Origin of the sequence: Aidingimonas lacisalsi, from assembly GCF_008079445.1 — a bacterium.
GTDB lineage: Bacteria > Pseudomonadota > Gammaproteobacteria > Pseudomonadales > Halomonadaceae > Aidingimonas > Aidingimonas lacisalsi.
In genome coordinates this window covers 282,264-378,363 of the sequence record NZ_VRYH01000005.1, presented here as the reverse complement: position 1 = coordinate 378,363, position 96,100 = coordinate 282,264, and the positions used below count along the sequence as shown (strand labels likewise).

Sequence of the window (96,100 nt, the reverse complement as noted above, 5' to 3'; positions counted from 1 at the left end):
CGAGTTCACAGGCCCGCTCGACGTCGGCCTTGCTGCCGCCGACGTAGGTCGGTTCCAGCGTCTCGCCGGTGGCGGGGTTGATGGCGTTGATGCTGGCTGCATTACCGGCCACGGATTGTTGGCCGATGAGCGAGGTTCCTTCGAGTGTCATCTTGACCTCCTGAAATAGCGCTTGTCGTTTCCCTGAATGTCAGGGACAGCGTCAGGCATTAAAGTGAATGTAGGGTGACAGTATCAGGGGCATCGTCAGTGTTAAGGGGATTACGTAGTGGTCGTCCGAACGTGTCCAACACGATCTCGAAGCGGTCACCCCCCTGTGTTTGGATTCCATCGGCAAAACTCAAGGTCGCTGTGCCGAAAAAATGCACGTGGACGTCACCTGGCCGGCGGAAATTCGCATACTTGAAATGGTGGTATTCCAGGTTGGCGAGGCTATGTGCCATGTTGGCTTCGCCGGTCAGGAACGGCTTCTCCCACAGGATTGCGTTACCGCGAACGATGCGGCTGGTGCCTTCCAGATGCTCGGGAAGCTCACCGATCAGTAGCTCCGGCCCGAAGCTGCAGGCTCGCAGTTTGGAATGGGCCAACCAAAGGTAATTATAGCGCTCGGTAACGTGATCTGAGAATTCATTACCGAGTGCATAGCCAACCCGCCAGGGCGTTCCGTCCTCACCGATCAGATAAAGACCCGCGAGTTCGGGTTCCTCACCGGCATCCTGAGCGAAGGAGGGCACAGGTATGTCGGCCTCCGGTGCAACGATGCAGTCACCGTCACCCTTGTAGAACCATTCGGGTTGGGCGCCAACCTTCCCCGGCTCTGGTTTGCCGCCTTCCACACCCAATTTGAACATACGCATGGAATCGGTCAACTCACTGTCGTCGGCTTGTGCCTTCGCATGCATCGAGGCCCGGGTATCGGCACTGCCCAGGTGGGTCAATCCGGTGCCGGTTACCAGGCAATGCGCTGGATCGGGGTGAGTCAGAGGAGGCAGCAAGCGTTTTTCATCGATGAGTGTCTGGTAGTCGAGCCGGGTATCGGTCAGGGCCGACTCGACCAGCGCGGCTAGTGGGCGGCCATTAGATATGGCTCGGGATGCCAGGTGGTAGGTATCAGTATCCAGCATCCGGACACGATCATTGTCTTCAACCAGCGCCGCGCGTGGTTGGTGTTGGTACAAGCATTGAATCAGTCGCATATGATCGTCTCTCTTGACTACGGGTAGCGGATTATAGGGGCCATATTGCCAGTGTCGGCCACAGTAGCAGGATAGTCAGTATCACGAGCTGGATAGCCATGAATGGTAGTACCGACAGGTAGATATCCTTGAGGGTAATACCGGGGGGCGCGACGCTCTTGAGATAGAAGGCGGCTGGCCCGAATGGCGGCGACAGGAACGAGACCTGCATGTTTACCGCGAACAGGATGCCGAACCAGATGGGATCATAACCGAGTTGTGTCACGATCGGCAGGAAGATCGGCAGTGCCAGCATGGCAATGCCGATCCAGTCCAGGAACAGGCCCAGCACCAACATGATTGCCATCATGACCAGAATGATGGTGATGGGGGCGACGTCCATGCCAAGGATGAACTCGGATACGAAACGGTCGCCGCCCATCAGATTGTAGACGCCGACCAGAGCGGCGGCACCAATACCGATCCAGATGATCATGCCACAGGTGTTGAGTGTCTGACCCAGGCTATGGTGCATCATGGCAAGCGAAAACTCCCGTCGCACCAGGATGGCCAGAATGACGCCGAAGACACCCATGGCTGCGGCTTCGGTGACGGAGGCGATGCCGCCATAAATCGTGCCGAGTACCATGAAGGCAATGAGCGCTGGTAACAGGATCGCTTTCACGGCGTCGAGTTTGCTGTCGAACGGGTTGTCCCGGGTCGACTCCGACAGAGGTGGCCCCTTGGATGGATCTTTCAAGCAGCGAACCAGCACGTAGGCTATGTAGGATCCCATCAGTAACACGGCTGGCGTGACTGCAGCGGTGAAGAGATCGGCGATGGAGACGCTGGCGATCAGGCCGTAGATGATGAGCACGATCGATGGTGGCATCATTGTGCCGAGCGCGCCGCCGGCACACACCACCCCGATCGAGAGGTGCTTGTCGTAGCCCAGACGCAGCATCTGCGGCAACGCGAGAATTCCCAGCAGCACGATCTCGCCACCGATGATTCCCGACAGGGCAGCCAGAAAGAACGCCACGACGATCGTCTGTACGGCTACGCCACCCGGCAACCGACCGGCGAAGACTCGCATGGCATTGAACAGGTCTTTGGCGATACCCGAGCGGTCCAGTAACGATGCCATGAGTACGAACATCGGTACGGCGACCAGAGAATATTCGGTAATGAAGCCGTAGACACGGCTGGTAACCAGCGGTAGCGCATCGACACCGAACCAGCCGAAGGTGAACGACATCGCTACCAGGCCGGTGATGAAGGCCAGGGGGAGACCGGTAACCAGGAGGGCAAAAATGGCGCCCACCATCAACAGCGTTGCGGTTGAGATATCCATCAGTGTGTTTCCTCGGGCCTGGCTCGCAGTGACTGGATGAAATGCAGCAGGGCTTGCACGGTCATCAACACCAAGGCAAAGAGAATGACCCCCTTGATCAGGCCGGGAATCGGCGGGTTCCAGGAGGTTCCCGAACGTTCCAGTTGCCAGTCGCCCATGGGGTTGTGCGAGGCACGCCAGAACATGTGAAAGGCGGCATAGCTCATGGTCAGACAGAAGGCCAGAATGACCAGGTCATTGAATCGGTCCATCCAGTGCCGTAGTCGAGGACCGACGTTGTCGTAGAGCACCTTGACCCGGATGTGGCTATTCCTGGCCAGCGCGGCCGGGCCCCCCAGTGCGAAACTGACGGCGACCAGAAAGACGACACTCTCATGGACCCAGGATGTCGGCGAGTTGAAGACGTAGCGAAGCAGAACTTCGATGACGCTGATGGCCATGGCCAGAAAGATGATCCAGGCAGCGACTCGCGCTCCTTTCGAGACGAGTCGATCGAGTCCATTGCGCTCGGGAGACATGTCTTCGACAGTCTCCAGAACGTCCGTGACGTCGCTTGTATGTTGTGAATGTTCAGCCATACGAAATCTCCGGCCCCACTCTGCTCGATGTCAGAGTGGGGCACGGTTTGATGATGGGTGGATCGAGGCTTCAGAGAAGTCCGCGAGATTCCAGGAAGGACGTAGCGGAATCGTAGATCTTCTGCGTCATTTCATTCTCTTTGGCCCACTCAGCCCACTCTTTCTTCGCTGCGGCACGGAACTTCTGGCGCTCTTCGGCAGAGAGGTCGATGGGCTCAACGTCCGGGTCTTCCTTGAGTTTCTGCAATGTTTCGAGATCCTGCTCCTTGAGACGCGCGATCAGGTCGTAGGCCATCGCATCGAAGCTGGTTTCCAGCGTCGTTTGTAACTCTGCCGGCAGGCTGTCCCAGGTTTCCTTGTTGATGGCGACATCGATCATCGGCATGGAGTGGAAGCCGGGATAGAGCGGGTATTGCGCGAAGTCATGCAGCCCCATGGCATCGTTATTCGACAGCACCGTGGAGTCAGCGGCGTCGATGGTGCCTTTCTCCATGGCGGTAAAGACTTCAGAGCCCGGCAGGTTGACAGGCGACGCGCCGATACGCTCGAAGATGTTGTAGACCATCCCCTGTGGTGCCCGAATCTTGACGCCTTCGAAGTCGTCGATCGTTTCGATCTTTTCGATCGTCGGGATGGACTCCAGCGGGAAGGTGGCGGCGGAGATATTGTGCAGACCGTAGGGTTCGATCAACTCGTTATAGAGTTCTTCGCCGCCACCGTGCTTCATGTATTCAAGGAAGTCATAGGGATCGCTCCAGGCGCCGACCAGGTTACCCAGCATACCGAAGGCAGGATCCTGGCCCGAAAAGTAACTGGGGTCGGTCATGTGACCATCGAGGATGCCGGCACTGACGGCATCCAGTGTTTCGGTCGGGCCGACCACGGAATTAATGGGCATGACTTCGATAGAGATGCGGCCATCCGTCATGGTTTCGATCTTGTCCGCCCACTCTTCCTTGATCTTGAAACTGGGTTCACCCGAGGTTTCCGAGGCCTGGAAAGTCCATTCGTAGTCCGCGGCCTGAGCGGCTGACATGCCAATCAACAGCACCGAACTGGTGGCGATGAGGCCGTGCTTGAGCTTGATCATTACTCTCTCCGTAGGCGTGTGTTGTTGTTGAAATAGGATGGATTGTTGTCGAGCCGCTCTTATGTTGAACATATGGTATTTATGTTCAACATATACTTTAGTCGTGGGGGTGGCCAAGTCACTTCGTCGCGCGTTCTTCCTCGATGCTCTCGCGAAGTAAGGTGCTCAAGGCGGCGGCACCGGGGGAAAGGCGTTGCTTGCGCAAGGTGACAAGCCCATAGGGCTGTACGTTGAGTGACTCTTCGGTGGGGAGGAGATGAAATCGCTGGGGGTCGCAGAGAAGCTCGGCGACTTCACGACTGACGACCGCCAGCGTCTCCGAGACGGCAACCTGAGCCAGCGATGCCATCATGTCCGGTGTGTTGACGATCCTGGCCGGGGGCGAAAGGTCGTGAGCCATGAACAAATGATCGACGCGCTGTCGCATCAATGCGCCGGGCGGTTGTAACGACCAAGGGTAGGTGGTCATCTCGGCCAGCGTCGGCGATGTCTCGTTGGCCAAGGGGTGATCCCGTCGGCAGACGATACGGATTGCTTCCTCCCCGATCTCTTCGAAGACGAAATGCCCAGGGTCGAAGCCGGCAGGGATGCGTGAGATCACCATGTCGAACTCCCCTTCGAGCAATCGCGGAATCAGTGCGGGGCTGACATCCACGTGGACATTGACCTTGAGCCCCGGTAGTCGTCGGTGAACGCGTTCCAGGGTTTGGGCAACCAGTGTGACGGCCGGTGCCATCACCGTACCCACGGATACCACTCCGGCATTGCCGTCGCTCAGGGCATTGAGTTCCTCGCCTGTCTGCTGTAGCGAGGAGAGGATATTGTGGGCGTGGCGTACAGCCACTTCGCCATACCAGTTGGGCGTGATTCCCCGCGAGTGACGTTCGAATAACTGGATTCCCAGGCGCTCTTCCAACTCACTGAGTAGTTTCGACGCAGCCGGTTGACTCATACCCAGACTGGTGGCGGCCCTGTGCAGATTGCGATGGTCATCCAACGCCAGGAACAACTGCAGATGGCGTAACTTTAGTCTTACCTTGAGAAACCAGTCGGGCGGCAGTTCGCCCATGGTGGAGCGTCGTGTCATACATTGATAACCAAAACGATATGAAGTGTAGCGCCATCTAGTATTAGCGGTTAAGTCACGGCCTGTCTAACGTGGTTCGCATCGGTTTCATTGGAGAACAACAAAGGAGATGACATGACCGAGACCAACGAGCTTACCAGAGCAACGATGGGTCACTTTGGTCTGTCCGCACTGCGTCGGTTAGGGTGGGCGACTCTGACTGCATTGCCGCTCATGGCCGGCGTCGCTGTCGCCGAGGATGAACAAACTGCGGACGGTTCCCGAATGAATCACCATCGAACTATCGAACAGAGCACCTTCGGTACCATGCAGGATGGCCGGGAGGTAGCCCTCTATACCCTGACCAATGCGAATGGAGCGAGCCTGTCGGTGACGCCATACGGCGGGATCATCGTCTCGCTCAGTGTGCCGGATGCGACGGGGGCGTTCGATGATGTCGTGCTGGGGTTCGACTCCCTCGACGCCTATCTGTCTGATACGTATCGCAAGGCCAATCCCTATTTCGGTGCCCTGATCGGACGTTATGGCAACCGTATTGCCAATGGCGAGTTCTCGATAGACGATGAGCGCTATACGCTGCCCACCAACGATGGCGACAATCATCTACACGGTGGCAATGAAGGGTTTGATCAGCGTTTGTGGGAGGCTGAACCGATAGAGGATGAGCGCGGTGTAGGCTTGATTCTGTCGCTCACCAGCCCCGATGGCGATCAAGGATACCCAGGCAAATTGCAGGCCCGGGTGCGCTATACCCTGACCGACGATAATGAACTGGTCGTTGACTATCATGCCACGTCCGATGCCATCACTCCGGTGAACCTGACCCAGCATAGCTACTTCAATCTCGATGGAGTGACCGGAGAACACACTCAGGACGACGATATTCTCGATCATCGTCTGATGATCAACGCTGAGGCATACACGCCCGTCGATGAGGGGTTGATTCCGACCGGGGAGATCCGCTCCGTGGCAGGCACCCCCTTCGATTTCCGTGATCCCACGCCTATCGGTGCCCGAATCGAAGACGACAACGACCAGTTGGCGAGAGGGGGCGGTTACGATCACAACTTCGTGCTCGATCGTGAAGGGGACAACGATGGCGAATTGGTAACCGCCGCCCGCCTGATCGCCCCTGACAGTGGCAGAGTCATGGAAGTTCGAACCAGTGAACCGGGACTCCAGTTCTACTCGGGAAATTTCCTGGACGGCTCCTTGACCGGAAAGTCGGGCACGGTCTATGGCCATCGATCCGGCCTGGCGCTGGAAACACAGCATTTTCCCGACTCGCCCAATCGATCCAGCTTTCCTTCGACCCTACTGTCGCCGGGAGAGACCTACCGTAGTCAGACACGTTACGTGTTCTCGACCCGCGATATGGCGGAGTAGTCGACGCCCAGACGTAGCGATGCACCTTTGCCCTACCCAGCGACGCCCCGGTCTTGCCGGGGCGTTACGCGCTCGTCGCCGTGAAGTCCACACTTTAGTCGCAGCATGCAGGCCAGAGACAGGACGGTGGAGACCGTATCTCGGTCGCTTGCGGATTTGATATATATAAAAGTATATCGATATCTGACAAATTGGCTATTGGATGGTTATATCTTGAGAGATGTATGTTGATACCGGGTCGCGATAACCGCTGCGGCGACAACAACAAATCCCTTTGCGTGGGAATAAAGGAGAGGAATATGTCACTCACAACCCGATTTACCCCGCTACTCTTGGGTAGCGCCATTGCCTTGAGCGCTGCCGGTCAGGTACAGGCCGAAGAGGAAGACGTCACGATCGGTTTCATCGTCAAGAAACCCGAACAAGCGTGGTTTATCAATGAGCAGGAGGCGGCCACCGAGGTAGGCGAGGAGCTCGGTTTCGATGTGGTCAGACTGGCAGGCGAAGATGGTCAGGAGGTACTCAGCGCCATCGATAACCTTTACTCCCAGGGCGCCCAGGGTTTCGTGATCTGTCCGCCGGATGTGCGGTTGGGGCCGGCGATCATGAACCGGGCCGAGCAGTACGACATGAAGGTGATCACGGTGGACGATCGCTTTGTCGGCTCCGATGGCGAGCCCATGAAGGACGTACCGCACTTGGGCATGTCCGGTTACAAGATCGGTCAGCAGGTCGGCGAGGCCATTCATGACGAGATGGAGGCGCGGGGCTGGGATCCCGAGAGCGTAGCCGCGTTGCGTATCACCAACGAAGAATTGCCTACGGCCGTGGACCGTACGACTGGCGCCAGCGATGTACTGCTCGAGAACGGTTTCCCCGAAGACAATATCCTGGATGCTCCGCAACAGAATACCGATACCAATAGCGCCTTTTCTGCCGCATCACCGGTGATTTCCGAGAGTGATGAGTACGATCACTGGGTGATCTATGCCTTGAACGAGGAGAGTGTGCTCGGCGGGGTACGGGCCACCGAGCAGTACGGAATCGACGAAGACGACGTCATCGGCGTCGGTATCAATGGGTCGGGTGCAGCATTCGCCGAATTCTCCCGTGAAGAGCCCACAGGATTCCACGGCACCATTGCCGTGAGCTCGACCATGCATGGCCGTGCAACGGCGGAAAATCTCTATCGCTGGATTACGGAAGGAGAGGAACCGCCGGCCAATACCGAAACGAGTGGCACGCTCATGACGCGCGACAACTGGGAAGAGGTTCGGGACGAGCTCGGACTGTAAGCCACCGCGACGTCAGCGCCTGCCAGGCGGTTTGCCTGGCGGGCATACGGAGTACGAACATGAGTGAACCTTATCTGCGTTTCGATGGCATCAGCGTTGAATTTCCCGGTGTGCGTGCGTTGGACGACATCAGTTTTGGTGTCCATGCCGGGCAGGTCCATGCCTTGATGGGCGAAAATGGGGCAGGCAAGTCGACGCTGCTCAAGGTGCTCAGTGGCGTCAACCGTGTCACTGAGGGAGCATTGTGGATCGATGGTGAACGCCATGTGTTTGCCAATGCACGCGAAGCGCTTCGACAGGGCATTGCCATCATCTATCAGGAACTGACCCTGTCACCGAACATGACGGTGGCCGAAAATCTGTTGCTAGGCCAGCTGCCTCAAAAACGCGGTTTTGTCCACCGTTCCCGTCTCCAGGAGTCGGCGCGGCGCATCCTGCGGGAATTGGGAGAAGAGGAAATACATCCGCTGACCAAGGTACGTGACCTGTCCATTGGCCAGCAGCAGATGATCGAGATCGGCCGGGCATTACTGCGTGATGCTCGAGTGATCGCGTTCGATGAGCCGACCAGCAGTCTGTCGGTACAGGAAACCCGTCAACTCAAGCAGATCATCAAACGTCTGCGTGACGAGGGACGCGTCGTTCTTTACGTCACACACCGGATGGAAGAAGTCTTTGAAATGTGCGATGCCGTGACGGTATTCCGTGACGGTCAGCACATCCGCACGCATGACAGTCTGACGACGCTCGATCATGACACCTTGGTGAGTGAAATGGTCGGACGTGACATCGATGACGTATATGGCTACCGCCCGCGTCAGCAAGGCAATGTCTTGATGGATGTCAATGCCATTGAAGGCAAGGGGCTCAGTGCGCCGGTGAGTTTCGACGTTCATCGTGGTGAAGTCCTTGGCCTGTTCGGGCTCGTGGGCGCTGGGCGTAGTGAGTTGATGCGGCTGATATGCGGGGTCGAAACGCCCGTAGCCGGCGAAGTCCGCTTCGGTGGTGAGATGCGAATGTTCAAAAGTACCTCGGATGCCATCCGTGCCGGTATTGCCATGTGCCCGGAAGATCGTAAATCACAAGGCATCTTTCCCATCGCGAGTGTGGCGGACAATCTCAACATCAGTTGCCGCCGTTTCTTCAAACGGGCTGGCATTCTGCGCAATCCCAAGCGTGAGATGGCCAATACCGAAGAATATATCCGCCGCTTGAGTATCAAGACGCCCGGGCCACGGACTCGGATCAGCAATCTGTCCGGCGGCAACCAGCAGAAGGTCATCCTGGCGCGTTGGCTGTCCGAAGACATCGATCTGTTCGTCATGGATGAGCCGACTCGCGGTATTGACGTAGGTGCTCGACGTGACATCTACACCCTGCTGTACGACTTGGCGGAACAAGGCAAGAGCGTAGTGGTGATATCCAGCGATCTGGCTGAAGTCAGCTCGATCTGCGACCGCATCGGGGTCATGCGTGACGGTGGTCTGATCGACATCGTGCCGCGCGAATCCGCGACGCCCGAACGCTTGCTCGGTCTCGCCCTACCTGCCTGACCCCGTAATGATACTGTTCAAGAGAGTGTGATCATGACGACACAAAAATTAGCACAAGATGATGAAATGGAGGCGCCAGCACGGCCCGACGGCCGGCAAGGACTGTCCAAGCCGTTGCGGACTCTGCTCGATACGTCGGGTCTGATTGGCATTTTCGTCATCCTGTTCGTTGCATTGTCAGTGTTCATCCCTGACTTCCTGACAGGACGCAATATGGTGGGGTTGCTGTTGTCGGTGACCCTGATCGGCACGATTTCGACCACCATGATGATGGTGCTGGCGCTGGGAGAAGTGGATCTCTCGGTGGCCTCGATCGTTGCCTTCACCGGCGTTGTGGCTGCTGTCGTCACCTCCGCGGTGGGCAGCGTCTTCATCGGTGTGCTCGCCGGGGTCGCCGCCGGGGGCGCCGTGGGGGCGTTCAATGGTTTCGTGGTGGCCAAGTTCGGCATCAATTCGCTGATTGCCACCCTGGCAGCCATGGAGTTCGTGCGCGGTCTGGCGTATATCACGTCCGGCGGCGACGCCGTCATGGTAACCGTGCCGGCGTTCTTCGAACTGGGCCGGGCCTCCTTCCTTGGCCTGACTCTGCCCGTATGGGCGATGATCGCCTGTTTCGTGATTTTCGGCATTCTGCTCAATCTCACCGCATTCGGCCGTAATGTACTGGCCACCGGGGGCAATAGCGAGGCCGCCGCGCTGGCGGGGGTCAACGTACGTCGACTCAAGGTCATCGTGTTTGGTCTACAGGGTGTCGTGGCGGGCGTGACAGGTGTCCTGCTCGCTTCCCGCATGGGGCTTGGTGACCCGAATACATCCATGGGACTCGAACTGGCCGTGATTTCGGCCTGTGTCTTGGGGGGCGTTGCCCTGTCGGGGGGTGTCGCAACCATTACCGGCGTGCTGGTCGGTGTCATGATCATGGGGTGCGTGCAGAATGCCATGGGCCTGCTCAACGTCCCTACTTTCTATCAGTACTTGGTGCGTGGCGCGATCCTACTGCTGGCGGTGATGTTCGACCGCTGGAAGCAGACTCGCCGCCAGCGTGCCTGATCGTTTGTTTCAGGAGAACGTTATATGACCGACCGCAAGCGTCCCTTGCGCAGTGCCGAGTGGTTCGGCACTGCCGACAAGAATGGATTCATGTATCGCAGTTGGATGAAGAATCAGGGGATTCCCGATCACGAGTTCCAGGGCAAGCCGATCATCGGCATCTGCAATACCTGGTCGGAGTTGACGCCCTGCAACGCCCACTTCCGTAAATTGGCGGAACACGTCAAGAAGGGGGTGCTCGAAGCAGGCGGGTATCCGGTGGAATTTCCGGTATTCTCCAACGGTGAATCCCTGCTGCGGCCGACGGCCATGTTCACTCGCAACCTGGCAAGCATGGATGTCGAGGAGTCGATCCGCGGCAACCCGGTCGATGCCGTGGTGCTACTGGTCGGGTGCGACAAGACCACGCCGGCATTATTGATGGGGGCGGCGAGTTGCGATCTGCCGACGATCGTCGTTACTGGCGGTCCGATGCTCAATGGCAAGCATCATGGCAAGGACATCGGATCCGGTACCGTCGTCTGGCAGCTGTCGGAAGACGTCAAGGCGGGCAAGATCTCGATGCACGACTTCATGGCCGCCGAAGCGGGCATGTCGCGTTCCGCCGGGACCTGCAATACCATGGGAACGGCATCGACCATGGCCTGCATGGCCGAATCCCTGGGGGTGTCGCTGCCCCATAATGCAGCGATACCAGCGGTGGATTCGCGACGCTATGTCATGGCGCACTTGTCGGGGAATCGTATCGTCGACATGGTCGACGAAGACCTTACTCTCTCCAAGGTGTTGACGCGCGAGTCGTTCGAAAATGCGATCCGTACCAATGCCGCGATCGGGGGCTCCACCAATGCCGTGGTGCATCTCAAGGCGATCGCGGGGCGTATCGGAGTCGATCTTGCTCTCGATGATTGGACCCGTATCGGCCGTGGTACGCCGACCATCGTCGATCTGCAGCCCTCGGGTCGTTTCCTGATGGAAGAGTTCTATTATGCCGGCGGTTTGCCTGCCGTATTGCGTCGCTTGGGCGAGGACGACCGGTTACCTCACAAGCAGGCCTTGACCGTCAACGGCCAGTCGCTGTGGGAGAACGTCAAAGAGGCACCCATCTACAATGACGAGGTGATTCGTCCGCTCGACAATCCGCTGCGCGAGGACGGTGGCATGTGCGTGCTGCATGGTAACCTCGCACCGCGTGGGGCTGTGCTCAAGCCATCGGCGGCGAGCCCTGAATTGATGAAACATCGCGGTCGGGCGGTCGTCTTCGACGATTTCGATCACTACAAGGCGCGCATCAACGACCCCGATCTGGATGTCGATGCCGACAGTATCCTGGTGATGCGAAACTGCGGTCCGCGCGGCTATCACGGCATGGCGGAAGTCGGCAACATGGGGCTACCCGCCAAGCTGCTGGAGCAGGGCGTGAACGACATGGTGCGCATATCCGATGCCCGCATGAGTGGCACGGCTTATGGCACCGTGGTACTGCATGTGGCACCGGAATCAGCGGCGGGCGGCCCGCTGGCCGCGGTACGCGACGGTGACTGGATCGAACTCGATTGTGAGTCTGGACGCTTGCACCTGGATATCGGCGATGACGAACTGTCGCGTCGCCTGGCGGAAGACGATCCCACCGCGACATCTCGGCGTATTGCCAGCGATGGTGGGTATCGCCAACTCTACATTGAGCATGTACTGCAGGCCGACGAGGGTTGCGACTTCGACTTCCTGATCGGCAAGCGAGGCGCTGAAGTCCCCAGACACTCGCATTGACCCCATACCAGCCACTGCTCGATGATCAGGCTCCGTTGACGTATCGGTTCGATGGTCTGAGTCTGGCCGTCGAACTGACGTTGATGCAGTGAGGGGCAGTGCTGGTGTCTTGTCGGGTTGGGCCGGCAATCATCCCGTCGTGTCGGCGTTATCTGGTATTCTCGCCTGGCTGGGAGGCGAAGGCCTCCTGCGTCGAGCCGGTCAGTCATGATGGGCGGTGCGACCCACACAAATATCCAGCGATCAAGAATAGGCACGTTATGAGTGATTCGAAGCCCTTGGTGACCCCTGATCAACTGCGCTCGCGCTGGTGGTTCGACAATCCCGAACACCCTGCGACGACGGCGTTATGTATCGAGCGTTACATGAACTACGGATTGACGCTGGAAGAACTGTCCAGCGGTAAGCCGATCATTGGTATCGCCCAATCCGGATCCGATCTGACACCGTGCAACCGTCATCACATCGAATTGGTCAAGCGGGTCAAGGACGGTATTCGCGCGGCGGGGGGCGTACCGTTCGAATTCCCCTTGCACCCCATTCATGAGAATGCGCGCCGACCCACGGCGGCACTGGACCGCAACCTGGCGTATCTGGGGCTGGTGGAGGTCCTGCACGGTTACCCGCTGGATGGCGTGGTATTGACCACGGGATGCGACAAGACGACACCGGCCTGTCTGATGGCGGCGGCGACGGTGAACATCCCGGCTATCGTGCTATCCGGAGGGCCGATGCTCAATGGCTGGCGCGGTAGCGAGCGCGTCGGGTCCGGCACTATTATTTGGGAGCTGCGCAAGCGCCTGGCGGCGGGAGATATCGACTACGATGAGTTCCTGTCGCGTGCCACGGATTCGGCGCCTTCGGTGGGACACTGCAACACGATGGGAACGGCTTCGACCATGAATTCCATGGCCGAGACGCTGGGGATGAGCTTGCCGGGCTCGGCGATGGTTCCCGGTCCGTACAAGGAGCGCAGCATGATCGCCTACCAGACGGGCGAACGCAGTGTTGCCATGGTCTGGGAGGATCTGCGTCCCTCCGACATCCTGACCCGGGCCGCTTTCGAGAACGCGATCGTGGTCTGCTCGGCACTGGGGGGATCCTCGAATGCGCCGATTCACGTCAATGCCATCGCCCGTCATGCCGGCGTCGAGCTGGACAACGATGACTGGCAGCGACTCGGTCACGAGATTCCATTGTTGGCCAATGTGATGCCGGCAGGCGCCTATCTCGGCGAAGAGTTTCACCGTGCCGGCGGCGTGCCGGCTGTGATTCATGAACTGCTGAGCGCCGGACGTCTGAACGGTGACGCCATGACCGTCAACGGACAGGCCTTGGCAGCTAACGTGCAAGGGAGCGAAACGACGGATGACGAAGTCATTCGTCGTTATGGCAATCCCCTGGTCGAACATGCCGGCTTTCTCAATCTCAAGGGCAACCTGTTCGACTCCGCGTTGATGAAAACCAGCGTCATCTCGCGCGAATTTCGTCAGCGCTTCCTGAACGATGCGGATGATCCGAATGCGTTCGAGGGCCGGGTAGCGGTCTTCGATGGATCGGAAGACTATCACGCCCGGATCGATGATCCATCGTTGTCCATCGATGAGAACACGATCCTGGTGATGCGAGGGGCCGGGCCGGTCGGCCATCCTGGTGGCGCCGAGGTGGTCAACATGCAACCGCCGGAAGCCTTGATCCGGCAGGGTATCGAGTCGTTGCCATGCCTGGGCGATGGCCGTCAGTCGGGCACATCCGGTTCGCCTTCGATTCTCAATGCCTCACCGGAAGCCGCGACTGGCGGCGGTCTGGCATTGCTCGAAACCGGGGATCGCTTGCGCATCGATCTGGAACGTGGCGAGGTTCGGGTATTGATCGACGAGGCTGAACTCGACGCACGCCGTCAACGTCTGGAGGCACAGGGAGGCTATCAGTATCCCGATCATCAGACCCCCTGGCAGGAGATTCAGCGCAGCATGGTCGAACCGCTCGATCGCGGCATGACGCTCGAACCGGCGACCAAGTACCAGGACGTGGCCCGCCGTAGTCTACCGCGCGATAATCACTGACATGGGAGCGTCGTTCACTGCGTTGTCCCATCGCCAGCAGGGACTCTTGCTGACAGGGGGCGGGGCGCTGGTCATGTCGCCGGATGCCCTGTTGATAAAGCTTGCCGGCTTACCCGATGCCGACATTCTGATGTGGCGGGGGCTGCTGTCGGCACTGGGCTTCTTCTTGATCGTCCTGGCCCGACATGGGAATGGAACGATCCAGGCGTATCGTCGTTGTGGCTGGGTCGGCATCGGCGTGGCGCTGTTGTTCAGCTTGACCACCTGCGGTTTCGTGCTCGGCAATCAGTATACCAAGGGCGGCAATGTGCTCATGATCCTGTCGGGGGCGCCGCTGATTGCCGCCGGCTTGTCATGGGTCATCCTGAAGGAGCGTCTCCCCCGGCGAACCTGGGTCGCTATCGTACTGTGCGTGATCGGTATCGTGTTGGTGGCCCTCGACGATAGTGGTGTCGGTTCGTGGCAGGGCAACGCCTTTGCGCTGTTGGCAGCGTCTACCCTGGCGATCAATTTCACGCTGTGTCGGACTCGTCCCGGCGTCGATATGAGTCCCATGTTGACCTTCGCAGGATTGATCGTGGCGGTTGGCGCGGGGTTCGTCCAACTGGCATCCGGCGGCGTGTCGTTACCGCCGATCGAGCGCTGGCTGGTCGTCGTGGGGCTGTGTCTGGTGATCGTGCCGTTGGGGGTGACCTTGATCCAGCGTGGTCCGCTCTATCTGCCGGCGGCGGAAGTCGGTCTCTTGCTGCTGCTGGAAGTGGTGGTGGGCACGCTCTGGGTCTGGGGGATCCTGGGGGAACGACCGGCCCCCCTGTCATTCGTGGGGGGCGCACTGGTCATCGGAACGCTGGCGGTCAAAGGGCTCTATGAACGTCGGCTGGAGCAGCGCCGGTATCCCGCTTTCGATCCCTCTTCCTCCGGTACGTCGTAACCGTTGCGCTGCCCGCCGGCCAAGGTCAGTGTGGGTCGAGATCTCGCCCCAATGTGCTGCCACCGGGCTCAATGCCCAGCGCGTCGGCGGTACCGTCGAGTACGGCCTGAGCGGCCAGGAAAGCATCTCTGGGGCGGCGGGTGCGTATGCACTCCATGACCTCACGGTGTCTTTCCAGGCTGTCTTCGGGGTCGGTTGCGCTGACGTTGGACATCGAGACCAACAGATAGATCGAAGGTTTCAGGATATGTGACAGCTGTGACCAGACGATATTGTGCGTCGCCTTGTAGATCGCAACGTGAAACGCTACATCGTAGTCGTTGTGCAGCCGACGCTCTTCGGCACAACTGGCGTCGTAGAAATTTCGTTCCATCCCTTCGAAGGCTTCCTCGATGGCGACCAGGTCGCGAGCCTTGGCGCGCCGGGCGGCAGTCATGGCGACATAGGGCTCGACGTCCAGGCGGAATGCCAGAATCTCACGGTGAATTCGCGGATTGGGTGCAGCATAGCGCGTCATCCAGTCGGTGACTGCCGGGTCGAGAATGTTCCAGGATTCGTAATCCCTGACCTTGGAGCCGTGGCCGGAAATGCGTTCGATGATTCCGGTATCCACCAACTGACGCAGATCACTCCGCACGGCAGAACGGTTGAGAGCGAACTGCTGGGCGAGATCGGTCTCCTTGGGTACGAAGTCGCCGGGTTGATAGCGTCCGGAAAAGATGGTCTCGGCCAGGTATTCGGCGATGCTGGGACGAGTCGATGGCTTGGACGCGGTTGCCTTCACAGTCTGTCTTCCAGGGAAAATGTTGCCTCAAAGTGCCATATGTTGAACATACGAGCAATATGTTGATAGCCCTACTCGCGGCTAGCTGTCAGCGTATCCCCCAGGTGTGCCATGAAACGCTCACCGGCCTCCAGTTGTTCGAGTTCGAGATATTCGTCAGGTTGATGTGCCTGTGCAATACTGCCCGGGCCACAAATGATCGTGGATAGTCCGGCTGCCTGAAATTGACCGGCTTCGGTGGCGTAGGCAACGGCTTCGTTGCGCCGCCGGCCCAGTAGCTGGTGACAGAGCGTCAATGCGTCCTGGTTGTCGCGATCAGCCAGCGCCGGTACGGTGCGGGTAAGGAATTCGGTATCGATCCTGATCGACGGGGCACGTTGCCGTAACCCGGCCTGGAGTTCATCGGCGAACGCCGTCAGCCGTTCGAGCAATGCCTCCACATTGTCTTGAGGCAGGTGGCGAATTTCCCAATCGAAATGGCATTCGCGCGCCATGATATTGATGGCCGTTCCTCCCTGGATCTTGCCGACATGCAGGCTGGAGTGAGCGACATTGAAGGCTTCATCGACATGTCCCTCGGCGCGCAAGTCGCCCATGATGTCTTCGATCTTGGTGACCAGGCGTGCGGCAATGTGAATCGCGGATACCCCTTGATAGACCTGGCTGGAATGCGCTTCCTGACCCGTGATGGTGGTGCGTAGGTTGGTGATGCCCTTTTGTGCGACGACGGGGGCCATTGACGTCGGTTCACCGACGATGACGGTGCTGGGCGCGGGCTGATCTTCCATCAGCCGATCGATCAGGCGTGGGGCACCAAGACAGCCGACTTCCTCGTCATAGGAGAGTGTCAGGAAGATGGGGCGATCGAGTTCCTGTCGGGCCCACACGGGTACCTGTGCCAGGGCACAGGCGATAAAGCCTTTCATGTCGCAGCTACCGCGACCGTAAAGGCGACCATCGCCCTTGTCGGTGAGCGTGAAAGGGTCACTGCTCCAGGGCTGGCCATCGACAGGTACGACATCGGTATGTCCCGAGAGCACTACGCCGCCTTCGTGCTTGGGACCGATACGTGCCAGTAGGTTGGACTTGCTGCCGTCATCGTTTTCAATGCGTTGATGCGGCACCCCGTGTTCGTCGAGAAATCGTTCGACGAATCGAATCAGCTCCAGGTTGGAGTCGCGCGATACCGTGGCAAAACCGATTAGCGACTCTAGCATGTGCTTGGCGGTTGTCATTTGCTCGCTCCAGACCCTCGTTGCGCTTACCGTACCACGGCAGACTTCGACGGGGATATTGATGCGATTAGCGATTCATCGCAATGCGCGCTAGGCTCTGTCTGAAAAGTGCCTGTGCTCGGTCATACTTCGTTAAAAATCAGCTCAAAATGCTCATTTACAACTCGTAAACTCCGCTTTCTCGCTGATTTTTGCCTTGTCTGACCTTCGCTCGTCGGCTTTTCAGACGAGCCCTAGCGTAGAGCATAGGCAGTCCAGAAGGAGTCGCGCGTGATGGTGAATCATGAATCCCGGGATGATATGCCACGACGATCAGGGGTCAAGGGACAGACCACCAAACTGAGTGATCGTGTCTACGGCGATATCATCGATCGCATTATCAAACGGGAGTTCGAGGAGGGGGACCGGCTGCCTTCGGAGGACGCGTTGGCGCGCTCTCACGGCGTGTCACGGCCGATCGTGCGAGAAGCATTGGCGCGATTGCGTAAAGATGGACTGGTGGACTCCCATCGGGGGGCGGGCAGTTTCGTACGTCGTCGTCCAACCCGGGCCATGCTGGATTTTGCGCCGCTGGAAAGCTTGGCGGATATTCAGCGCTGTTTTGAATTTCGTCTGGCGGTGGAAACTGAGTCGGCGCGTTTGGCGGCGGTCAATGCGACGGATGACGATCGCTTGGCGATCGACAAGGCGTTGGCTCTTCTCGAGCAACGTATCCGTGACAATGCCTTGGGCGTGGATGCCGATTTCGGGTTTCACCTGGCGATTGCTCGAGCCACTCATAATCGCTATTTCGCCGATACCCTGTTATCGCTGAAACAACCGATCACGTATGGCCAGAACCTGGCGCGCGGTCTGGGTTTGCGTCGCCCTCTGCACCACCTGCCGGAAGTACAGGAAGAGCACACGCATATTCACGAGAGCATCATGGAGGGCGATGGCGACGCGGCGGCGCGCTGCATGCAGCGACATCTCGGCAATTCCCGCCGGCGAGTTTTCCAGGGCTGAGTGCGACTTTAGTGCTGGTTTCAACCACTTTCATTGACAACTTTTACAACTCGGCTAGCTTCGTAGATAGGCCATCAGGCACGTGCTGCCATGTCACGCGAGTGACGTTCACGTGCCGGCCTGGCAGCAGTACCCGAACAAGACAAGATAATGCGGTGACTGCTTCACGAGATTCCACCGGATAACAACGATCTGGAGCATGCCAAATGAAATTTATCCGTAAGCCGCTAGTCGTGGCCGTTTCGGCTCTGGCCGTCGTCGGCATGAGCACTGCCGTGCAGGCCGACTATCCCGAGGAAGATATTACTTACATCATCCCCTTCAATCCGGGCGGTGAATCAGATGTGACAGCGCGCTTTCAGGAGCCGATTCTCGAAGAAGAGCTGGGTGTCAGCGTGAACGTGACGCACCAGCCGGGCGGTGGTGGCGCCGTTGCCTGGAGTCAGTTCCAGAACAATGCCGAGCCGGATGGTTACGAGATTATAGGGGTCAACATCCCGCATATCATCGGTCAGCCGATTCAGCGCAGCGATGCCGGTTTCGAAACTGACGACTGGCGCATCGTGACGTTTTTCCACTCCACGCCAAATGCGTTGATCGTACCCGATGACAGCCCCTATGAAACGCTCGACGATCTGGTCGAAGACGCCAAGGAGAATCCGGAAGCCATCACGCTGGGTGGAAGTGGTACCTACAGTGCCAACCATCTCGATATGCTGCGTTTCGAGGAGGAAGCAGGCATCGATCTGACGTACATTCCGTTTACCGGCACCGGGCCGCTGAAAGGGGCGATCGAAGGCAACCATCTCTCCGGCATCTTCAACTACACCATGCTGGGAACCGAGATGGAGGATAGTGCGCGTGTCCTGGCCGTGGCTTCCGAAGAGCGCGTCAAGGCATTGCCCGATGCGCCGACATTCAAGGAACAGGGCTACGATATCGTTGGCGGTGCCTATCGCGGGGTTGCCGTTCCCAAGGGTACGCCGGATGAAGTCGTCGAGACCCTGGAAGAGGCGTTCGCCAAGGCCAATGAGGAAATCGCGTCCAAGCAGGAACCGCTCGGCTTCGTGATGGAAGATATCACGGGTGAGGAAGTCGATGAGGTGGTCGCGATGTTGCGCGAGGCTTATGAGCCTATCCTCCAGAGTGCATCGGAAGAGGACTGATCATCTCTCCTCGCTGCCTGGTTCCGGGACACCGGAGCCGGGCAGTTTTTTGACACGCTGTCCTGACGATTCATGTCGCCTGCCGATCTCCGGCCCCTTTCGCTGCGGCAAGTGGCGCCATGACACTCGTCGACACCACTGTTGGAGAGACATAGATGGATATGCTGTTGCAGGCGTTGTCCTCGCTGCTGACCATTGAAAGCATATTGACCGTGCTGGTCGGGGTGTCGTTGGGACTGTTCATCGGGTCATTACCCGGATTGACAGCGACCATGGCCTTGGCCGTCCTGCTTCCGTTCACGTTCTCCATGGAAGCGCTTCAAGGCTTGATCGCCCTGGGGGCCGTCTACATGGGGTCGATCTATGGCGGCGCCTTTACTGCCATCCTGATCAATACACCAGGTACACCGTCGTCCATAGCGACTACCTTCGATGGTTATCCGATGGCGCGCCAGGGACGCGCTTACGAAGCGCTGGCAGGCGCGACCATGGCGTCGGTCGCAGGTGGCGTCGTCGGTGTCATCTTCCTGTTGATTCTGGCACCACCACTGGCCCGTCTGGCGGTCGCGTTCGGTCCCGCCGAAATGTTCTGGGTGGCGATGCTGGGACTGACCCTGGTTGCTAGCCTCTCCAGTGGCTCACTGCTCAAGGGGCTGCTGGCGGGTTGTATTGGCATGATGCTGAGCACCATCGGCGTGTCACCGATTGGTGGCGAAACCCGCTTCACCTTCGGATTCCCGCCCTTGCAAGGGGGCGTCGAGCTGATCGTGGCGTTGATCGGACTGTTCGTGATCCCTGAACTGTTGACGATGGCAGCGGAAGGCCGAGGCGCGCTCCCGAGCGGCGGAGAGATGCGCAAACGGGAACTGTCGATCGGCCGTATCGCCCGTCAAATCTTCGGCAAGCCGGTCAACTTGATTCGTTCCTGCCTGATTGGCCAACTCGTGGCCATCATTCCCGGGGCGGGTGGCAACGTCACCAGTTTGGTGGCCTACAACGAAGCGCGGCGGTTTTCCAAAGACCCCAGCAGCTTCGGCAAGGGTAATCTCGAAGGCGTCGTGGCCTCGGAGTCGAGCAATAACGTCATGGTGGCGGGCAGCATGGTACCGCTGTTGACGCTCGGCATTCCCGGTGCCCCGCCGGATGCCATCATTCTGGGGGTATTGCTGATGCACGGCTTGCGCCCGGGGATCGATTTGTTCACCGAAACCGGGGTGCTGACCAACGGATTCATTCTGTCCATGGGCCTTGCCGCCTTGATGTTGCTGCCTGTCGGTCTGATCGGGGGGCGGCTCATCCACCGTGTGGTGATTCGTACACCCTATTATTTTCTGGTCCCCAGCATCGCCATGGTGACGATCCTGGGGACATTCGCCTTGCGTAACAGCTTCCTCGACGTCGGGATCATGCTGGCTCTGGGCACGGCGGGTTACTTTCTCAGGCTGATTGGCATTCACGCGGCTCCGATCGTGCTGGGGTTGATACTGGGGGGCATCGCCGAACAAGGTTATGTGCAGACGATGCTCGCTGCGGTCGCCGATCCTGTTCCCTGGTTACGGCTGGTCGAGAACCCCTTGTCCAAGGTCCTGGCAGGTCTGGTGCTGGTGGGGGCTGCCTCTGCACTGATACCCATCTGGTTGGAGCGTAGCGGCCGCTTGGCCAAGGTCACCGATACGACGGAAGCGAACCGGAATCGGGAGGGCGAAGTATGATCGTTCGTCTCAATACCGATATCGTCGCCGGTCTGGTGGGACTGGCCTTTGCCGCTGCCCTATGGCTTCCGCGCGCCGACATGGGGCGGTTGAGCATCATTTTCCCCCGGGCGGTATTGGTCATCCTGGTCTTGCTCTCGTTGATACTGGTGCTCAAAGGATTCATTCGCCCCGGGGAGCGGCGTATCGAGATCACCGGCAGTCCACGCCGGCTGCTCGTCGTGATCATCGGCTTTTTTGCCTGGTGGATGGCGATCGACGCTATCGGTTTTCTGGTATCGACCGTGATCGCTTTCTATGCGCTGACCTGGTATCTCGCCCGCGTCGAAGGCGTGGTGCGTTGGCAGCGGTTGGCACGCTGGACGCCAGCCATCCTGCTGTTGATCGGTACGTTCTATCTGACATTCAAGGAAGTGCTCAACGTGCGCTTGCCGACGGGTCTCTTGATGTAAGGATCGATTCATGAAAATCACTGATATACGGGAGGCACGCGTGTCGATTGCCTCCGACATTGCCAATGCCTACATCTCGTTCGCCAAAATGGATGTATCGGTGCTGGCCATTCATACCGATGTCATGGTCGATGGCCGTCCCGTCGTCGGGTATGGCTTCAATTCCAATGGTCGCTATGCTCAGAGCGGTTTGCTGCGTGAGCGTTTCCTGCCGCGCCTGAGGGAGGCCGACCCCGCGTCATTGGTGGATGACACCGGCAACAATCTGGATCCCTTTCGCGTCTGGGACATCCTGATGGCTAACGAGAAACCGGGTGGCCACGGTGAGCGCTCGGTGGCAGTGGGCATCATCGACATGGCGATCTGGGACATCGTCGCCAAGGTAGAGCGTCAGTCGCTTGCCCAGCTACTGGCTGACCGTTTCGGTGATGGGGAGCCCGATCCCCAGGTGTCCGTCTATGCCGCCGGTGGGTATTACCACCCCGGCAAGGAGATTCGCGGTCTGCAAGATGAGATGCAGGATTACCTGACCATGGGCTATACCGCCACCAAGATGAAGATCGGTGGAGTGCCGCTTGAAGATGACCTCCGTCGTATCGAAGCGGCTCTGGATGTGGTCGGCGATCCTCGGTGCCTGGCGGTGGATGCCAATGGTCGCTTCGACCTCAAGACGACGCTGGCGTTTGCCGAAGGGATGGCCCCCTATGGTCTACGTTGGTTCGAAGAAGCGGGCGATCCGCTCGACTACGCGTTACAGTTACAACTGAGCGAACATTATGCGCCGCCCTCGGCAACCGGCGAGAACCTCTTCTCGCACCAGGATGTACGCAATCTTCTGCGCTATGCCGGTATGCGTTCCGACCGTGATGTCCTGCAAATGGATCCGGCGCTGTCCTATGGGTTGGTGGAGTACCTGCGCATGCTCGATGTCCTGAAAGCGCATGGCTGGTCGCCGCGTCAGTGCATTCCTCATGGTGGACACCAATTCGCGCTCGGTATCGCGGCAGGCTTGAAGTTGGGGGGGAACGAATCCTATCCGCGCGTCTTCGCGCCTTTCGGCGGGTTTGCGGATTCTACCCCGATCGAGCAAGGACGGGTCGCCATTCCACGCGTCCCGGGTATTGGTTTCGAGGACAAGCAGGAACTCATGGCACTGTTCAACGAATCGTTGTAACGGGGCGGCTTGGCAGTATACTCGAGACTTGCTATGGTTAATCCAGTATATGGAATTGTTTTCCATAATTCATTGCGATGGTTGGAAGCAAAGACCATAACGTATTACTGATAAAGTCCACTGATCGATAGCGAGGGTCGCTGCCATGATGACCAATCCCTTGACGCGCAAGCGCCCATCCAATCTCGGAGTGCACCACGGTCGATTGGCCGGTTGCTCGGCATCCTCCAATGGTGTCTGTAGCCAAGCCGACGATAACGCCCACTATGTGGCACCGATCGATCCGGGCAATCGCAGCCAGCACGAGTTGATGTCGCGTTTACGCATCGCGATCGAAGGATGTGAAGACGTCGAGATCGTCACCATGCAGGACGATTATCTGCATGCCGAATGCCACTCGCCGCTGCTGGGGTTCGTCGATGACCTGGAGTTCCTGTGGAGCGACGAGGAGAGGGTCTGTCATGTGCGCAGCGCTTCACGTCTGGGCGTGACCGATCTGGGCAAGAACCGCGCCCGTGTCGAGAAGTTGCGTATGCTGCTCGATGGGTGGGGGTTCTGCGACTGACACGACGTGCCTATGCCATTGCATGACTGGGACGTCACGCCGGCACAGGCTGTGGCATTGCAACGGCGTCTGGCCGGTCGTGTCGAACGCCAGGATAGACTCACGCCTGTCGAGCGTATTGCCGGTGTCGACATCGGTTTCGAGGATGACGGTAACACGACGCGCGCGGCGGTTGTCGTGATGGCTTGGCCCGGCCTCGATGTCGTCGAGCGGGCCGTGCATCGGGAACCGACACGCATGCCTTATATACCCGGTCTGCTCTCGTTTCGAGAGGTGCCGGCAGCGTTGTGTGCCTTTTCCCGACTTGGGCAGATGCCCGACTTGGTCATGGTGGACGGCCAGGGTATCGCGCATCCGCGTCGACTGGGCGTCGCTTCCCACCTCGGTTTATGGTTGGACTTGCCCACGATCGGTATTGCCAAGAAACGTCTGTGTGGCCGGCATGGCGAGGTGCCGAGCGAACGTGGCGGCTGGACCCCGCTCTGGGAGCGTGACGTTCGCGGTAACACGGAGACGCTCGGGGCAGTGTTGCGGTCTCGTCGTGGCGTCAAGCCGGTTTATGTCTCGCCGGGTCATCGTCTATGCCTCGAGTCGTCGCTCACCTGGGTGGTGAGTTGCCTGGGCCGTACCAAATTGCCTGAGCCGACCCGGCTGGCAGATCGGCTCGCATCGCGACGCGGATGAAGGCTACACGATATCCAGGGAGGTCTTGGCGGTGGGGGCGGGATACCAGCTATCGAGCTGTGCTATGGCATCGCTATCCAGCTCGATACCAAGGGCACTGGCGTTATCGCTGACATGCTGGCTGCCAACGGCCTTGGGGATGGCCACGACGTCACGTTGCCCGTCGATGGGCCGTGTTGCCCAGGCGAGCAGGAGTTGTGCCGGTGTCAGATCCCGCTCCCGGGCGAGCGTCACGATGGCGGTATCATTCAGCAAGTCCTGGCCCAGACGTCCACCCTGTGCCAGCGGGCAGTAAGCCATCACGGGCATGCCGTGGTCACGTTGCCAGGGACGCAGCGAATGCTCGATGCCGCGAGAGCCGAGATGGTACAGCACTTGATTGATGGCGCAGTTGCCGCCGCCGGGCAAGGCCGCAAGTCGCTGCATGTCGTCGACATCGAAGTTGGACACGCCGAAACGCCCGATCTTGCCTTGTGTCTGCAGGCGCTCGAATGCCTCTAACGTTTCCTCTAGGGGAATGCTGCCGGGCCAGTGCAGCAGGTATAGATCCAGATAGTCGGTCCCCAGTCGCTCGAGGCTGCGCTCGCAAGCCGTCATGGTACTGTCCCGCCCGGCATTCCAGGGGAACACTTTGGAGACGAGAAAGGCGTCGTCGCGACGATTCTCCAGTGCTTTGCCCACGACCGTTTCCGCGCCACCATTGCCGTACATCTCGGCGGTATCGATCAGTGTCAGGCCGAGATCCAACCCTTGTTGCAGGGCCTGGATTTCATCACGTTCCGGGGCCAATCCCTCGCCCATGTACCAGGTGCCTTGGCCGACTACAGGCAGGTCGACGGCTGGCAGTTGGGAAGTGGCGGTTAAACGGACGGTCGGATGTGTCGAAACAGTCATACATTCCTCTCTATGTGGAAAGACTTTCCAATCAGTATTGGGGAATGTGTCGAGTGAAGGCAAGAGCAAGGAATAGCGAGTCAATGTGACTCGCGATGCTTGAATATCGGCGGTGCGTGCCGCATGAATAGGAAAGGGCGGGTGTTTCGTTCGATTCGTGCGAGGAGACGACCTACACTGAGGTGGCCGGCGCTGATGCACGATGCAAAACACTGGTAACCAACAGCGAGGACAATACGCTTGACCAAGGAAACTTACGTCAATCGGTGACAACCCGGAGGTAGTATGAGCATCAAGAAGACAGGATCCGCTGAGTGGCAAGGCAGTCTGAAGGAAGGCAAAGGGAAAGTATCCACTCAGAGCGGTGCGCTCAAGGATAATCCGTATGGCTTCAAGCATCGTTTCGAAGGCGAGCCGGGGACCAATCCGGAAGAGTTGGTCGGTGCGGCTCATGCCAGTTGTTATTCCATGGCATTGTCGATGATTCTGGGCGAAGCCGGGCTCGAAGCGGACAGCATCAAGACGGAAGCCACGGTGACGCTTGAACCGGATGATGATGGCTTTAGCGTGACTCATATCCACCTGGATACCGCGGCCCGCGTCCCCGGTGCCGATGAGAGCGCCTTTCAGGATGCTGCCAACAAGGCCAAGGCGGGATGTCCGATTTCCAAGTTGTTCAATGCGGAAATCACCCTTACCGCCAAGTTGGAGAGCTGAACACTGCTTTCATGCGTTGATGGCATGACGACGTCGGCCCTTCCCGGGGCGGCGTCGTATGGTGATACTCAACGCACTGCGGCGCGGATCAAGGCACGGATCAGACGCTGTTGTGGGCGGTTGAAAATCAGCCATTCGGGATGCCATTGGACGCCGATCAAGAAGTCGTATTCCCGCGATTCGATACCCTGCACCAATCCATCGCGATCACGTGCGACGATGTCGACGCCGTCTCCGGTGCGTTGGACGGCCTGATGGTGGAGGCTGTTGATACGACACCAACTGACACGCAGGAGGCGGTGAAGTCGGCTTCCTCGCACGATATCGACCGTCTTGCGCGGCAGTACCGTGCGCCGTCGTTTGAGGCTCTTATGGGTACTGTAGATATCGGTATCGAGCGTGCCGCCGAGGTAGACGTTGATCAATTGGGCGCCACGGCAAATGCCCAGGACGGGACAATTACTGGGGATGAACCGTTCAAGCAGTTCGAGTTCCAGGCGGTCGCGTTCGGGGTCGACGCGGACGTCGAGTTGCATTTCCCCACCATACAAATGGGCCTCGATATCATCGCCGCCACCGATGATCAAACCGTCAAGATGATCCGGGCGTGACCGCGAAGGCGAGAGCCGCAAGGGAATCCCCCCGTGTCGACGGACGGCCAGCCAATCGAACCACCAAGCGATGCGGCTCTTGCGATCCGAGGTGGTGATACCGATCAGGGGGCGCGTCATTCCTGCATCCAGCCTCGCAATTTGTCCAACCAGCGTGACATTGGCGACTGCGTATGATGGTCGAGATACTCGCGGGAATGAGCTTCGAGGCAAGGCAGGTCGGCGGCCAGTCGCTCGACTTCCAACCAGCGGTTCCATTCGATCACCGATCCCCAGTCCGGCGTGGAGAGTTGTGCGTTGGGCAGGCGATAATGGAACGTTGGCCGTGGCTTGACCAGGCCATCATGGAAGAGTCGATGCGGGTGGTTCGGTCGCAGATGCGCAAACAGCGGCAGCAGGTCGAGTTCCCGGTTGCGCGTATTGTTGTCTTCCAGATAGTCGTCGATCAATGTGTCGAGCGTCGGCGCATAGTCGGGATCGAGCACTTTGATGGCATAAGACTTGGGAAAAGGGTTGGCGTGGGGCAGCACTTCGCGGGTGATATCGATATCGATCTGGTCGCGTAACCACTCAGCCAGCAACAGATAGGAGCGCAAGTGGGCGAGCAGGCTGGCAACGTCCGTGGACGGGACTTCAGGATTGAGGTGCAGGCCGAAGCCGTAGAGCAGGCTGGCATCGGTACCCTTGGCGCCATGATGTCTCAAGCCATCGAACAGGGCGTCGAGCTCACCGAGTTCGTTCCATGGAACCGGCGGGCAGACGATCTCCGTAGGCACCAGGCCGGCGACGACGTCGCCAATCAGTTCACGTGTGCGGTTATGCAGGTCAACACGCATCTGATGTCGTTGATGGTTCCACTCGTCATCGCCCTTGGCAGGTTTATCGACCACCTTGCTGTCCGGATGGGCGTATTGGGCATCGAGTTCGATGGCGAATTCGCCCCAGCGGGTGTCAGTCACACGCAGGCGATGGGGGCTGATAAGGTCGATGTGACCACCGAACAGGTCATGTACCAGTTGCGCGGCATCCTGGGGCAGCATACCGGCAAATTCGATTTCCACACCCACGCGACGTGGCCGGTCATCGCGCGAGCTGGGGCATGGTGGCGTTTGTGGAACCATCATGACTCCTGAGGTCGTAATGCTGCGAGCTTATCATATTCGCTGCTTGGCACGTCAGCCATGTAAGGCCTGGAGTATCAATTGCACGCCAATGGTGGCCATCGAAACGATGATCAGCCGGAAAAATAGTCGTTCGCTGACGCGGTGTTGCAGCCAGAGTCCGCTGCGTACACCGACCCATGCGACCGGAATCAGCAGAAGTGAAGCCCCGGCGCTGGCGGTGTTGATCTCACCGAGCCAGAGATAAGGGCCCAATTTCAGTAAGTTGATGGCCGTGAAGGTGACGACGCAGGTGGCGATAAAGGTCGCTTTGTCGAGTCCACGAGGAATCAGGTAAAGATTCACTGGTGGAGCGCCTGCATGGGCCAGGAAGCTGGTGAAACCGCAGCCGATCCCGGCCGGCCAGGCCCATAAAGAATGAGGCTGCCGAGGGTTGGAAGGCTGAAAGAACATATAGGCGGCGAACAGGATCGAGAGAATACCGAGGATCAACCGAATGGCATCATCATTGAGCACGCCGCTCAACATCGTGCCGATGGCAATCCCCACGATGGCCCCGGGAAGCAGGTGGCGTACCTCGAAGCGCGAGTGCCTGCCCCACCAGGCACGAATACTGAAAACATCCATCGCGATCAGGAGGGGCAGAAGGAGTCCGGCAGCTTCCACGGGACCGATGGCAATCGCCATCAAAGGGACGGACAGCCCTCCAAACCCGCCCGCGAAACCGCCTTTGGAAATGCCGGTGATGTAAGTGGCGAAAACGATGAGTCCCCAAGCGAAAAGTGAATAATCAGGCAGCATGAAGTCGCGTATCCTTACCTTTAAGAGGATTTGACAGTGCTCCCTACTGTACCGTGGATTGTATGCCGTGCAGACTCTGTCCAGAGCATTCGTCATGGAGGGATCATGCTTCGTCCTGTATGTCCGTTTGTCGGGTTTGTTCAGTGGCTATCGTTTGGTCTGTTGATACTGCTGCTGTTGGCACCGATGGGCGTAAACGCCCAGTCTTTGACGCTGCCGGGACTTGCCGGTGGCGGGGGAGACAGTGAATCGCAGAACACAGAGCGCGACCCGCAGGAATTCCTACGATCGCTCGATGAAGTGATTGCAACGCTGGAAAACGATCAGCGTCGCGAGGAGCTTGTCGCGAATCTCAAGGAATTGCGCCAGGCTGCCGGTGAAGCCGAAGGGGGAGAGGGGGAGGCGTCCCCTGAAGGCTTGCTCGGAGCGTTGGCAGAGACGGTCAGCGATCTGGGACAGCGGGCGGAGTCAGGACGCTCCCCGCTCGATATCTGGCAGCAGCAGTTACGACAGGCCTGGCTCGAGGTCGAGACGATCGCCAGGGATACGGGACATGCCGAGACGTTCCGGCTGGCGGTCGAGGCGGCCGTCATGCTGGGGATCTGGGTAGCCTTGCTGCTGGCCTTGATCGCCGCCAGCCGCTTGTTGGCGAGACGACGAGAGTGGCCATTGATGTTACCCCGCGAGCCTCGTACCTGGTGGTTGGTGGTGCATTTCCTGCGTCGCCTGTCGCCCTGGTTATTGGCATTCGCTCTGATGCTGGCTCTGGCACAATTCATCCCTTCCAGCCCGGGACGTACCCTGGCACTGGTGGTGGCATACATCGCCTTGTGCGGGCGCTTGCTGTCACTGATTTGCGAGACCGTGTTTTCGGTATTCACGCGCGGTCACCGCTACACTGCCGTGACATTGCTGCGACGGCAAGCATTACGACGCTTGTTCGCCATCGGGGCGTTGGTGGCATTGGCGGATGCCCTGGATTCCAGTCGACTGACCGAACTGCTCGGCGATCATCTGGCCGGTCTGGTCGCTGTGTTCGCCAATGCACTGGCAGCGTTGCTGAGCGGAGGGTTCATCCTGCGTTACAAGCGCCACGTCAAACACCTGATCCGCAATCGTCCCTATTCACAACGCAAGCAGCGCAGCACCAGCTATGACGTCATTCGGGTATTGGGCGGTTTATGGCACATTCCGGCCATGTTGATGGTCGTCGCCTCTTTGGTGGCTATATTCGTTTCAGTGGGTAATGTCGGCGATGCGTTGACCCGGGCCATCATCTGCTCCGCCCTGTTGGTTCTGACCTTCGTCGTGACGGGGTTGATTCGCCGCCATGGTGAATTGATTACCCGGCGCAGGCGGATTTCCCAGTATCGTAAACGCTTGGAACGCTTCGGCTATACGCTGGCACATATCCTGTGCTGGGTCGTGTTCGCCGAACTGTCGCTGCGGGTGTGGGGGGCCTCGCTACTGGGCGTCGGCAGTGATGCCGCCAGTGCCCGTATCGGCCAGGCATTACTGGCGATCGGGTTTACCGTCCTGCTGGCATGGTTGGCCTGGATCTTTGCCGATACAGCGATCCAGCGAGCGTTGATGTCATCGACCAAGGCACGTGGTCGACGCGTGAACAGTGCGCGTGCGCAGACCATCACGCCACTGATTCGCAACGTGATTTTCGCCACCATCGTGGTGATTGCCGCCATCGTCGGGCTAGCCAATCTCGGCGTCAATGTCACGCCGCTGTTGGCTGGTGCCGGTGTGATCGGCCTGGCCATCGGTTTCGGTGCACAAACCCTGGTGCAAGACCTGATCACCGGCATGTTCATCCTGATCGAAGACTCCCTGGCGATCGATGACTTCGTCGATCTGGGGGGGCATATGGGCACGGTCGAAGGGTTGACGCTACGGACGGTGCGATTGCGCGATCTGGATGGCGTCGTGCATATCATCACCTTCAGCCAGATCACGTCGATCCACAATATGTCCCGTCAGTTCGGTATTGCGTTGATGAAGGTGCGCATTCCACATGCCATGAAGATCGACGATGCCGTTACCCTCATGCGCGAGGTGGCTGAGGATCTTCGCCAGGATCCGGTCATGCGCCACCATATCTGGTCTCCGCTGGAGATGCAGGGCGTCGAAAGTTTCGAGGATGGCGCGGCGATTCTGCGGATGCGCATGCGTACCGCTCCGGTCATGCAGTGGGACGTTGCTCGCGCGTTCAACCTGCGTGTCAAACAACGTCTGGAGGCGGATGGGCTGGAAATGGCCATGCCACGATTGAGCTTGCATATGGAATCCCAGGGAGGAGATCAGTCGGCAGCCGGTGATGAGGCTGCCGATGACGGGCATGATGCAAGCGGTCGGCGCCCGGGGGAAGCCGGAGTGGCGGACCCGCGTGGTGACACCAGCAGCCGTGGAGGATCTCCCGACCCTGCACCGTCGCAGTGAAGTAATGCCATGAGATGGCACTATTTTTGCTTTCTCTGATATGAGCGTGGCTGTGAAACGCAATGATTCGGCTAACCGCCGGCCTTAAGCGTTACTGGTTGGCCGAAGCGTTGCCATAACGACCTAAATGAGTGCAAGCCGCGCACTATCAGGGAGCAAGGGGATGCAAGCGATTCAGCTGGACACCCTTTGGGTACTGCTGTCGGCGGTGCTGGTGTTTTTGATGCAGGGTGGTTTCCTGTGCCTGGAAGCCGGTGTGACGCGCACCAAGAACGCCATCAACGTGGCGATGAAAAATCTCGTCGATTTTGCCGTGGCTGTCAGTGCATTCTGGGCATTGGGTTTCGGCTTGATGTTTGGCACCAGTTACCAGGGGTGGTTGGGTACCGATCACTTCGGCCTGCAACTGTCCTCGGCGGGTGGGTGGGAACTCAGTGTCTTCCTGTTTCAAGCCATGTTCTGTGCAACAGCGGCGACGATCGTGTCCGGTGCCGTGGCCGAACGCATGCCATTTCTCGTCTACCTGCTCATCGCCCTGTTGATCGGTGTGCTTATCTATCCGGTGTTCGGTCACTGGGCTTGGGGCGGTGTACTGGTCGGAGAAGCGGGATGGTTAGCGGGTGTCGGGTTCGTTGACTTTGCCGGTTCTACCGTGGTGCACAGCGTAGGCGGTTGGGTGGCCCTTGCCGCCATTCTGCGTATCGGACCGCGGCAGGGACGTTTCATTGAAGGAGAGCGTGCCCGAACCGTTCCGGCCGGTAACTTGCCTATGGCCATGCTGGGGACGCTGCTGCTGTTCCTGGGTTGGTTTGGCTTCAATGGCGGCAGCACCCTTGCTTTCGATGCCCGAGTTCCGGGCATTCTGGTCAACACGGTTCTGGCAGCGGTCGCCGGTGTGCTTTCCGGCATGTTGCTGGGATGGCGTCTCCGTCGCTATGCCGATGTCTTGTATGCCATGAACGGCGCCATCGCTGGGCTAGTGGCCGTGACTGCCGGTGCCCATGCCTTGTCACCGGGGGAATCGCTCATGGTTGGCGCCATCAGTGGTCTCTTGATGGTGATATCCAGTGAATGGTTGCTGGTGCATCGGATCGACGATGCCGTAGGGGCGGTACCGGCTCACCTGACAGCAGGTATCTGGGGAACGCTGGCGGTCGGTATTTGGGGCGATGCGACTGCTTTGGGAACAGGGTTACCTCGGGGCGAGCAGGTCCTGGTGCAACTGATGGGCATCGCAGTCTGTGCCGTTTGGAGTTTTGGGCTAGCGTGGCTGTTGATTCGTGGTATCGATAGATGGCTGCCGTTACGCGTTAGTCATGACGCCGAACGGCTGGGGCTCAACATGGCGGAACATGGAGCTCGTACCGAGCTGCATGAGCTACTCGAACGCATGCGTGAACATGAACATCGTGGCGATGTTCAGGGACGGGTCGAGGCGGATCCCTTCACCGAGGTAGGAGAGATCGCGGCCAGTTACAATCGAGTGTCGGCGGCGTTGGAGAAAGCCATGGCGCAGACGCAGGTCGTATTGCGCAACATGCGCGATGGCGTCGTGACCTGGCGAGCCGATGGAACCTTGACGAGCCTTAACCCGGGGGCGGAACAACTGTTCGACGTCGATTCCGCCTGCCTGATCGGGCAACCGTTGAGTGCATTGATGAATGAGACAATGCCGCCACCCGGGGAGCGTCGTGAGTTACGCTTGCGTCATGCCGATGATGACGTTCGCTATCTGGAAATTCAGGTCAGCGAAGGTGCCCATGGTTCGCAGGCGGAATATTCGGGCATGGTGCGGGATATCACTGAGCGCAAGCGGCTTGAAGAGCAAATCAACCAGCAGAGAGAACTGGCGCAGGTCACCCTGGCGTCGATCGGTGACGGCGTGATCACGACCGATGCATCCGGACATGTCGATTTCCTCAACCGTGAAGCCAGCCGTCTGACCGGATGGAGTCAGATGGAAGCCAAGGGACAGCCGATTTCGCGCATCTATCAACTCCTCGATGAGCATAGCGGGGTTCGTGTCGAAAACACCGCTCGTCGAGTGCTGTCGTCTGGACGATCGATTGCTGCCACATCACCGCATCTGCTGCTCGGACGTGACGGCGGTCATCATCCGGTACAGGATTCAGCGGCACCGATTCGCTCGCGCGAAGGCATGACCCTCGGAGCGGTCGTGGTATTTCAGGACATGGCATTGACGCGCGATCTGTCGCGCAAGCTCAACTATCAAGCCAGTCATGACGCCTTGACCGATCTGGCGAACCGACGTGCCTTCGAGACACATTTGCGTGAGCTTATCGACGACCCTCGCGGGGAACATGTGTTTTGCTATCTGGACCTCGATCAGTTCAAGGTCGTCAATGACACATGCGGCCATATGGCCGGCGATGAGCTGTTGCGTCAGATTGCGCGCCTGTTGGGGTCGCGGATACGCAGTGCGGATATGCTGGCTCGTCTTGGCGGGGATGAATTCGGTCTCCTGTTCATGAACTGTCCCCTCGACAAGGCCGAAGCGATTGCCAATGACATTCGTCAGGCCATCGAGGCGTTCCGATTTGCCTGGGAAGGGCGCATCTTTTCCATTGGCGTCAGCATCGGACTAATGCCGGTAACTCCCGGTACGCCCATGAGCGAGGTGCTCAGTGCTGCCGATGCTGCCTGCTATGCCGCCAAGGAAGCGGGACGCAATCGCGTGCGCTGCTATCAGCCCGATGACCGCGCGCTCAAGGCGCGTCATGGTGAACTGCAATGGGTACCGCGGTTGCAAGCCGCACTCGATAGCGACGCCTTGCGATTGTTCGTGCAACCCATCGTCGGGGTTCAGGTTCGAGACCATGAGCCGTGTCACGAAATTCTGGTGCGTCTGGAAGAACAGGGGCGGTTCGTGGAGCCAGGGGCCTTCATGCCTGCCGCTGAACGTTATAACCTCATGCCGCAAATCGATCGATGGGTAGTACGCAATACGTTGGCATGGTTATCCGACGCGTGTCGTAGCGGCGAACGGTGCGGCCTTTGGTCGGTCAACCTGTCTGGGGCGTCACTGTCCGATGAGCGTTTCTGTGAAGAGCTCCGTCAGCAAGTATCGAATGCAGCGTTACCGGCGGGCACCTTGTGTTTCGAGATCACCGAAAGCGTGGCAATCTCGCAATTATCCAGTGTCACGACGCTGATCGAGGCGCTGCGTGCCGAGGGCTGTCTGTTCGCATTGGATGATTTTGGCGCGGGCCTGTCGTCATTCGGGTATCTCAAACAGTTGCCGGTGGATTTTCTCAAGATCGATGGACACTTCATCCGCGATATCCATCATGATGCCATCGACCGCGCCATGGTGGAGGCCATCAATACTGTCGGTCACACGCTAGGGTTGTCGACTATCGCCGAGTATGTCGAACATGAGGCCATCCTGGACCAGCTCCAGCGATTGGGTGTGGATTATGCGCAAGGCTACCTGTTCGGTGCACCGCAGCCGTTGACGGAATGCGTCGGGACCAAGGTGAGAGTCATGCCTCGCTAGCGGCCATTCAGAGCAGCCAGTGGCACAAGGCAATGCCCAGGATAATGCCCAGGGCAAAGAGTCCGCCGACCAACCAGGGGGCACGATAGCGATGCCAGCGGTTATGCAAGGTCACGGCCTGCGCGACTCTCGATAGCAAGGCGTCATGGTGGGGAACACTGGTATCCGGTGGCAGCGAGAAATCATTGGCGACATTGTCCTGCCAGTAAGGGCCATGGGTGAGTCCCAGGCGGGCACGCAGACGGCCTATGTCGGTCAAGGTGGCGTGCAGGCGATCATACTCTTCGCGGCGGGATTTCACTTCCAGCACGGTACGGGCATCTGTCTTGAGTGCATTGTGCTTGCAGGCATCGATCGCCTGTCGGATGGTGTCGTCACTGGCCCGACTGTCGACGCCCAGGCGTTGATAGAGGTCACGCATGACTCAGCTTGCCTCCATCAGGTAATCATAGGCTTTCTTGATGCGTTGAAAGCGTTGTGAAGCGGAAGCGGTCATTGCTTCCCCCTTGGCGAAGACCCGGTCAGGATGGTGAAGCTGTGCGAGGCGCCGATAGGCTTTGCGGATTTCATTACGACTGGCACCGGGTTCCAGCCCAAGAACGGCCAATGCCCTGCGTGTCCTGTCATTGGGAGGCGGAGACTGGTGAGCCCGCGAATGCTGCTCGTGGCGCTGGTGGTGACGGTAATCATTGCGCTGCCAGCTGTACTCGTGCTTGCGCTTTTGCTGCTGTTCACGCTCCTCATGCCGTTCTTCTCTCGATCCGTACTGCTGGTGTTCATCCTGCTGAGCCTGCTCCGACCGTTCTTGAGACTGTTCCCGATGGCCCTGTTGCCGCTCCTTGGCTTGCCAGTAAGCCGTACGGCTGGGGTCTTCGGGGGCTTCGAAGGCCTTGCCTGTCGTCGCTTCGAACAGGGCCGCGAACTCGGCTGGAGCGACACCCAGCAAGTCGGCGAGAAAACACAGGATATGATAGTTGGCGGTGGTCAGTTTGCCATCATTCACCGCCAGCGCCGTCGCCTGACGCAGGAAGGGGTAGGCCCGCTCGCCACCGGAATCCTTGTGCAGTACCTCCGCTGCTAGCTGTATGGCGGCGAGATCCTGAGCAACGGCAATCTCGATCAAGGGCTCCAGATCGTGCCCATGGCGGAACTCATGGGCCAGATCGGCGAATCGCTGCCGATCAGGATCAGTGATGTGTCCCTTGCTGGCCAACACCCAGGCCATCAACAGCAAGCCGGCAGTGTCGGTCTGATGACGGCTTTTGAGCAGCAGCAGTTCAAAAGGGGAAAAACGAGCAAGGGCCATACCTTGTGACTCCCAAGGCGATGAGGTTCTTGTCATGAGCGAATGGGCGGTTGCTCCCCTGTATGGTCGCCTCGGCGCCCCATACTTGGCAAGTCCACCCCCATCGCTATCGGCGGATACGCCGAAATATTGATAGCCAGGGTGATGGACCGCATGCGTGCCGACAATCGCCGTGTATAAGCGTTATGCTGGATGAGAGTCACCCGCGTGGAGTCTGGAATGCATGGTTTAATCGGGACGAGCGAGACATACATGAGTTCACATGCCGAGAATGTCATCTACAAGCTACTGAGCCCGGTGATCTGGGTCGCCGAGAGGCTAGGAACCTCGCGACAGGTACAGCGCGAGCCCGAAGTGCAGGCAGACATTGAGCGAGCCTGTTGTCAGCTAGCTCTGTACCAGTTCAGGAGTTGCCCTTTCTGCATCAAGGTGCGCCGTGAAATGACCCGCTTGGATCTGCCGATCGAGGTGCGCGATGCGCAGCTGGACCCCGAGCATCGTGAAGCCCTCAAGATGGGCGGTGGACGCGTCAAAGTGCCCTGCCTGCGAATAATCCATGAAGACGGTCAGGTAGAATGGCTCTACGAGTCGGATGATATCATCGTCTATCTGCGCCGACGGTTTGCCGAGAGCGAGCAATGATATTGCGAGGCGATAGGGGTTCAACGAGTTAGGGTGTGGCGTTAATGGCAAAGAAGAAGGGCGAGATCCGCCGACGCAATGTCGAAAGAATCCTGTTGGCAGCCGAGCAGGTCTTCGCGGAAAAGGGGTACGCCGGTGCCGCCATGGGCGATATTGCCCAGCTGGTGGAGATTCCCAAATCCAATGTCCATTACTATTTCGTGACCAAGGAGGAGCTGTATCGTGAGGTACTGCTGGGGCTGTTGGAGGTATGGAAGCAGGATGCCTTGTGTTTCGAATTGTATGATGACCCGCGCATCGTCTTGTCGAGCTACATACGAGCCAAGATGAATCACTCCCGGACTCGACCACACGGCTCCAAGGTGTGGGCATCGGAAGTGATGCATGGAGCACCGGTTCTGCAGGAACACTTGCGTGACAACCTCTACGAGTGGGCCAAGCTCAAGGAAGCCAAGATACGCGAATGGATCGATGATGGTCGTATTCTTCCGGTGGAGCCATCACACCTGCTGTACATGATCTGGGCGTCGACACAGCATTACGCTGATTTCGATTATCAGATCTATCTGCTCAACGACGACCACCCTCTCGATGACCTGCAATTCGAGAAGGCGGTGCAGTCGGTGACCTCTGTGATACTGCGGGGGATCGGGCTGACGCCATAGGTGCACTCCCGTGGCCCCGGCATTGCATACGGATCAACTTTTGGCCTTGGTCGCCTCGGTCATTGACGCCGAGTCGGCGAGTTTCAGTAGTAGCGCATAGCTGAGTGCAGCAAGCAGCACACCGACCAAGGGGGGAAGCAGTGGAGAGAAATAGGCGGCTGCCGAGCCGATGACATATGCCATGAGCCCCCGATAGTTGTAGGCCGGCAGATTGGCCGTGGCTAGTGTCGGGTAATGCCCTTTGTGCTTCAGCCAGAAGTCGGCCATGATCACACCGCCGATCGGTGGAATGAACGTGCCCAATAGCACCAGAAACGGGATCAATAAATCGTACATGCCGCCGACGGCAAGTACGGTGCCAATGGCAGCGCCTCCAACGGTCACCAGGCGGCGTTTTTCGGTACGCAACAGATTGCAACCGGCCACAGCGAAGTTGTAGATGGTGTTGTCCTGTGTCGTCCAAAGGTTGAGAAACAGCATCAGTACGGCGATCGTCACGAATCCCTGAGCAATCAGCACATCGACGATATCGGCTTGCTGATAGATCATGGCCCCCAGCGCACCGGTCAGCACCATCAAGCCATTACCGACGAAGAAGGCCGCCAGGGTAGCGATGACGGCAATCCTGGGGGTACGTGCAAAGCGGCTCCAGTTCGTCGCTTGTGTACCACCACTGATGAAGGTGCCCATGATGACTGTGACCGCAGCGGCGAAGCTCATGGAGTCCGTGGGCGCCTGTGCATGGAGTCCGGACAATCCTCCCACGTCGACCAGCCCCGTATAAAGACTGAGGACGATGAACAGCATCATGGCGGGAACCGCAATGCGGGATAGCCAATCCAGGCCCTTGAAGCCGATCATGGCCGTAATGCAGAAAGCGAAACCGAACAGAACCATCAGAGGGGTTTCCATCCACTGAGGCAGCCCCGTTGTCTTGACGAGCACGATGGCGATAGTCGCGGTACCCCAGGCATACCAGCCGACCTGAGTGAAGCCGAGGATGAAATCGGAAAGTTTGCTGCCGGCTTCCCCGAAACAGAAGCGGCCCATCAGCACCGCGTTGAGGCCGCTTTTGCAGGCAATGTAGGCGAGTACGGCAGCATAGGCACCCAACAGTAGGTTGCCGATCAAGATGACGAACAGCAGTTCGCCAAATGAGAATGCGGTACCCAGGGAACCACCGGCCCACATGGTGGCGGTAAAGAAGGTGAAGCCCAACAAGACCACCGAAGTGGACAGCAGGCCCTTGCGTGACGTATCGGGGACTTCACTCAGGGGGTAGTCGGAATGTTCCATGGCAGACTCCAAGCGGATAGGGCGACGACACTGCAGTACGCCTGAATACAGGCAATTACCGTGCCATACCTCGATCCATACCGCACCCTCGATGGGCTGATGATCGAACGGTCGGTATGGATAGAGGATCATGAATGAACCGCAGGACCCGATGGTTTCCCAAGAGGCCTCGCCATTCAACTGGCCTTGCGGAAAGGGTTGCGCGGGTCGTTGTCCCAACTCATGTAGGGTCTGCCGGTTGCCTGCGGCACCATGGTGATACAGTCATCGACGGGGCAGGTGATCTGACAGAGGTTGCAGCCGACGCACTCTTCCTCGATCACCTCGTAGCGTCTGGCGCCGCTGGCATCGATCAGCTTGGCGATCGATTGGTGGGATGTGTCTTCACAGGCAATATAGCAACGCCCGCACTGGATACACCGATCCTGATCGATATGTGCGATGGTCTTGAAGTTCATATCGAGGTGTTTCCAGTCCGTGGTATTGGCGATGGCCTTGCCGGTGAACTCATCGATGGTTCGGTAGCCCTTCTCTGCCATCCAGCGTGATAGCCCGTCCTTCATCTCCTCGACAATGCGAAAACCGTTGAGCATGGCGGCGGTGCATACTTGTACACTGCCGGCGCCCAGTGCCACGTATTCTGCGGTATCCCGCCAGTTGGCAATGCCTCCGATACCGGAGATGGGGAGCTGCCGGGTCGGATCATCGCGTGCGATTTCGGCGACCATGTTGAGGGCAATGGGCTTCACGGCGCTGCCGCAGTAGCCACCATGGGTACTCTGGTTGCCCACCGTCGGCCTGGCGACCATGTTGTCGAGATCGAGCCCGGTGATCGAATTGATGGTATTGATCAGCGACACCGCGTCGGCGCCGCCACGCAAGGCCGCCTGGGCCGGTGCCCGAATGTCGGTGATATTGGGCGTCAGCTTTACGATCACGGATTTGGCATAGTACTGCTTGCACCAGCGGGTGACTTGCTCGATCAGGTCCGGATTCTGCCCGACTGCGGCCCCCATGCCGCGTTCCGGCATGCCATGGGGACATCCCAGGTTGAGTTCGATGCCATCGGCACCGGTCGCTTCCACCAAGGGCAGGATATATTTCCATGAGGCTTCCTCGCAGGGCACCATGATCGATACGATCAGTGCCCGGTCGGGCCATCTCTGCTTGACCTCGGTGATCTCACGCAGGTTCGTCTCCAGTGACCTGTCGGTGATCAGTTCGATGTTATTGAAGCCCAGTACCTCGCGGTTGTTGCCGAAGTGAGCCGAGTAGCGTGACGAGACATTGACCGCGGGCGGTTCTTCGCCCAGCGTTTTCCACACCACGCCACCCCAGCCGGCTTCATAGGCGCGCTCCACGTTGTAGGCCTTGTCGGTCGGTGGCGCCGAGGCGAGCCAGAAGGGGTTCGGGGACTGGATACCGGCGAATTCGATGCCGAGGTCGATGCCATTGACGATATCGTTCATGCGGCCTCCTGCTTGGCCAGAATATCCTGGTGAATGGTGTGTGCGGCGAGCTTGCCATGCTGCACGGCCTGGACGGTGAGGTCCTGGCCCGGGGCGATGCAGTCGCCACCGGCATAGACACGGGGCAATGACGTCCGAAAGGCGTCGTCGACATGAATGCGCTCGCCGTCGCGAGCCAGTTCGCTAGCCAGTGGGTCGTGGAGCGAGATGGCGTCGAAATGCTGGCCAATGGCTGTGAAAACGGCATCCGCTGCGAGAGTGAAAGTCTCTCCCGTGCCGACGAGCTGGCCGTCGTCATCGCGGGTTGTCTCGAACTGCATGCCCGTGACTCGGCCCTGGTCATCCAGGCGTATCTGCCGGGGGCGTGCCCAGGTCATGAGCTTCACCTGATTCGCCTTGGCGATGTCCTGCTCATGGTGTGTTGCGGGCATCGACTCCTCGCCGCGGCGATAAACGAGGGTGACCTCGTCGGCGCCAAGGCGTGCCATCTGAGTGGCCATGTCGATGGCCGTATTGCCGGCACCGATGACGATGCAGCGCCGAGCTAACGGCAGTTGACGAAGGTCGTCGGTCTGTCTCAGTGTCCTGATGTAGTCGACGGCCGGCATGAGCCCGGGAGCCTCTTCGCCGGTCATTTCGAGCTGTCGACTGGTGCCCAGTCCGAGCCCCAGGAACACGCTGTCATAATCGGCATGCAGCCGCGACAATGACAGGTTGTCGCCCAGCCGCTGGCCAGGGCGAATCTCGATGCCGCCGATCTCAAGCAGGAATTCCACTTCCTTGCGGGCGAAATCGTCGGTCATCTTGTAACGGGCGATTCCGTACTCGTTGAGTCCGCCGGGTTTGTCGTCGGCTTCGAAGATCGTCACTCGGTGGCCGAACATCGCCAGGCGATGAGCGCAGGCCAAACCTGCCGGTCCGGCACCGACCACGGCGATATGGTGTCCCGTCTCGGCACCTCGCTCGAAAGGGTGCTTCGGGAAGTGCATGTGATCGGTGGCATGGCGCTGCAGCAGGCCGATCAGCACCGGCTGGCATTCGGCATCGTGGTTGCGTACGCAGCTTTGCTCGCACAGCACTTCGGTGGGGCAAACACGCGCACAACTGCCGCCCAGGATGTTTTCTTCGAGGATGGTCTGAGCCGCGCCATTGATATTGTCTTCGCTGATCTGACGAATGAAACGCGGGATATCGATATCCGAAGGGCATGCCTCGATACAAGGCGCATCGTAGCAGTACAGGCAGCGCTGACTCTCGATCGTCGCCTGGCGATGCGTGAGAGGTGGGTGCAGGTCGTCGAAATTCCTGGCCAGTCCCTGGGCGTCGACATCAGGGTCGTCGCCCACCTTCGGCAGATGGTTGATAGACTTGATCACGGTAATTGCCTCTTGTTGTTCTGGTCGTCCAGCGCGTGCCGTTCAATGGCGCGGCACCGCCTTGGGGGCGTTCAGTTCGGCACGACGTTCAAGCAATTCGAAGACGCCGGGGTAGGCCGGCCGTTCGAGGTAGCGGCCGGCGCCCCGTTCGGCACGTAGCTCACCGTCACGCCATACCCACTTGCCCTGGCTGACGGTGTGTCGAGGAATGCCGCGTACCGTCTTGCCCTCGAAGATGTTGAAATCGATATTCTGATGGTGGGTCGCGGCCGAGATGGTGCGGGTCCCATTGGGATCCCAAACCACCAGGTCGGCATCGGATCCGACCTGGACCGCGCCCTTGCGGGGGTAGAGGTTGAATATCCGGGCCGTATTGGTCGATGTCAGAGCGACGAAGTCGTTGATCGATAACTTGCCGGTATTCACGCCTTCATCCCATAGCACCGCCATGCGATCCTCCACTCCGGCGGTGCCGTTGGGAATCTTGGTGAAGTCCTCCTTGCCCATGGCTTTCTGGTCGGCACAGAAGCAGCAGTGGTCGGTGGCGGTGGTCTGCAGGTTACCGGCTTGCAGGCCGTGCCAGAGTGCTTCCTGATGTCCTTCGGGACGGAAAGGAGGGCTCATGACATGTGCCGCAGCCTGCCCCCAGTCGGGGTTGCGATAGACACTGTCATCGAGTACCAGATGACCGGCCAGACATTCGCCGTAGACGGGTTGGCCTTGCTGACGGGCATAGGCGATCTCATCGACGGCATCTTTGGTGGAAACGTGTACCAGATAGATCGGGGCGCCGAGCGTGCCGGCGATCCGGATCGCCCGACTGGCCGCTTCACCTTCGACCTGCGGTGGACGCGACAGCGGATGGGCCTCCGGACCGGTCATGCCCTCGGCGAGCAGCTTCTGCTGCAAGTGGTAGACGAGCTCACCGTTTTCGGCATGTACAGTGGGAACGGCGCCCAGTTCCAGGCAGCGTGAGAAGCTCTCCACCAGAATGTCGTCGGTGGCCATGATGGCGCCCTTGTAGGCCATGAAGTGCTTGAAACTGTTGACGCCATGCTCGCGTACCAGCGTTTCCATGTCCCGCCTCACACTGTCATCCCACCAGGTGATGGCGACATGAAAGGCATAGTCGGTGGCGGCCTTCTCGGCCCATCCCTGCCAGGTTTCGAAGGCGTCCAGCAACGATTGGCCGGGGCTGGGTATCACGAAATCGATGATCGAGGTGGTTCCCCCGGCCAAGGCCGCTGCCGTACCGGTGTAGAAATCCTCGCTCGCCACGGTGCCCATGAAGGGCAGTTGCATGTGGGTATGGGGATCGATACCACCCGGCATGACATACTGGCCGGACGCATCGATGATCTCACAGCCTGCGGGGACATCCAGATCCTTGCCGATCGCCTGAACCGTGCCGTTGGCACAGAGTACGTCGGCGCGATAGGTATCGCTGTCGGTGACCACGGTGCCACCCTTGATCAATACGCTCATCATCACTCTCTCTTGTGCTTGTCATTGACGAGGGAAATTATTCGCCGTCGGTCAGGCGCGTATACGTTTCCGGTCGCCGGTCGCGGAAGAATTGCCAGTTGTTGCGCACCTCACGCACCATCTCGAGATCGATTTCATGCACCAGCAACTCATCCTCGGTCTCGCTGGCCTGGGCCTCGATCTGTCCCCGAGGATTGACGATGTAGCTGGAGCCGTAGAAGTTTCCGATATTCCAGGGGACTTCGGTGCCGACACGGTTGATGGCAGCAATGAAACAGCCATTGGCAGCGGCAGAAGCGGGTTGCTCCAGTTCCCATAGATACTGGGACAGCCCAGCCACTGTGGCGGAAGGGTTGAAGATGACTTCGGCACCATTGAGCGCCAGCGCTCGCCAACCTTCGGGGAAGTGACGGTCATAGCAGATGTAGACGCCGATCCTGCCGTAAGCGGTCTCGAATACCGGCCATTCCGATTTGCCTGGCTTGAAGAAAAACTTCTCCCAGAACCCGGCGACCTGGGGAATGTGAGTCTTGTGATACTTGCCGAGATAACTGCCATCGGCATCGAACACGGCTGCCGTGTTGTAGTACACGCCCGTATCGGTTTCTTCGAAAATCGGCACAATCATTACCATGCGGTACTTGGCGGCAAGGTCTTGCATCATCCTGCATGTCGGACCGTCGGGGACTCGTTCGGCAGCGGCATACCACTTTGGATCCTGGCTGGGGCAGAAGTAGGGCTGGTTAAAGACTTCCTGAAAGCACAGCACCTGGACCCCCGCGTCTGCAGCTTGCTGTATCCACGGTAGATGCGCCTCGTTCATGGCATCGCGTATGGCCGCGGGGTCCAGGTCGGTATTCGCCTTGAGACCCATCTGGATGAGGCCAATAGTCATCTTCTGCATGATGATCCACCTAGTCTGTGATTGTTGTCTTAGCTGTCTACATCGTGATTGATCCGTATCTTGTCCGATGGCTATATGCTTTTTTATAAACCTGACTTTGTAGACAGCTTTTTGAAAACTAGACCGTATATGTCGGGTTGTGCAAGCCATTTTTAGTGGAATTGTTGACGGGTTATAACTTGTTGTAATGAAAGACTTTGTTTGTGTTTCGAGAACTTTTTCACTGATCTGGGGAGTGGATGCACCATATTAGAATTATACTATATATTTATATTTTTTGTTTTATATCAATAATTTATTAATACAATTTCATTATTTTCGTCTTAGGAGAAGATTGGAATTGAACCATGATGAAAACTGACTAACCTGTCATGTGAAGATGGGTCGTTATGCAGCCTACCCTCTGCTTTTCTGTGATATACAAGCTGTCTTATGAGTCAGTTTTTATGAAAAAACATGAAGTTATTGCATGCCGTAGAGACATGCATAGGGAGGGGATGGCACGGATGCATCGATACGCCCGAGACATGGGCACACTTATTGCCTGGAGAATGACAGGCTCATCCTGCAAACAACAAATACATTCAACCGATGACGAGGAGAACAACAATGACCGTCGAATCTCGTATGGTGGATCGGCAAGGCCTGGTTGAATTGGAAGAGGGCGACGATATTCGTGACAGTCCTCGGTTCAATGCCGATATCGCCCCGACCAAGGCTCATGAGCGAACATGGTCCAAGTGGAACGTCGCCGCGCTATGGGTGGGGATGTCAATATGCGTGCCAACCTACACGCTCGGTGGCGTGTTGACTGCCTATTTCGGCCTCGACGTTGGCGAGGCACTACTGGCCATTCTGCTGGCCAATGCCATCATATTGATTCCGTTGACGTTGAACGCATTTCCCGGGACACGCTTCGGCATTCCCTTCCCGGTCGTATTGCGCTCTTCGTTCGGTATCCTCGGCTCCAACGTACCGTGCCTTATTCGGGCACTGGTGGGGTGCGGCTGGTTTGGTGTGCAAACCATGTTCGGTGGGTTAGCCATTCACCTGTTGTTGTCTGCCATTTTCCCGCCATGGCAGTCACTCGGTGGGCTTGGCGAAGTGTTCGGCTTCTTTCTCTTCGGGGGCATGAATCTGTATGTGGTCATTCGCGGGGCGGAATCGATAAAGTGGTTGGAAACCCTGGCTGCCCCTCTGCTGTTGGCCGTCAGTGTCGGTCTGATGTTCTGGGCGTGGCCACATATGTCGATGACCGAGCTGCTGGCACAACCGCCGTCGCGTCCCGAGGGCGATCCTGTTTTCGGTTATTTTCTGGCGGGCCTGACTGCCATGGTCGGGTTCTGGGCCACATTGTCGCTCAATATTCCCGACTTCAGTCGTTTTGCCCGGAGTCAGAAAGATCAGATCGTCGGCCAGGTCCTGGGGCTGCCGTTGACGATGTTTTTCTTCGCGGCATTAGGCGTCGTGATGACGGCGGCCTCTGAGTCCCTAGTCGGTCAAACGGTGGCGGATCCCGTCAATTTGATTGGTATGATCGACAATCCCTTCTGGGTCAGTGTGGCCATGGTATTGATCGTGATCGCGACCCTGTCCACCAACACAGCGGCCAATATCGTATCGCCGACCAACGATTTTCAGAATGTGGCACCCAAATTCGTCAATCGAACTGGCGGTGTTCTGATCACCGGGCTGGTGGGCCTGCTTCTGATGGGTTACGACCTGCTACAGAAAGCCGGTGTCATCACCTCCGGCGTGACACTGGAAAGCATGTATTCCAATTGGCTGCTGGGGTACTCAAGCCTGTTGGGGCCGATTGCCGGGATCATGGCCGTGGATTATTTTCTGATCAAACGGCAGCAACTGGATGTCCCCAGTCTTTATAGGGATGCAGGGCGCTATCCGGCAATCAACCCGGCGGGCTTCATCGCTTTTGGTGTACCGGTCGTACTGACGCTGATCGCCCTGACGAGCGGTACCATGTACTGGTTCTATGATTATGGCTGGTTCACGGGATCCATCATGGGGGCGATAGTCTATTATGTGGCCAGCATGGCGCTCGCGCCGAGCGGCCAGGCGGCTACGGCTGCGGCAATCGATATCGAACGCCTGCCTTGAGTGGCCTGGGGGAGTATCGGGACCTCGCCCTGTTTGCCAGGGCGGGGGCTCAGACCGGTGCGAGATTTTCCGGCCCGAATGAGTCCGGCAGCAGTTCGTCGATGCAGTAGTGTTTGAGCAGCCCGCCATCGGCAGCCAGGACATGGATAGTGGTTGCCGCTGTGGCGAATTCGCGTAGCCGTTGCCGGCAGTCGCCGCAAGGTGTGCACAGATGTTGACCGGGGCCGATGACATGGATCGAGCGGATCGTCTGTCGGCCCGCAGTGACCATGGCGGCAATGGCCGACGCTTCCGCGCAGAGACCCTTGTAGTGAGCCACCTCCACGTTACAGCCGAAATATTGACTGCCATCATCGGCTTCCAGCAATGCGCCAACGGGATGATGGGAGTAGGGGGCGTAGGCACGATCGCGAGTGGCGATCAATTGTCGTTGCTGATCCGCTGAGAGGGAGGACATCATCAGGCTCCTTGAGGGTTGTCGTCGCGCAGCACGCCTTCCAGAGCGATCTCCATCATGTCATTGAAGGAGGTCTGACGTGCGGAGGCACTCAGCGATTCGCCGCGCAGGATATGGTCCGATACCGTGCAGACGGTCAATGCCCGAGCACCGAATTCGGCAGCGACTCCATAAAATCCGGCAGCTTCCATCTCCACGCCAACGATGCCGTAGCGTCGCATCAATTGAGCCAGTGTTTCCTGGGGCGAGTAAAACAGATCGGCCGAGAAGATATTGCCGACCGTGACGGGGATCCCTTTGTGTTCGGCCGCTTCCACGGTCCGACGTACCAGCGCGAAGTCTGCGATGGCGGCGAAGTCGTGGTCCATGAAACGGGTGCGGTTGACCTTGGAGTCGGTGCAGGCGCCCATGCCAATGACGATATCGCGGAGTTGCGCATCGTCGCGCACGGCACCACAGGAGCCGACACGTACCAGACGCTTGACGCCGAAGTCGGTGATCAACTCCTTGGCGTAGATCGAGATCGACGGAATGCCCATGCCACTGCCCATGACCGAGATGGCGCGTCCGCGGTAGCGACCGGTATAGCCGAACATGTTGCGGACTTCATTGACGCGACGTACATCGGTCAGGAATGTGTCGGCAATGTACTGAGCCCGCAGCGGATCACCGGGCAGCAGTACGGTATCGGCGAAATCGCCGCGTTCGGCCTGAATGTGCGGGGTTGGCATCAAAGGTCTCCTTTCGCATCATGTTGATGGCGCCGTCTTGCTTGTCGGGTGGACAAGGAAGCTTTCACCGTCTGTCATGGGGGGCAGTCCGAAGTGACTGGCCAGGCTTTGACCGATATCGGCGAAGGTGGCGCGAGCGCCTAGCGAGCCGGGTACCAGGCCCGCACCCAGCGCCAGGATGGGCACTTGTTCACGGGTATGGTCGGTTCCCGTCCAGGTGGGGTCGCAGCCATGATCGGCGGTAAGGATCAGCAGGTCGTCGTCGCCGAGCCGACCGAGTAACTCCGGTAGTCGCGTGTCGAAGGCTTCCAGTGCGGCAGCGTAACCGGAGACATCGCGGCGGTGACCATAGACCATGTCGAAATCGACGAAATTGGTCATGATCAGGGTGTGGTCATGGGCCCGGTCGATTTCCGCGAGGGTGGCGTCGAACAGGGCGTTGTGCCCACTGGCCTTGACGGCGTGCGTGATGCCGCAATGCGCATAGATGTCGGCGATCTTGCCGATCGAGATGACATTGCCCCCTGCGTTGGCGAGTTTCTGGAGCACGGTCGGAGTGGGAGGTTCAACGGCATAATCGCGCCGATTGTCGGTACGAACGAAACTGCCGGCATCATCGCCGATGAAGGGGCGAGCGATGACGCGACCGATATTGTAGGGTTCCAGCAGTCGGCGGGCGACTTCACAGACCCGATAGAGACGCTCCAGACCGAACGTGTTCTCATGGGCGGCGATCTGGAATACCGAATCGGCCGAGGTATAGACGATCGGTTTGTCGCTGACCAGATGGTCGTCCCCAAGACGCGCGATGATCTCGGTGCCGGAGGCATGGCAATTGCCCAATACGCCGGGTAACTCCGCCTCTTGCACCAAAGCGTCGAGCAACTCGACGGGGAAACTCGCTTCCCGATCCGCGAAGTATCCCCACTCGAATCGCACCGGCACGCCAGCGATTTCCCAGTGGCCGGACGGTGTATCCTTACCGGAAGAAATTTCGCGGGCATGTCCATAAGCGCCGACCGGATTCGTCGGCGGGGTGATACCTTCCGCCCACTGGCCGGTACTGTCGCGGTGGGCATGGAACAACCCCAAGCGGGCCAGGTTGGGTAATGACAACGGTCCGTGCCGCCCATGCTCTGCCTTACCTCGAGCGCAGGCGCTGGCAATATGGCCCAGGGTATCGGCACCGTGGTCCCCAAAGTGGGCGGCATCCGGCCCGGCACCGATGCCGAAGGAATCCAGTACGAGAACGATGGCACGTGTCATAATGCCTCCGACAGGAAAACATCGTGAATCAGGGGCGATGGGGCGACGGGAGTCTCGCCCATGGTCATTGCGTCACGTATCCGCATGGCGGCTTGATCGGCCGAGGCGTCGTCTCTGGCATGAATGAAGGCCAGAGGACGTGCACCATCGATGTAATCCCCGATCGTCGCCAGCTCGGTCAGCCCGACGCGATGGTCGATTGCGTCGTCCGGCTGCCGGCGTCCGCCTCCCAGTTCGACGACCGCCATTCCCAGAGAGCGTGCATCGATGGAGCGCACATGGCCGGGATGATCGGCATGGACCGCGTGGATGACCGGTGCGGCAGGTAAATAGCGGTCCACATTGGTGAGCAGATCATGTGGGCCGCCAAGCCCGGCCACCATACGTTCGAAACGTTCGGCAGCCGCGCCTGTCGCCAGCGCCCGGTCGAGTGTCTCGCCCGCCTGGTCGCGGGTGTGACTGAGCCCGGCAAGCATCAGCATCTCGACGGCCAGGGCACGAGTCACCGTCAACAAACGGCTATCGGTCGTCTTGCCGGTCAGCACCGCGAGCGCTTCACGAACTTCCAGCGCGTTTCCCGCCGCCGTCGCCAGGGGCTGATTCATGTCAGTCAACAGCGCCGTGGTCGGCGTTCCCGCCTGGGTGGCTACATCGGCAATCATCCGAGCGAGGCGACGGGAGTCCGCTTCGCTCGGCATGAAGGCACCGCTACCCAGTTTGACGTCCATGACCAGACCGTCCAGCGAACAGGCAAGCTTCTTGCCCAGGATCGACGCCACGATCAGCGGCATCGATTCCACCGTGGCGGTGACGTCTCGGATGCCGTAGAGCCGCCTGTCGGCGGGTGCCAGATCGCCGGTCTGGCCGATGATGGCGACACCGACCTCCTTGACGAGCCGACGGAACGTGTCGCGATCGGGGCGGACATCATAGCCGGGGATGGCCTCGAGCTTGTCGAGGGTACCGCCGGTATGGCCCAGGCCGCGGCCCGAGATCATCGGGACGTGCGCTCCGCAGGCAGCGATCCATGGCCCCAGTACCAGTGACACGAGGTCACCGACACCGCCCGTTGAGTGTTTGTCAACGACCGGACCCGGCAAATCCAGCGCAGTCCAGTCGAGCACGTCGCCGCTGTCGCGGATTGCCTTGGTCAACGTCACGCTTTCGGCATCGTTCATGCCATTGAGGAACACCGCCATGGCGAACGCACCGATCTGGCCATCGCCGACCGACCCTGTGGCGATGCCGTTGACGAAGGCTCGAATGGCATCGTTATCCAGTGCTTTGCCGTCGCGCTTGTGGCGAATGATTTCCTGAGGAAGCATCAATAGCCCCCGCCCTCTTGCGATTGTGCCGCTGTGACTTCGAGTGTCTCGAGTAGCTTGCCCAGCAGGCTGGAGGCACCAAAGCGAAAGCGAGATGGCGATATCCAATCGTCACCCATCAACTCGGCTGCCAGGTCGAGATAGGCCTTGGCATCGTCCGTCGTTCGGACACCTCCGGCAGCCTTGAAGCCGACATCACGATCCGATCTGTCGCGGATGGTCGTGAGTAGAATATGGGCGGCGTCCAGAGTGGCATTGACGGGCACCTTTCCGGTGGACGTCTTCAAGAAGTCTGCACCGCCGGCGATGGCCAGCTCGGCGGCACGGCGGATCAGGGCAGGATCCCTGAGTTCACCGGTTTCGAGAATCACCTTGAGGCATCGCTCGCCGCAGGCTGCCTTGCAGGCTTCCACCAACGTTCTGCCGACGGCTTCGTTCCCTGCCATCAATGCCCGGTACGGGAATACGACATCGATTTCGTCCGCGCCGCGAATCACGGCATCGCGGGTCTCTCTAGCGGCGCGATGAATATCGTCACTGCCGGCGGGAAAATTGGTGACGGTAGCGACTTTGACGCGGCCGGCCAGCCCTTGCTCAGCCAGGGCATGGCGAGCCGTGGTGATGAAAGCGGGATAAACGCATACGGCGGCGGGATGGCCGGCCGGTGTCGACACGCGCGCACAGAGTTGGCGGATGCTACGGTCAGTGTCATCGTCGTTGAGACTGGTCAAGTCCATCAATGTCAGTGCCCGCTGAGCGGCTTGTGATAATGCTGTCATTGTGTCACCCAAGGTCGAGTGGCGTGCGCATCCACCGGAGGCATCAAGCCGCCGGGGATGCTGTTTCATGATGCGCCTATCCGCCGATGGCGGCTAGCGCGAGGAAAAAGCCGGCGATTGTCGCCGACATGAGGTTGGAGAGCGTACCGGCCAGAACCGCCTTGATGCCATAGCGAGCGATATCGTGGCGGCGGCTCGGGGCAATGCTGCCCAGTCCGCCCAACAGGATGGCGATCGATGAGAGGTTGGCAAACCCACACAAGGCGAACGACAGTATCGCCGTCGTGTGTCGGCTCATGACTTCGCCGGTACCGGCTACGACTTCTTCACCGTTGATGTAGGGAGCCAGATTGATATAGGCCACGAACTCATTGACGACCAGCTTCTGGCCGATGAACGAGCCCGCCAGCGTGGCCTCTCCCCAGGGTACACCGAGCAGGAAGGCGAGAGGCGCGAACAACCAGCCAAGGATCATCTCCAGACTCAGGGCGTCCATGCCGAACCAGCCGCCGACACCGGCGAGTATGCCGTTGATCATTGCAATCAACCCGATGAAGGCAAGCAGCATGGCACCGATGTTAGCGGCCAGCTTCAGGCCGGAAGTGGCTCCCGTTGCGGCGGCATCAAGTACGTTGGTGGGGTGGTCCTCCTCTTCGATACGTTCCTGAGCCGCGGATACACTGTCTTCCGGTGTTGCGGTCTCGGGCATCAAGAGTTTGGCAAACAGCAGGCCACCGGGGGCTGCCATGAACGATGCCGCGATCAGGTACTCCATGGGAATGCCCAGTGCGGCATAGCCGGCCAGTACCGACCCTGCCACTGACGCCAGCCCACCGGACATGACTGCGAATAGCTGAGACGGCGTCATATGGGCGATAAAGGGTTTGACCACGAGTGGCGCTTCGGTTTGACCGACGAAGATATTGGCGGTGGCGGACATCGACTCGGTGCGGGACGTACCCAGAATCCATTGCAGTGCACCACCGAGGATACGAATCACCCACGGCATGATGTTCAGATAATAAAGCACGGCAATCAACGATGAGAAAAAGATGATGACCGGCAATACATTGATCGCGAAGACGAAGCCGATGTTTTCCTCGTCGACCAGCCCGCCGAACAGGAATTCGATACCATCATTGGCATAAAGCACGACCTGGCTGACACCGTCGGATATCGTCTTGAGGACGACTTGACCGACGGGGGCGTAGAGCACGAACGCACCGATGGACGCCTGAATGGCAAAGGCACCGGCCACCGTGCGTAGTCGAATCGACTTGCGATCGTAAGAGAACAGGATTGCGATCAGGATGAGCGTCACCATCCCGACCAGGCTCATGATTAGTGTCATGGGAACCTCGAATTTGTCATTGTCATTCACCGGGGAGCCGGGCGTCATGCGCTAGGGTGAAAAATATAACATTGAGTGTTATTTTTCTAACATTTTTCGAGATAATCTGAGCCAGCCTGGTGTTTTGTTACTGCCTGGCGCAGCATGCAAGGCGTGAGCTTGTGGCAGATGACATGGATAGTGGATTGATTGGCAAGATGAATATTGCTATCAACCGATCATGACGGCATGCGAGTCCACGAACGCAGGGGGGGACCAGGTAACGATGAAAGGTCGCAGCGCACAGCGTCTGGCAAGGTTGCAGGATGTTCTGAATCGGGGCGGTACGATCCACTTGTCGGAGGCAGCCAGGCTATGTGGTGTCTCGGAAATGACCATTCGCCGTGACGTGGCGGCGAGTGACGGTGCCATGACGTTTCTGGGCGGTCGGCTGGTGATGGCCGATAATCCGCAATATGCACCGCTCTACGACCTGGATACCGAGCAAGGAAGCCATTCGCTGGCGAAACAACGACTCTGTCAGGGAGCGGCCGCTTTCATAGAGGATGGCGATACGCTGTTCATCGACTGTGGTACCACGCTGATGCCATTGGCATCGTTGCTGGGAACTGCCGACAAGCATGTGACGGTTGTCACCTATGCGCTCAATGTCGCCAATGCCGTGGGTCACCTCCCCAATGTACGTCTCGTGTTGCTGGGTGGGTTGTTCTATGCATCGTCACTGTCGTTCGGCAGCGAGGACATGCTGCAAGCCATTCGTCGACTGGGAATCAACAAGGCTTTCATCTCGGCGGCCGGCATGCATGTCGAGCGCGGGGTAAGCTGTTTCCATTTTCACGAGGTAGTGCCCAAGCAGGCGGCCATTGCGTCCGCCATGCAACGCATCCTGGTCTGCGACGACAGCAAACTCGGCGTTGTTCGCCCCGCCTATTTCGCTCGTCTGAACGAGTTCGATGTCATCGTCACTGATGGCAATGCCGACGCTGTACTGCGCGAGGGCCTGCCCGGCCATACCCCCCGCATCGTGGGGGTATGACCGACGGGGATGTGCGTGTTGTCACAATATCGAGAGCAGAATGCGCTCGCCGTATCCCCACAACAGCACGGTGGCCGCCAGCATCGCCTCGAGAACCAGCACGCCAATGGCCAGTGTCGAACTGGAGACGATGAACCCTTCCTCACTACTAATGCCGAGGAAGGCAGGTATCCCGATATAAAGTAGGTACGCCGTGTAACACAGCCCGATGATCCCGGCGAGCAAGCATAGCCAGATAATCGGATAGAGCGCGACGATACCGCTCAGGAACATGGGCGTGGCGATATAGCCGGCGAAGATGATACAGGCCCGGCGACTGGGATGGGCCGAGTAGCGTTGACCGAGCCAGTGGATGACGCTTCCCATCAGGTAGACTGCGGCCAGGATGGTCAGGTAGAAGACGCAGCCCGCGTAGAACGCGTCCAATGGGTTCAGCAGGATGGTACGGTCGCCGCCAAGGCCCCACCCGACCTGGGTGGTGCCAATGAAGGCACAGACAACGGGAACGGCGCTCAGGGCGAGAACGTGATGCGCATAGAGATGCGTCAACGTTTCACGTTCATGCTGGATCTGTTTCCACTCTCGGTGGGGATGGGCAAGGAGCCCCCAGACATGAGTCAGCATCCACAACCTCCTACCTGTCAGAATTGAAACCGGAACATCCCGGTTCGTGCCCCTGCGTTGGCAGATGGGCTTCACTGACATTATAGGCAGGAGTGCGACGGCTTTGCCTAGCCGTCGCGTCAACTCGCTACTATCGTCGAATCTTAATCAGCCGATCATCATGTTCAGGTGCAGATGATGCATGATCCACAACGTGCCACCGATGACCAGCAGCAGGATCGTGACGGTGAAGACGAACGACATGAAGTTCCAGCCTTCATCCGACTTGGTATTCATGTGCATGAACATCACCAATTGAACCAGAACCTGCGCTACAGCGGTTGCCACGATGATCAGTACCGTGGGCGTCATGGCCAGGGCACCGGTCATGACGACGGCGAAAGGGATAATGGTCAGCACGAGGGACAGTATCAAACCGATGACATAGGATTTGACACTGCCATGACTGTGCTCGCCGTGTGCAGAATGCGACTCGCTCATCTCACAGGACTCCCATCAGATAGACGAAAGAGAAGACACAGATCCAGACGATGTCCAGGAAGTGCCAGAACAGGCTCAGGCACATGATGCGTGGACGGGTCATGTCGTTGAGACCTTTGGTCTGCAACTGCACCAGCATCACCAGGATCCAGACCAGGCCGAAAAAGACGTGCAGACCGTGAGTGCCGACCAACGTGAAGAACGACGACAGGAAGGCACTGCGATCCGGCCCGTAGCCCTCGTGGATCAGGTGCTGGAACTCATAGATTTCCAGCCCGATGAAACCGGCCCCCAGCAGGAACGTGATCGCCAGCCAGGCTTTCACCTGCGCCACGCGGTCGGCATTCATGGCCAATACGGCCATGCCATAGGTGAAACTACTGAACAGCAGCAGGAATGTACTGATCAGGATCAGCGGCAGTTCGAAGATATCGGCGCCGCTCGGGCCGCCGGCCGTGCCCTTCATTAGCACGGCATAGGTGGCGAACAGTGATCCGAAGATCACCAGGTCGCTCATCAGATAGACCCAGAAGCCGAAGATCTTCATGCCACCGGCATCGTGGTGCTCATGCCCTTCGGCATGGGCGTCGTGATTGCTCATGGTTTCCGTTGTCATAGTTACGCCTGCATCTCCAGCCGTTCTTTGTGCTCGCGCTCGATACGTTCGACCTCGGAAGCGGGCACGTAGTAATCGATATCGTCATTGAAAACGCGCGCGAGGAAGCTGACGAAGGTGCCGATCGCGCCAACGGCTGCCAGCCACCAGATATGCCATACCAGGGCGAAGCCGAAGATCAGGGCAAACAGACTGATGATGGGGCCCGCCACCGTGTTCCTGGGCATGTGAATGTCCTGATACGGGCCTTCGCTCACGGACTTGAGACCTTCCTGCTTCTGCGCCCAGAAACTGTCGATGCCACCGACATCCGGCAGATGGGCGAAGTTGTAGAACGGCGCCGGTGACGACGTGGACCACTCCAGCGTACGGGCGTCCCAGGGATCGCCGGTGACATCCTGGTTCTGCTTGCGATCGCGGATGCTGACATAGAACTGGATCACGGTGCAGAGGATACCGAACAGGATGATGACGGCACCGACCCAGGCGAGCAACATCCACGGCTGCCACTCGGCGGTCTCATAGGACTGCATGCGACGAACGGCGCCGAAGAAACTCAGCACGTAGAGTGGCATGAAGGCCAGGTAGAAGCCGATCAGCCAGCACCAGAAACTACGCTTGCCCCACTTTTCGTTCAGCGTGAAGCCGAAGGCCTTGGGGAACCAGTAGGTCAGACCGGCCAGCATGCCGAACAGTACGCCACCAATGATCACGTTGTGGAAGTGCGCGATCACGAACAGGCTGTTATGCAGCACGAAGTTGGCGCCCGGTATCGCCAGCATCACACCGGTCATGCCGCCCAGCGTGAAGGTGATGATGAAGCCCAGCGTCCACAGTACCGGCGAGGTGAACTCGAGGCGCCCCCGGAACATGGTGAACAGCCAGTTGAACACTTTCACCCCGGTGGGTATGGCGATGATCATCGTCATGATGCCGAAGAACGCATTGACGTTGGCGCCCGCCCCCATGGTGAAGAAGTGGTGCAGCCAGACGATGAATGACAGCAACGTGATGGCCACGGTTGCCCAGACCATCGTGTTGTAGCCGAACAGCCGCTTGCGAGCGAAAGTGGCGATGACTTCAGAGAAGACGCCGAATGCCGGCAGGATGAGGATGTACACCTCGGGATGGCCCCAGGCCCAGATGAGGTTGACGTACATCATCATGTTGCCGCCGAAATCGTTGGTAAAGAAGTGCATCCCCAGGTAACGATCCAGCGTCAGCAGGGCGATGGTCGCCGTCAGAATCGGGAACGAGGCGATGATCAGCACATTGGCGCACAGTGACGTCCAGGTGAAGATCGGCATGCGGAACATGGTCATGCCCTTGGTGCGCATCTTCAGGATCGTCACGAAGAAGTTGATACCGGTGAGTGTCGTCCCTATCCCCGATATCTGTAACGCCCATATCCAGTAATCGACGCCGACCCCGGGACTGTATTCGATCCCCGATAATGGGGCGTAGGCGAGCCAGCCGGTCTTGGCGAATTCACCCACCACCAGCGAGATATTGACGAGAATCGCGCCGGCAGCGAACAGCCAGAAACTGAGGTTGTTCAGGAACGGGTATGCCACATCGCGTGCGCCGATCTGCAGCGGCACGACCAGGTTCATCAGCCCGATCACCATGGGCATGGCGACGAAGAAGATCATGATCACGCCGTGGGCGGTGAATATCTGGTCATAATGCTCGGGCGGTAGGTAGCCCTCCGCACCCGCCGAGGCCATGGCCAGTTGCGTCCGCATCATGATGGCGTCGGAGAAGCCGCGTATCAGCATCACCAGCGCGACGATGAAGTACATGATGCCGAGTTTCTTGTGGTCGACGGAGGTGAACCATTCCGTCCACAGCCATTTCCACTTGCGAAAATAGGTAATGGCACCGAGCAGCGCGATGCCCCCGAGCGCCATCGCGACCGCGACCACCATGATGATGGGGTCGTGGAAAGGGATCGCGTCTATGCTGAGTTTTCCGAACATAGTGTTACTCCGCTGCCTCCGCACTCATGGGCATATCGTCGTGGTCGTCTTCTGTCCCACCGTGACCGGCGTGCATCTCGCCATCGTCGCGGCCGGTGTGGAAGCTCTTGATGATGTCCTCGTACATACCGGACGAGACTTCCGAGTAGTATTCCACCGGATGGTCTTCACTCGGTTGTGCCAGTTCGTTGTAGCCCTCGGGGAAGTCGAGTGTCTGGTCGGACTGCCGGACTTCCTCGACCCAGGACTCGAAACCCGCCTGGGATGTCGCGATCGCGTCGAACGTCATGCCCGAGAAACCGGCCCCACTGTAGTTGGTGGAGCGACCGTCGTAGACGCCTTCCTGGTCGGCGATCAGGTGAACATCGTTGTCCATGCCGGCCATGGCGTAGATCTGGCTGCCGAGGGTCGGGATGAAGAAGGCGTTCATCACTGAGCCCGAGCTCACCCGGAAACGCACCGGTACATCGGTGGGAAAGGCCACTTCGTTGACCGTTGCGATGCCCTGCTCCGGGTAGATGAATAGCCACTTCCAGTCCAGCGAGACCGCTTGAATCTCCATCTGCTCCGAGGGGTCATCCGCGATCGATTTGTGCGGATCCAGAGAGTGAGAGGTGTACCAGGTCAGCCCGGCAAGGAAGATGATGATGATGCAGGGGATGAACCATACGATCCCCTCGATCCAGTTGTTGTGAGCCCACTCGGGATGGTAGGCCGCATCCTTGTTGCTGCCGCGGTAACGCCAGGCGAACAGCAGCGTCATCACGATCACGGGAACGACGACGATCTGCATCAATGCAAACGACGTCAGGATCAGGGTTCGCTGTTCCGAACCAATCTGACCCTTGGGATCCAGCAGCTCCGAGCTACAGCCGGTCAGCAGCAGGGTAAGCGTCAGCAACAGCAGGATGCCGAGCATGCGCAAATGGTGGGGTCTTCTCATGTTACGACCTCGTCAGGGCTTGGAGGCGGGACATAATCCATATCACCTGGTTAGCAGGCTGAAACAGCAATTCGCAGACTCTCCCTGCTGTGGCGTTCGCTGCGAGGCGTCCTGAGACGCTGCGGAGCGGAGACCGTGAGGGGAGTATAGTGTCAGGCTCGGAGCAGAACATGCATGCCGTCGATCGAGCCACTTTCCACGGGGATGGCATTATCGTTATCAGCGGCAGTGAAGGGAAGGGACGATTTGTCGCAGGGTGTCACAGTCAGGCCCGGCGTGGCCCGGCTGGTGACGGCAAAGCTCGCGCCGTCACCAGCCGGAAACACGGCGCTTCGAGCGTTCAGCGGGGCAATTGCGAGAGCGCGGTTTCCAGATGCGCGACGGTTCGCTCGATATTCTGCAACTTGTCGAGACCGAACAGGCCGATACGAAAGACCTGGAAGTCTTCCCCTTCATCACACATGAGGGGAACGCCGGCGGCGACCTGTAGCCCCGCGTGCATGAATTTCGCCGCAATCTTGGGATCGTTGCTGTAGCTGACGACGACGCCGGGTGCCTGGAAGCCTCCGGCGGCGACACTGGGGAAGCCGTGTCGTTCCAGTACGGCGCGGACGCGTCTCCCCAATTGCCACTGGTCATCGCACGCCTTGTCGACACCATAGGCTATGTTTTCCTGCATGATGTCGCGCAGGCGGCGTAGTCCGTCAGTGGGCATGGTGGCGTGGTAAGCGTGTCCGCCATTCTCATAGGCCTGCATGATCTGGTGCCATTTGCGCAGGTCGGCTGAGAAACTGGTACTGGTCGTCGTCTCCAGCCGTTCCAGTGCCCGTGACGACAGCATCACCATGCCGCAGCAGGGGGAGCCGCTCCAGCCTTTTTGTGGCGCGCTGATCAGCACGTCCACGCCGGTCGCCTGCATGTCGACCCAGGCCGTACCGGAGGCGATGCAGTCAAGCACGAACAGGCCGCCGACCCGATGAACTGCCTCGGCGACCTGACGGAGGTAATCGTCGGGCAGAATCATGCCGGCGGCGGTCTCCACGTGAGGCGCGAAAACCAGATCCGGCTTGTCCGCTTCGATGGCGTCCACCACCTCATCGATGGGAGCGGGGATAAAGGGCGCCTGGGCATCGTCGCTGGTTTTCCGGGCTTTCATCACGCGTGACGATGCCGGGATAGCGCCCATCTCGAAGATCTGAGTCCAGCGATAACTGAACCAGCCGTTGCGGATCACCAGGGTCGCTGCATCGGTGGCGAACTGGCGCGCCACGGCTTCCATGCCAAAGGTTCCGCTGCCGGGCACGATCACCGCCGCCTCGGCATGGTAGACTGCCTTGAGCGTACGGGAAATGTCGCGCATCACCTGCTGGAACGATTGCGACATGTGATTGAGCGACCGATCGGTATAGACCACCGAGTACTCGAGCAATCCGTCAGGATCGACATCGGATAACAGGCCGGGCATGGCATTCACTCCTTATTTCGTTATACAACCCGTTAGACTATGGCGTCGGGCCGGCCAAAGGCCAGGAAAAAACGACGGTTTTTAGTCAATCATGCAAAAAATCCCGCTAACCGGTGGAGGGGTATGCGCGCTTTCGTTCCCTACGTGTTGCTACTGCTGACTGCTATCATCTTTTCGGGCAACATCCTGGTCGGCAAGGCGCTCAGCGAGTTGCCACCGTTTACCATCTCCTTCGGTCGCGTGTTCATCGCCCTGTTACTCATGATACCGCTGGGCTGGCGGCAGGCGGTACGCGCGCGCCATGCGTTTCGCCAGCACTGGCGCGTGCTGTTGGGGCTGGCATTGAGCGGGGTCACGCTATTCAATGCCCTGATCTACACCGCATTGCAGTATACGTCGGCCACTAATGTCGCGATCCTGGAAAGCACGATTCCCGTGGTAACGATCCTGTTCAGCTTTCTACTGCTGGGCGAACGCTACCGGGCCATCCAGTGGCTGGGGGTGGGGATGTCGCTGGCGGGTGCCGTGGCGGTGATTGCCATGGCGGATTCGGCGGGCGCTGGCCTGGCATCGGTCAACATCGGCGATGGCATCATGGCTCTGGCGGTATTGATGTGGGTGGGCTATTCGCTGCTGGTCAAGGATCATCTGTCGAAGTTTCCCCGCTTCGGCGGACTGCTGATCATGCTGGTCATCGCCAATCTCACGCTCGCGCCGATTGCCTTGTGGGAGAATCTGGCCCTCGGGACGATGCCGGCTCTGGATACCAGCCACTGGCTGGGATTGCTCTATCTGGGGATCTTTCCGTCGGTGGTGGCGCTGCTGTGCTATACCCGTGCCATCGGCGACGTGGGTCCCACCCAGGCAGCGGTGTTCCTCAATCTGTTACCGATCTTCACCATGCTCGGCGCCTGGTGGTTGCTGGGCGATCGCATCCTGCCGGCGCAGATCGTGGGCAGTATTGTCGTGATCGCCGGTGTCGTCCTGACCACTCGCGAGCGAAGGTCCGCCCCCGTTGAATCGGAGTCAGTTTCATGACGTCACAACGCTCGTCATCCATATCGTCCACAGCCCCGGACACGCCGGCGGTTTTCTCTCGCCAACTGGCCATCGCCATCCTGATGAGCGTGGCCTGTCTGTTTGCCTCGAATCATGTGGCCGCCCGCATCGCTTTCGATGCCGACACCGGCTTGCTATTGGCCGTGCTGGCGCGTTCGGGCGTGGCGATCGTCGTGCTGTCGGCGATCGTGGTCTGGCGGCGCGAAACCCTGGCGGTTCCGTGGGGACAACGACGCTGGCAGCTGTTGGTCGGTTTTCTGATTACCCTGCAGAGCTTGTGTCTCTATTCAGCCGTTGCGCGGGTGCCGGTGGCCGTGGCGTTGCTGTTGATGAATACCTTTCCTATCCAGTTGGCCTTGTTGACCTGGGTGCTGGGCGGTGCACGGCCATCACTACGGGCAAGCCTGATCATGGGCGGTATCCTGATCGGCCTGGTGCTGGTGCTCGATATCCCCACCTGGTTGTCCCGGCCGGAAGCGATGGGGCCGCAATGGCTGCCGGGAATCCTTTTCGGTGTGGGGGCGGCCTCGGCATTTTCCTGTGCACTATGGGTCACCGATCGCAAGCTGAAAGGCCTCGACGGTGCCGTGCGTACCCTGCTGACGATGATTACCGTCTTCATTTGCATGGTGCTCGCTGGTATGTCGGGAATACTGCCGGGTGGTCTGGCAACTCCGAGCCGTATCGAGGGCTGGTATGGCCTGGTCCTGCTGGCGGTGCTCTACGGTGTCGGCTTTTCGGTCCTCTTCACCTGCGTGCCACGCCTAGACATGCCGCGCAATGCGCCGGTCATGAATATCGAACCGGTGGCCGCCCTGTTGTTGGGCTACCTGGTGCTCGGCCAGGTTCTGACCCCCATCCAGCTACTGGGCGGTGCGGTCGTCCTGGCCGGTATCGTGGTGCTGAGCGTGTCGAAGGGGCGTTGATGGTTCACCGATAACTATCCCGGAACTGCTGGCGAAGCTGGTTCTTCTGTACCTTGCCCATGGTGTTGCGCGGTAGGCTGTCGACGAAGAAAACCCGCTTGGGTTGCTTGTAGCGCGCCAGTCGGCCGTCGAGAAAGGACAGCACCTTGTCCTCGTCGATATCGGCATCGGCGTCGGGGACCACGACGGCGGTCACCCCCTCGCCGAAATCCGGATGGGGCACCCCGATCACCGCGGATTCCACGACCCCTTCGAGTTCGTCGATCACCTGTTCGACTTCCTTGGGGTAGACGTTGTAGCCCCCGGAGATGACCAGGTCCTTGTCGCGGCCGACGATATGGACGTAATCGCGTTCATCGACCATGGCCAGGTCGCCGGTGATGAAGAAGCCATCGTCGAGCAGTTCTTCGCGGGTTTTCTCGGGCATGCGCCAGTACCCGATGAAGACGTTGGGTCCGCGTACCTGAAGCATGCCGATGTCCCCCTTGGGAACCTCGTCGCCGGATTCACGATCGGCGATGCGGATCTCCACGCCGGGCAGGGGAAACCCCACCGTGCCGGCACGACGTTCCCCATCGTACGGATTGGAGGTGTTCATGTTGGTTTCAGTCATGCCGTAACGTTCGAGGATGGCGTGGCCGGTCCGCTGCTCGAATTCCCGGTGAGTCTCGGCGGTCAACGGCGCCGAGCCGGAGACGAACAGGCGCATGTTGGCGGTGCGCTCGGGCGTCAGGCGCTCGTCCTGAAGCAACCGGGTATAGAAGGTCGGGACGCCCATCATCACCGTGCCCTGTGGCAGCTCATCCAGGATCGCCTCGGCATCGAATCGTGGCAGGAAGCGCATGCTTGACCCCACCATCAGCGAGACGTTGCACGCTACGAACAGTCCGTGGGTGTGGAAAATCGGCAGTGCGTGGATCAGTCGGTCATCGGCGCTGAAGCGCCAGTACTTGGCCAGTGCCTCGGCATTGGAACTCAGGTTGCGATGGGTGAGCATGGCACCCTTGGAGCGACCGGTGGTGCCCGATGTATAGAGGATGGCCGCCAGGTCGTTCTCGTCTCGTGTGACGATATCGGTACGCGGTGCGGCCCGTTCGGCAATATCCACCAGGCTGCCGTCGTTGCCGGTGCCGAGGGTGGCCACTTGTGGGCAACCGGCTGCCGTGGCTACGCGCTCGGCCTCCGTGCGATCGGCAGGCCGGCAGACGAAGAGTGCCGGTTCGGCATCGCTCAGGAAGTAGTGAACCTCGTCGCTCGTATAACCGGTGTTCAAGGGCAGGTAAACGCCACCGATCCGTAGTGTGGCGAGATAGAGCAGGATCGTCTCCGGGCTCTTGTCGACCTGCACCGCGACCCGATCACCGGGAGTGACTCCGAGTTTGGTGAGGGCCCCGGCCAGACGTTCGGTGGTATCGAGTGCCTGCTGATAGGCGTAGCGACGGCCATCGCGGGTGGTGATGAAGGTGGCGTTCCCGCGTGCGCGCATGCGTCGTTCGAAGGTAGCGAAGAGGCTGTGGTTCATTTGGCGGTCTCCCCCTTGGCCAGCTTCCTGGCTTTGCGGGCCAGGTCACGGACCTCGCTGGAACGGGCCACGCTGGCGTTGGCAATGTAGTTCTCGTGATTGCGCTCGATGTTGTCGAGCACATAGAGGTAATTGACCATCAAACCGACGGCTTGCTTCAACCCCTTGGGGGCAAAATCGCCGAGCCAGCCAGGCTGTCGAGCCCGGTTCACGACACGACGCGGGTATTGCGCCCGCGTCGTGTCGTACCTGGCCGGACTTACACCTCCTTGTAGAGTTCGGCGCCTTCACGCCGGAACTTTTCGGCCTGCTCCTCCATGCCTTTTCTGATCGCTTCCTCGTCGCCGGTCAGCCCCTTCTCCCGAGCATAGTCGCGGACCTCATGGCTGATCTTCATCGAGCAGAACTTGGGGCCGCACATGGAGCAGAAGTGCGCCACCTTGGCTGAGTCCTTGGGCAGGGTCTCGTCGTGGTACTGCCTGGCAGTGTCCGGGTCGAGCCCCAGGTTGAACTGGTCCTCCCAACGAAATTCGAAGCGCGCCTTGGACAGGGCGTTGTCGCGGCGCTGAGCGGCGGGATGGCCCTTGGCCAGGTCGGCGGCGTGCGCGGCGATCTTGTAGGTGATGATGCCGGTCTTGACGTCGTCCTTGTTGGGCAGGCCGAGATGCTCCTTGGGAGTCACGTAGCACAGCATGGCACAGCCGTACCAGCCGATCATCGCCGCGCCGATCCCCGAGGTGATGTGGTCGTAACCCGGGGCGATATCGGTAACCAGCGGCCCCAGAGTATAGAAGGGCGCCTCGTCGCAGTACTCGAGCTGCTTGTCCATGTTCTCTTTCACCAGATGCATGGGAACGTGGCCGGGGCCCTCGATCATCACTTGCACGTCGTGCTTCCAGGCAACCTTGGTGAGTTCGCCCAGAGTGCGGAGCTCGGCCATCTGTGCCTCGTCATTGGCATCGGCCACCGAACCCGGGCGCAGACCGTCGCCCAGCGAGAAGGCCACGTCGTAGGCCTGCATGATCTCGCAGATGTCTTCGAAGTGAGTGTAAAGAAAGCTCTCCTCATGGTGGAACAGGCACCACTTGGCCATGATCGAACCGCCGCGAGACACGATGCCGGTCACCCGGTCGGCGGAAAGGGGCACGAACGGTAACCGCACGCCGGCATGAATGGTGAAATAGTCCACACCCTGCTCGGCCTGTTCGATCAGGGTGTCGCGGAAGATCTCCCAGGTCAGGTCCTCGGCGACGCCGTTGACCTTCTCCAGCGCCTGGTAAATGGGTACGGTGCCGATCGGTACCGGTGAGTTGCGAATGATCCACTCGCGGGTTTCGTGGATGTTCGTCCCGGTGGAAAGATCCATGATGGTATCGGCACCCCAGCGGATGCCCCAGGTCATCTTGTCGACTTCTTCCTCGATCGAGGATGTAACCGCCGAATTGCCCAGATTGCCGTTGATCTTCACCAGGAAGTTGCGCCCGATGATCATCGGCTCGGTTTCCGGGTGATTGATGTTATTGGGGATGATGGCGCGCCCTTCGGCGACCTCGCGGCGGACGAACTCCGCCGTGATCTCCTCGGGCAGCCTGGCGCCGAAGCCTTGGCCGGAGTGTTGATGGCCGAGGATGCGCTCGACCTCCTCGGTTCCCAGTGCCTGACGACGCTGGTTCTCGCGGATGGCGATGAACTCCATTTCCGGCGTGATGATACCTTGACGGGCATAGTGAAGCTGGGTGACGTTCCTTCCGGATTTCGCTCGTCGCGGCGTACGGGTCAGGTCGAAACGCAGCGGTGCGAGCATCGGGTCGTTGGCGCGTCGCCGCCCGTACTCACTGGTCGGCCCGTCGAGCCATTCGGTATCGTCACGCTCGTCGATCCAGCGCCGTCTCAGTTCCGGTAGTCCCTTGCGCAGATCGATGTTGGCACCGGGGTCGGTATAGGGACCGGATGTGTCGTAGACCAGCAGCGGCGGGTTCTCCTCATCGGTTCCGGACGTTTTAGTCGGCGACAGCGATATTTCCCGAAAGGGCACGCGGATGTCCGACCGTGAGCCTTGGGCGTAAATCTTGCGTGAGCCGGGCAGGGCCTGAACGGCCGCGTCGTCGACGTGTGCGGTTTCGGCGAGAAAATGATGGGTAGTGGCCATCGGTGTTGCTCTCCCATTGTCATGGGGAGGTCGCGAAGGAGGACAGTGGCAGGTATCGATTGTCGTCCTGCATGTCGCTTGATCCCTACGCTGGTACCCTCCCGAAGGAATTAACCAGTTCAGGTTCAACGGGCCCCATGCTCGGCGTACGTGACGCAGCATGATCTCAGCCGGTTCCACCGGCACCCCGTCAAGCGATGGCATCGCCGGAGGCGATGCGGTTGTGGCCGAATGCCTTGTCGGCACGCGGCGATTGGGAAAGGGCCAGTCAGTCGGACTGATCCAGCCCCATTTGCCAGAAGTCGATTTCCAGTCGCGTGGCATGGCGGAATACGTTGACCAACTCGGAAAAGCGAGCCGGTGTCACCTCTGCCAGCCGCGCATCGAGCCAATCATGCTCCCGGCCCATGGCTTGCTGGAAGTCGTCTCCTGCATACATGGCAATCCAGGCAGCGAAGGGATTGTCCTGGCCCCTTACCGTAAACGGTTGTCGATTCAACCAGTTGGCGATTTCCCCGTAGCCGATGAGGCAGGGCGAGATGGCAACGTGCAGGTCCAGCAGGTCACCCCGATTGCCGGTATCCAATACGTAGCGGGTATAAGCTAATGTTGCGCGCGCTTCGGGCAACGCTGCCAGCGTCTCTTCGCTGATTCCCCACTCTCGGCAATAACCGATATGTAGATCCAGCTCCATGTCGAGAATGGCTTTCAACTCGCCGTATGCTTGACGCAACTCGTCGAGCGTCCGGCTTTTGTACATGGCCAGTGCAAAGGCGCGGGCGAAATGGATCAGGAACAGGTAGTCCTGCTGCAGGTAGTGGCGAAAGGCGTCTGCCGGCAGGGTGCCTGCCCCGAGCTGGCGGACGAAGTCATGCTCGATATAGCGTGCCCAATCGTCCTTGCAGGCGGTTTTCAGATCGTCGAAACGGTACCCCATATCAACTCCGTCAAGGCGTCGATCCGGGCAGCAGGAGCAGGGGTGGTACGGAAGGATAAAAAAACAGACCGAGCCACGCCTGATTCCCTACGCCGGTTCAGCGGTGCATTGCACCCTTTACCCGGATCAGGTTCAACGGGATCGGCGCTCGGGACATCAGCCTGCGCCATCTCAGCCGGTTCCACCGGCACCCCGTCAAGCGAGTGTGCCTCAGTCTAGCAGTTTGATCTTGGCTTGCCAGCCATTCCAGTGACAATTCGGTTCAAACGCGATCAGCATGAGACTGCCGGTATAGCCATATCGCATCGGTGAGAAACGACACAGCCAACGATAGCAATGAGACTGCCGCCAGTCCCGTTGCGGCGGTCGCCGAGATGGATGGCAGCAGAATCGCCAACAGGGTAACGACCTGCCAGACACAAATGACCTTGCGGCGTCGGCTTACGGGGAGTCCGACGCTCAGCCAGGGCCAGAGGCTGCCGGCAGCCACGAAGACGTAACGCAGTGCGCCGATCGCCAGAACCCAGGGGGCAACCTTGTCGAGCAGTATCGCCGCAACACACAGCATCAGGATGAAGAACGCGTCCAGTTCCATGTCGAAACGGGCACCGAAAGCCGTCGTGGTTGCCGTGCGTCTGGCCACCCAGCCATCCAGCCCATCGAGCAGCAGGGCGACCAGCGTCACGCCCAGTACGAGGTCGGCATGACGGGCCAGAAGTGCCGGCACCCATAGTAATCCGGTGAAGATCGCAATCAGCACGCCGCGGAAGAGGGTGATGCGGTTGGCCCAGCCGAAATTCGAGTGTGTCGTTGGCCACCACCAAAGCAGCAGTCCCGCCATGCCCAGGTAGATACTGCCGACCCCCAGGTGAAACGTGACAGGCGCTGCCGTAATCAGACGCACGGTTTCGGTCAACAGGGCGGCAACCAGCAGGCCGACACCCAATTCCCATACCATTGCGAGGGGAAGGCGTGAGCGTGTCCCGCCTTGGGTATTGACGTGTCTGGTCATGGCAGCGTCTCCCGAGGGCGGCGGCCGCCGCCCTTTCCCTCATTCTATGCTGACAACGTAGCTCATAATGTCAGTATATAGGGTAAGTGATGCAAATCTATTGATAAAGTACATGTTATGTACAATTATTGAGTGACAACCCGGATCAAGGCAGATTATGACCTCAAATCAGGCAACAGCATTCTGGGCGGTCGCACCGGGCCAGGGCGAACTGCGCCATGAAACGCTTGCCGTCACCGATGATGAGTCGGTGCGCGTGGAAACGCGCTACTCGGCGGTCAGTCGTGGCACGGAATCGCTGGTATTCAAGGGCGAGGTTCCTCGCAGTGAATACCAGCGGATGCGGGCCCCTTTTCAACTGGGAGAGTTTCCCTTTCCCGTCAAGTATGGTTACGCCAGCGTGGGTCGGGTCGTGCAAGGGCCGCGTGAGTTGCAGGGGCGTGATGTCTTCTGTCTCCATCCACATCAGGATCGTTACGTCGTACCGGCGAGCGCTGTGGTCTCTCTTCCCGAAGGCGTACCTCCGGAACGTGCGGTGCTGGCCGCCAACATGGAAACGGCGGTCAATGCACTATGGGATGCAGCGCCGGTGGTGGGGGATCGCATCTGCGTTGTCGGGGGCGGTGTCGTCGGTGCACTAGTGGCTTATCTATGTGCCAACTTGCCTGGCAGCGACACCTGTCTGGTGGATGTTGCTCCAGAACGCAGCTCGTTGGCCGAAGCCTTGGGAGTCGCCTTTGCGCTGCCCGATACCGCGCCGGTCGATAACGACTTGGTCGTACACGTCAGTGGGTCGCCCGATGGGTTGTCTCATTCGTTGGCATTGGCCGGCTACGAGACCATGCTGTTGGAAATGAGTTGGTATGGAGACCGTGAAGTGTCGTTGCCATTGGGGCAGGCGTTTCATTCTCAACGGCTCACGTTGCGTTCCAGTCAAGTGGGTGGCATCGCGCCGACGCGCCGGGCTCGGTGGACACATCACCGCCGCTTGAGTCTGGCATTATCTATGCTCACGGATGATCGGCTGGATGTCCTGATCAGCGGCGAGAGCCGGTTCCGCGAACTTCCCGAGATCATGCCGACCCTGTCGGAACCCGATGGCAAGACGCTATGTCATCGTCTTCGCTACGACGCCTGACGGTGAAACGATCCCGACACGACCCAGTCAGACGGACAGGATAATCAGGCAAGGAGATGGAGCATGTACAGTCTGACCGTACGAGATCACTTCATGATCGCCCACAGCTTCAACGGCGAGACATTCGGGCCTGCCCAGCGCATGCATGGGGCAACTTACGTGACCGATGTGACCTTCCGGCGCCCCGAACTGGATGACGACGATCTCATCGTCGACATTGCTCTTGCCGGACAGGTTCTCAACGACGTCCTGAGCGAATTCCATTTGCAGAACCTCGACGATATCGAGGCATTCCGCGGCCACAACACGACGACCGAGTTCATGGCCCATGCCATCTTCGAGCGTCTGGCACTGGCTATCCGTAATGGGCATCTTGGCGAAGGGGCCAAGGGACTGACGGCTATGGTCGTGACACTGCATGAGTCCCACGTGGCTTGGGCAAGCTACGAGGGGGCGTTGTGAGCGTCGACCTGACGTTGATCGTGGCTGGCGATCCCGGCCAATTGACGGGTGGCTATGTCTATGATGCACGGATCGTCGAAGCCTTACGCGCCGATGGGTGGCAAATCGAGGTCATCGGACTGGAAGGGCGTTTCCCGGCAGTCGATGCGAGGGCCCGCGATGCCATGACAGCGGCGCTAGCCGCTATCCCGGATGGCGCCCGGGTCGTGATCGATGGCCTGGCGATGGGGGGCTTGCCGGAACTCGTGGCGATCGCATCGCAACGCCTGGACGTTTCCGCATTGGTACACCATCCACTCGCCGACGAAACCGGCCTGGATGAGTCAAGCCGCATGGCATTGCTGGCTAGTGAAATGCGGGCATTGGCGTCAGTGCATCGGGTGATCGTCACCAGCGACTTCACGGCACAGCGTTTGGCGGAATTCCATGTTCCCGCAGAGCGGATCGCCGTGGTCGAACCCGGCGTCACACCGTCGCCGCTGGCCACCAGCGTGGTCGGAAAAGAGGATACCAAGCGGCCACAGCGCTTGCTGAGCGTGGCTACCGTCACTCCCCGTAAGGGACATGATGTGCTTGTCGATGCGCTGTCCGGTCTGGTGGACAGGCAGTGGCACTGCGACTGTATTGGCGGTCGGGATCGTGATCCGGTTCATGACCGCCGTGTGTCGGATCTGATACGTCACCATGGTTTGGAACAACGTGTGCTGTTGCTTGGCGAGCGGTCTCCCGATGATCTGGCGGCCCATTATGCCGCTGCAGACCTGTTCATACTGCCCTCCTACTATGAAGGCTACGGCATGGTGGTCACCGAAGCCTTGGCCAGAGGGCTGCCGGTCCTGACGACGACAGGGGGGGCGCTGGCCCATACCTTGCCGACAGAGGCGGGGCTCGCGGTACCGCCCGGCAATATCGAAGCGCTGGAAACGGCGTTGCAACGCTGGCTGGATGAGCCTGACTTGCGCCGACGGTTACGGCACGGTGCCAGCAAGGCGCGCGATGCGTTGCCCAGTTGGGAGCAGGCGGCTCGCGCCTTTGCTGCTGCGGTGACACGGCCAGCTTCAGGACCGTCGGGAGGCAGTTCATGACACTGATCACTGACGATCTGGCATTCGCTGAAGACTGGTTGATGCATCGTGAAGACGCGGATGCCTTGGCGCGCAGCGGGTTCCTGACCGAGCAGGGGGCTACCTGGCTACAGCGGCGCCTATCGACGCAATCGCCGGTAACGGTTCTCGATCTGGCATGTGGTGCTGGTGCCAATATCAATTACCTGGCACCGCAATTCCCCGGGCCTCAGCAATGGCGGCTAGTCGATAACGATGCCGGACTGCTGCATGTCGCGGAGTGTCGTGGTCACTCGCTGTGCGATGCCGGGAGGCGATCCCTGGGGGTGCAGGCCGTGACGCGCGACCTGCGCGTACTGCTGAAGGACTCGCAAGGGCTCGATGACCTGCTGTCGGAGGCCGATCTGGTCACGGCGTCGGCGTTGTTCGATCTCGTCTCCAAAGCATGGGTCGAACGCCTGGTGACTGCCTGCGCGAGGCATGGGACGGCAGCGCTATTTGCTCTCAGTATCGATGGCGATTGGTCCTTTACGGCAGATGGCTCCGTGAGTGCCGATACGCTGGACGACGCCTGGGTACGTGACATACTGGCCGCCCACCAACGTCACGACAAAGGTTTCGGACCGGCGCTGGGTGGTGACGCCCCCTCCGTGCTGACTCACGCGTTCCAGGCAGTGGGATATCATGTACTGAATCGTCCCAGCCCCTGGACCTTGACGCCTGATCGTGACGGAGCCCGGTTGCTGGCTCTCGAGCTGATCAAGGGCTGGGCAGAGGCAGTGTTGGAACAGTCCCCGCAGGACCGAGGCCGTGTTAGCGCCTGGTATCGACGTCGCTTCGACGACCTGGAGTCAGGACGCATCGGTCTGCTGGTGGGCCATCAGGACCTGTTTGCGATGCCGCAGGAGCATAGCTGAGCCATGAACCGCCACGCCGCATTACGGATCACGCTCAGCTTGCTGGTGTTGGGTGGCCTGATCTGGTGGGTGGATCTGGCCTCGGTGGCATCGGAAGTCCGGCGTCTGGATGCGTTCTGGGTCGTACTGGCAGTGTCGTTATCCGTGCCGCAGATGCTGCTGTCCGCCTGGCGTTGGCGAATGACCGCGCGTTCACTCGATCTGCGGCTCCCCTGGCGCCATGCGTTGGGAGACTACTACCTGGCAACGTTCCTCAATCAGGTTCTGCCCGGTGCCGTCTTGGGCGATGCAGCGCGTGCCTGGCGGCATGCCCGAGCGAGTGGCGTAACGGGGGGCGCCTGGCGAGCGGTCATCATTGAACGCCTGTCGGGACAAGTCGTCATGATTCTGGCGACAGGCTTGGCGCTTGGGTTGTCTCCACAGTGGCACCAGGCGCTCAAGACGATCAGTCCCGTGGCGCCGTTGTCTGCCTGGTGGTGGGGGTCGGCCACTGCGATCGCAGTGGGGGGAGCGATGCTCATTTATGGGATCAAGCGACCTCCCGCCAGCGTCAGGCGCTTGGGCAGGGATTCTCGTCGGGCCTTGCTGAGTGGCCGCGTAGGGTGCCTGCAGTTGCTGGCTTCGGTATTGATCGTGACCAGTTATGCCTTGATGTTCGTCTGCGCTGCACGTGCCATTGGCAACGGACTGCCGGTGACGACATTGCTGGCACTGGTCCCGCCGGTACTGCTAGCGATGCTGATTCCTCTTTCCGTGGCTGGCTGGGGGTGGCGTGAAGGTGCGGCGGCCCTGGTCTGGGCCAGTGTCGGCTTGCCGGCTGCGCAGGGCGTGGCCGTGTCGTTGAGTTATGGCGTGCTGGTATGGCTAGCGAGCTTGCCTGGTGCGTTATGCCTTCTGTGGCGACATCGCGCCTCGTCAGCCGTGGAACCTGTCGCGCATGACAACGTCGAAAAGCGTGTCGTCACCACAGTCGAAACGTCGCGTCACGGGGCGTCGGGCCAGGTCGAGGGTATCGATGGAGGTCAGGCGTATGCCGGGTTCTCCCGAACCGATCAACAAGGGGGCAACCAGCAGATGCAGCCGATCGAGTACGTCGGCATCGAGGAATCGCGAGACCGTAGCGGCACCGCCCTCGATCAGAACCCGCCGGTAGCCATGCCGGGCGAGCTGCGACAACAGCCTGACTGGAGAGATGTCGCCGGGCGTGTCGGCGATGATGACACGGGTGACGTGCGCACCGAGCGAGTCATCGACCGGTGCCCAGGCACCCACCAAATGCAAGGTGGCCGCGGTTCCGTCCTGGAACACCTGCCTGTCGGCCGGAATGCGGCCATTGGGATCGAGTATGACACGTGTGGGGTGTCGTCCTTCGACGTGACGTACCGTCAGGCGCGGGTCGTCGGCGACGACCGTACCGGCGCCCACCAACACGGCATCGACCAGCGCGCGCAACCGATGCAGGTGAACACGCCCAGCGGCACCGTTGATGTAGTGCGAATGCCCGGTGACGGTGGCGATACGTCCATCGAGGCTCTGCCCGAGCTGGGCGATGGCCAGATCGCCGCGATGGACGACCAGCGGCAGCAGGCAGTCGAGCAGTTGGCGTGCCGAGGTATCGACCCGGCCGGCATAGTGCCAGCCGGAAACGGAGTCTCCTGTATCGATGTGCAGGGAATGGCCTGTGGTCTCCCGGCACAAGGTGGCGGCACCGACGGTGTCACCGTCGTGGATGCGCCGAATGCAGGCCCAGGCCAGGCGGTCATCGAGCGGGGGCAGTGCCATGCATCCTCCGTGTCGTCATCAGCGTCTTATCATGCGCAGTCGCACGAGTCGGCACAAGGTATCGGCGCACGATTTCATGGGACACCCCATCGTCACCGTCGATGGGCTGACAGCGAGGAGTGAGTCATGCACCAGGTCGAGCGAGCCATTTTCGACATACGGCGAGGGCTGCCTATCGTTCTTCAGAGCGGTGAGACGGGCCAGGATGAGAGCGACTACGTGCTGGTCCAGCCACTCGAGGGGGCCAGCGATCGACAGTTGCGGACATTGCCATCCGCGGCGGGAGATGTTCCCGGGCTGGTACTGAGCTGCCATCGTTTGGCCTCGTTGGGGCAGTCGATCGACGCCGAAGTCGCTCGCTTGCCGCTGACGAATGTCAGTTGTGTGGATCGTCGCCACCTCAATGCCATGGCATTCGGTGCCGGGATGGGGCAGGGGGACGACGGCAGTCGTCCGCGGATTCCGAAAGCCCACCCCGCTGACAAGGCCGACCGCGCCGCTCTGGCCCTGATGCGTCGTGCACTGTTGATTCCCGCCGCTCTCACCGTCCGTGTCTCGGCGAGCCAGCATGACACCGTTGCCGAGCTGATTGCCGACGGTACATTGTTAGTGGTGTCGGCGGACGACGCAGAGCGTCACGCCGACTCTGCGGCCAGTCGTCTCATGCGCGTCAGTGAGGCCCTGGTTCCTCTCACCGACGCTCCGCAGAGCCATTTCATCCTGTTCCGCGAGGCAGACGGGCTGCGTGAGCATATTGCCGTGTTGATCGGATCGCCCGAGACCTGGCTCGACGCGGTACCATTGCGCCTTCACTCGGCCTGCCTGACCGGTGATATCTTCGGCAGTCTGCGTTGCGACTGCGGCGAGCAGTTGCGCAACGCCGTGGCCGATATTCACGCCATGGGGGGTGGGGTGCTGCTGTATCTGGCCCAGGAAGGTCGGGGAATCGGCCTGGCCAATAAATTGCGCGCCTATGCGTTGCAGGATACCGGACTCGACACCGTGGATGCCGATCAGCTCCTGGGCTTTGGAGAAGACGAGCGCTGCTACCGGGTGGCGGTCGATATCCTCGAGGAACTGTCGATTCGGCGAGTCCAGTTATTGACCAACAATCCATTGAAAGTCGATGCGTTACGTGGCGCGGGCATCGAAGTGACCGAACGGCAGGCCGTCTATGGGCGATTGACCGACCAGAATCATCGCTATCTGAGTACCAAGGCCGATCGGGGCGGGCATTGGCTGGATGATGTCTTCAATGGGTGAGGCCCGGCCAGGCTACCACGCCATGTCGTGGGTATCGGTCAGGATGCGGCACAGCCGCTGGGCGTAATGATGCGTCAGCCGCTTGCCGAGCTCGGCCGAAGCCAGGCAGGCATGGCCAGCGATGCCCTCGGGATGGAGGTCCTCGGCGAGCCAGGCGAATGATGCCTCGCCCTCCGGCCACACCAGACGCCCTTGGGTCTCGAGGGTTTCACCGTAGGAATGCGGGCTGCTCAACTCGGTCGTACGGACCTTGTCGGGTGCCAGATGCAGCATCAACGACGTTTCCAGCATACCACCATGCAAACCGTGATGGTTCTCCAGGGCCGGCAGCCAGTCTTGAGGCGTCCAGTGCATGTAATGTGCCTTGACTACCAGCATGCCGTGTCGGCGGCGTAATGCCAGTGCCGCGATATCCATGATGGCTTCGTTGCCGCCGTGCGCGTTGAAGAGCACCAAGCGCTGGATACCGGCCCGGGCGACGGCATCGCCGTAAGCTTCCAGCGTAGCGGTGGCGGCATGCACGGGCAGGCTCAGTGTACCGGGGAACGCCAGGTGCTCGTCGCTGGCTGCCACGGCCATAGGGGGTAGCCGGAGTAGTGGCATGGTTTCCGGCAGATAGCCGGCCGTGGCGTCGAGCAATCCAGCGGCGATATCGCTGTCGGTGGACAAGGGCAAATGCTTGCCGTGCTGCTCGGTCGCACCTAGTGCCAGGATGGCGACACTCTGCTCGGGGAGCACGGCAAAATCGGCACTGGTCATTGCCTGCCAAGCGCGGAAACGAAACTCACTCATGGACACTCCAGGAACGTTAATTGTAACGTCGTCGGGCATAGAGATCGCCTGATGTCAGGGCATCGGCACCCTCGGACAGCCAATTCAGAACCGTGTCCGGCGACTGCCACTGTGACCACCTGAAGAGGCGTCGTTCGCCGGCAATGGTGTTGTACTCATAGTCGCCCAGGGTCTTAAGACGTGCCACACAGGCTTGTGCCACATCCAGGGCGCCTGCCACGAATTCCACCGACAGTGCCGGTAGCGGCTGGCTCAACCCAGCCAGCACTTGATCCTCGAATCCTTCCACATCGATCTTGCAGAATGCCGGTAGGCCATACTCTGCGATCAGGGCATCCAGCGTCGTCATTTCGATGGTCAGCGCAGTGTCCCAGCGGACATGCTGGAAGCCGTCGTTGTCGTGAGCAAGCCGTTGGCTCCAGCGTGAGGTCAGGGTCGATACCGTCGGTGTGGCCAGGCTGAGAGAGAGCGTCGCATGCCCCGTCGTTGGGCCGGCGGCCACGGCTCGGGAGATCACGTCCCGATGGCGACCGACGATCCGGTTCAGCCAGCGGAAGAGATGCGGTTGAGGTTCCAGCGCGATGACACGTGCACCGAGCCCGACGAAAGCGGCACTGCGGTCACCGAGGTGGGCGCCGATATCGAAGGCCAGATCCCCCGGTGCGAGGAATTCCGCATACAGCCGTCGCAGGCTGCGTTGACGGCCGGGGCGCCAATAAATGGCCAGCGAGCGTACCAGCCCGGCGCCGCAGCGCAGTCGCGCCATCCAAGGCAAGCGTTCAATGCCGGAGATGGGCGGGGTCATGGCGACTCATCGATGCAGGAACGTCGTTGGCCGTCCTGCGGTTCCGGTGGGGGCTGCCGTCACGTCCCCATACCTGGGTCGGCATGTCACGCGGCTGCTCGGGCGGAGGCGGTGTCAGCATGGCGGTGTCGGTGGCGTCCAGCGGCTCGGTGAGTCGCTGCAGGACGGGGGCCGGCTGAGTCTCGGTCGGTACGCGTAACAGACCCCATCGTTCCAGACTGGCACCGACCCCGACATGACCGCTTAAATACGTCAGTGGTGTGGCGAGAACCAAGCCGATCCATACCGGGGCCAACCACCAGAAGAATGCCGGTGTCCACCATTGCGTGGCCATGGCCCAAGCGCCGCCGAGCAGCGTCGCCGTCCAGGTATGGCGGAGCGCTTCATGCCAGGCAACATGGCCACTATCCCTGACCTGACTGCCCCAGTCGACATGGCGCCCGGCGAGTATGCAAGCAACGAAGCGGCTATGCCAGATCATCATGATCGGGGCGATCAGAGCGGCAAATCCCATTTCCAGCAAGGCACTGATCAGCAGTCTTGCGCGTCCGCCGAAAGCCGCAGGACGTTGCCACAACGCCAACGTGACGCCAAGCAGTTTGGGGAGCAGCAATAACGATAACGTAATGGCGAGAAGCGGCACGACGACCCAGGGTGTCGACTCCGGCCAGTTAGGGAACAACTGTGCGCCGCTATGGAAAAAGTCATGTTCGTTGACTGACTGCAACAATGCCTCGCCGCTACTGACGGCTAACATCAGCATCCATAGTAGCGACGACACATACGCCAGTGCCCCGAACAGGAAGTGCAAGCGGTTCATGATGTGCCAGCCGGTATGAGGCAGCAATCGCAGATGCTGCAGGTTGCCCTGGGTCCAGCGGCGGTCGCGTTTGGCAAAATCGATCAGGTTGGCCGGTACCTCTTCGTAGCTGGCATCCAGGCGGGTATCGAGCAGGACATGCCAGCCGGCACGGCGTAACAGCGCCGCTTCCACGAAATCGTGACTGAGAATATCGCCACCCAACGGGGGGCGTCCAGGCAGGCGGGGCAGACCACAATGCGCCATGAACGCCTCGGTGCGAAGAATCGCATTATGCCCCCAGTAATTGGCGGCATCGCCCTGCCAGAAGCTTTGTCCGGTGGCTAGCATGGGGCTGTAGAGAGCGGCGGCGAATTGGGTGAAACGGCCAAAGGCGGTGCGCTGACGCGCCGGAATCGGCACCGTCTGAATCAGCCCGGCATCCGGGTTGGCTTGTAGCGAATGGGCCAGCGAGATCAGTGTATTGCCGCCCATGATGCTATCGGCGTCGAGCACGATCAGTGCGTCGTAGCGATAGCCCCAGCGTTGGCAGAATTCGGCCAGGTTGCCGGCCTTGCGACCATGATTGTCATGACGCTGTCGGTAGTGGACCTGCAATTGGCCGGCAAGACGTTGCTGCAATCCCGCAATGGCCTGCTGTTCAGTGTGGAGCGTGTCTGGATCCTGACTGTCGCTGAGCACGAATACCTCGAACCAGCGCGCTTCTTCCCCTTGCGCCAGCAGGTCTTGGCAGGTGGCTTCCAGACCCGCCACGACGCGCTCCGGAGCTTCGTGATAGATAGGCATGACCAAGGCGGTACGCAGTGTCAACGGTGCCATGTCGGTGATCGGTGCATCCAGTCGTCGGAGCGTCAATGGCTCGCGCCGGGTGCATTGCAGGATGAATCCGATCACGGCATTCCAGAAGGCTGTGACGATCCAACCGAACGTGATCACGAATAGTCCCAGGATTCCCCACTGTAGCGGCGTGAAGCCATTGGCATGCAGCACGTGAAACATCGTCCAGCCGCCCAGGACGGTGCTGGCGATCACCAGCGTGACGAACAGCCCCCGGCGTGCCGCTTGCCAGGGAATTCGGGCGCGTGGGTGTGTGGCGCTGTCAGTCCGATTCATCGGGATACCAGACATGATTCCAGGTCTCCGTCATCGTTTCGCCATGCAATGCCAGCGACAGCCGCATGTCGGCTGCTTGTTGCCCCTCCGGATAGAGGTGGAAGCTGGCACGCCATGTTTCGCCATCGGGAAGGCGTTGCACCTGAAGGTTATGAATTTCACCACTGGTGGTGTCGAGCTGGGCCTCTACCGGGTGGCTGGCATCCAGGCTAGAGAGTTCACCACCGCGGAAATCGACGATGAAGTGGCGTACCGAGCGTGGCGGTGGGTCATCCTGCCCCGGGATAGCGCCCCATCCATGACGGGTTCGCACCGTCTGTGCCAGCGTCTGCTCAGGCAGTCGGGCACCGAATGTCGAGAGCCGGTAATGAAAGCGGCGAGTCTGCCCGGCTTCCAATGGCTGTTCCGGCACCCAATAAGTCACGATGTTGTCGTTGACCTCACTGTCGCTGGGGATCTCGACCAGCTCGATGACACCTTGGCCCCAGTCACCGTCGATCGGTTCGATCCAGAGGCTGGGGCGGCGTTCGTAGTGTGCTTCATGATCGAGATAGTCCTCGAAGTCGCGTTGCCGCTGGACGAGCCCGAATCCGGCGGGCGCATCGTCTTGAAAGGCGCTGATACGCAGTTCTCTGGGATTGATGAGGGGTCGCCAGATCCATTCGTTACTGCTCGTATGGATGAGCAAGCCATTCGAATCGTGAACCCGAGGTCGAAAGTCATCGGCGTTGCGTGACGAGGTATCGCCATGGGCATACATGCTCGTCAACGGTGCAAGGCCAAGCTTATCCACATCCTGGCGGGCAAACAGCCGTGCCTCGATATCCAGTACGGTGCGTTCTCCCGGAATGACGTCGAAACGGTAGGCACCGGTCAGCGAGGGACTGTCGAGGAGTGCTACGATCGTCATCCGATGATCATCTTCTTCGGGGGCGATCAGCCAGAATTCACGAAAGGCGGGAAACTCTTCGCCATCGTCGGAGGCAGTATCGATTGCCAAACCTCGTGCCGACAAACCGTAGCCCTGATCGCGACCGATCAGACGGAAGTAGCTGGCGCCGAGGAAGACCAGAAATTCATCCTGATAATCGGCGCGGTTCAACGGATAGTGCAGGCGAAAGCCAGCGAACCCGGCGCCCTCTAGGTCGCTGTCCGCAAGCGAAGCCGCGTCGCCGTCGTAGTCGAAGAACGAGGGGGAAAACTCCAGCGTCTGGGTAGTTCCATTCTCGACCTGGTGGATTGTCACGGGGTAATCGAAGATGAATCCGGGATGAAACAATTGGACCGAGAAATTCCCATCGTCTTTCCAGAGCGCCTGGTCGGATCGGAAGCGGATATTGCGATAGGCGTCGTACCCCAGTTCTCGCAAAGCCGCCGGGAGCTCGTCACGGCGATCGTCATAGGGGGATTCAGCGAGTGTTCTGGCCCGCTCGATTGCCTGATCGTAGGGAGTCGAGTCGGTCTTCTGACTCCCTTCCTCGCCCTGGGCCGATGCGAATGGACCGAGCAGACAACAAGCCAGTGTCACTGAGCGCACAACATCCATTGTCTAGTTCTCCATGGACATGCCTACATTGATGTATAAACATTGCATCAGCTTTGTCTTCGACAGCTGAGGACTCTTTGAAGTTTCATTCTTTTTGTATCGCTTTTGTACAGTTATTAAGCATTGTGGGTATTATGTCGAAAGGGAAATGGCATTGCCGATTTTCCACGGCCCCCTACCATCGAAGGCGATGCCATGACGTGGTGAGTCGATCGCAAGGAACGTTTTGCTGATGAGTCGGTTTCTATTGGGGGCGGCAGGACTCAACGCCCTGCTGCTCCTGCCGCTATGGATACGTCACGACGCATGGAGTCCCTGGCTGGCCGCCGATGGCTGGTGCCTGATGGCGCTCGCGGCGTTACTGCCGGGAACGCTCATCGGCCGAATAGGGCGCTGGATGCTGGCCGCTATGATCGCGGTCACATGGTTGACCATGCTGGCGGACACCGCGTTGAGGCTATCGCTGGGGCGTTCGCTGAACCTTTTGCTGGACTGGCCGCTGCTCGATGCACTCTATCGATTGCTGGCCGGTAATCTGGGGAAGTTCGCGGCGCTGGCGATCCTGGCGTTGTCCGTCATCTCGATAGGGCTGCTGGTCCTTGGCCTTCGCTATCTGCTAGGACACTATCGTGTCTCGCGCCCTTGGTTACTGGGAATGGCCGGTGTGGCGCTGCTAGCCATGGTGGCGGGGTGGCTGGAACGACCGTTGCCCCGAGTGACATCGCCGATGGCGAATACGCTGGTCGTGCAAGTGCAGCGTATGGCAGAAACATGGCAGGCCCGGAGTGAGTTCCAGGCCACGCTCGATGCCGAGGCCTCCACGGCTCGGGTATTGACACGGTTGGCCGATAAGAACGTCATCCTGGTGTTCATCGAGTCGTATGGCATGGCGACACTGGAGGACGAACGTTTCGCTGCGGTTGTCGTGCCAGGGTTGCGTGAGTCGGGCGAACGTCTCGACGCAGCGGGGTTATCCGTCGTGTCGGGTCGGCTGACATCGCCGATTCAGGGCGGTCAGTCGTGGTTGGCACATGCGACGGCCTTGAGCGGCCGATGGATCGATAACCAACTGGTGTATCAACTGCTACTGGATAGCGATCACGCGACATTGGTCGACGATTTTCGCGCTACCGGCCATGAGACGCTGGCGGTGATGCCGGCCATTACTCTGGCCTGGCCGGAAGGGCGTGCCTACGGCTTCGACCGCATCTATGCGGCCGACGATCTCGACTACGCCGGGCCGGCGCTCAATTGGGTGACGATGCCGGACCAGTTCACGCTCGACCGCTTCCAGCGTGATATCCGGGGCTCCCTCGACGGGCCAATGTTTGCCAAACTGGCGTTGATCAGCAGTCATGCACCTTGGACTCCGGTGTTACCGGTCATCGATTGGGATGACGTGGGTGACGGTGAAATCTTCGCGCGTTGGGCCGATAGCGGCGAGTCGCCGGAGGAGCTCTGGCAGACGATGGAGCGTGTACGCGAACAGTACGCCAGGGCGATCGACTATGCGGTGAGCGCTACGCTGCACTGGGCGGCAGTCAATGTCGATGAGGATACCCTGGTGATCGTCATGGGCGATCACCAATCCTCTCCCATGATCGTTGGTGATGAGGCCGATACCGAGGTGCCGGTGCACGTGATATCAGGCGACGAGTCGCTGACCCGGCCCTTCCGCGAACGCGGCTTCGTCACCGGCATGCTGCCTGATACGGACGGCTCGGCTGCCCGTATGGCGCATTTACGCACCTGGTTGCACGACGCCTTTTCCCGCGATTCCACGCCAGAGGAGACATCGCCTTGATCACGCCAGTGATTCTTGCCGGCGGCAGCGGCACGCGGTTGTGGCCGCTGTCCCGACAACAGTACCCCAAGCAGTTTCTGACGCTGGAAGGCGACCGGAGCCTGCTGCAACAGACGCTGGCACGCCTCGATGGACTGACGTCGTCGGCCCCGATCGTCGTCGGTCATGAAGATCATCGCTTTCTGGTGGCCGAGCAACTGCGTCAGGAAGGTGTCGAGGCAGCGTCGTTGCTGCTAGAGCCCGAAGGCCGTAACACGGCTCCCGCGGTCGCACTGGCAGCGCTGGCAGCCTGTCGAGACGGACACGATCCACTGTTGTTGGTGTTGCCCGCCGATCACCGTATCGAGGATGCCGATGCCTTCCATCAGGCCGTCCAGCATGGCAGTGAGCTGGCGGCCCAGGGATATCTGGTCACTTTCGGGGTCGTGCCGACGCACGCCGAAACCGGTTATGGCTATATCCAGCGTGGGTCGCCATTGGGGGCACAGGGTTTCGCCGTGGCGCGATTCGTCGAGAAGCCGGCGGAGGCCACGGCCCGAGATTACGTCGACTGTGGCGAGTATGACTGGAACAGCGGCATGTTCCTGTTTCGCGCCTCGCGCTATCTGGCGGAACTCGAGTGGCTGCAACCGGCGATGGCGCATGCCTGTCAGGCGGCGTTGCTGGGCGCCGAGCCCGATCTCGACTTCCTGCGCCCCAATGCCGAGGCGTTTTTGGCCTGTGACAGCCTCTCCATTGACATCGCTGTCATGGAACGGACCGCCCACGCTGCCGTCGTGCCGCTGGCGGCCGGTTGGAGCGATATCGGTAGCTGGCTGGCCGTCTGGGAGAGCGGTGCGTCCGATCAGCATGGCAATCGGCTACGAGGCGATGTACTGGCCGAGTCGTGTCGTGACTTGCTGGTGCATGCCGAGCACCGGCTGGTGGCGGCGTTGGGAGTGAGTGATCTGACCATCGTCGAGACCAGTGATGCCGTGCTGGTGGCCGATCGTCAACGTAGCCAGGAGGTCAAGTCGCTGGTGGCGCGCCTGGAGGCGACGGGGCGCGATGAGGTGGCGCTGCATCCGCGCGTGCATCGGCCCTGGGGTAGTTACGAGATCGTGGCCCGTGGTCCCGGCTATCAGGTCAAACGTATTCGGGTCGCTCCCGGCGCGGGCGTCTCGTTGCAGCGTCATCGTCATCGGGCCGAGCACTGGGTGGTGGTGAGCGGCAGGGCGCGGGTGACGCTGGACGACCATCAGTTCATGCTGGACGCGAACCAGTCCACGGATATTCCCGTCGGCGCGGCGCATCGGCTGGAAAACCCCGGCAATGTGGCGTTGGAACTGATCGAGGTACAGTCCGGTGACTATCTCGGCGAGGACGATATCGAACGTCTGGAGGACCGCTACGGAAGAACGTGACGGCAGGGGCGGCGTCAGTAGAGGCGGTAACGGCGAAAATCCGGATGACCGGCCTGTTCCTCGGGCACCTTGCGATAGCGTTTGTATTCCCACTGGTATTGCGGTGGGTCTAGGGCGATTGCCGCTTCGACGCAGGCGTTGACGCCCGTTGCCGAGGTGGTTTCGTCACTGTCGTAAACGCGCTCGTCGGCGTCCAGGAAGTGGATCGCGAAGCCACGGCCGGGTAGACGCCGAGCGACGCCGGTCACGACGCGAGCCTGGGTGCGCGATACCAGCTTGGGCAACAGCGTGGCGGTATAGGCCTGGCGCCCGAAGAAGGGCGCGAAGACACCACTGCCCCAACTGGGCGTCTGGTCGGGCAGGATGCCGACGGCTTCGCTGCGTTTCAGCGCCTTCATCAGTGCCGCGATGCCGCGTGCATTGGTGGGAACCAGGTTGGCGCCCATGCGTTCGCGACCCCGGCGGATTGTCGGGTCGAGCGGCGCGAGCTTGGGCGGTTCATACATGGCAGTGAAGGGAAAGTGACTCGACAGCCAGAAATTCAGCACTTCCCAGTTGCCGAAATGCGGCGCCAGCACGACCACGCCCCGGCCTTCGGCACGGGCTTCATCGAGCAAGTCGCGGCCGTGGACTTCGGCGATTGCGGCTTCCACTCGGGGTGCCGGTGCCATCCAGGCGAAGCCCAGTTCGAACATGGTGGCGCTGGAGTGGACCAGACTTTCACGGGAGAGTCGCCGTCGTGCTTTGGCATCGAGGTCGGGGTAGACTTCACCGAGGTTGATGTCGGTCACCTGCCGTTCGCGCTTGCTGAAGCGCTGAATCAACGGACCGACGCAACGGGATAGCCGCCAGATCGTGCTCAGTCGCCGATTGGCGAGGGTTCGCCATAGGCGGGCGATGGCTCCGGCCTGCAGTCGGGTGGTGAGGGAAGCGTCGGCGTCACTCATGAAATCCGTGGTCGTGTCGTTGGGTCGCGTACATGATACCGGCATCCCATGCGGATGCCATCAACGCTTGGGACGACAGATCTCGATCAGATTGCCGTCCGGGTCGCGCAGGTAAAGCGATTCGATCGGACCGGTGGCGCCGCGGCGTTCGACGGGCCCGAGCTCGATGGGCACGTTCAGCGTATCGAGGTGATCCTTGATCTCACCGAGCGGCAGCAGGCTCTTGAAACACAGGTCCAGGCTGCCGGGAGTCGGCACACTTGCTTGGGGAGTGGTGGTAGTGTCGGCCTGGTGCAACCGGAAGGCCACGTCGTCGAGCATTAGATCGACGCGACCGGCATCACTGTAACGGGCCTCGAGTCCCAACACCCGCGTATAGAAATCCACTGCCCGGGAAATATCGTGGACGGTAACGACCAGATGGTCGATGGCTGATAGCATGACGCGTTCCTTTCCGTTTTCCTGCAAGCATACGACGATGAATGACCGCTTGTCCTGCCCTCTCTGTCATCGCGACGACACAGCACACTATCACCGTGACAAGTGGCGCGATTACTGGCAATGCCGGTACTGCGAACTGGTCTTCGTACCGCCTTCACAGCAGCTCTCCCCGACGGAAGAGAAAGCCATCTATGACCGGCATGAAAATGCTATCGACGATGCCGGGTATCGCCGCTTTCTTTCCCGCCTGGCCGACCCGTTGCTGGCGCGATTGCCGCCCGGCGCCTCGGGGCTTGATTTCGGTTGTGGCCCCGGCCCGGCACTGGCGGCGATGCTCATCGAGCGGGGCGTCGACATGCGCCTTTACGACCCTTTCTACGCTCCGGACCGTCGCGTGTTCGAGCACTGCTACGATGTCATCACGGCCAGTGAAGTGGTCGAGCATCTGAGCGCCCCCGGCAGCGAACTGGAACGGCTGGCCGCACGACTGCGCCCGGGGGGCTGGATGGGTATCATGACCAAGCGGGTGGCGTCACGCAAGGCCTTCGCCGGTTGGCACTACACCCGCGATCTGACTCATGTGGCTTTCTTCAGTGAGACGACCTTCCATTGGCTTGCCGGCCACCTGGAAATGCAGGTCGAATTTCCGGCCGCCGATGTGGCGTTACTGCAGAAACCGACCCCGACGTAGCATTGCTCGACAACGCAACGAAATCGCTTGGCGGGCGATGAAAATGGCCCTATAGTCGCATCGCTTTTTTGCCCCTTTACCCTTGACCGTCGAGGATGTCGTAGCGATGTCGCGTCAATTGTTGGCCATGGCATTGGCCCCGCTGCTGGGGCTGTTCATTCTGGGGATCGGTAATGGCTTCCTGGCGACCCTGATTACCCTGCGACTCGATGCAGCGGGGGTATCGGCGATGGTTATCGGCTGGGTCTCCTCGGCCTATTTCATCGGCCTGGCGCTCGGCGCGCTGTTCAACGATCGTTTGCTGCTGCGTATCGGGCATATCCGGGCCTATGGCTGTTTCGCCTCGCTGGTGGCGGCGACTGTCCTGTTGCAGGGACTATGGTTTGACCCCATCGCCTGGTTCGTCCTGCGCTTGATCGGCGGATGGGCGACAGTCGGTGTCTACCTGGTGATCGAGAGCTGGCTGCTGACCTCGGCCGAGACTCGCGTGCGTGGCCGTTTGCTGGCGCTTTACATGATTTCGCTGTATGCCGCCGGGGTGGTCGGTCAATTGCTGCTGGGCGTGGCCGATTCGCTGGGAGCAACGGCGCCGTTCATGGTCGTGGGTATGCTGGCCTCGCTGTCGGTGCTGCCGATGGCCGTGATTCCCCGGGTGTCACCGCTGATCGAGCATGCCGAGCCACTGCCGCCGCTGCGTCTGATCGTGATCACGCCGACCGGCGTCATGGGCTGTTTCGGTTCCGGCCTGGCGGTGGCGGCGATCCACACACTGCTGCCGCTCTATCTGCAGCGTACCGGCCTGACGGTCGCCGAGATCGGGCAGATGATGGCGGTAGTGGTGCTGGGCGGCATGCTGCTTCAGTATCCGATCGGGCGCTGGTCGGATCGACATGACCGCCAACTGGTATTGATCCTGATTGGCGCCGTCACCGCGGTAATCTCGATGACCTTGCTGTTTCTGTCGCCCTTGCCATGGCTACTGGCGGCGCTGCTGTTCCTGCTGGGAGGCGGAGTGTTTGCGCTGTATCCGGTGGCGGTCAGTCATGCCGCCGACCGGGCACCGGCTGGCGCACTGGTACGCATGAGCCAGGGGCTGCTGCTGATCAATGCCGTCGGCTCCACTCTCAGTCCGTCGCTGATTACCCCGGTGATGACGGCGGTCGGCGACAGTGGGCTGTTCTGGTCGCTCGGTGCGCTGGGTATCGGTCTGGTCGGTTTCTTTGCCTGGCGTCGTAGCGTTCGGCCGGCACCGCAACCGGTGGCGCCGTTTGCGGCTACGCCGCCACAGACGGTAGTGGGTGCCGAGCTGAACGTTACCGATGAACTGGTTCAGGGGGCCATCGAGCATGAGCATCAGGAGGACCTCTCCGCTGTCGTTCCCGAGGTGGCGGTCGCTGAGCCGGATGGGGCAGACCGTGAGCCCGCACGGACATCGGACGACGTTTCCGCCTGACGCGGTGATGCCGTTCGCGTTAGGCTATGGCTCGATCGGCTCGCGTGGGCGAGCGCCTCATCCAAGGAGACACAATCGATGACGACTTCCCGGATTGGCGTCGTGGGCGCAGGCACCATGGGACAGGGCATCGCCCAGGTGCTGGTGACCACGTTACACGACGTCACCCTCTACGATATCGCTGATGAGCAACTCGAACGGGCCCGTGCCGCGATCGGCAACGGACTCGACAAGCTGGTACAGAAGGAGCGGCTGAGCGAATCTCAGCGCGATGAGGCGCTGGGACGTCTGCACACCGCCAGCCGGATCGATGCGCTGGATGACCGCGAGGTGATCATCGAGGCGGCCCCCGAGAAGGCCGAACTCAAGGAGTCGCTTTTTCGCGATTTGTCGGCGCGTTCACGCGATACCATCCTGGCCTCCAATACCTCGTCGCTGTCGCTTACCCGGCTGGCTGCGGTCAGCGAACATCCCGAACGGGTGGTCGGCATGCACTTCTTCAATCCGGTACCGGTACTCAAGCTGGTCGAGGTGATCCGCGCCGAACAGACCTCGGATGCCACCGTTGCCAAGGTAGATGCGTTGGCGCAGGCCATGGGCAAGACCGCCGTGCCGATTGCCGATTCCCCGGGATTCGCCGTCAACCGGCTGTTGATTCCGATGATCAACGAGGCGGCGTTTCTGGTGCAGGAGAGCACGGCCACGCCGGAAGCCATCGATGAGGCCATGAAACTCGGCGCCGCTCATCCGCTCGGGCCGCTGGCGCTGGCCGACCTGGTCGGTCTGGATGTCTGTCTGGACATCATGGAGGTACTCCAGGACGGATTCGGCGATCCCAAGTATCGTCCTTGTCCGCTCCTCAAACGCATGGTGGCCGCCGGCCATCTGGGCCGGAAGAGCGGCCGCGGTTTCCACCACTACGAATGAGCCAGTCGGCAAGGAGATGACGATGTCCCTGATCGAACAGACCGAGAATGCCGGTGTGGTGCAATTGACCCTGAACCGGCCCGAGGCCCTCAACGCACTCAATTCCGAACTGATCGTGGCACTCGGCAGCGCTCTGGAATCCCTGGAAGCGCGTGACGACTTGCGCGGGGTGTTGCTTACCGGTGCCGGCGAGAAAGCGTTCGTGGCGGGCGCCGACATTGCCGAGATGCGCGACAAGACCCCCGAACAGGCCCGCTATTTCGCCAACCAGGCGCTGGTGGCCCTGAAGCGCCTCGAGACGCTGCCGGTGCCGACCGTGGCATTGGTCAATGGTTATGCGCTGGGCGGCGGTTGCGAGCTGAGTTTGGCCTGTGACTGGGCGATCGCCACCGATAATGCCTTCTTTGCTCAACCGGAAGTGGGACTGGGCATCATCCCTGGCTTCGGCGGCACCCAGCGGTTGCCGCGGCGGGTCGGACCCGCCATGGCGCTGGATCTGATCACTACCGGGCGGCGCATCGACGCTAATGAAGCCCTGCGCGTCGGTCTGGTCAACCGCGTCGTTTCTCTCGATGAACGCGACGCCACCATCGATGAGCTCACCAAACAGCTCTCACGCAATGGCCCCAATGCCATGCGCGATGCCAAACGCGCCATTCATGACGGCCAGGACCTGGCTCTCGACAGCGCCCTGGCACTGGAGACGACGCTGTTCGCACTCGGCTTCACCGGGGAAGAGCAGCGCGAGGGCATGAGCGCTTTCCTGGAGAAGCGCAAGGCATCGTTTTGACGGATGAGCAAAAAGCACTTAGGCTGCAAAATATTTTTGCTGCATCGCAATATAAATGAGGCTATCCTGAAGGTGTGACCCTTCAGGAGCCTCATCATGTCAAGCGACAATTCCATGACGGCATCCTACGATGCCGAAGTGTTGCAATTCTGGGCGCAACAGGCATTACTGCAGCGAGCGGCCTTTGATGCCCTGGCCGACTACCTTAGTTGAGTCTGTGTAGCCCGCGTCGAATGCTTCATGAATCGACCGAAATCCCTGCAGTGACGCGAACATTCTTTCGCTGCGGCCAGCCGATAACCCCGGAGATGTCCCTCATCGACGAGAGTCTGGTTGCGACGTTTGGCTAGGTTTCCCGTGTGGCGGGAGAGCCGCTATGCTGAAAGTCAAACACTCGTTTTAAGGTGGCATCATGACATCCTACGCCGCGCCGGTGCGCGATATGCGCTTCGTTCTCGAGGAACTTCTGGGGCATGCGTCCTTATCGCTGCCAGCCTTTGCGGAGACCAGCCCCGATCTGGTCGAGGCCGTTCTTGAAGAGGCATCCCGGCTGGCCGGCGAAGTCTGGGCCCCGATCAATCGCTCCGGCGACATTCAGGGATGCCGTCTGGAGGAGGGTGCCGTCGCTACGCCCGATGGGTTCGCCGATGCCTACCGCGCCTTCGCCGAAGGTGGCTGGAACGGTATCGGTGTGCCTGAGTCGCTGGGCGGACAAGGGTTACCGGAAGTGGTCGCCAGCGCGGTTCAGGAAATGTGGCACGGCGCCAACATGGCGTTGGGGCTATGTCCCACGCTCACGGCCTGTGCGATCGAAGCGCTTGCCCTGCACGGTAACGAATCGCAGCAGACGCTGTTCCTGCCCCGACTGATCGACGGGACCTGGACCGGTACCATGAACCTGACGGAGCCCCAGGCGGGTTCCGATCTGTCACGGGTTCGTACCCTGGCGATCCCCGAAGAGTCGCATTATCGGCTCAAGGGACAGAAGATCTTCATCACCTGGGGCGAACATGACGTCGCCGAGAATATCGTTCATCTGGTGCTGGCACGCATGCCGGGGGCCGAGGCGGGCAATCGTGGTATCTCACTGTTCCTGGTACCCAAATACCTGGTCAATGACGATGGCACGCTGGGCGTGCGCAACGATATCGTCTGTGCGTCGCTGGAACACAAGATGGGTATCCATGGGTCGCCGACCTGTACGCTGAACTTCGGCGAGAACGAAGGCGCCATCGGCTATCTCGTCGGAGAGGCGGGGCGCGGCCTCCATCACATGTTCACCATGATGAACTCGGCGCGCCACAAGGTCGGGATCCAGGGGATCGGCGTGGCCGAGCGAGCCACCCAGCAAGCGTTCACTTACGCTGCCGACCGCCAGCAGGGGCACGCACCGAAAACGCGGGGCGGCGAGTCCTGTGCGATCAGCGATCACCTGGATGTGCGCCGCATGCTGCTCTCCATGCGCGGCCGTACGGATGCCATGCGTGCACTGGCGCTCTATTGCGCGGCGCAGATGGATATGGCGCACCATGGTGATGACAATGCCACTCGCCAGGCGGCCCAGGCGACGGTCGATGTGCTGATTCCCGTGGTCAAGGGGTTCTCGACCGATCAGGCCGTGGAGATTGCGTCATTGGGGATTCAGGTCCACGGCGGCATGGGTTATATCGAAGAGTCCGGTGCCGCCCAACTGTTGCGTGACGCTCGTATCGCCCCGATCTATGAAGGCACCAACGGTATCCAGGCACTCGATCTGGCCGGTCGTAAACTTCAGCGTGACGGCGGAAAGGCGATGACCATGCTGATCGATGCGGTCGAGGCTACTGCCGCCGAGTTGCAAGCCGATGACGCGCTACATGCCCAGGGCAAGACACTGGCCGCCGCCGCCGCCGATCTCCGGCAAGCGACGGCGGTATTGGTGGAGCAGGGTGCCGATGCGGACAAGGGGGCGGATGCCGTTCAGGCCTACGCCACTCCCTTCCTGTCGCTGGCCGGCCACGTGCTATGCGCCTGGCAGATGGGGCGTGCCGCCCTCAAGGCGCAGGCTGCCGTGCAAGCAGGGCATACCGATACCTTCTATCATGACAAGTTAGCGAGTGCCGACTTCGCGCTTCGCCAATGGCTTCCGGTCGGCCGGGCTCAACGAGCGGTCATCGATGCCGGGATGGAGACACTGCTGGAATATCAGGCGAATCGAGCCTTTTCTTGATCCAACGCAAAATAGCGTGACGGTGTTTATGCTTTGATGGTGCCATCCCCATCTCCCAGGGAGGAGACACCATGACGACCATGATGAAAGCGGCAATATTCGTCGAGCCCGGTCGAATCGAGATCGATGACAAACCGGTTCCCGACATCGGCCCCAATGATGCCCTGATCCGCGTCACTACCACGACGATCTGTGGTACCGATGTCCATATCCTCAAAGGGGAGTACCCGGTCGAGAAGGGGCTGACGATCGGACACGAGCCGGTCGGTATCATCGAAAAACTCGGTGCCAACGTGCAGGGCTACCAGGAAGGACAGCGGGTGATCGCCGGTGCGATCTGTCCCGGTTTCACCTCCTACGCCTGCCAGGACGGATGCAGCTCCCAGGATGGCGGTCACCATGCCCACGGCTATAAGCCGATGGGCGGCTGGCGTTTCGGCAATACCATCGACGGTGCTCAGGCGGAGTATCTTCAGGTGCCCGACGCCCAGGCCAACCTGTCGCCGGTCCCCGATGGGCTGACCGACGAGCAGGTGTTGATGTGTCCGGACATCATGTCCACCGGCTTTGCCGGGGCAGAATCCGCCGGTATCAAGATCGGTGATAGCGTTGCGGTCTTTGCCCAGGGGCCGATCGGGCTTTGCGCCACGGCAGGTGCACGCTTGCGGGGTGCGGGGCTGATCATCGCCGTGGACGGTGTCGACGAACGCTTGGCCATGGCCAAGCAGATGGGTGCCGATATCACCATCGATTACCGTAAGGTCGATGTCGTCTCGGAAATCCTCAAGCTGACCGGTGGTCGCGGCGTCGATTCATCGATCGAGGCGCTGGGCAAGCAGGCAACCTTCGAAGCCGCGCTGCGCGTCATCAAACCGGGCGGCACGCTCTCCAGCCTGGGCGTGTACTCCGAAAACCTGACGCTCCCGCTCGATGCCTTCAGTGCCGGGCTGGGCGATCACAAGATCATTACCTCGCTTTGTCCCGGCGGCAAGGAACGTATGCGCCGCTTGATGCAAGTGATCGACTCCGGGCGCCTCGATCTCGGCCCCTTGGTCACTCACCACTACCCGCTGGACGACATTGCCAACGCTTATGATCTCTTCTCACATCAACGCGACGGGGTGCTGAAGGTGGCGATCAAGGCAAGTTGAGCGCACTCACGCAAGGCACGGCAAACGGGCGGTTCACCGCCCGTTCCAATCCCCACGTGAGAGCCGGTGCGCACTTGCGCTATCATGGTTAGGACGCAAATGATTTCACGTGGAGCGAGGTTGCATGAATCCCGTCATAGAATTGCTTAAATCCCACCGTTCGATCCGCAAGTTCACTGATCGCAAGATCTCTCATGAGTTGCTGCTGGAGCTCATTCAGGCCGGACAGAGCGCCGCGACGTCCAGTCATGTTCAGGCTTACAGCGTCATTCATGTCACGACGCCGGCGAAGCGTGAGAAGATCGCCGAGCTGGCCGGCGGTCAGGACTATATCGCCACTTGCTCGGATTTCCTGGTGTTCTGCGCCGATATGAAACGCCCCACGGAAGCTTCCGAGCGCACCGGTGCCAACGTGGTGCGGGGCATGACCGAGCAACTGCTGGTGGCCAACGTGGATACCGCGCTCATGGCACAGAACGTCGCGATTGCGGCCGAATCCGAAGGACTGGGAATCTGCTACATCGGTGGCATTCGCAACAATCCGCAGGCGATCAGCGACCTGCTTCAGTTGCCCGAGCATGTCTACCCGGTATTCGGCATGTGCCTGGGATATCCGGCCCACGAGCCGGACGTCAAGCCCCGTCTGCCGGTCGAAGCGATCCTCAAGGAGGACCATTACAGCGACGACCGCGAGCAGGTGGATGCCTTCGATGACGCCATGCACACCTATTACCAGCAAAGAAGTGGCGGCCACAAGGACGCCAACTGGTCACGCAATCTCGCACCGCTTTTCGATACCAAACTGCGTCCCCATATGCGCGACTTCCTGACCGACCGCGGTTTCGAGATGAAGTGACTTCATGCAGGGCGCCTGCGGGCGCTCTGCTTCATCCTGCCTCGGCATTTCCATGATCCACCGTCGATCCCTCGTATGAGACAATGTAGACGTCAGTGTTAGGGTGATGATCAGATAACGTTGAACCAGCGTTGCTTATACAACGGATCGTCCGAAAACCAGTAAGTGCCGTCAGACGGCTCCAATCAGTGACAGAACGTGCTTTGTGAAGGGGCTGGGGGCGTCTGGATTGCATCATGAGGTTGTCGTAATGGACCCAATTCTGAAGGATCTTGTCGAGGCCGTTTCCGAAAGCGAAGACCTCGAGACGTTCGTTCGTCCGCTGTTGAAGATCCTCGAGTCGGTCACAGGTCTGGAGTCGACCTATCTCACCTCGATCGACCTTGATCAGAACACGCAAACGGTTCTCTTTGCCCGTAATAGTCGCAACATGGAGATTCCCGAAGGGATAACGGTGCCGTGGGGGGACAGTCTATGCAAGCGGGCGATACATGATGACTGCTTCTACTCCGACGACGTCAGCGGCCGTTGGGGCGATTCGCAGGCCGCCCGGAAGCTCGGTATCGAGACCTTTCTCAGCCATCCCGTGCGTCTCGGCAGTGGCGAGTTGCATGGCACCTTATGCGGGGTATCCAGCGGACAGGTCAGGATCAGCCAGGATGCCCATCAACTACTGATCATGTTTTCCGACCTGATTGCGCACCAGCTCGACCGGGAACGCCTGCTTGCCAGGCTGCGGCAGGAAAACATCACCTACCAGCAGAGTGCATTGACGGATCCGCTCACCGGTATTCCCAATCGTCGCGCGGCGCTGGCTGAACTGTCGCGTACCCTGCAGGTCGCCCAGCGCTCTCAAGGTGTCGTGCATGCGGCGTTCATCGACCTCGACGGTTTTAAAACCATCAACGATACCTACGGTCATGACGCCGGCGACCGGTTTCTCATAGAGATGGCAAACAGCCTGACTGCCGGCCTTCGTCAGGCAGATTTCGTCAGCCGGTATGGCGGCGATGAGTTCCTGGCGTTCGGGATGGATTGCTCGGCTGATCCAGACACGGGGCGTGACGTCTTTCGTCATCGAATGGAGGCGCTCATGAGCGGCCGGTTCTCGATCGGAGATACATCGCTGGACTATCCCGGCGCCAGTGTAGGCGTGGTGACCTCGGAACCGGGTAACGACAATACCGTGGCCCTCATCGCCAGAGCGGATGAAGCGATGTACGCCATCAAACGCAAACGGCGTGCAATCTTTATCAAACCCGCCGAGTCTCATCCAGGAATATCCTGAAAAGGTAGTCTCACGCGGTCTGGCACCAAACGCTCAATAACGGCTGAGTTGGAACTCAGAATATCCATTTTGGAAGCCTCATCCAGAACGTGCCGAGCTGTCGATTGCGCGGTGTCTCGTTCGACTACTGGTGCGAGAAGGTAAACCAGGAGGATGAGCTCATGCGGAAAGTGATTGTCGGTGCCATGGTTTCACTGGACGGCGTCATGCAGGCGCCCGGTGGGCCTCGGGAAGATCCGACCGGCGGCTTCAGCTACGGCGGCTGGGTTGCGCCGTTGGCGGACGAGATATTCGGCGAGGCGATCGGCAAGATGTTCAGTCAGCGGTTCGACCTGCTGCTCGGACGTAAGACCTACGAGATCTTCGCCGCACACTGGCCGTATGCCGAGGACGGGCCTGATGATTCCATCGCCAGAACCTTCAATTCGATCACGAAGTACGTTGCGACCCGACAGGGCCTGGATCTGACCTGGAAGGGCTCGGTGGCGCTGCGTGACGCGGCGCCCGATGTCGCCAAGCTGAAGCAGGAAGACGGGCCAGCGCTGGTCACACAAGGCAGCACCGACTTGATCCGAACGCTGCTGGCGAGTGACCTCGTCGACGAGATCAACATGTTCACATTCCCGGTAGTGCTCGGGGGCGGCAAGAAGCTGTTTGACGATGGCGCCAGGGCAGCGGCGTTCAAACTCGCCGCCAGTCGAGTGTCGCCTAACGGTCTTGTGATTGCGCAATATGTGCGCGACGGTGCGGTGAAAACCGGTGACTTTGCCATGGACCCTCCCACGCCGGCGGAAGTCTCACGGCGTGAGAAGATGCAGCGAGAGGGTTAGCTATCCACGGTGAAACGCTCGCGCTGCACCGGTTATGAACGGCGTCATATGTTGCAAGAGACGGCTGGTGATGCTAGTTCGCTTCGTAATTACCTCCGCAAAAGGCCTCCAAATGAACCTCACGGTTCGCAACGCAACGCCCGGCGACGCTGACCGGATCGTAACAGTCATCGAGTCGGCGTTTCAGGCAGTCCCTCATTCGGATCATACCGAGCAATTCATTGTGAATGCGCTGCAGGAGGCTGGTGCGTTGTCGGTATCGCTGGCTGCCGCGGTGGATAGGGTGATCATCGGGCATGTGGCGCTGTCGCCAGTCCATATCTCGGATGGTACTACCGAATGGTATGGGGTGGGGCCGGTGTCGGTGTTGCCTGATTATCAGGGTAAGGGGGCGGGTTCAAGGCTGATGAAGCGGGCGCTGAACGATATCAAGACACAAGGGGCGTCGGGCTGTGTCGTTCTGGGCGATCCTGACTATTATGGGCGGTTCGGTTTCCAGGCTGTCGAGGGGCTGGTGTTTCCAGGCGTCCCTGCTGAATATTTCCAGGCGTTATCGTTCGGTAATGGCTTCCCCCAGGGCGAAGTGACCTACCATCGAGCGTTCTATGCTCATGGCTAACCATCGATGGCATCGCGCGTGGCGATGCGCGACTCGACGCCGGTGCGTCATGTACCTGTCAGGCCTCACTATGCGTGGCCGGCTCGGTGGTCATTGATTCCCAGCCTGCCATTGCTGCCTGGGCGATGGCCCGTAATTGCTCGCGGGTCGCGCCATCCCTCGCTTGAATCGATAGCCCCTGCAACACCGTGGTGTAGAAATCCGCGATGACGTTGCAGTCGGTTTCCTCGGCGAGTTCGCCTTCCGCCACCCCCCGTTCCAGACGCTGACGAAGCACGTTGCGGGTTTCCGCGCGCTGGGCCGCAAGATAGTCACGAGTGCCGGCATTCTCCGGTGAGCCGATCATCGCCGCCAGCACGATCATGCAACCGCTCGGTTTGTCCGGGTCGGTATAGGATGCCAGATTGAGCTGCAGGAATTTGGCGATGGCGTCTCGCACTCTGGGCTCGGCATGCAACGCCAGTTCGATCCCCCTGCCTTCCGCCTTGTCGTAAAGAGAGACGGCTTGGCGGAATAACGCCTCCTTGGAGCCGAACGCGGCGTAGAGACTGGGCTTGTTGATGCCCATGACGGCGGCGAGGTCGGTGAGCGTGGCTCCCTCGTATCCCCGCTCCCAGAACAGGTTCATGGCACTTCTGAGTGCAAGGTCGGGATCGAATGCTCTGGGTCTGCCACGTAACGACATAGGGTTCTCCATTTTTGTACCGATTGGGAAATAAAGTAATTGAGAAAGCCCCTGATGGCAAACATAATTTATGTACCTTTCGGTATAAATAAGGAGTCCTTCCATGCAAGTACTGCAAGATAAAGCCGCCTTCGTGACCGGTGGTAGTCGTGGCATCGGGGCCGCCATCGTCAAGCGTCTGGCCCAGGACGGTGCGGCCGTAGCCTTTACCTACCGGGAAAACTCGATACGGGCACAAGCCCTGGTCGATGGTGTGGAGCGTGACGGTGGTCGGGCGATAGCGATCCAGTGCGACAGTGCCGATTCGAATGCCCTCATCGGCGCCATCAATGAAACGGCCAGCACCTTCGGCCGACTCGATATCGTGGTCAACAACGCCGGCATCTTCCCCTATGGCGAGCCGCAAGACTTCACGATCGATGATATCGATCGAACGCTGGCGGTGCACACGCGGGCTGCCTTCGTATCGGCACAGGCTGCCATGCGGCACATGGGTGCAGGCGGGCGCATCATCAGCATCGGCAGTTGCTTTGTCGAGCGAGTGCCTGTCCCCGGCATCAGCCTCTACGCCATGAGCAAATCGGCATTGACCGGCTTGACCAAAGGGCTGGCTCGCGATCTGGGGCCGCGCGGGATCACCGTGAATCTCGTACATCCCGGCCCCACCGATACCGACATGAACCCGGCCGGTGCCCCCGGCGCCGAGGAAGAGAAGGCCTGGACCGCACTCGGGCAATACGGGCAGGGCGAGGATATCGCCGCTGCCGTGGCCTACCTGGCCGGTGAAAGTGGGCGCTACACGACAGGCACGGCGATCACCGTAGATGGTGGCTACGCTGCCTGATTGCGACTGGCAGCATGATCCATCACCCCAGCCCCGGCATGTCCATGTGTCGGGGTCAATATGATAGGAGTACGGCCCCCATGCCATGGATACTGTTGATGGCGGCAAGCCTGCTGGAGATCGTATGGGCAATGTCGCTCAACGCCAGTCAGGGCTTCACTAGAATGTGGCCGAGCCTGATTGCCGTCATCGCCGCTGGCGTCAGCTTCTTCATGCTGTCTCTCGCCCTTAAAAGCCTGCCCATCGGCACCGCCTATGGGGTATGGGTCGGTATCGGCACCTTCGGTGTCGCACTGCTCGGCATCGTGGCCCTCGGGGAGAGCCAGAGCCCGGCGCGATTGCTGTGTCTTGCCTTGATCGTCATCGGCGTCGCGGGGTTGAAATTCGTCGACGGGTGAAGGCGATACCGAAAAATGAGTCGAACTGGTAGCAGCGCTGCTTCGTCCGGATATGCCTGACGGTGATAGGCCGTGGGCCTTTGTGATTCTGCCCAAGAGTGCGTGCGCCAATGGCTGTGTTCAGGCATCCTGAGTCAGCGGCCATTGTGCGGAAGCCATGTTTCACGACTCGGACAATGACTCGCTGTACTCCTGATGGCCGGTACGTCGGGTCGTCAAACGCCAGAGGAACTCATGTATAGCCACGTGACATTCGGCAGTTCCGACTTGGATCGCGCCGCTGCATTCTACGATGCCGTTCTTGCAGAGTTGGGTATGGAACGGCGGTCGGTATCTCCGGATGGGGGCCCCGCTTCTGCATGCTGGGTGTTACCCGGACAGTCGCTTCCTCGCTTTTACGTGTATGAACCATTCGACGGTAAGCCAGCCAGCGCGGGCAATGGCAACATGGTCGCGTTCGCGGCGTCGTCTCCCGCTGTAGTCCGCGTCGCGTATCAGGCCGCTATGGCGGCTGGCGCTAGAGGCGAGGGAGCGCCAGGTGAACGCCAGCACTACGGTATCGGTTACTACGGCGCCTATTTCCGTGATCTGGATGGAAATAAGGTCCATGTCGTATATCGCGGTGATATCGAGTGAGTGGCCTGGGGCGACCGGGTTACCCCAACAGCAGCCCCGATAGACGCAGAAACCTTGTGCTTTGAGCGATGGCCTTAACCTCCCACGACAACCTCCGCCTCACATACCACCGGGAAATTCACCGAGTTGGCGATAAAGCAGAGTTCATGAGCACGTTCATTCAGGCGTTCGGCGAGGTCCGCGTCGCTGCTTTCGGTGATCGTGACGCGTGGCCTGAGCGTGACCTGGGTGAAGTGGCCGCCGCCGTCGCGGGTCAGGGTCATATGGCCGGTGGCGTCATCGGTGTA

General features: G+C 59.8%; 86 protein-coding genes, 2 pseudogenes and 2 riboswitches (1 of these 90 running past the window's edge). Of the genes and pseudogenes, 44 read left to right on the top strand and 44 right to left on the bottom strand.

Features of this window, described 5'->3' with window-relative positions:
* Positions 1-209: 209 nt before the first annotated feature.
* From araD1 to FVV99_RS13130, 5 genes are all read right to left on the bottom strand, one after another.
* Positions 210-1,196, bottom strand: coding sequence for an AraD1 family protein (araD1, locus tag FVV99_RS13150; RefSeq protein WP_148254519.1), 987 nt, complete (start codon positions 1,194-1,196; stop codon positions 210-212).
* Between the two features lie 31 nt (positions 1,197-1,227).
* The gene (locus FVV99_RS13145; protein WP_148254518.1) at positions 1,228-2,529 is read right to left on the bottom strand and encodes a TRAP transporter large permease; all 1,302 of its coding nucleotides are present in this window, start codon (positions 2,527-2,529) and stop codon (positions 1,228-1,230) included.
* Positions 2,529-3,047 (bottom strand): TRAP transporter small permease subunit, encoded by a 519-nt coding sequence (locus FVV99_RS13140; protein ID WP_236645409.1) that lies wholly within the window; start codon positions 3,045-3,047, stop codon positions 2,529-2,531. The genes FVV99_RS13145 and FVV99_RS13140 overlap by 1 nt, the downstream gene beginning before the upstream one ends.
* Positions 3,048-3,177: 130 nt before the next feature.
* On the bottom strand, positions 3,178-4,197 hold the full coding sequence (locus FVV99_RS13135) for a TRAP transporter substrate-binding protein (RefSeq protein ID WP_148254516.1): 1,020 nt from the start codon (positions 4,195-4,197) through the stop codon (positions 3,178-3,180).
* Between the two features lie 118 nt (positions 4,198-4,315).
* Positions 4,316-5,284, bottom strand: a complete 969-nt coding sequence (locus FVV99_RS13130; protein ID WP_236645404.1) for a LysR family transcriptional regulator — start codon at positions 5,282-5,284, stop codon at positions 4,316-4,318.
* Positions 5,285-5,398: 114 nt separating this feature from the next.
* Between FVV99_RS13130 and FVV99_RS13125 the strand changes: the two genes are divergently transcribed.
* The 7 genes from FVV99_RS13125 (at position 5,399) to FVV99_RS13095 (ending at position 15,335) form a co-directional block, all read left to right on the top strand.
* Positions 5,399-6,670: an aldose epimerase family protein gene (locus tag FVV99_RS13125; protein WP_236645403.1), complete on the top strand. Its 1,272-nt coding sequence runs from the start codon at positions 5,399-5,401 to the stop codon at positions 6,668-6,670.
* Between the two features lie 299 nt (positions 6,671-6,969).
* Positions 6,970-7,965, top strand: a complete 996-nt coding sequence (locus FVV99_RS13120) for an arabinose ABC transporter substrate-binding protein (protein ID WP_148254515.1) — start codon at positions 6,970-6,972, stop codon at positions 7,963-7,965.
* Positions 7,966-8,024: 59 nt separating this feature from the next.
* Positions 8,025-9,518, top strand: a complete 1,494-nt coding sequence (gene araG / locus FVV99_RS13115) for an L-arabinose ABC transporter ATP-binding protein AraG (protein WP_148254514.1) — start codon at positions 8,025-8,027, stop codon at positions 9,516-9,518.
* Between the two features lie 33 nt (positions 9,519-9,551).
* Positions 9,552-10,568: an L-arabinose ABC transporter permease AraH gene (gene araH, locus FVV99_RS13110; RefSeq protein ID WP_201745093.1), complete on the top strand. Its 1,017-nt coding sequence runs from the start codon at positions 9,552-9,554 to the stop codon at positions 10,566-10,568.
* Positions 10,569-10,592: 24 nt separating this feature from the next.
* On the top strand, positions 10,593-12,338 hold the full coding sequence (locus tag FVV99_RS13105) for an IlvD/Edd family dehydratase (protein ID WP_148254513.1): 1,746 nt from the start codon (positions 10,593-10,595) through the stop codon (positions 12,336-12,338).
* Positions 12,339-12,598: 260 nt separating this feature from the next.
* Positions 12,599-14,404, top strand: a complete 1,806-nt coding sequence (locus tag FVV99_RS13100; RefSeq protein WP_148254512.1) for an IlvD/Edd family dehydratase — start codon at positions 12,599-12,601, stop codon at positions 14,402-14,404.
* A gap of 1 nt (position 14,405) precedes the next feature.
* Positions 14,406-15,335 (top strand): DMT family transporter, encoded by a 930-nt coding sequence (locus FVV99_RS13095; protein ID WP_148254511.1) that lies wholly within the window; start codon positions 14,406-14,408, stop codon positions 15,333-15,335.
* A gap of 25 nt (positions 15,336-15,360) precedes the next feature.
* Here FVV99_RS13095 and FVV99_RS13090 read toward each other — a convergent pair whose 3' ends face one another.
* Together FVV99_RS13090 and argE are read right to left on the bottom strand one after the other, a co-directional pair.
* Positions 15,361-16,119 (bottom strand): FadR/GntR family transcriptional regulator, encoded by a 759-nt coding sequence (locus tag FVV99_RS13090; protein ID WP_148254510.1) that lies wholly within the window; start codon positions 16,117-16,119, stop codon positions 15,361-15,363.
* A gap of 71 nt (positions 16,120-16,190) precedes the next feature.
* Positions 16,191-17,354 carry an acetylornithine deacetylase gene (argE, locus tag FVV99_RS13085; protein WP_148254509.1) on the bottom strand — a complete coding sequence of 388 codons (1,164 nt, stop codon included), beginning with the start codon at positions 17,352-17,354 and terminating at the stop codon, positions 16,191-16,193.
* A 273-nt stretch (positions 17,355-17,627) separates the two neighbouring features.
* On the opposite strand from argE, the gene FVV99_RS13080 reads away from it, so the two are divergent.
* The 7 genes from FVV99_RS13080 (at position 17,628) to nfi (ending at position 24,112) form a co-directional block, all read left to right on the top strand.
* A complete protein-coding gene (locus tag FVV99_RS13080; RefSeq protein ID WP_148254551.1) occupies positions 17,628-18,359 on the top strand; it encodes a FadR/GntR family transcriptional regulator in 732 nt (243 codons plus the stop codon).
* A 206-nt stretch (positions 18,360-18,565) separates the two neighbouring features.
* Positions 18,566-19,525 carry a Bug family tripartite tricarboxylate transporter substrate binding protein gene (locus tag FVV99_RS13075; RefSeq protein WP_148254508.1) on the top strand — a complete coding sequence of 320 codons (960 nt, stop codon included), beginning with the start codon at positions 18,566-18,568 and terminating at the stop codon, positions 19,523-19,525.
* Positions 19,526-19,680: 155 nt separating this feature from the next.
* Positions 19,681-21,237, top strand: coding sequence for a tripartite tricarboxylate transporter permease (locus tag FVV99_RS13070; RefSeq protein ID WP_148254507.1), 1,557 nt, complete (start codon positions 19,681-19,683; stop codon positions 21,235-21,237).
* The gene (locus FVV99_RS13065) at positions 21,234-21,689 is read left to right on the top strand and encodes a tripartite tricarboxylate transporter TctB family protein (protein ID WP_148254506.1); all 456 of its coding nucleotides are present in this window, start codon (positions 21,234-21,236) and stop codon (positions 21,687-21,689) included. The genes FVV99_RS13070 and FVV99_RS13065 overlap by 4 nt, the downstream gene beginning before the upstream one ends.
* 10 nt (positions 21,690-21,699) lie before the next feature.
* A complete protein-coding gene (locus FVV99_RS13060) occupies positions 21,700-22,863 on the top strand; it encodes a mandelate racemase/muconate lactonizing enzyme family protein (protein WP_148254505.1) in 1,164 nt (387 codons plus the stop codon).
* A 145-nt stretch (positions 22,864-23,008) separates the two neighbouring features.
* Complete coding sequence (locus FVV99_RS13055; protein ID WP_201745092.1) at positions 23,009-23,428, top strand: DUF1499 domain-containing protein; 420 nt, start codon at positions 23,009-23,011, stop codon at positions 23,426-23,428.
* A gap of 6 nt (positions 23,429-23,434) precedes the next feature.
* Positions 23,435-24,112 (top strand): deoxyribonuclease V, encoded by a 678-nt coding sequence (nfi, locus tag FVV99_RS13050; protein WP_148254504.1) that lies wholly within the window; start codon positions 23,435-23,437, stop codon positions 24,110-24,112.
* Positions 24,113-24,115: 3 nt separating this feature from the next.
* On the opposite strand, the gene FVV99_RS13045 is transcribed toward nfi, so the two are convergent.
* Positions 24,116-25,006 carry an aldo/keto reductase gene (locus FVV99_RS13045; protein ID WP_148254503.1) on the bottom strand — a complete coding sequence of 297 codons (891 nt, stop codon included), beginning with the start codon at positions 25,004-25,006 and terminating at the stop codon, positions 24,116-24,118.
* 285 nt (positions 25,007-25,291) lie between these two features.
* On the opposite strand from FVV99_RS13045, the gene FVV99_RS13040 reads away from it, so the two are divergent.
* A complete protein-coding gene (locus tag FVV99_RS13040; protein ID WP_148254502.1) occupies positions 25,292-25,723 on the top strand; it encodes an OsmC family protein in 432 nt (143 codons plus the stop codon).
* Between the two features lie 68 nt (positions 25,724-25,791).
* Here the strand turns inward: FVV99_RS13040 and FVV99_RS13035 are convergent, their stop codons facing one another.
* Genes FVV99_RS13035 through FVV99_RS13025 form a run of 3 tightly spaced genes read right to left on the bottom strand, consistent with a single transcriptional unit; the run spans position 25,792 to position 28,256 of the window.
* Positions 25,792-26,454, bottom strand: coding sequence for a gamma-glutamyl-gamma-aminobutyrate hydrolase family protein (locus tag FVV99_RS13035; RefSeq protein ID WP_148254501.1), 663 nt, complete (start codon positions 26,452-26,454; stop codon positions 25,792-25,794).
* Positions 26,451-27,455, bottom strand: a complete 1,005-nt coding sequence (locus FVV99_RS13030; RefSeq protein ID WP_148254549.1) for an amidoligase family protein — start codon at positions 27,453-27,455, stop codon at positions 26,451-26,453. Before FVV99_RS13030 ends, FVV99_RS13035 begins: the two co-directional genes overlap by 4 nt.
* A gap of 54 nt (positions 27,456-27,509) precedes the next feature.
* Complete coding sequence (locus FVV99_RS13025; protein WP_148254500.1) at positions 27,510-28,256, bottom strand: sulfite exporter TauE/SafE family protein; 747 nt, start codon at positions 28,254-28,256, stop codon at positions 27,510-27,512.
* A 105-nt stretch (positions 28,257-28,361) separates the two neighbouring features.
* On the opposite strand from FVV99_RS13025, the gene FVV99_RS13020 reads away from it, so the two are divergent.
* Entirely contained in the window at positions 28,362-30,704 is a 2,343-nt protein-coding gene (locus tag FVV99_RS13020) for a mechanosensitive ion channel family protein (RefSeq protein WP_148254499.1), read from the top strand.
* Between the two features lie 163 nt (positions 30,705-30,867).
* A complete protein-coding gene (gene amt, locus FVV99_RS13015; protein ID WP_148254498.1) occupies positions 30,868-34,221 on the top strand; it encodes an ammonium transporter in 3,354 nt (1,117 codons plus the stop codon).
* A 7-nt stretch (positions 34,222-34,228) separates the two neighbouring features.
* On the opposite strand, the gene FVV99_RS13010 is transcribed toward amt, so the two are convergent.
* Both FVV99_RS13010 and FVV99_RS13005 read right to left on the bottom strand, forming a co-directional pair.
* Positions 34,229-34,642, bottom strand: a complete 414-nt coding sequence (locus FVV99_RS13010) for a hypothetical protein (protein ID WP_148254497.1) — start codon at positions 34,640-34,642, stop codon at positions 34,229-34,231.
* A 3-nt stretch (positions 34,643-34,645) separates the two neighbouring features.
* Positions 34,646-35,527: a DnaJ domain-containing protein gene (locus tag FVV99_RS13005; protein WP_148254496.1), complete on the bottom strand. Its 882-nt coding sequence runs from the start codon at positions 35,525-35,527 to the stop codon at positions 34,646-34,648.
* A gap of 252 nt (positions 35,528-35,779) precedes the next feature.
* Here FVV99_RS13005 and FVV99_RS13000 point away from each other — a divergent pair, with 252 nt between their 5' ends.
* Together FVV99_RS13000 and FVV99_RS12995 are read left to right on the top strand one after the other, a co-directional pair.
* Positions 35,780-36,169: a glutaredoxin family protein gene (locus FVV99_RS13000; protein ID WP_148254495.1), complete on the top strand. Its 390-nt coding sequence runs from the start codon at positions 35,780-35,782 to the stop codon at positions 36,167-36,169.
* Between the two features lie 44 nt (positions 36,170-36,213).
* Positions 36,214-36,834 carry a TetR/AcrR family transcriptional regulator gene (locus FVV99_RS12995; RefSeq protein ID WP_148254494.1) on the top strand — a complete coding sequence of 207 codons (621 nt, stop codon included), beginning with the start codon at positions 36,214-36,216 and terminating at the stop codon, positions 36,832-36,834.
* A gap of 33 nt (positions 36,835-36,867) precedes the next feature.
* On the opposite strand, the gene codB is transcribed toward FVV99_RS12995, so the two are convergent.
* The 5 genes from codB to FVV99_RS12970 all read right to left on the bottom strand — a co-directional run bounded on the left by codB (position 36,868) and on the right by FVV99_RS12970 (position 43,364).
* Positions 36,868-38,130: a cytosine permease gene (gene codB / locus FVV99_RS12990; RefSeq protein ID WP_148254493.1), complete on the bottom strand. Its 1,263-nt coding sequence runs from the start codon at positions 38,128-38,130 to the stop codon at positions 36,868-36,870.
* Positions 38,131-38,306: 176 nt separating this feature from the next.
* Entirely contained in the window at positions 38,307-39,599 is a 1,293-nt protein-coding gene (gene preA / locus FVV99_RS12985) for an NAD-dependent dihydropyrimidine dehydrogenase subunit PreA (RefSeq protein ID WP_148254492.1), read from the bottom strand.
* Positions 39,596-40,975, bottom strand: coding sequence for an NAD(P)-dependent oxidoreductase (locus FVV99_RS12980; RefSeq protein ID WP_148254491.1), 1,380 nt, complete (start codon positions 40,973-40,975; stop codon positions 39,596-39,598). Before FVV99_RS12980 ends, preA begins: the two co-directional genes overlap by 4 nt.
* Before the next feature lie 42 nt (positions 40,976-41,017).
* Complete coding sequence (hydA, locus tag FVV99_RS12975; RefSeq protein WP_148254548.1) at positions 41,018-42,460, bottom strand: dihydropyrimidinase; 1,443 nt, start codon at positions 42,458-42,460, stop codon at positions 41,018-41,020.
* Between the two features lie 37 nt (positions 42,461-42,497).
* Positions 42,498-43,364, bottom strand: coding sequence for a nitrilase-related carbon-nitrogen hydrolase (locus tag FVV99_RS12970; protein WP_148254490.1), 867 nt, complete (start codon positions 43,362-43,364; stop codon positions 42,498-42,500).
* A gap of 609 nt (positions 43,365-43,973) precedes the next feature.
* Here FVV99_RS12970 and FVV99_RS12965 point away from each other — a divergent pair.
* On the top strand, positions 43,974-45,482 hold the full coding sequence (locus tag FVV99_RS12965; RefSeq protein WP_148254489.1) for an NCS1 family nucleobase:cation symporter-1: 1,509 nt from the start codon (positions 43,974-43,976) through the stop codon (positions 45,480-45,482).
* A 49-nt stretch (positions 45,483-45,531) separates the two neighbouring features.
* Here the strand turns inward: FVV99_RS12965 and cdd are convergent, their stop codons facing one another.
* The 6 genes from cdd to FVV99_RS12935 form a co-directional block, all read right to left on the bottom strand.
* Positions 45,532-45,939, bottom strand: a complete 408-nt coding sequence (gene cdd / locus FVV99_RS12960; protein ID WP_407921347.1) for a cytidine deaminase — start codon at positions 45,937-45,939, stop codon at positions 45,532-45,534.
* Between the two features lie 2 nt (positions 45,940-45,941).
* On the bottom strand, positions 45,942-46,670 hold the full coding sequence (gene deoD, locus FVV99_RS12955; RefSeq protein WP_148254487.1) for a purine-nucleoside phosphorylase: 729 nt from the start codon (positions 46,668-46,670) through the stop codon (positions 45,942-45,944).
* An 18-nt stretch (positions 46,671-46,688) separates the two neighbouring features.
* Positions 46,689-47,936: a phosphopentomutase gene (locus FVV99_RS12950; RefSeq protein ID WP_148254486.1), complete on the bottom strand. Its 1,248-nt coding sequence runs from the start codon at positions 47,934-47,936 to the stop codon at positions 46,689-46,691.
* Positions 47,933-49,261 carry a thymidine phosphorylase gene (deoA, locus tag FVV99_RS12945; protein WP_148254485.1) on the bottom strand — a complete coding sequence of 443 codons (1,329 nt, stop codon included), beginning with the start codon at positions 49,259-49,261 and terminating at the stop codon, positions 47,933-47,935. The genes FVV99_RS12950 and deoA overlap by 4 nt, the downstream gene beginning before the upstream one ends.
* Complete coding sequence (gene deoC / locus FVV99_RS12940) at positions 49,261-50,040, bottom strand: deoxyribose-phosphate aldolase (RefSeq protein ID WP_148254547.1); 780 nt, start codon at positions 50,038-50,040, stop codon at positions 49,261-49,263. The genes deoA and deoC overlap by 1 nt, the downstream gene beginning before the upstream one ends.
* Before the next feature lie 76 nt (positions 50,041-50,116).
* Positions 50,117-51,391 carry a NupC/NupG family nucleoside CNT transporter gene (locus FVV99_RS12935; RefSeq protein ID WP_148254484.1) on the bottom strand — a complete coding sequence of 425 codons (1,275 nt, stop codon included), beginning with the start codon at positions 51,389-51,391 and terminating at the stop codon, positions 50,117-50,119.
* A 265-nt stretch (positions 51,392-51,656) separates the two neighbouring features.
* Between FVV99_RS12935 and FVV99_RS12930 the strand changes: the two genes are divergently transcribed.
* Entirely contained in the window at positions 51,657-52,427 is a 771-nt protein-coding gene (locus FVV99_RS12930; protein WP_148254483.1) for a DeoR/GlpR family DNA-binding transcription regulator, read from the top strand.
* Positions 52,428-52,448: 21 nt separating this feature from the next.
* On the opposite strand, the gene FVV99_RS12925 is transcribed toward FVV99_RS12930, so the two are convergent.
* From FVV99_RS12925 to FVV99_RS12900, 6 genes are all read right to left on the bottom strand, one after another.
* A complete protein-coding gene (locus tag FVV99_RS12925) occupies positions 52,449-53,051 on the bottom strand; it encodes a Yip1 family protein (RefSeq protein WP_148254482.1) in 603 nt (200 codons plus the stop codon).
* Between the two features lie 147 nt (positions 53,052-53,198).
* Complete coding sequence (gene cyoD / locus FVV99_RS12920; RefSeq protein ID WP_148254481.1) at positions 53,199-53,531, bottom strand: cytochrome o ubiquinol oxidase subunit IV; 333 nt, start codon at positions 53,529-53,531, stop codon at positions 53,199-53,201.
* 1 nt (position 53,532) lies between these two features.
* A complete protein-coding gene (locus FVV99_RS12915; RefSeq protein ID WP_148254480.1) occupies positions 53,533-54,147 on the bottom strand; it encodes a cytochrome o ubiquinol oxidase subunit III in 615 nt (204 codons plus the stop codon).
* A gap of 2 nt (positions 54,148-54,149) precedes the next feature.
* Positions 54,150-56,126 (bottom strand): cytochrome o ubiquinol oxidase subunit I, encoded by a 1,977-nt coding sequence (gene cyoB, locus FVV99_RS12910; RefSeq protein WP_148254479.1) that lies wholly within the window; start codon positions 56,124-56,126, stop codon positions 54,150-54,152.
* Positions 56,127-56,130: 4 nt separating this feature from the next.
* Entirely contained in the window at positions 56,131-57,069 is a 939-nt protein-coding gene (gene cyoA, locus FVV99_RS12905) for a ubiquinol oxidase subunit II (protein ID WP_148254478.1), read from the bottom strand.
* 340 nt (positions 57,070-57,409) lie between these two features.
* On the bottom strand, positions 57,410-58,534 hold the full coding sequence (locus FVV99_RS12900; RefSeq protein ID WP_148254477.1) for an aminotransferase class V-fold PLP-dependent enzyme: 1,125 nt from the start codon (positions 58,532-58,534) through the stop codon (positions 57,410-57,412).
* A 123-nt stretch (positions 58,535-58,657) separates the two neighbouring features.
* Between FVV99_RS12900 and FVV99_RS12895 the strand changes: the two genes are divergently transcribed.
* Together FVV99_RS12895 and FVV99_RS12890 are read left to right on the top strand one after the other, a co-directional pair.
* Positions 58,658-59,572: a DMT family transporter gene (locus tag FVV99_RS12895; RefSeq protein WP_161599000.1), complete on the top strand. Its 915-nt coding sequence runs from the start codon at positions 58,658-58,660 to the stop codon at positions 59,570-59,572.
* Positions 59,569-60,519, top strand: coding sequence for a DMT family transporter (locus tag FVV99_RS12890; RefSeq protein WP_201745090.1), 951 nt, complete (start codon positions 59,569-59,571; stop codon positions 60,517-60,519). The genes FVV99_RS12895 and FVV99_RS12890 overlap by 4 nt, the downstream gene beginning before the upstream one ends.
* 4 nt (positions 60,520-60,523) lie before the next feature.
* Here FVV99_RS12890 and FVV99_RS12885 read toward each other — a convergent pair whose 3' ends face one another.
* From FVV99_RS12885 to FVV99_RS12865, 5 genes and pseudogenes are all read right to left on the bottom strand, one after another.
* Positions 60,524-62,041, bottom strand: coding sequence for a malonate--CoA ligase (locus tag FVV99_RS12885; protein ID WP_148254475.1), 1,518 nt, complete (start codon positions 62,039-62,041; stop codon positions 60,524-60,526).
* A pseudogene (locus FVV99_RS12880) lies at positions 62,038-62,229 on the bottom strand (MCD, Malonyl-CoA decarboxylase MCD); the annotation flags it as partial. The gene FVV99_RS12885 and the pseudogene FVV99_RS12880, both read right to left, overlap by 4 nt.
* A 71-nt stretch (positions 62,230-62,300) precedes the next feature.
* Complete coding sequence (gene thiC / locus FVV99_RS12875) at positions 62,301-64,190, bottom strand: phosphomethylpyrimidine synthase ThiC (RefSeq protein ID WP_148254474.1); 1,890 nt, start codon at positions 64,188-64,190, stop codon at positions 62,301-62,303.
* A 65-nt stretch (positions 64,191-64,255) separates the two neighbouring features.
* Positions 64,256-64,390, bottom strand: a riboswitch (TPP riboswitch).
* 68 nt (positions 64,391-64,458) lie between these two features.
* Positions 64,459-65,127, bottom strand: a complete 669-nt coding sequence (gene tenA, locus FVV99_RS12870; RefSeq protein ID WP_148254473.1) for a thiaminase II — start codon at positions 65,125-65,127, stop codon at positions 64,459-64,461.
* Positions 65,128-65,193: 66 nt separating this feature from the next.
* Positions 65,194-65,332, bottom strand: a riboswitch (TPP riboswitch).
* Positions 65,333-65,389: 57 nt separating this feature from the next.
* The gene (locus FVV99_RS12865) at positions 65,390-66,139 is read right to left on the bottom strand and encodes a CDP-alcohol phosphatidyltransferase family protein (RefSeq protein ID WP_148254472.1); all 750 of its coding nucleotides are present in this window, start codon (positions 66,137-66,139) and stop codon (positions 65,390-65,392) included.
* A 157-nt stretch (positions 66,140-66,296) separates the two neighbouring features.
* Between FVV99_RS12865 and FVV99_RS12860 the strand changes: the two genes are divergently transcribed.
* From FVV99_RS12860 to FVV99_RS18820, 5 genes and pseudogenes are all read left to right on the top strand, one after another.
* Complete coding sequence (locus FVV99_RS12860; RefSeq protein ID WP_148254471.1) at positions 66,297-67,277, top strand: zinc-dependent alcohol dehydrogenase; 981 nt, start codon at positions 66,297-66,299, stop codon at positions 67,275-67,277.
* A gap of 63 nt (positions 67,278-67,340) precedes the next feature.
* Complete coding sequence (locus FVV99_RS12855) at positions 67,341-67,739, top strand: 6-pyruvoyl trahydropterin synthase family protein (RefSeq protein WP_148254470.1); 399 nt, start codon at positions 67,341-67,343, stop codon at positions 67,737-67,739.
* Complete coding sequence (locus FVV99_RS12850; RefSeq protein ID WP_148254469.1) at positions 67,736-68,824, top strand: glycosyltransferase family 4 protein; 1,089 nt, start codon at positions 67,736-67,738, stop codon at positions 68,822-68,824. Before FVV99_RS12855 ends, FVV99_RS12850 begins: the two co-directional genes overlap by 4 nt.
* On the top strand, positions 68,821-69,720 hold the full coding sequence (locus FVV99_RS12845) for a class I SAM-dependent methyltransferase (RefSeq protein ID WP_148254468.1): 900 nt from the start codon (positions 68,821-68,823) through the stop codon (positions 69,718-69,720). Before FVV99_RS12850 ends, FVV99_RS12845 begins: the two co-directional genes overlap by 4 nt.
* A 3-nt stretch (positions 69,721-69,723) precedes the next feature.
* Positions 69,724-70,587, top strand: a pseudogene (locus FVV99_RS18820) (lysylphosphatidylglycerol synthase transmembrane domain-containing protein); the annotation flags it as partial.
* Positions 70,588-70,635: 48 nt separating this feature from the next.
* Here the strand turns inward: FVV99_RS18820 and FVV99_RS18545 are convergent.
* Positions 70,636-71,502 carry a RibD family protein gene (locus FVV99_RS18545; protein WP_161599001.1) on the bottom strand — a complete coding sequence of 289 codons (867 nt, stop codon included), beginning with the start codon at positions 71,500-71,502 and terminating at the stop codon, positions 70,636-70,638.
* 126 nt (positions 71,503-71,628) lie between these two features.
* Here FVV99_RS18545 and ribA point away from each other — a divergent pair, with 126 nt between their 5' ends.
* Positions 71,629-72,765: a GTP cyclohydrolase II RibA gene (gene ribA / locus FVV99_RS12835; RefSeq protein ID WP_148254466.1), complete on the top strand. Its 1,137-nt coding sequence runs from the start codon at positions 71,629-71,631 to the stop codon at positions 72,763-72,765.
* Positions 72,766-72,777: 12 nt separating this feature from the next.
* On the opposite strand, the gene FVV99_RS12830 is transcribed toward ribA, so the two are convergent.
* Genes FVV99_RS12830 through FVV99_RS12815 form a run of 4 tightly spaced genes read right to left on the bottom strand, consistent with a single transcriptional unit; the run spans position 72,778 to position 77,841 of the window.
* A complete protein-coding gene (locus FVV99_RS12830; protein WP_148254465.1) occupies positions 72,778-73,557 on the bottom strand; it encodes a creatininase family protein in 780 nt (259 codons plus the stop codon).
* Between the two features lie 16 nt (positions 73,558-73,573).
* Positions 73,574-74,362, bottom strand: coding sequence for an FkbM family methyltransferase (locus tag FVV99_RS12825; protein WP_201745089.1), 789 nt, complete (start codon positions 74,360-74,362; stop codon positions 73,574-73,576).
* Positions 74,337-76,310: a glucans biosynthesis glucosyltransferase MdoH gene (gene mdoH, locus FVV99_RS12820; protein WP_148254464.1), complete on the bottom strand. Its 1,974-nt coding sequence runs from the start codon at positions 76,308-76,310 to the stop codon at positions 74,337-74,339. The genes FVV99_RS12825 and mdoH overlap by 26 nt, the downstream gene beginning before the upstream one ends.
* Entirely contained in the window at positions 76,282-77,841 is a 1,560-nt protein-coding gene (locus tag FVV99_RS12815; protein WP_148254463.1) for a glucan biosynthesis protein, read from the bottom strand. The genes mdoH and FVV99_RS12815 overlap by 29 nt, the downstream gene beginning before the upstream one ends.
* Before the next feature lie 232 nt (positions 77,842-78,073).
* Between FVV99_RS12815 and FVV99_RS12810 the strand changes: the two genes are divergently transcribed.
* Together FVV99_RS12810 and FVV99_RS12805 are read left to right on the top strand one after the other, a co-directional pair.
* A complete protein-coding gene (locus FVV99_RS12810) occupies positions 78,074-79,645 on the top strand; it encodes a sulfatase-like hydrolase/transferase (protein ID WP_148254462.1) in 1,572 nt (523 codons plus the stop codon).
* The gene (locus FVV99_RS12805) at positions 79,642-81,048 is read left to right on the top strand and encodes a mannose-1-phosphate guanylyltransferase/mannose-6-phosphate isomerase (RefSeq protein WP_201745088.1); all 1,407 of its coding nucleotides are present in this window, start codon (positions 79,642-79,644) and stop codon (positions 81,046-81,048) included. Before FVV99_RS12810 ends, FVV99_RS12805 begins: the two co-directional genes overlap by 4 nt.
* Positions 81,049-81,062: 14 nt before the next feature.
* Here FVV99_RS12805 and FVV99_RS12800 read toward each other — a convergent pair whose 3' ends face one another.
* Together FVV99_RS12800 and FVV99_RS12795 are read right to left on the bottom strand one after the other, a co-directional pair.
* The gene (locus FVV99_RS12800) at positions 81,063-81,995 is read right to left on the bottom strand and encodes a lysophospholipid acyltransferase family protein (protein ID WP_148254461.1); all 933 of its coding nucleotides are present in this window, start codon (positions 81,993-81,995) and stop codon (positions 81,063-81,065) included.
* A 60-nt stretch (positions 81,996-82,055) separates the two neighbouring features.
* Positions 82,056-82,436 carry a VOC family protein gene (locus tag FVV99_RS12795; protein ID WP_148254460.1) on the bottom strand — a complete coding sequence of 127 codons (381 nt, stop codon included), beginning with the start codon at positions 82,434-82,436 and terminating at the stop codon, positions 82,056-82,058.
* Positions 82,437-82,473: 37 nt separating this feature from the next.
* Between FVV99_RS12795 and FVV99_RS12790 the strand changes: the two genes are divergently transcribed.
* The 10 genes from FVV99_RS12790 to FVV99_RS12745 all read left to right on the top strand — a co-directional run bounded on the left by FVV99_RS12790 (position 82,474) and on the right by FVV99_RS12745 (position 93,250).
* Positions 82,474-83,127, top strand: coding sequence for a class I SAM-dependent methyltransferase (locus FVV99_RS12790; RefSeq protein ID WP_148254459.1), 654 nt, complete (start codon positions 82,474-82,476; stop codon positions 83,125-83,127).
* Between the two features lie 106 nt (positions 83,128-83,233).
* Complete coding sequence (locus FVV99_RS12785) at positions 83,234-84,580, top strand: MFS transporter (RefSeq protein WP_148254458.1); 1,347 nt, start codon at positions 83,234-83,236, stop codon at positions 84,578-84,580.
* Positions 84,581-84,658: 78 nt separating this feature from the next.
* On the top strand, positions 84,659-85,507 hold the full coding sequence (locus tag FVV99_RS12780) for a 3-hydroxyacyl-CoA dehydrogenase NAD-binding domain-containing protein (protein ID WP_148254457.1): 849 nt from the start codon (positions 84,659-84,661) through the stop codon (positions 85,505-85,507).
* A gap of 16 nt (positions 85,508-85,523) precedes the next feature.
* The gene (locus FVV99_RS12775; protein WP_148254456.1) at positions 85,524-86,297 is read left to right on the top strand and encodes an enoyl-CoA hydratase-related protein; all 774 of its coding nucleotides are present in this window, start codon (positions 85,524-85,526) and stop codon (positions 86,295-86,297) included.
* A gap of 412 nt (positions 86,298-86,709) precedes the next feature.
* A complete protein-coding gene (locus FVV99_RS12770; protein ID WP_148254455.1) occupies positions 86,710-88,506 on the top strand; it encodes an acyl-CoA dehydrogenase in 1,797 nt (598 codons plus the stop codon).
* A gap of 71 nt (positions 88,507-88,577) precedes the next feature.
* On the top strand, positions 88,578-89,657 hold the full coding sequence (locus tag FVV99_RS12765; RefSeq protein ID WP_148254454.1) for an NAD(P)-dependent alcohol dehydrogenase: 1,080 nt from the start codon (positions 88,578-88,580) through the stop codon (positions 89,655-89,657).
* A 124-nt stretch (positions 89,658-89,781) separates the two neighbouring features.
* Positions 89,782-90,513, top strand: a complete 732-nt coding sequence (gene nfsA / locus FVV99_RS12760; RefSeq protein ID WP_148254453.1) for an oxygen-insensitive NADPH nitroreductase — start codon at positions 89,782-89,784, stop codon at positions 90,511-90,513.
* A 250-nt stretch (positions 90,514-90,763) separates the two neighbouring features.
* Positions 90,764-91,801: a sensor domain-containing diguanylate cyclase gene (locus tag FVV99_RS12755; RefSeq protein ID WP_148254452.1), complete on the top strand. Its 1,038-nt coding sequence runs from the start codon at positions 90,764-90,766 to the stop codon at positions 91,799-91,801.
* A 161-nt stretch (positions 91,802-91,962) separates the two neighbouring features.
* Positions 91,963-92,631, top strand: a complete 669-nt coding sequence (locus tag FVV99_RS12750) for a dihydrofolate reductase family protein (protein WP_148254451.1) — start codon at positions 91,963-91,965, stop codon at positions 92,629-92,631.
* Between the two features lie 112 nt (positions 92,632-92,743).
* Positions 92,744-93,250: a GNAT family N-acetyltransferase gene (locus FVV99_RS12745; RefSeq protein ID WP_148254450.1), complete on the top strand. Its 507-nt coding sequence runs from the start codon at positions 92,744-92,746 to the stop codon at positions 93,248-93,250.
* 58 nt (positions 93,251-93,308) lie between these two features.
* On the opposite strand, the gene FVV99_RS12740 is transcribed toward FVV99_RS12745, so the two are convergent.
* Entirely contained in the window at positions 93,309-93,935 is a 627-nt protein-coding gene (locus tag FVV99_RS12740) for a TetR/AcrR family transcriptional regulator (RefSeq protein ID WP_148254449.1), read from the bottom strand.
* 103 nt (positions 93,936-94,038) lie between these two features.
* On the opposite strand from FVV99_RS12740, the gene FVV99_RS12735 reads away from it, so the two are divergent.
* From FVV99_RS12735 to FVV99_RS12725, 3 genes are all read left to right on the top strand, one after another.
* Positions 94,039-94,779: an SDR family NAD(P)-dependent oxidoreductase gene (locus tag FVV99_RS12735; RefSeq protein WP_148254448.1), complete on the top strand. Its 741-nt coding sequence runs from the start codon at positions 94,039-94,041 to the stop codon at positions 94,777-94,779.
* 80 nt (positions 94,780-94,859) lie between these two features.
* Positions 94,860-95,177: a DMT family transporter gene (locus FVV99_RS12730; protein WP_148254447.1), complete on the top strand. Its 318-nt coding sequence runs from the start codon at positions 94,860-94,862 to the stop codon at positions 95,175-95,177.
* 234 nt (positions 95,178-95,411) lie between these two features.
* Complete coding sequence (locus FVV99_RS12725; protein WP_148254446.1) at positions 95,412-95,813, top strand: VOC family protein; 402 nt, start codon at positions 95,412-95,414, stop codon at positions 95,811-95,813.
* Between the two features lie 74 nt (positions 95,814-95,887).
* On the opposite strand, the gene FVV99_RS12720 is transcribed toward FVV99_RS12725, so the two are convergent.
* Positions 95,888-96,100: the final stretch of an OsmC family protein gene (locus FVV99_RS12720; RefSeq protein ID WP_148254445.1), read on the bottom strand. It continues 264 nt past the right edge of the window; 213 of the gene's 477 nt are visible here — the last part of the coding sequence; the start codon falls outside the window, past its right edge; the stop codon is at positions 95,888-95,890.

Excerpts from the sequence above, each read along its gene's own strand:
- FVV99_RS13065 (WP_148254506.1), top strand. The coding sequence starts at position 21,234 with ATGATCGTTCGTCTCAATACCGATATCGTCGCCGGTCTGGTGGGACTG.
- FVV99_RS12865 (WP_148254472.1), bottom strand. The coding sequence starts at position 66,139 with ATGACCAGACACGTCAATACCCAAGGCGGGACACGCTCACGCCTTCCC.
- FVV99_RS12965 (WP_148254489.1), top strand. The coding sequence starts at position 43,974 with ATGACCGTCGAATCTCGTATGGTGGATCGGCAAGGCCTGGTTGAATTG.
- preA (WP_148254492.1), bottom strand. The coding sequence starts at position 39,599 with ATGAACGATATCGTCAATGGCATCGACCTCGGCATCGAATTCGCCGGT.
- FVV99_RS13055 (WP_201745092.1), top strand. The coding sequence starts at position 23,009 with ATGATGACCAATCCCTTGACGCGCAAGCGCCCATCCAATCTCGGAGTG.
- hydA (WP_148254548.1), bottom strand. The coding sequence starts at position 42,460 with ATGAGCGTATTGATCAAGGGTGGCACCGTGGTCACCGACAGCGATACC.
- cyoB (WP_148254479.1), bottom strand. The coding sequence starts at position 56,126 with ATGTTCGGAAAACTCAGCATAGACGCGATCCCTTTCCACGACCCCATC.
- FVV99_RS12935 (WP_148254484.1), bottom strand. The coding sequence starts at position 51,391 with ATGACACTAATCATGAGCCTGGTCGGGATGGTGACGCTCATCCTGATC.
- FVV99_RS12950 (WP_148254486.1), bottom strand. The coding sequence starts at position 47,936 with ATGACACGTGCCATCGTTCTCGTACTGGATTCCTTCGGCATCGGTGCC.
- FVV99_RS13075 (WP_148254508.1), top strand. The coding sequence starts at position 18,566 with ATGAAATTTATCCGTAAGCCGCTAGTCGTGGCCGTTTCGGCTCTGGCC.
- FVV99_RS13130 (WP_236645404.1), bottom strand. The coding sequence starts at position 5,284 with ATGACACGACGCTCCACCATGGGCGAACTGCCGCCCGACTGGTTTCTC.
- FVV99_RS12735 (WP_148254448.1), top strand. The coding sequence starts at position 94,039 with ATGCAAGTACTGCAAGATAAAGCCGCCTTCGTGACCGGTGGTAGTCGT.
- deoD (WP_148254487.1), bottom strand. The coding sequence starts at position 46,670 with ATGCCAACCCCGCACATTCAGGCCGAACGCGGCGATTTCGCCGATACC.
- cdd (WP_407921347.1), bottom strand. The coding sequence starts at position 45,939 with ATGTCCTCCCTCTCAGCGGATCAGCAACGACAATTGATCGCCACTCGC.
- FVV99_RS12930 (WP_148254483.1), top strand. The coding sequence starts at position 51,657 with ATGAAAGGTCGCAGCGCACAGCGTCTGGCAAGGTTGCAGGATGTTCTG.
- FVV99_RS13010 (WP_148254497.1), bottom strand. The coding sequence starts at position 34,642 with ATGCGTGACCTCTATCAACGCCTGGGCGTCGACAGTCGGGCCAGTGAC.
- FVV99_RS13145 (WP_148254518.1), bottom strand. The coding sequence starts at position 2,529 with ATGGATATCTCAACCGCAACGCTGTTGATGGTGGGCGCCATTTTTGCC.
- argE (WP_148254509.1), bottom strand. The coding sequence starts at position 17,354 with ATGACAACCGCCAAGCACATGCTAGAGTCGCTAATCGGTTTTGCCACG.
- mdoH (WP_148254464.1), bottom strand. The coding sequence starts at position 76,310 with ATGTCTGGTATCCCGATGAATCGGACTGACAGCGCCACACACCCACGC.
- FVV99_RS12970 (WP_148254490.1), bottom strand. The coding sequence starts at position 43,364 with ATGCAGAAGATGACTATTGGCCTCATCCAGATGGGTCTCAAGGCGAAT.
- FVV99_RS12895 (WP_161599000.1), top strand. The coding sequence starts at position 58,658 with ATGCGCGCTTTCGTTCCCTACGTGTTGCTACTGCTGACTGCTATCATC.
- FVV99_RS13005 (WP_148254496.1), bottom strand. The coding sequence starts at position 35,527 with ATGGCCCTTGCTCGTTTTTCCCCTTTTGAACTGCTGCTGCTCAAAAGC.
- FVV99_RS13040 (WP_148254502.1), top strand. The coding sequence starts at position 25,292 with ATGAGCATCAAGAAGACAGGATCCGCTGAGTGGCAAGGCAGTCTGAAG.
- FVV99_RS12780 (WP_148254457.1), top strand. The coding sequence starts at position 84,659 with ATGACGACTTCCCGGATTGGCGTCGTGGGCGCAGGCACCATGGGACAG.
- FVV99_RS12725 (WP_148254446.1), top strand. The coding sequence starts at position 95,412 with ATGTATAGCCACGTGACATTCGGCAGTTCCGACTTGGATCGCGCCGCT.
- FVV99_RS12750 (WP_148254451.1), top strand. The coding sequence starts at position 91,963 with ATGCGGAAAGTGATTGTCGGTGCCATGGTTTCACTGGACGGCGTCATG.
- FVV99_RS12885 (WP_148254475.1), bottom strand. The coding sequence starts at position 62,041 with ATGAACCACAGCCTCTTCGCTACCTTCGAACGACGCATGCGCGCACGC.
- FVV99_RS13135 (WP_148254516.1), bottom strand. The coding sequence starts at position 4,197 with ATGATCAAGCTCAAGCACGGCCTCATCGCCACCAGTTCGGTGCTGTTG.
- FVV99_RS12830 (WP_148254465.1), bottom strand. The coding sequence starts at position 73,557 with ATGAGTGAGTTTCGTTTCCGCGCTTGGCAGGCAATGACCAGTGCCGAT.
- FVV99_RS12890 (WP_201745090.1), top strand. The coding sequence starts at position 59,569 with ATGACGTCACAACGCTCGTCATCCATATCGTCCACAGCCCCGGACACG.
- FVV99_RS12825 (WP_201745089.1), bottom strand. The coding sequence starts at position 74,362 with ATGACCCCGCCCATCTCCGGCATTGAACGCTTGCCTTGGATGGCGCGA.
- araG (WP_148254514.1), top strand. The coding sequence starts at position 8,025 with ATGAGTGAACCTTATCTGCGTTTCGATGGCATCAGCGTTGAATTTCCC.
- FVV99_RS12775 (WP_148254456.1), top strand. The coding sequence starts at position 85,524 with ATGACGATGTCCCTGATCGAACAGACCGAGAATGCCGGTGTGGTGCAA.
- FVV99_RS12815 (WP_148254463.1), bottom strand. The coding sequence starts at position 77,841 with ATGGATGTTGTGCGCTCAGTGACACTGGCTTGTTGTCTGCTCGGTCCA.
- ribA (WP_148254466.1), top strand. The coding sequence starts at position 71,629 with ATGCACCAGGTCGAGCGAGCCATTTTCGACATACGGCGAGGGCTGCCT.
- araD1 (WP_148254519.1), bottom strand. The coding sequence starts at position 1,196 with ATGCGACTGATTCAATGCTTGTACCAACACCAACCACGCGCGGCGCTG.
- FVV99_RS12745 (WP_148254450.1), top strand. The coding sequence starts at position 92,744 with ATGAACCTCACGGTTCGCAACGCAACGCCCGGCGACGCTGACCGGATC.
- FVV99_RS12785 (WP_148254458.1), top strand. The coding sequence starts at position 83,234 with ATGTCGCGTCAATTGTTGGCCATGGCATTGGCCCCGCTGCTGGGGCTG.
- FVV99_RS13045 (WP_148254503.1), bottom strand. The coding sequence starts at position 25,006 with ATGACTGTTTCGACACATCCGACCGTCCGTTTAACCGCCACTTCCCAA.
- FVV99_RS12845 (WP_148254468.1), top strand. The coding sequence starts at position 68,821 with ATGACACTGATCACTGACGATCTGGCATTCGCTGAAGACTGGTTGATG.
- FVV99_RS12765 (WP_148254454.1), top strand. The coding sequence starts at position 88,578 with ATGACGACCATGATGAAAGCGGCAATATTCGTCGAGCCCGGTCGAATC.
- FVV99_RS13080 (WP_148254551.1), top strand. The coding sequence starts at position 17,628 with ATGGTGAATCATGAATCCCGGGATGATATGCCACGACGATCAGGGGTC.
- FVV99_RS13070 (WP_148254507.1), top strand. The coding sequence starts at position 19,681 with ATGGATATGCTGTTGCAGGCGTTGTCCTCGCTGCTGACCATTGAAAGC.
- deoC (WP_148254547.1), bottom strand. The coding sequence starts at position 50,040 with ATGACAGCATTATCACAAGCCGCTCAGCGGGCACTGACATTGATGGAC.
- FVV99_RS13100 (WP_148254512.1), top strand. The coding sequence starts at position 12,599 with ATGAGTGATTCGAAGCCCTTGGTGACCCCTGATCAACTGCGCTCGCGC.
- FVV99_RS12790 (WP_148254459.1), top strand. The coding sequence starts at position 82,474 with ATGAATGACCGCTTGTCCTGCCCTCTCTGTCATCGCGACGACACAGCA.
- FVV99_RS13120 (WP_148254515.1), top strand. The coding sequence starts at position 6,970 with ATGTCACTCACAACCCGATTTACCCCGCTACTCTTGGGTAGCGCCATT.
- FVV99_RS18545 (WP_161599001.1), bottom strand. The coding sequence starts at position 71,502 with ATGGCACTGCCCCCGCTCGATGACCGCCTGGCCTGGGCCTGCATTCGG.
- FVV99_RS13035 (WP_148254501.1), bottom strand. The coding sequence starts at position 26,454 with ATGACGCGCCCCCTGATCGGTATCACCACCTCGGATCGCAAGAGCCGC.
- FVV99_RS12795 (WP_148254460.1), bottom strand. The coding sequence starts at position 82,436 with ATGCTATCAGCCATCGACCATCTGGTCGTTACCGTCCACGATATTTCC.
- FVV99_RS13060 (WP_148254505.1), top strand. The coding sequence starts at position 21,700 with ATGAAAATCACTGATATACGGGAGGCACGCGTGTCGATTGCCTCCGAC.
- FVV99_RS12800 (WP_148254461.1), bottom strand. The coding sequence starts at position 81,995 with ATGAGTGACGCCGACGCTTCCCTCACCACCCGACTGCAGGCCGGAGCC.
- FVV99_RS13030 (WP_148254549.1), bottom strand. The coding sequence starts at position 27,455 with ATGGTTCCACAAACGCCACCATGCCCCAGCTCGCGCGATGACCGGCCA.
- FVV99_RS12755 (WP_148254452.1), top strand. The coding sequence starts at position 90,764 with ATGGACCCAATTCTGAAGGATCTTGTCGAGGCCGTTTCCGAAAGCGAA.
- FVV99_RS13020 (WP_148254499.1), top strand. The coding sequence starts at position 28,362 with ATGCTTCGTCCTGTATGTCCGTTTGTCGGGTTTGTTCAGTGGCTATCG.
- cyoA (WP_148254478.1), bottom strand. The coding sequence starts at position 57,069 with ATGAGAAGACCCCACCATTTGCGCATGCTCGGCATCCTGCTGTTGCTG.
- araH (WP_201745093.1), top strand. The coding sequence starts at position 9,552 with ATGACGACACAAAAATTAGCACAAGATGATGAAATGGAGGCGCCAGCA.
- FVV99_RS12855 (WP_148254470.1), top strand. The coding sequence starts at position 67,341 with ATGTACAGTCTGACCGTACGAGATCACTTCATGATCGCCCACAGCTTC.
- cyoD (WP_148254481.1), bottom strand. The coding sequence starts at position 53,531 with ATGAGCGAGTCGCATTCTGCACACGGCGAGCACAGTCATGGCAGTGTC.
- FVV99_RS13000 (WP_148254495.1), top strand. The coding sequence starts at position 35,780 with ATGAGTTCACATGCCGAGAATGTCATCTACAAGCTACTGAGCCCGGTG.
- FVV99_RS13125 (WP_236645403.1), top strand. The coding sequence starts at position 5,399 with ATGACCGAGACCAACGAGCTTACCAGAGCAACGATGGGTCACTTTGGT.
- FVV99_RS12810 (WP_148254462.1), top strand. The coding sequence starts at position 78,074 with ATGAGTCGGTTTCTATTGGGGGCGGCAGGACTCAACGCCCTGCTGCTC.
- FVV99_RS12900 (WP_148254477.1), bottom strand. The coding sequence starts at position 58,534 with ATGCCCGGCCTGTTATCCGATGTCGATCCTGACGGATTGCTCGAGTAC.
- FVV99_RS13025 (WP_148254500.1), bottom strand. The coding sequence starts at position 28,256 with ATGCTGCCTGATTATTCACTTTTCGCTTGGGGACTCATCGTTTTCGCC.
- FVV99_RS12995 (WP_148254494.1), top strand. The coding sequence starts at position 36,214 with ATGGCAAAGAAGAAGGGCGAGATCCGCCGACGCAATGTCGAAAGAATC.
- FVV99_RS12860 (WP_148254471.1), top strand. The coding sequence starts at position 66,297 with ATGACCTCAAATCAGGCAACAGCATTCTGGGCGGTCGCACCGGGCCAG.
- FVV99_RS12730 (WP_148254447.1), top strand. The coding sequence starts at position 94,860 with ATGCCATGGATACTGTTGATGGCGGCAAGCCTGCTGGAGATCGTATGG.
- FVV99_RS12915 (WP_148254480.1), bottom strand. The coding sequence starts at position 54,147 with ATGACAACGGAAACCATGAGCAATCACGACGCCCATGCCGAAGGGCAT.
- FVV99_RS13105 (WP_148254513.1), top strand. The coding sequence starts at position 10,593 with ATGACCGACCGCAAGCGTCCCTTGCGCAGTGCCGAGTGGTTCGGCACT.
- nfsA (WP_148254453.1), top strand. The coding sequence starts at position 89,782 with ATGAATCCCGTCATAGAATTGCTTAAATCCCACCGTTCGATCCGCAAG.
- codB (WP_148254493.1), bottom strand. The coding sequence starts at position 38,130 with ATGGAACATTCCGACTACCCCCTGAGTGAAGTCCCCGATACGTCACGC.
- thiC (WP_148254474.1), bottom strand. The coding sequence starts at position 64,190 with ATGGCCACTACCCATCATTTTCTCGCCGAAACCGCACACGTCGACGAC.
- FVV99_RS13095 (WP_148254511.1), top strand. The coding sequence starts at position 14,406 with ATGGGAGCGTCGTTCACTGCGTTGTCCCATCGCCAGCAGGGACTCTTG.
- tenA (WP_148254473.1), bottom strand. The coding sequence starts at position 65,127 with ATGGGGTACCGTTTCGACGATCTGAAAACCGCCTGCAAGGACGATTGG.
- FVV99_RS12770 (WP_148254455.1), top strand. The coding sequence starts at position 86,710 with ATGACATCCTACGCCGCGCCGGTGCGCGATATGCGCTTCGTTCTCGAG.
- deoA (WP_148254485.1), bottom strand. The coding sequence starts at position 49,261 with ATGCTTCCTCAGGAAATCATTCGCCACAAGCGCGACGGCAAAGCACTG.
- FVV99_RS13140 (WP_236645409.1), bottom strand. The coding sequence starts at position 3,047 with ATGTCTCCCGAGCGCAATGGACTCGATCGACTCGTCTCGAAAGGAGCG.
- FVV99_RS12740 (WP_148254449.1), bottom strand. The coding sequence starts at position 93,935 with ATGTCGTTACGTGGCAGACCCAGAGCATTCGATCCCGACCTTGCACTC.
- FVV99_RS12925 (WP_148254482.1), bottom strand. The coding sequence starts at position 53,051 with ATGCTGACTCATGTCTGGGGGCTCCTTGCCCATCCCCACCGAGAGTGG.
- amt (WP_148254498.1), top strand. The coding sequence starts at position 30,868 with ATGCAAGCGATTCAGCTGGACACCCTTTGGGTACTGCTGTCGGCGGTG.